General features: G+C 54.5%; 89 protein-coding genes and 4 pseudogenes. 35 read left to right on the top strand and 58 right to left on the bottom strand.

Annotated elements, in window-relative coordinates; genetic code table 11:
* From D1641_RS03040 to D1641_RS03025, 4 genes and pseudogenes are all read right to left on the bottom strand, one after another.
* Window positions 1–209: pseudogene (locus D1641_RS03040) on the bottom strand (leucyl aminopeptidase); the annotation flags it as partial.
* 173 nt (window positions 210–382) lie between these two features.
* Window positions 383–1,801: a C69 family dipeptidase gene (locus D1641_RS03035; RefSeq protein ID WP_160662922.1), complete on the bottom strand. Its 1,419-nt coding sequence runs from the start codon at window positions 1,799–1,801 to the stop codon at window positions 383–385.
* 63 nt (window positions 1,802–1,864) lie between these two features.
* The gene (locus D1641_RS03030) at window positions 1,865–3,169 is read right to left on the bottom strand and encodes a Na+/H+ antiporter NhaC family protein (protein WP_160662921.1); all 1,305 of its coding nucleotides are present in this window, start codon (window positions 3,167–3,169) and stop codon (window positions 1,865–1,867) included.
* A gap of 49 nt (window positions 3,170–3,218) precedes the next feature.
* A complete protein-coding gene (locus D1641_RS03025) occupies window positions 3,219–4,619 on the bottom strand; it encodes an amidohydrolase family protein (RefSeq protein ID WP_160662920.1) in 1,401 nt (466 codons plus the stop codon).
* A gap of 201 nt (window positions 4,620–4,820) precedes the next feature.
* Here D1641_RS03025 and D1641_RS03020 point away from each other — a divergent pair, with 201 nt between their 5' ends.
* On the top strand, window positions 4,821–5,780 hold the full coding sequence (locus D1641_RS03020; protein ID WP_160662919.1) for a LysR family transcriptional regulator: 960 nt from the start codon (window positions 4,821–4,823) through the stop codon (window positions 5,778–5,780).
* A 99-nt stretch (window positions 5,781–5,879) separates the two neighbouring features.
* Here the strand turns inward: D1641_RS03020 and D1641_RS03015 are convergent, their stop codons facing one another.
* From D1641_RS03015 to D1641_RS02995, 5 genes are read right to left on the bottom strand one after another with little or no spacing between them, the layout of a single operon-like run.
* Entirely contained in the window at window positions 5,880–6,884 is a 1,005-nt protein-coding gene (locus D1641_RS03015; RefSeq protein ID WP_160662918.1) for a lipoate--protein ligase, read from the bottom strand.
* Between the two features lie 35 nt (window positions 6,885–6,919).
* The gene (gene lpdA, locus D1641_RS03010; protein ID WP_160662917.1) at window positions 6,920–8,626 is read right to left on the bottom strand and encodes a dihydrolipoyl dehydrogenase; all 1,707 of its coding nucleotides are present in this window, start codon (window positions 8,624–8,626) and stop codon (window positions 6,920–6,922) included.
* 13 nt (window positions 8,627–8,639) lie between these two features.
* A complete protein-coding gene (locus D1641_RS03005; protein WP_160662916.1) occupies window positions 8,640–9,956 on the bottom strand; it encodes a 2-oxo acid dehydrogenase subunit E2 in 1,317 nt (438 codons plus the stop codon).
* Window positions 9,957–9,970: 14 nt separating this feature from the next.
* The gene (locus D1641_RS03000) at window positions 9,971–10,954 is read right to left on the bottom strand and encodes an alpha-ketoacid dehydrogenase subunit beta (RefSeq protein WP_347707374.1); all 984 of its coding nucleotides are present in this window, start codon (window positions 10,952–10,954) and stop codon (window positions 9,971–9,973) included.
* Window positions 10,955–10,969: 15 nt separating this feature from the next.
* Entirely contained in the window at window positions 10,970–11,959 is a 990-nt protein-coding gene (locus D1641_RS02995; protein WP_160662915.1) for a thiamine pyrophosphate-dependent dehydrogenase E1 component subunit alpha, read from the bottom strand.
* Window positions 11,960–12,197: 238 nt separating this feature from the next.
* Here D1641_RS02995 and D1641_RS02990 point away from each other — a divergent pair, with 238 nt between their 5' ends.
* The 13 genes from D1641_RS02990 (at window position 12,198) to D1641_RS02930 (ending at window position 27,168) form a co-directional block, all read left to right on the top strand.
* Window positions 12,198–13,181 (top strand): sugar-binding domain-containing protein, encoded by a 984-nt coding sequence (locus D1641_RS02990; protein ID WP_160662914.1) that lies wholly within the window; start codon window positions 12,198–12,200, stop codon window positions 13,179–13,181.
* Between the two features lie 265 nt (window positions 13,182–13,446).
* The gene (locus D1641_RS02985; protein WP_160662913.1) at window positions 13,447–14,331 is read left to right on the top strand and encodes an SMP-30/gluconolactonase/LRE family protein; all 885 of its coding nucleotides are present in this window, start codon (window positions 13,447–13,449) and stop codon (window positions 14,329–14,331) included.
* A gap of 65 nt (window positions 14,332–14,396) precedes the next feature.
* Window positions 14,397–15,575 (top strand): iron-containing alcohol dehydrogenase, encoded by a 1,179-nt coding sequence (locus D1641_RS02980; RefSeq protein WP_160662912.1) that lies wholly within the window; start codon window positions 14,397–14,399, stop codon window positions 15,573–15,575.
* An 86-nt stretch (window positions 15,576–15,661) separates the two neighbouring features.
* Window positions 15,662–17,206, top strand: coding sequence for a xylulokinase (xylB, locus tag D1641_RS02975; protein ID WP_160662911.1), 1,545 nt, complete (start codon window positions 15,662–15,664; stop codon window positions 17,204–17,206).
* Between the two features lie 23 nt (window positions 17,207–17,229).
* Window positions 17,230–18,183 (top strand): ABC transporter ATP-binding protein, encoded by a 954-nt coding sequence (locus tag D1641_RS02970; protein ID WP_160662910.1) that lies wholly within the window; start codon window positions 17,230–17,232, stop codon window positions 18,181–18,183.
* Window positions 18,180–18,884 (top strand): ABC transporter permease subunit, encoded by a 705-nt coding sequence (locus D1641_RS02965; RefSeq protein WP_160662909.1) that lies wholly within the window; start codon window positions 18,180–18,182, stop codon window positions 18,882–18,884. Before D1641_RS02970 ends, D1641_RS02965 begins: the two co-directional genes overlap by 4 nt.
* 9 nt (window positions 18,885–18,893) lie before the next feature.
* Window positions 18,894–20,318: a GldG family protein gene (locus D1641_RS02960; RefSeq protein ID WP_160662908.1), complete on the top strand. Its 1,425-nt coding sequence runs from the start codon at window positions 18,894–18,896 to the stop codon at window positions 20,316–20,318.
* Window positions 20,315–21,616 carry a DUF4340 domain-containing protein gene (locus tag D1641_RS02955; protein WP_160662907.1) on the top strand — a complete coding sequence of 434 codons (1,302 nt, stop codon included), beginning with the start codon at window positions 20,315–20,317 and terminating at the stop codon, window positions 21,614–21,616. The genes D1641_RS02960 and D1641_RS02955 overlap by 4 nt, the downstream gene beginning before the upstream one ends.
* 98 nt (window positions 21,617–21,714) lie before the next feature.
* Complete coding sequence (locus D1641_RS02950; protein WP_160662906.1) at window positions 21,715–22,890, top strand: sugar ABC transporter substrate-binding protein; 1,176 nt, start codon at window positions 21,715–21,717, stop codon at window positions 22,888–22,890.
* A gap of 256 nt (window positions 22,891–23,146) precedes the next feature.
* On the top strand, window positions 23,147–24,640 hold the full coding sequence (locus D1641_RS02945) for a sugar ABC transporter ATP-binding protein (RefSeq protein ID WP_160662905.1): 1,494 nt from the start codon (window positions 23,147–23,149) through the stop codon (window positions 24,638–24,640).
* Window positions 24,633–25,607 carry an ABC transporter permease gene (locus D1641_RS02940; RefSeq protein WP_160662904.1) on the top strand — a complete coding sequence of 325 codons (975 nt, stop codon included), beginning with the start codon at window positions 24,633–24,635 and terminating at the stop codon, window positions 25,605–25,607. Before D1641_RS02945 ends, D1641_RS02940 begins: the two co-directional genes overlap by 8 nt.
* Window positions 25,608–25,619: 12 nt before the next feature.
* A complete protein-coding gene (locus D1641_RS02935; protein ID WP_160662903.1) occupies window positions 25,620–26,588 on the top strand; it encodes an ABC transporter permease in 969 nt (322 codons plus the stop codon).
* 16 nt (window positions 26,589–26,604) lie between these two features.
* Window positions 26,605–27,168 carry a hypothetical protein gene (locus D1641_RS02930; RefSeq protein WP_160662902.1) on the top strand — a complete coding sequence of 188 codons (564 nt, stop codon included), beginning with the start codon at window positions 26,605–26,607 and terminating at the stop codon, window positions 27,166–27,168.
* A gap of 419 nt (window positions 27,169–27,587) precedes the next feature.
* Here D1641_RS02930 and D1641_RS02925 read toward each other — a convergent pair whose 3' ends face one another.
* The 27 genes and pseudogenes from D1641_RS02925 to D1641_RS02795 all read right to left on the bottom strand — a co-directional run bounded on the left by D1641_RS02925 (window position 27,588) and on the right by D1641_RS02795 (window position 56,870).
* Window positions 27,588–28,475, bottom strand: a complete 888-nt coding sequence (locus D1641_RS02925; protein WP_160662901.1) for an NAD(P)-dependent oxidoreductase — start codon at window positions 28,473–28,475, stop codon at window positions 27,588–27,590.
* Window positions 28,472–29,056: a dTDP-4-dehydrorhamnose 3,5-epimerase gene (gene rfbC / locus D1641_RS02920; RefSeq protein ID WP_160662900.1), complete on the bottom strand. Its 585-nt coding sequence runs from the start codon at window positions 29,054–29,056 to the stop codon at window positions 28,472–28,474. Before rfbC ends, D1641_RS02925 begins: the two co-directional genes overlap by 4 nt.
* Entirely contained in the window at window positions 29,056–30,378 is a 1,323-nt protein-coding gene (rfbH, locus tag D1641_RS02915) for a lipopolysaccharide biosynthesis protein RfbH (RefSeq protein WP_160662899.1), read from the bottom strand. Before rfbH ends, rfbC begins: the two co-directional genes overlap by 1 nt.
* A 9-nt stretch (window positions 30,379–30,387) precedes the next feature.
* Window positions 30,388–31,401, bottom strand: coding sequence for a hypothetical protein (locus D1641_RS02910; protein ID WP_160662898.1), 1,014 nt, complete (start codon window positions 31,399–31,401; stop codon window positions 30,388–30,390).
* Window positions 31,402–31,411: 10 nt separating this feature from the next.
* Window positions 31,412–32,428, bottom strand: coding sequence for a radical SAM/SPASM domain-containing protein (locus D1641_RS02905; RefSeq protein WP_160662897.1), 1,017 nt, complete (start codon window positions 32,426–32,428; stop codon window positions 31,412–31,414).
* Window positions 32,429–32,444: 16 nt separating this feature from the next.
* Window positions 32,445–34,259: a radical SAM protein gene (locus tag D1641_RS02900; protein WP_160662896.1), complete on the bottom strand. Its 1,815-nt coding sequence runs from the start codon at window positions 34,257–34,259 to the stop codon at window positions 32,445–32,447.
* Between the two features lie 114 nt (window positions 34,260–34,373).
* Entirely contained in the window at window positions 34,374–35,450 is a 1,077-nt protein-coding gene (locus D1641_RS02895; protein ID WP_160662895.1) for an FkbM family methyltransferase, read from the bottom strand.
* Entirely contained in the window at window positions 35,447–36,691 is a 1,245-nt protein-coding gene (locus D1641_RS02890) for a glycosyltransferase family 4 protein (RefSeq protein WP_243149242.1), read from the bottom strand. The genes D1641_RS02895 and D1641_RS02890 overlap by 4 nt, the downstream gene beginning before the upstream one ends.
* A 28-nt stretch (window positions 36,692–36,719) precedes the next feature.
* Window positions 36,720–38,249: a glycosyltransferase gene (locus D1641_RS02885; protein WP_160662893.1), complete on the bottom strand. Its 1,530-nt coding sequence runs from the start codon at window positions 38,247–38,249 to the stop codon at window positions 36,720–36,722.
* Window positions 38,250–38,258: 9 nt separating this feature from the next.
* The gene (rfbG, locus tag D1641_RS02880) at window positions 38,259–39,308 is read right to left on the bottom strand and encodes a CDP-glucose 4,6-dehydratase (protein ID WP_243149235.1); all 1,050 of its coding nucleotides are present in this window, start codon (window positions 39,306–39,308) and stop codon (window positions 38,259–38,261) included.
* A gap of 5 nt (window positions 39,309–39,313) precedes the next feature.
* A complete protein-coding gene (gene rfbF / locus D1641_RS02875) occupies window positions 39,314–40,087 on the bottom strand; it encodes a glucose-1-phosphate cytidylyltransferase (RefSeq protein WP_160662891.1) in 774 nt (257 codons plus the stop codon).
* On the bottom strand, window positions 40,084–42,213 hold the full coding sequence (locus D1641_RS02870) for a glycosyltransferase (RefSeq protein ID WP_160662890.1): 2,130 nt from the start codon (window positions 42,211–42,213) through the stop codon (window positions 40,084–40,086). The genes rfbF and D1641_RS02870 overlap by 4 nt, the downstream gene beginning before the upstream one ends.
* Window positions 42,214–42,575: 362 nt before the next feature.
* On the bottom strand, window positions 42,576–44,297 hold the full coding sequence (locus D1641_RS02865; protein WP_160662889.1) for a flagellin: 1,722 nt from the start codon (window positions 44,295–44,297) through the stop codon (window positions 42,576–42,578).
* Window positions 44,298–44,765: 468 nt separating this feature from the next.
* Window positions 44,766–45,023, bottom strand: a complete 258-nt coding sequence (locus D1641_RS19380) for an NAD(P)-dependent oxidoreductase (protein WP_347707373.1) — start codon at window positions 45,021–45,023, stop codon at window positions 44,766–44,768.
* A gap of 238 nt (window positions 45,024–45,261) precedes the next feature.
* Window positions 45,262–45,486, bottom strand: coding sequence for a hypothetical protein (locus D1641_RS02855; protein ID WP_160662888.1), 225 nt, complete (start codon window positions 45,484–45,486; stop codon window positions 45,262–45,264).
* Window positions 45,483–46,580 carry a hypothetical protein gene (locus D1641_RS02850; RefSeq protein ID WP_160662887.1) on the bottom strand — a complete coding sequence of 366 codons (1,098 nt, stop codon included), beginning with the start codon at window positions 46,578–46,580 and terminating at the stop codon, window positions 45,483–45,485. The genes D1641_RS02855 and D1641_RS02850 overlap by 4 nt, the downstream gene beginning before the upstream one ends.
* A gap of 58 nt (window positions 46,581–46,638) precedes the next feature.
* The gene (locus D1641_RS02845; RefSeq protein WP_160662886.1) at window positions 46,639–47,394 is read right to left on the bottom strand and encodes a GntR family transcriptional regulator; all 756 of its coding nucleotides are present in this window, start codon (window positions 47,392–47,394) and stop codon (window positions 46,639–46,641) included.
* Between the two features lie 24 nt (window positions 47,395–47,418).
* Window positions 47,419–48,954 carry a xylulokinase gene (gene xylB / locus D1641_RS02840; RefSeq protein ID WP_160662885.1) on the bottom strand — a complete coding sequence of 512 codons (1,536 nt, stop codon included), beginning with the start codon at window positions 48,952–48,954 and terminating at the stop codon, window positions 47,419–47,421.
* Between the two features lie 20 nt (window positions 48,955–48,974).
* Complete coding sequence (eda, locus tag D1641_RS02835; protein WP_160662884.1) at window positions 48,975–49,607, bottom strand: bifunctional 4-hydroxy-2-oxoglutarate aldolase/2-dehydro-3-deoxy-phosphogluconate aldolase; 633 nt, start codon at window positions 49,605–49,607, stop codon at window positions 48,975–48,977.
* Window positions 49,608–49,620: 13 nt separating this feature from the next.
* Window positions 49,621–50,211, bottom strand: coding sequence for a glucose-6-phosphate isomerase (locus tag D1641_RS02830; RefSeq protein ID WP_160662883.1), 591 nt, complete (start codon window positions 50,209–50,211; stop codon window positions 49,621–49,623).
* 12 nt (window positions 50,212–50,223) lie between these two features.
* Entirely contained in the window at window positions 50,224–51,159 is a 936-nt protein-coding gene (locus D1641_RS02825) for a shikimate dehydrogenase (RefSeq protein WP_160662882.1), read from the bottom strand.
* Between the two features lie 85 nt (window positions 51,160–51,244).
* Window positions 51,245–52,195, bottom strand: coding sequence for a phosphoglycerate dehydrogenase (locus tag D1641_RS02820; RefSeq protein WP_347707376.1), 951 nt, complete (start codon window positions 52,193–52,195; stop codon window positions 51,245–51,247).
* A 28-nt stretch (window positions 52,196–52,223) separates the two neighbouring features.
* Complete coding sequence (locus tag D1641_RS02815) at window positions 52,224–53,189, bottom strand: ABC transporter permease (protein ID WP_160662880.1); 966 nt, start codon at window positions 53,187–53,189, stop codon at window positions 52,224–52,226.
* A gap of 6 nt (window positions 53,190–53,195) precedes the next feature.
* On the bottom strand, window positions 53,196–54,170 hold the full coding sequence (locus D1641_RS02810) for an ABC transporter permease (protein WP_160662879.1): 975 nt from the start codon (window positions 54,168–54,170) through the stop codon (window positions 53,196–53,198).
* Between the two features lie 12 nt (window positions 54,171–54,182).
* Window positions 54,183–54,980, bottom strand: a complete 798-nt coding sequence (locus D1641_RS19375) for an ATP-binding cassette domain-containing protein (protein ID WP_243149240.1) — start codon at window positions 54,978–54,980, stop codon at window positions 54,183–54,185.
* Between the two features lie 261 nt (window positions 54,981–55,241).
* Window positions 55,242–55,696 (bottom strand): annotated as a pseudogene (locus tag D1641_RS19370) (ATP-binding cassette domain-containing protein); the annotation flags it as partial.
* Window positions 55,697–55,796: 100 nt separating this feature from the next.
* The gene (locus D1641_RS02795; RefSeq protein WP_160662876.1) at window positions 55,797–56,870 is read right to left on the bottom strand and encodes a substrate-binding domain-containing protein; all 1,074 of its coding nucleotides are present in this window, start codon (window positions 56,868–56,870) and stop codon (window positions 55,797–55,799) included.
* A gap of 251 nt (window positions 56,871–57,121) precedes the next feature.
* On the opposite strand from D1641_RS02795, the gene D1641_RS02790 reads away from it, so the two are divergent.
* The 6 genes from D1641_RS02790 (at window position 57,122) to D1641_RS02765 (ending at window position 66,200) form a co-directional block, all read left to right on the top strand.
* Window positions 57,122–58,171, top strand: coding sequence for a zinc-binding dehydrogenase (locus tag D1641_RS02790; protein WP_160662875.1), 1,050 nt, complete (start codon window positions 57,122–57,124; stop codon window positions 58,169–58,171).
* Window positions 58,172–58,226: 55 nt separating this feature from the next.
* The gene (locus D1641_RS02785; protein ID WP_347707372.1) at window positions 58,227–59,534 is read left to right on the top strand and encodes an SMP-30/gluconolactonase/LRE family protein; all 1,308 of its coding nucleotides are present in this window, start codon (window positions 58,227–58,229) and stop codon (window positions 59,532–59,534) included.
* A gap of 333 nt (window positions 59,535–59,867) precedes the next feature.
* The gene (locus D1641_RS02780; protein WP_160662874.1) at window positions 59,868–60,902 is read left to right on the top strand and encodes an ABC transporter substrate-binding protein; all 1,035 of its coding nucleotides are present in this window, start codon (window positions 59,868–59,870) and stop codon (window positions 60,900–60,902) included.
* A 116-nt stretch (window positions 60,903–61,018) separates the two neighbouring features.
* The gene (locus D1641_RS02775) at window positions 61,019–62,503 is read left to right on the top strand and encodes a sugar ABC transporter ATP-binding protein (protein WP_160662926.1); all 1,485 of its coding nucleotides are present in this window, start codon (window positions 61,019–61,021) and stop codon (window positions 62,501–62,503) included.
* Window positions 62,500–64,368: a helix-turn-helix domain-containing protein gene (locus tag D1641_RS02770; protein ID WP_160662873.1), complete on the top strand. Its 1,869-nt coding sequence runs from the start codon at window positions 62,500–62,502 to the stop codon at window positions 64,366–64,368. The genes D1641_RS02775 and D1641_RS02770 overlap by 4 nt, the downstream gene beginning before the upstream one ends.
* Window positions 64,365–66,200 (top strand): substrate-binding domain-containing protein, encoded by a 1,836-nt coding sequence (locus tag D1641_RS02765; RefSeq protein WP_160662872.1) that lies wholly within the window; start codon window positions 64,365–64,367, stop codon window positions 66,198–66,200. The genes D1641_RS02770 and D1641_RS02765 overlap by 4 nt, the downstream gene beginning before the upstream one ends.
* 571 nt (window positions 66,201–66,771) lie before the next feature.
* Here D1641_RS02765 and D1641_RS02760 read toward each other — a convergent pair.
* From D1641_RS02760 to D1641_RS02690, 15 genes and pseudogenes are all read right to left on the bottom strand, one after another.
* Window positions 66,772–68,601, bottom strand: coding sequence for an S-layer homology domain-containing protein (locus D1641_RS02760; protein ID WP_160662871.1), 1,830 nt, complete (start codon window positions 68,599–68,601; stop codon window positions 66,772–66,774).
* Window positions 68,598–69,092 carry a glycosyl hydrolase gene (locus D1641_RS02755; RefSeq protein WP_160662870.1) on the bottom strand — a complete coding sequence of 165 codons (495 nt, stop codon included), beginning with the start codon at window positions 69,090–69,092 and terminating at the stop codon, window positions 68,598–68,600. The genes D1641_RS02760 and D1641_RS02755 overlap by 4 nt, the downstream gene beginning before the upstream one ends.
* Window positions 69,089–69,910, bottom strand: coding sequence for a hypothetical protein (locus tag D1641_RS02750; RefSeq protein WP_160662869.1), 822 nt, complete (start codon window positions 69,908–69,910; stop codon window positions 69,089–69,091). Before D1641_RS02750 ends, D1641_RS02755 begins: the two co-directional genes overlap by 4 nt.
* A gap of 214 nt (window positions 69,911–70,124) precedes the next feature.
* Window positions 70,125–70,427: a hypothetical protein gene (locus D1641_RS02745; protein ID WP_160662868.1), complete on the bottom strand. Its 303-nt coding sequence runs from the start codon at window positions 70,425–70,427 to the stop codon at window positions 70,125–70,127.
* 99 nt (window positions 70,428–70,526) lie between these two features.
* Window positions 70,527–70,691: a hypothetical protein gene (locus tag D1641_RS19360; RefSeq protein ID WP_347707371.1), complete on the bottom strand. Its 165-nt coding sequence runs from the start codon at window positions 70,689–70,691 to the stop codon at window positions 70,527–70,529.
* Window positions 70,692–70,763: 72 nt separating this feature from the next.
* Entirely contained in the window at window positions 70,764–71,192 is a 429-nt protein-coding gene (locus D1641_RS02735) for a CarD family transcriptional regulator (RefSeq protein WP_160662867.1), read from the bottom strand.
* A gap of 61 nt (window positions 71,193–71,253) precedes the next feature.
* Entirely contained in the window at window positions 71,254–71,436 is a 183-nt protein-coding gene (locus D1641_RS02730; protein WP_347707370.1) for a hypothetical protein, read from the bottom strand.
* 387 nt (window positions 71,437–71,823) lie between these two features.
* Window positions 71,824–72,522 (bottom strand): annotated as a pseudogene (locus tag D1641_RS02725) (IS5 family transposase); the annotation flags it as partial.
* 360 nt (window positions 72,523–72,882) lie between these two features.
* On the bottom strand, window positions 72,883–73,635 hold the full coding sequence (locus tag D1641_RS02720) for a gamma-glutamyl-gamma-aminobutyrate hydrolase family protein (RefSeq protein ID WP_160662866.1): 753 nt from the start codon (window positions 73,633–73,635) through the stop codon (window positions 72,883–72,885).
* Window positions 73,636–74,592 carry a dipeptide ABC transporter ATP-binding protein gene (locus D1641_RS02715; protein WP_160662865.1) on the bottom strand — a complete coding sequence of 319 codons (957 nt, stop codon included), beginning with the start codon at window positions 74,590–74,592 and terminating at the stop codon, window positions 73,636–73,638. It abuts the gene before it with no gap.
* Window positions 74,593–75,573 (bottom strand): ABC transporter ATP-binding protein, encoded by a 981-nt coding sequence (locus D1641_RS02710; protein ID WP_160662864.1) that lies wholly within the window; start codon window positions 75,571–75,573, stop codon window positions 74,593–74,595.
* An 18-nt stretch (window positions 75,574–75,591) separates the two neighbouring features.
* Complete coding sequence (locus tag D1641_RS02705; RefSeq protein ID WP_243149233.1) at window positions 75,592–76,461, bottom strand: ABC transporter permease; 870 nt, start codon at window positions 76,459–76,461, stop codon at window positions 75,592–75,594.
* Window positions 76,458–77,444: an ABC transporter permease gene (locus tag D1641_RS02700; protein WP_160662863.1), complete on the bottom strand. Its 987-nt coding sequence runs from the start codon at window positions 77,442–77,444 to the stop codon at window positions 76,458–76,460. The genes D1641_RS02705 and D1641_RS02700 overlap by 4 nt, the downstream gene beginning before the upstream one ends.
* 24 nt (window positions 77,445–77,468) lie before the next feature.
* Window positions 77,469–78,233, bottom strand: a complete 765-nt coding sequence (locus D1641_RS02695) for a creatininase family protein (RefSeq protein ID WP_160662862.1) — start codon at window positions 78,231–78,233, stop codon at window positions 77,469–77,471.
* Between the two features lie 75 nt (window positions 78,234–78,308).
* The gene (locus D1641_RS02690; protein ID WP_160662861.1) at window positions 78,309–79,874 is read right to left on the bottom strand and encodes an ABC transporter substrate-binding protein; all 1,566 of its coding nucleotides are present in this window, start codon (window positions 79,872–79,874) and stop codon (window positions 78,309–78,311) included.
* 274 nt (window positions 79,875–80,148) lie between these two features.
* On the opposite strand from D1641_RS02690, the gene D1641_RS02685 reads away from it, so the two are divergent.
* On the top strand, window positions 80,149–81,015 hold the full coding sequence (locus tag D1641_RS02685; RefSeq protein WP_160662860.1) for a MurR/RpiR family transcriptional regulator: 867 nt from the start codon (window positions 80,149–80,151) through the stop codon (window positions 81,013–81,015).
* A gap of 520 nt (window positions 81,016–81,535) precedes the next feature.
* On the opposite strand, the gene D1641_RS02680 is transcribed toward D1641_RS02685, so the two are convergent.
* From D1641_RS02680 to D1641_RS02670, 3 genes are all read right to left on the bottom strand, one after another.
* Window positions 81,536–81,880, bottom strand: a complete 345-nt coding sequence (locus D1641_RS02680; RefSeq protein WP_160662859.1) for a hypothetical protein — start codon at window positions 81,878–81,880, stop codon at window positions 81,536–81,538.
* Window positions 81,881–82,027: 147 nt separating this feature from the next.
* Window positions 82,028–82,990 (bottom strand): hypothetical protein, encoded by a 963-nt coding sequence (locus D1641_RS02675; RefSeq protein ID WP_160662858.1) that lies wholly within the window; start codon window positions 82,988–82,990, stop codon window positions 82,028–82,030.
* 129 nt (window positions 82,991–83,119) lie between these two features.
* Complete coding sequence (locus tag D1641_RS02670) at window positions 83,120–83,350, bottom strand: hypothetical protein (RefSeq protein WP_160662857.1); 231 nt, start codon at window positions 83,348–83,350, stop codon at window positions 83,120–83,122.
* Window positions 83,351–83,637: 287 nt separating this feature from the next.
* On the opposite strand from D1641_RS02670, the gene D1641_RS02665 reads away from it, so the two are divergent.
* The 9 genes from D1641_RS02665 to D1641_RS19090 all read left to right on the top strand — a co-directional run bounded on the left by D1641_RS02665 (window position 83,638) and on the right by D1641_RS19090 (window position 91,298).
* Complete coding sequence (locus tag D1641_RS02665; RefSeq protein WP_347707369.1) at window positions 83,638–84,435, top strand: tyrosine-type recombinase/integrase; 798 nt, start codon at window positions 83,638–83,640, stop codon at window positions 84,433–84,435.
* Window positions 84,436–84,971: 536 nt separating this feature from the next.
* Window positions 84,972–86,084 carry a helix-turn-helix domain-containing protein gene (locus D1641_RS02655; protein ID WP_201757214.1) on the top strand — a complete coding sequence of 371 codons (1,113 nt, stop codon included), beginning with the start codon at window positions 84,972–84,974 and terminating at the stop codon, window positions 86,082–86,084.
* 2 nt (window positions 86,085–86,086) lie between these two features.
* On the top strand, window positions 86,087–86,623 hold the full coding sequence (locus D1641_RS02650; protein WP_160662855.1) for a hypothetical protein: 537 nt from the start codon (window positions 86,087–86,089) through the stop codon (window positions 86,621–86,623).
* 76 nt (window positions 86,624–86,699) lie between these two features.
* Complete coding sequence (locus tag D1641_RS02645; RefSeq protein WP_160662854.1) at window positions 86,700–87,884, top strand: ATP-binding protein; 1,185 nt, start codon at window positions 86,700–86,702, stop codon at window positions 87,882–87,884.
* Window positions 87,881–88,597 (top strand): hypothetical protein, encoded by a 717-nt coding sequence (locus tag D1641_RS02640; protein WP_160662853.1) that lies wholly within the window; start codon window positions 87,881–87,883, stop codon window positions 88,595–88,597. Before D1641_RS02645 ends, D1641_RS02640 begins: the two co-directional genes overlap by 4 nt.
* Window positions 88,598–89,316: 719 nt before the next feature.
* A complete protein-coding gene (gene tnpB / locus D1641_RS02635; protein ID WP_347707375.1) occupies window positions 89,317–89,658 on the top strand; it encodes an IS66 family insertion sequence element accessory protein TnpB in 342 nt (113 codons plus the stop codon).
* Window positions 89,659–89,898: 240 nt separating this feature from the next.
* Window positions 89,899–90,300 (top strand): IS66 family transposase zinc-finger binding domain-containing protein, encoded by a 402-nt coding sequence (locus tag D1641_RS02630; protein WP_160662851.1) that lies wholly within the window; start codon window positions 89,899–89,901, stop codon window positions 90,298–90,300.
* A gap of 131 nt (window positions 90,301–90,431) precedes the next feature.
* Window positions 90,432–90,854, top strand: a complete 423-nt coding sequence (locus tag D1641_RS02625; protein WP_279285644.1) for a transposase — start codon at window positions 90,432–90,434, stop codon at window positions 90,852–90,854.
* 228 nt (window positions 90,855–91,082) lie between these two features.
* Entirely contained in the window at window positions 91,083–91,298 is a 216-nt protein-coding gene (locus tag D1641_RS19090) for a hypothetical protein (RefSeq protein ID WP_201757218.1), read from the top strand.
* A 115-nt stretch (window positions 91,299–91,413) separates the two neighbouring features.
* Here D1641_RS19090 and D1641_RS02615 read toward each other — a convergent pair whose 3' ends face one another.
* Window positions 91,414–92,850 (bottom strand): hypothetical protein, encoded by a 1,437-nt coding sequence (locus D1641_RS02615; protein WP_160662848.1) that lies wholly within the window; start codon window positions 92,848–92,850, stop codon window positions 91,414–91,416.
* 15 nt (window positions 92,851–92,865) lie between these two features.
* A complete protein-coding gene (locus D1641_RS02610; RefSeq protein WP_160662847.1) occupies window positions 92,866–93,390 on the bottom strand; it encodes a hypothetical protein in 525 nt (174 codons plus the stop codon).
* A gap of 284 nt (window positions 93,391–93,674) precedes the next feature.
* Here D1641_RS02610 and D1641_RS02605 point away from each other — a divergent pair.
* Window positions 93,675–94,865, top strand: a pseudogene (locus tag D1641_RS02605) (IS256 family transposase).
* A 510-nt stretch (window positions 94,866–95,375) separates the two neighbouring features.
* Here D1641_RS02605 and D1641_RS02595 read toward each other — a convergent pair.
* Together D1641_RS02595 and D1641_RS19085 are read right to left on the bottom strand one after the other, a co-directional pair.
* Complete coding sequence (locus D1641_RS02595) at window positions 95,376–97,793, bottom strand: UbiA family prenyltransferase (protein ID WP_160662845.1); 2,418 nt, start codon at window positions 97,791–97,793, stop codon at window positions 95,376–95,378.
* A 121-nt stretch (window positions 97,794–97,914) separates the two neighbouring features.
* The gene (locus D1641_RS19085; protein ID WP_201757213.1) at window positions 97,915–98,163 is read right to left on the bottom strand and encodes a hypothetical protein; all 249 of its coding nucleotides are present in this window, start codon (window positions 98,161–98,163) and stop codon (window positions 97,915–97,917) included.
* A 33-nt stretch (window positions 98,164–98,196) separates the two neighbouring features.
* Between D1641_RS19085 and D1641_RS02590 the strand changes: the two genes are divergently transcribed.
* The 4 genes from D1641_RS02590 (at window position 98,197) to D1641_RS19080 (ending at window position 102,401) form a co-directional block, all read left to right on the top strand.
* Entirely contained in the window at window positions 98,197–98,514 is a 318-nt protein-coding gene (locus D1641_RS02590) for a hypothetical protein (RefSeq protein WP_201757212.1), read from the top strand.
* 6 nt (window positions 98,515–98,520) lie between these two features.
* Window positions 98,521–99,231, top strand: a complete 711-nt coding sequence (locus D1641_RS02585) for a hypothetical protein (protein WP_160662843.1) — start codon at window positions 98,521–98,523, stop codon at window positions 99,229–99,231.
* A gap of 107 nt (window positions 99,232–99,338) precedes the next feature.
* Window positions 99,339–100,700: a hypothetical protein gene (locus tag D1641_RS02580; protein WP_160662842.1), complete on the top strand. Its 1,362-nt coding sequence runs from the start codon at window positions 99,339–99,341 to the stop codon at window positions 100,698–100,700.
* A 12-nt stretch (window positions 100,701–100,712) separates the two neighbouring features.
* Complete coding sequence (locus D1641_RS19080; RefSeq protein WP_201757211.1) at window positions 100,713–102,401, top strand: hypothetical protein; 1,689 nt, start codon at window positions 100,713–100,715, stop codon at window positions 102,399–102,401.
* Window positions 102,402–102,410: the final 9 nt, after the last annotated feature.

The raw sequence follows: 102,410 nt of genomic DNA, 5'->3' as shown, positions 1-102,410 counted from the left end.
GTGGCCTTGTCCTTGCCGCGGATGGGCATCATATAGATCCCGTACTCCGCGCCGCAGTTCAGAGCCGCCGCTGCCATAGCGTTGGCCATGCGCATGTCCGTCTGGGGGTCGATGACGATCAGCACCTCTTCTCCCGGCTTCACCGCCATCAGGTTCGACAGGATGTAGTTTGCGCGCTCTACACATTCAATAATACGATTGTCTTCCATATAAATCCGCCTCTTTAATCTCCTATTTTGATTTGTGTCAGGGACTCCTGAGCACAGCCATAGTATATGAAATATAAAAATGGATTTCAACTGTCATGGAAAAACTTCAATATACCATAGATGGAGAGTTATACTGTTTTCCCAAGGAAATGCTTTGTCCCAAGTCTACGGTTTTACCACTCCAGGCTGCCCTTGGCAAAACAGCGATACAAACCTCCTGCAATGTCCCGGTGCAGCTTGTCCTCAACCTGCTTTGCCGTTCTCAGCGCCTCATAGTCCAGCGCGCCGGCAAAAGCGGTCAGTATTTCCTTGGCCTGCTCCGGGTCCCTGTTATAACAGGCAGCTGCCTCCCGCTCTGCAACAGACTGCATGGAAGCCGCTTTCCCCTCCAATTTTCCCCATACCTCTGTGACAACCGGGGAATAGGCGGAGAAATTGGTCATAGCCAGATTAGTGAGCTTACGGAAGCTCCAGTAAGCGGAGGAATCCTCACACTTGTCGCTGCCCTCCAGGAAGGCGGGGGCAATCTCGGTGATTCCATAGTGATGGGGCAGGAATGGGGCGGTCAGCGGAGAGCTCAGGCAGCTCCACAGCACACAGCCCAGATCCACCGGGACATCCCGACGCAGCTCAGTCACGGCTGAGTGGATACAATGGGGCACGCCGATGGGCCGGACCTCGTTGGCCACGCCCGACTCCTGGAACGCGCAGAAGTCGTTATCGCTGTTGTAATCCCGAAGCAGCTGCATCACCTGCTGCCTTGTGATTGGCCTGTCAGGTTTCATAAACGTGGGGTACTCCTCCAAATCGGGGCTGAAGCCGGCAGAGGGAGACAGGAGGTTAAGCGCGCGCCAGATACGCCTGGAGTTGTAAAAATAGGTGCTGGGCTCCTCCAGGAATTTCCGGCCAAACGCTCTTGCCCAGTGGAATGGCCCGGTATCGGGGTCCCAGAGGCCCTTGTCGATGACAAACTCCCGCAGGCCTGGGGAATAGAGGGTATTCTCCGTGTCGTCCCAGTCCACCTCGTTGATGCGGTAACCGTTGGACTGAACCAGGTAGCAGTCATCCGGTACTCGGACCGCCAGCCAGGTGCTCCCGCCCCCGCCCTCAATATACCACGACTCCTGTGCGTCAAAAACACCCACCGCGCAGGGGAAGCGGTTCCCATACTCTGTATAGTACCGGCCGATCCGCTCCACACATTCCCGCGCCGTCCTGCTCTGCGTCAGCGCTACAAAGCGAACGCCACCCGCAACCCCTTTTTCCACAATGGGGTCGGCCTGGGCCGCGCGGTCATTGCGGTCCACAGCCAGATTCTCGCCGCCCATCAGGCAGACGCCGTGTTCACTGATGGCAATCGTGTCCCCCGCCAGATTGCCGCGGAATGTTTTCAGCAGGAGGCAACGGGCGGTCTCTCCGGGCTGTGGGATAACCGGGCCCGTGGGTAATTGAATGGACGCACCCGGCTGGTGCCTCATATGGGGATATATCTCCAGAGAGGCTGCTTCATATCCATTCAGATCGTCATTGTGGCCGCCCAGCATCATTCCAGCCTCAAAAGAGTCCCTGCCGCCGATCAGCATAAAGCACATGGCTTGTTCTCCTTTCCCAAATATGTTGTTTTATTGTCTGTACTTAAGGCGCACCAGCTCCAGCTATCCAAACAGGATCGACGAGATCAGGCACACAATTAACACTGCCGCCACGACAATCCAGCCATGCTTAACCTGGGATTTCATATCGCCGGAGCGGGCTGTGCCTGTGGCTGCCACCATGTCCAGTCCCGGGTAAGCAAAAGAAGTCATTTGCGAGCCGATCAAAATAACCATAGCCCAGACATTCATACTCAGCCCGGTGGCTGTCACCAGCGGACGGAACACAGTGTCCATCATTACAGCCTGAGCCACCGCAGCGCCCTGGATGCCAAAGGTGCCAATGAGCGAAGCCAGCATGGCCAGTCCGACCTTTCCGCCGCCCTCGATCAGAGGGGTTCCAATCTCAACCAGCGCATCAAACGCACCGCTCTTTTGGATGAAATTCAGGAACGGGTCCATCAAGATAAACAGCATAAAAATCCAGAAATACTGGGCGCAGCCTTTCATAAACAGATTAATAGTTTTGTCGGCCTTAAAGCGGGCGCCGAAGCCGGTTGCCAGAACAGCCACCGTAATCACTGTGATCGCATGGGCAACGCCAAGCTTAAATATAATGCCGTAGGCTACCACAAGGAGCATGGCTACACTAAAAAACAAGGTCGCCCGCTTCGCCTCGGGAGCGGCTTGATAGTTGTCCACCGACAGCGCGGTCCCCTCGGGGTAATCAGTGACCCCAAGCGTAGCCTTCTGCACGCGCTTTGCATTGAAATAGGTAATAATCCACAGCGGAATACACACCGGCAGACTGGCTCGGAGCAGGACCTGGGGATAGGTCAAACCTGTCAGCTCCATGATAGTCACCATGGGCGGAGAAAACGGGCTGATAAACAGGCCGGTCACGCCTGCGGTCTGTATAATTACAGCCAGCGTACTGGAAGTCATGCCCACAGAGGCAACCAGAGGGATAATGATGGGGGCGATTACGGCGTTTCCGCCGGTAAGGGTGCTCAGCACCAGAACCATAAACATTGAGGTGAGCATTGAGGCCAGAATTGCCCTGTTTATGGAGTTGATTCCGATTTTGCGCACCATCAGGTAAACCAGGTTTTCCGCCACGCCGGACTCTTTCAAGATCAAGCCCAGGCCCGAGCCAATCATGATGATAAAGCCGACCTGTCCCAGAAATGAGCCCAATGATGCGGTCAGGATTGAACCAAATTGAAGCAGATTTGTCTTTGTCAGCACCGCTCCAACTACAAGACAGATAATCACGTTGACCAGTGGGTGGATATTCTTACGGAACGCCAGAATAATGTAAATAATCAGCGGTGCCAGGCCTAAAATAGGGGGTAAATTAAAAATCATACAAAAACCTCCTTACAAATCATCCACGATATTCTTTCTTTGGACTGCGTCAATCTCCCTCCTTTTGATAAAACCGTCCGGTCTCCGGGCTTATAACCTGATATGGAATCTGCTCTCTTCTGCATACCTCCTCCCCTTCTGGTGTCGTTATCAGGGTTCCGCCTCTGCCTACCACCTTTCCATCCATCAGAACAGGCCGTCCCTTGGCAAAGGTCATGACCGCATCTCCCTTCGCCAGGTCAACCACTGCGATATCCGCATCAGCGCCAATTCCAAGGTGCCCTTTAGACGGCATCGCAAACACTTGTGCGGGAGCTGTGGAGCATTTATATACCACTTCCTCCAGTGTTAAGTAACCCAGCTTGTAGTAACACAGCAGTCTGCGCAGCAGGCCGTTCCGCGGGAAGCCGCCACCATCCGTCGCCGCCATGTCGATCAAAAAGTCTCGGGAGCCAGGCTTGCGCTCCAACAGGCAGGCGGCGGCCACCATGGGCAGGTTGACCGGGAAGCTGACATGTACATCGGTTGTTCCCCGCTGCCAGTGGCGCAGCGCCTCTGCCCCCTCCAGCAGCTTGTTTTCCACCCCCACCGGCGCGATCACTTTTGAGACCCGATCCCGAATTGCCTGCTCCAGTCCATCCGTTGTGGTCGAATACCCAAAGGAACGCAGGCAGTTCTGCGTAATCTGGTCGTTCACCGTGTCGCCGGTACACCTGCCGCTGGTGCCGTTATTTACCGCCATGTGGGAGTCCGCGATAATGTTGGGGTTGTCTCTCAGCATCTGGAACGCATCCCGCAGCTCCTCCAGATAGCTGTAGCAGTTCCCTCGGCAGTACGCATTGACGTGAGCCAGCAGCAGGCGGTACCCCTTGGCACATTCCACGGCCTCGCGCATTCCATATATGTTGCTGCGATTTTCTGTGCTGCCGGCGTGCCAGGCGACAAACACCCTGCGTCTGTTGCACTCCTCCACGCAGAAGCGGGAGGCCTCCGGCGTAAGCGGGAAATGGCCGCCCAGCACCTTGAGGCCAAGTGCCCCGTCCCGCAGAGAGGACTCCAGAAAGGCCCGGACTTCCTTACGGGCCGGATTTGTCCCCAGGACTGCGGCGGGGGCGGCAGGGAGGCACCCAACATTCAGCCCACATCCATTGGGGACAACATGGGCCAGGATATCTGAAACAGGGCCGGCATAGTCGATCATTGTGGATACGCCGCTTGCGGCCGACATATAGTAGCCAGCCTGGCCTCCCAGGTCTCTGGTCACATGTACGTGCATGTCAATCACGCCGGGAAGGACCGTCTTTCCTGAGACGTCCCAAACGGTATTGCCGTCCAGGTTTTCTCCCAGAGCGGCTATCTTCCCCTCCTGAACCGCGATGTCGGTGAATTTGCGCACACGATTCTGGATATCCAGGAGGAGACCGCCCTTGAGAACCACATCATATTTCATAGTATCCCACTCTTTCTGGCGATTTACCGAATTTGGATTTTAGAACAATAAAACGGGTTGTTTCTTCGATAAGTATATCGTTTTCAACAATAGATGTATAGTATTATAAATAAATTGGTATTAGTCATAATCTGTAAATTATAATTAGGATTGCATTTTTCCCTCCGCTGTGCTATTCTCAAAGCAGGGAGGGAACAAGCTATGGATAATGAAATGAGATACGTCTATGAGGTGTATCGGGAAAACAGCTTTTCTCAGGCGGCAGAAAAGCTGTTTATCAGCCAGGCCGCCGTCAGCGCAATGGTACGAAAGGCTGAAAAAGAACTGGGCTGTCAGATTTTTGACCGCAGTACAATTCCCTTTACGCTGACAGAGGAGGGCCGTTTTTATATTGAAGCTGTGGAAAAGATTCTGCAGATCGAGCAGGACCTCAAATCCTACTTTGATGACCGAAAAAATCTGAACGTCGGTCGGCTATGTGTGGGGAGCTCATCCTTCTACAGCGCATATTTTTTAACGCGAATTGTAAAAGCCTTTCAAAAGAAATACCCGGGAATTTATGTGGAGATCAAGGAGGGCGATGGCCGCGAGCTCAACAATTTCCTGTTAGAAGGCTCTATAGATTTCCTGTTTGGCTCAATTCTTCACCCGAAGGTGGAGACTAAAAGCATAATCTATACACACGAGCACCTGATTCTGGCCGTGCCGGAAAAGTTTCCCGCCAATAAAATTTTGGCTCCTTATCAGATTACCTTCCAAAATATACAGAATAACGCCTTCCTTGACGATAAATTTCGCTCTGTTCCTCTGTGGGACCTGCGGGACTGCCCATTTCTCTCATTGACAAAAACAGGAAGCGACCTCTATCAGCGAACGATTGATATCTGCCGGAACGCAGGCTTTATGCCGAAGGTTGTCCAGTATTTTTCCCAGATCATGACCGCGTACTATGTGGCGGCGGTGGGCGGCGGAGCAACCTTTGTTCGCAGCTCCCTGTTTTCCATGATTCAGGAGCGGGAAGGCCTGGTGTATTATAAAGTAGACGATCCATTAGCAAAACGGCCAATTTATATTACCTATCGGAAAGACCGCTATATTAGCCGCGCCATGTCAGCTTTTTTGGAGTTTACAGCCGCGCTTCCTGCTCAGTACCGCATGTAGTCCGGCTGTTCAACAAACGCGCAGGTTATGCAGTGCAGAAGAAGCGGCAAAAAGCCAGACAGGAAATTCCTGTCTGGCTTTTTTGAATATTCGACCTCCCTATGCTTCGACCCTCTCCCCGGTCAACAGCTGGACAAGTATTTCTGAAGGGAGTCCCTTCACAAAGCGTGCCAGCTCCAGGCTGTTCAGCACAGCTTGAATATCCTCCGCCCGGGCCGGGCAGCCAATAAGCTGTGCGGTGAGGGTCCGGATATCCTCACTGCCGAAGAAGTCCCCCAGCAGCTGGAGCCCGCAGATTTTTCCCTCCCTGACCTCCATGGAGACCTCCACAACACCGCATCCCTCGATACGGCGGCGCCTGTTGATCCGGTACTGTGGGGAGTAGCCGTAGGTCCAGTCCCATCGGTCATAGCGGCTGCGCTGAATGAAAGCAATCTCCGCCAGCTCCCGCTCAGAGAAGCGGTATGACGCAGGAGAGGGGGACCCGAGAATTCTCTCCGCGATGATCGATTTAAATTGTTCCATAGTCACCGGCTCCGGCAGAAAATCAGATATATTCGCCACCCTGCTCTTCACCGAAGGGATGCCCTTCGACTGAATTTTGTCCTGGCTGACGCGCAGAGCGCCGGCCAGGACATCCAGGTTGGACCGAAAGAGCAGCGTCCCGTGGTGAAGTCTTCTGCCGTCCTTGATGTACTGAGAATTTCCGGAGAACTTCCGCCCTTGAATGGTCATATCGTTCCGGCCGTTCAGCTGCGCCTCGACGCCAAGGCTCCGGAGGGCCTTGATCACCGGCTGACAGAAGGTGGAAAAGCTGAGCTGCTCAGACTGTCCGGAATCGGTGATAAATGTGTAGTTCAGGTTGCCCAGGTCGTGGTATACCGCGCCGCCCCCGGAAAGGCGCCGGACAACCTGAATCCCCTGCTCCCGGACATACTGCTGGTTGATTTCAGAAATGGCGTTCTGATTTTTGCCAATAACGACCGTGTTGTGGTTTTGCCAGAGCATGAAATAGGCGCGGGTCCGGTCCATGCGGGAAAACACATATTCCTCCAGGGCCAGATTCCAGCGGGGGTCCGTACTGGAGGACTCGATATACTGCATGGCGGCCCGCTCCTCCTCTAATTGTCCGGCGGGTATCACCGCTTCTTGGGGGGCAGGTGGATGCACCGGCCAAGGGCGTCGGCACAGGCCTCCATAAACGCCTCGGAATAGCTGGGGTGGGCGTGAATGATCTGATCGGCCACCTCGTTGACCGTCACCTCCATCGCCATCAGGGCGGTAGGCTCGGCGATCATTTCGGAGGCCGCTCCACCGACCATATGCGCGCCCAGGATCTGGCCGTATCTGCTGTCCGCAATCACCTTGACGAAGCCGGCCTTCTCTCCGCTGGCCAGACTGCGCCCGTTGGCAGACATCCGGAAAATACCCACCCGAATGCCCTCAGGGTGAAGCTCCCGGGCCTTCTCCTCGGTCAGACCCACGCAGGAGGCCTCGGGGCCGGTGTACAGGCAGCTTGGGACGAACCGGAGATCACATTTGTGGTTTTCGCCGGTCATGCAGTTTTCCGCCGCGATCTCGCCCATTTTAAAGGCGGCGTGCGCCAGCATGACGCGGCCGTTGACATCGCCGCAGGCATAGATATCCTCCACGGAGGTTTTCATGGTGTCATCCACCACAATCTTGCCCCGCTCCGTCCTGATCTGGCCGGACATGGCGCCCAGACATTCCAGGTCGGCGGCGCGGCCGATGGAGAGCAGGACCTTGTCGCACTCTACGCTTCCGCCGTCCGTGACGATGACGGGAGCGCCGTTCCTGTCGTCAATCCGCTCCACCTTGCGGCCGCACATGACGGTAACGCCGTTCTTTCTCAGGCCCTTGTCGATCTCGGCGGAGACGTCCCGGTCAAACATGGACACCACCCGGTCCATGGCCTCCACCACCGTGACCTGACTGCCGAAGGCCGAGAAGGCGCTGGCCAGCTCACAGCCGATGACCCCGCCGCCGATGATGCCCAGGCGCTTGGGGACCTCGGTCATGGACAGAATGTCGTCACTGGTGAGCACCGCGCTGTGGTCTATGCCGGGGATAGGAATCCGGATGGCCTTGGAGCCGCCGCAAAGGATGATCTTTCTGGCCCTGTACTCTCTGCCGCCGCATTCCAGCGTGTGTCCGCCGGACAGCTTGGCCGTCCCCTTGACGGTGGTAACACCGTTGCTTTTCAGCAGAGCGGCGACGCCGTCGGTGAGGGTCTTGACCACCTTGTCCTTGCAGGAGACCACCTGAGACATGTTGACAGAGACCAGGGGGTCCACAACAATGCCCCGCTGGGCGGCATCCTTGATGTGGTGGATGTACTCGGCGGTTTTCAGATAGGTCTTGGTCGGGATGCAGCCGCGGTTCAGACAGGTGCCGCCCACCACGTCTTTCTCAAAGAGGATAACCTTCCCGCCCAGCTGGGCGGCGCGGATGGCGGCCACATAGCCGGCGGGGCCGCCGCCGACGACCGCCACATGGTATTCATCTCCCTGAAGCCCATCGGAGGAGGCGGCCACCGGGGCGGAGGCGGACGCCGGAGCGGCCTGGGCAGGCCCGGGGACTGCCTCGCCGGCCTGGCCCACATAGGCCACCGTCTGGAGGACGGGGACCACCGCGCCGTCCTCAAACAGCTTTTTCAGCAAAATGCCCTCGGCGGGGGACTCGGCCTCCATGGTGATCTTGTCGGTTTCGATCTCCATGACCGCCTCCCCCTTGGCCACGGGGTCACCCTCGTTTTTCAGCCAGCGCACAATGGTGCCCTCGGTCATGTCCATGCCGTTTTTGGGCATATAAATCTCAGTTGCCACGGTATCTGCCTCCTTATAGTAAAATGCTGACGGGGTTTTCCAGCAGCTGCTTCAGGCGTGACTCAAACATACAGGCCTCGGTGCCGTTGAGAATCCGGTGGTCATAGGTCAGGCAGATCATCATCCGCTTGCGCGCCGTAACCTGGCCGTCCGCCAGCACCAGCTCATCCTCCGCGGCGCACACGCCCACAATGGCGGCCTCCGGCTGGTTGATGATGGGGGTAAAGCTGTGGGTGCCGAACATGCCGATGTTGGAGACCGTGATCCGGCCATCCCCCATGTCGTCGGGTGTCAGCTTTCCATCTCTGGCCCTCCGGCTCAGCTCCTTGGTCTCCCGGGCCAGCTGGAGCAGACCCTTTTTGTCCACATCCCGGACCACAGGGACCAGCAGACCCTCGTCCAGGCCCACGGCCACGCCCACATTGATGCGGCTGTGGAGGACATATTCCGTCCCCTCCAGCGTCATGCGGAAGCGCTCCTGCTCCCCGATGACGATGGCGACGGCCTTGACAATCATATCGTTGACCGACACCTTGTCCCCCTTCTCCCGGCCCAGGTTGATCTTCTCCCGCAGGTCCAGCAGGTCGGTGACGTCGATCTTGATATTCTGGGTGACGGGGGGGATCTCGCTGTGGCTGGAGAACATCCGCTGAGCAATGACCTTGCGCATTCCGGTCATCTTCCGCCGCTGGATGACCGCCTCCAGCTCGGCCACAACAGCATCCACCGCGGCGGCCTGCTCCGCCGCGGGAGCGGGATGCAGGTCGGCGCTGGTGATCTTGCCCCGGCAGCCGCTGCCGGCGACCCCCTTCAGGTCGATGCCCAGGCCGGCGGCCATAGCCCTGGCCAGAGGAGTGGCCCTGGGGGCGGCATCCAGATAGGCCTCCACATCAGCCCCCCGTATCTCTCCATGGCGGCCGCCGGGGGGGATGTCATGGAGGTCCACCCCCCGGTCCTTCGCCAGCTTTCTGGCATAGGGGGTGGCGGCCACCGGGCTGTCCGGCGCGGGGACGGCGGAGGGCCGGGCGGCTGGGGCCGGGGCCTCCTGGGCCTGGGGTGCGGGGGCAGTCTTGGCATCCGGGATGGCCTCACCGGCCTCTCCGACGTAGGCCACCACCTGGAGAACGGGAACCACCGCGCCGTCCTCAAACAGCTTTTTCAGCAAAACACCCTCCGCAGGGGATTCGGCCTCCATGGTGATCTTATCGGTCTCGATCTCCATAACCGGCTCGTTCTTTTCTACATGGTCGCCCTCGTTTTTCAGCCAGCGGACAATGGTGCCCTCCGTCATATCCATGCCGTTTTTGGGCATACAGATCTCGGTTGCCATAGACGGGCCTCCTTTCACAGCACTTCGCGCACGGCGGCTTCAATGGTTTCAGGAGTGGGGAAGGTATTGGTCTCCAAAACGGGATTGAAGGGCACGGGGCAGTAGAGCGCACCCACCCGCTTGATGGGGGCGTCCAGATAATAGAACGCGTCGCTGTCCACGATGGTGCTTACCAGCTCGCCGCCGAAGCCGCCGTATTTGACCGCCTCGTGTACGATCACGACCCTGCGGGTCTTTCTGGCGGTGGCGATAATGGCCTCCTTGTCCAGGGGGACGAGGGTGCGCAGGTCGATCACCTCCACGCTGATCCCCTCTTTTTCCAGCTTTTCAGCGGCCTGGAGGCTCATCTGAACGGTGCGCCCGTAGGTGATGATGGAGACGTCCCTGCCCTCCCGCTTGGTGTCGGCCACCCCAAAGGGGATGGTGTAGTCCCCGTCGGGGACCATGCCCTTGGTGTTGTACAGGCGCTTCTGCTCCAGGAACATGACGGTGTTGTTGTCCCGGATGGCGGTTTTCAGCAGACCCTTGGCGTCGTAGGGGGTGGAGGGGACTACCACCTTCAGGCCAGGGATGTGCAGATACATCTGCTCCAGGGACTGGGAGTGCTGGGCGGCGGCCCCGGTGCCGCCGCCGGCGGGGGTCCGGATGACCATGGGGACGCTGACCTTCCCGGCAAACATGAAGTGCATCTTGGCGGCCTGGTTGATAATCTGGTCGTAGCAGACCGACATAAAATCGGAGAACATCAGCTCCACAATGGGGCGCATCCCCGTGATGGCGGAGCCCACGCCCGCCCCCACAAAGGCGGTCTCGGAGATGGGGGTCTCGATCACGCGGCTGGGGCCGAACTCCTCCAGCATCCCCTTGGACACGCCGAAGGCGCCGCAGTAGGCGCCGATATCCTCTCCCATAAAGTAGACCGTCTCATCGCGGCGCATCTCCTCGCACATGGCCTCCCGCACCGCTTCCTTGTATGTGATCTCTCTCATATCAGACATGGATGTTTCCCCCTCTCACTTCGCATAGACGTCAGCTTCCAGGTCCTCCACGACGGGCTGGGGCTGAGCCTTCGCGTATTCCACGGCGTTCTGGACGATCTGCTCGGCCTCGGCGTCCATGGCGGCAATATCATCGTCGGTAAAGATGTTGTTTTGGAGCAGGAAGTCTTTAAAGCGGATGATGGGTCCCCGCTCCTTCCAGTACTGGATCTCCTCCTTGGAGCGGTAGAGATTGCCGTCGCTCTTGGAGTGGCCGGAGATGCGGTAGGTGTGCTCCACGATCAGGACGGGCCCGTTGCCGGCCACCACATACTCCCGGGCCTCCTTTACCGTTTCATAGACGGCCAGCACGTCATTGCCGTCGCACTCATAGGCCTTAATGCCGTAGGGGATGGCGCGCTTGGTCAGGTCGGTGTCCTTTACCACCCGGTTCAGGGGGGTGGACATGCCGTAGGTGTTGTTAATCAGAACAAACATGACCGGCAGATTCCAGACGGAGGCCAGGTTCATGGCCTCGTGGATTGCGCCCTCGTTGGACGAGCCGTCGCCGAAAAAGGCGACGCAGACCCGGTTTGGGATATTTTTCAGCTTGATGGTCAGCGCGGCGCCGCAGGCAATGGGGCCGTTGGCCCCCAGGATGCCGTTGGCCCCCAGGATGCCGTTGTCAAAATCACAGATGTGCATGGAGCCGCCCTTGCCCCGGTTTGTGCCGGTCTCCCGGGCCAGAATCTCGGCCATCATGGAGTTGATGTCCACGCCCTTGCCGATTGCCTGGCCGTGGCCCCGGTGGGTGGCGAGCATGTAGTCCTCCTTCGTCAGGGCCGCGGTGGTGCCGATGCCCGTCGCCTCCTCTCCCACCCCAAGGTGCATGGTCCCGTAGACAAGTCCCTGGCCGAAGAGCCAGAAGGCGCTCTCCTCAAATTTGTTGACGGTCATCATGCGGACCATCAGGTCTTTGAGGAACTGCTTGTTTTCCAGCAGGCTCCCGTCTTTGTGTTTTTCCATCGTTACCAACCTCCTCATTTCAGATACCCTCACTTCATTTACTTTTGTAAATCCGCTTTTCGTCTGATAATTTACGCGACTCCAGAATACTACAACACTTCGGCATTGTCAATTGTTTTTAGCACAAAAACTTGCCAAATCTGTACCAATGTACTATAATTGGGTGGACTGTACCGGCAAGACCCCTTGGAACCGCCGGTTTTCGGGTCGCATTTTAAGATGGAAGTAGGTTGGCCACATGCCAATTCAGCCCGAACAGCGCTACTATTTGAAGCTGAAAGCGCTCTATCTGCTGTATGAAAAAAATTACACGCAGGTAGAAATTTCCAAGATGCTGGGCATCTCCCGAGTGACCCTCAACAAGATGCTGGATGAGGCCAAGCGCGAGGGACTGGTCAAGATTGAGATTGTCGATGTGAAGGGCACGGTGAACACCTTCAAGCTGGAAGAACAGATGAAAGAGACCTTCGGTCTGTCAGACGTCCGGCTGGTGCCCTGCCAGGGGGAGGACGACAGCGGCCTGCTCCGCCGCACGGCGGCGGAGGCGGCCTCCTATCTGGAGCGAATCCTCCGCAGCGGGATGAGGCTGGGCTTTTCCTGGGGCAGGATGCTGAACACGATGGCGGAGTATCTCAACGAGAATCACGCCATCCAGGGGCTGGATATCTACTCTCTGGTGGGCGGCTCTTACAGCGTGGCGGAGTTCCAGCCCAATCTCCTCATTCAGCACGTGGTGGAAAAATACGGGGGAGCCACCCATATTCTCACCGCACCCTATATGTGCCAGACCCCCGAGCTGTGCCAGGCCATCAAGCGGGAGCCCCAGATCGCCCAGATCCTGGAGGAGGCAAAAAATCTGGACATCACAATGGTCGGCATCGGCGGAGGCCCTCCCCAGGGGGCGGAAACCTTCAGCTACTACCCCTTCGACGGCTCGATCATTGAGGAGCTGGTTAACGCCAACGCCGTGGGCGATATCTGCGGCAGCTTCTACGACATCCACGGCCAGCTGTGCCAGACCTCCATCACCGGCAGGGTTGTATCCATCGACATCCGGCAGCTGACCCAGCAGAAGCGGGTCATCGGCGTGGCCGCAGGGGACGACAAGATCAAGCCCATCCTCGGCGCGCTGAACGGCGGCTTCCTGGATATTCTGATTACCGATGTGGTCACAGCAAAGGCTGTGATCGAATTGTCAAAAACAATAGCTGTTCACCGTTGAAAAAGCGTACAGCATGTTCCGGCTGCTTAAAAACCGTGTGCCTCTCCCAGGCTTTGGAGGCACACGGTTTTCTTATGTTTTGCCGCCTCCGGACGCGCGGGAAGGGGAGGCGGAATTTGACTCGTCAAAATGCCTAAAAATCGTTCACACTTCAATTTTGATTTAAAACGATTGACAAAAGGAAAAAGATATGATATCGTTAAATTAACAAAAATATCATTGATTTACAAATGTAAATATAGCGGGTAAAAAAGGAGGCGGAAAAATGAAATTTGATCTGGTGATAGACGCAAACCTGGAGCTGATTGAGACGCCCATTTGGGATAAGCGGGTGGGCCGGCTGTATTGGACCGACCTGTTCTCCGGCGACGTACACGGATACAGCCCCGCGTCTGGAGAGGATCAGGTATGGAAAACCGGCCGGATGATCGGCTCCGCGATTCCATGCAGCGATCCCGGAAAGCTGCTGTGCGCCATCGAGGGCGGGCTGCATCTGCTGGACCTGGAGGATGGCGGGCTCACCTTCCTGGTTGACCCGGAGCAGGGAAATCCCGACAACCGCTACAACGACACCCGGGTGGACGCCGCAGGGCGTGTGTTTATGAGCTCGGTCTCCAAGCTGTACGGCACCGGCGCTTACCAGCCCCACATGAAGGGCAGCTTCTACATGGTGGACACCGACGGTTCGGTAAAAACCATCGAGGCCGGGATCAACCAGTACAATGCCATTGTCTGGAACCGGGACAACTCAAAGATGTTCGTGGTAGATACCTTTAATCAGACGCTGGTCGCCTATGACTACGACCTGGAAAAGGGGCCTGTGAGCGCCGGCCAGGTGGTCATCCGCTTCACGGACCAGGGGATGCCAGACGGCATGAGCATCGACAGGCATGACAACCTGTACATCTGCCACTGGACCGGGAAAATCTCGGTCTGGAGCCCCGAGTATAAGCTGATCGAGACCATCGGCTTCCCGGTGGAATATGTCTGCTGCGGCGGCTTTGCCGGGGAGGACATGCGGGACTTCTACGTGGCCACCTCCAGGTTCTGCTATGGCCCCGAGGAGCTGAACGACAACCCAGGCGCCGGCGGCATGTTCAGGGCCAGAAGCCCCGTCGCGGGAATGCCGGACCACTTCTATCCCTGCTGAGCGCCAGAGTTTTGATGGAGAATATCTGTCATCTGAAATATTATTGAAAAAAAGGAGCGGTAGTTATGTATTCATTCGAGTTCAAGATTCCCTCGAAGATCGTGTTTGGTGTGGGCGAGGTAGCCAAGGTGGGCAGCGAGGCCGCCAGCTTTGGCAAGAAGGCCATGCTGGTCACCTATGACGAGAAGCTGGTGAAGGATCTGGGCTTCTATGACAAGGTGGCGAAGAGCTGCGCGGAGGCCGGCGTAGAGCTACTGGAGTTCTTCGGCGTGAAAAGTAATCCTACCGCTGAGCACGCCGCCATCGGCATCGAGCTGGCTAAGCGGGAAAAGCCCGACGTTCTCATCGCCCTGGGCGGCGGCTCCGCCATGGACAGCGCCAAGTTCATCGGCGTTGCCGCCAAGTACGACGGCGATCCCTGGGACTTCCCCCTGGGCAAGGCCGCCATTCAGGAGACCATCCCTGTCATCGCCGTGGTGACCATCCCCGCCACCTCCTCCGAGCTGAACGGCACCGCCGTGATTACCAACGAGACCCTGCGCCGCAAGGACGGCTTTGTCAGCCCCATCATGAAGCCCGCCGTTACCATTTTGGACCCGGAGCTGACCTATACAATCCCTGTCCGCCAGACCGCCTATTCTGCCGCGGACATTATCTCCCATCTGCTGGAGCACTACCTGGGCCACGACCTGGCCTTCGCCCCCTATCAGGACCACTTCTGCGAGGGCGGCATCCGCTCCATGATGGAGTGCATGAACCGCCTGCTGGAGAATCCCCAGGACCCCGACGCCCGGGCAATCATGATGTGGCAGGCCGCCTTCGCCTGGAACGGCTTCTATGACTGCGGCTTCGGCCTGCCCAACTCCAACATCCACATCCTGGGCCACTCTCTGTCCAATTTCTACAACACTCCCCACGGCGCCGCCATGTCGGTGACCATTCTGGCCACTATGCGGGCCCACATCAAGGTCAACCCCATCAAGGTGGCCACCTTCGCCCGGGAGGTTTTCGGCATTCGGGAGGCCGACGACATGGTGGCCGCCAAGGCCGGCATCGCCGCCCTGGAGGCCTGGTTCAAGAAGATTGATACCCCCACCACCCTGGCCGAGGCGGGCATTACCGACCCCGACGCCATCGACAAGATGACCCCCGACGCCTATCAGACCGCCGTCGCCTGGGGCGAGGTGGAGAAGTTTGGCTACACCCAGGAGATCATCCGGGAGATGTTCGAGTCCTGTCTGTAATGCGCCGAGATAAACGGAACCGCTGACTGCGCTGTGCCGCGGGGCTCCTGCGGCACAGCCGAATAAACTGGAAAGGAAAATTTGCTATGAGCTGTTTCTTAGGAATCGACTCCGGTACCAGCGGTGTCAAGGCCCTGATCCTGGATGAAGAGGGCGCGGTTCAAGGTATCGGTTATCAGGAGTGCAACGTAATCAATCCCGAGCCCGGCTTTGCGGAGCAGGACCCCATGGACTGGTGGCGCGCCTGCTGCGGTGCGGTAAAGGAGGCGGTCTCCAAAAGCGGCCGGGGCCAGGATATCATTGGAATCGGCTTCTCCGGGCAGATGCAGGGAAACGTGATGCTGGATAAAGATCTGAAACCCATCGGCAACTGCATGATCTGGCTGGACCAGCGGGCCACGGCGGAGGTGGAGGACATCGCCCGAATCATTACGGCGGATCAGTCCCTGAGCATCACCACCAACCACTGCCTGAACAGCTTCTGGGCCCCCAAGCTGCTGTGGCTGAAAAAGCACCGCCCCCAGGAGTTTGAACAGACCCACAAGGTGGTGTTCACCAAGGACTTCCTGCGTCTGCTGATGACCGGCGAGCTGAGCACCGAGGTGAGCGACGCCTCCCTCACCTATCTGATGGACGTACCCGGCCGCTGCTGGTCTGAGACCATGCTGAAATCGCTGGGTATCCCCAAGGAGATCATGCCCGAGCGGCTGACCGAATCCCAGGAGGTCTGTGGCTATCTGCTGGAGTCCGTGGCGAAGGACTGGGGGCTGAAGGCCGGCATTCCGGTGGTCTCCGGCGCCGGCGACCAGCCCGCCTGCGGCGTGGGCACCGGCATCGTGCGCAGCGGTGTGGTGGGCTCCTCCATCGGCACCTCCGGCGTAATCTTCGCCAGCGCGGACCAGCCCTTCGTCATTGAAAAGCAGTGCGCCACCTACAGCATGTGCCATGCGGTCCCCGGCCTGTGGGGCTTCCTGGGGCTCACGCTGACCTCCGGCGCCTCCTTCAAGTGGGTGCGGGACACCTTTTTCCCGGAGAAAAAGGCCGAGCTGGCCGCCCAGGGCAAGGACATCTACGATTACATGACCGGCTTGGCGGAGCAGGCCGCCGTGGGCAGCGAGGGTCTGGCCTTCCTCCCCTATCTGAACGGGGAAAAGACCCCCATCAACGACGAGAACGCCAGGGGCGTGTTCTTCGGCCTCTCCCAGCGCCACGGGCTGAATGAAATCTGCCGCAGCGTGATGGAGGGCGTCACCTTCTCCCTGCGGGACAGCGTGGAGCTGTTCCGGGAGCACGGACTGGAGGTCAGGGAAATCCGGGCCTCCGGCGGCGGAGCCAAGAGCCAGCTCTGGCGGCAGATGCAGGCGGATATCTACAACGCCAAGGTGGTCACCATGAATATGGAGGAGGGCCCGGCCGCCGGCGCGGCGATTCTGGCCGGCGTGGGCGCGGGGTTCTATAAAAACGTGGCCGAGGGCTGCGACGCCGTGCTGAAAATCGAAAGCGTCACCGAGCCCATCCCGGAGCATGTGTCCATATACAACGACTACTATCAGACCTACCGGCAGCTGTACGTCTCCCTGAAGGAGACCTTTGCCGCCCAGGCCGCTATTGTCAGAAGGTACGTGAGGTAAAACGCACGTAAGCGGGAGGCACTATGATCCAGGTAACAGGCTTGACAAAGCGATACGGGAACAAGCGCGGTGTGGAGGACATCACCTTTCATGTGGACCAGGGGGAGATTGTAGGCCTGCTGGGGCCCAATGGGGCCGGTAAATCCACCATCATGAAGATGCTGACAGGCTGCCACATGATGACCTCCGGGCGCATTGTAATCAACGGCTGCGACATGCTGGAGGACCCGGACCAGGCCCTGCGGCACATAGGCTTTATGCCCGAGCTCCCGCCTTTATACCTGGAGATGGAGGTGGAGGAGTATCTGCTCTTCGCCGCCGCCATCAAGGGGGTTCCCAAGGGGGAGCGGAAGGCCCATGTGGAAGGGTTCCTCGGGCTGACGGGCGTCGGGGATGTGCGCGGCCGGCCCATCGGGAACCTGTCGAAGGGCTACCGGCAGCGGGTGGGACTGGCCCAGGCGCTGGTGGGCGACCCCAAAATCCTGATTCTGGATGAGCCCACCGCCGGCCTGGACCCCAGGCAGATCACCGAGGTGCGCGACCTTCTGAAACGCCTGAGCCGGGACCATACGATTATGGTCAGCTCCCACATCCTGGCCGAGATCGGCCAGACCTGCGACCGGGTCGTCATCATCAGCAACGGCCGGCTGGTGGCCGAGGACACCATGGAGAACCTGAGCAGGGGGCAGGAGGAGGGGAACCTTTTCCGCCTGAAGGCCGCCTGCAACAGGGAGGAGCTGTCCGCTGCCCTCGGGGATATTCCCGCCATTGAGAAAATCGAAGGCTGCGGCACGGACGGGGACAGGCGGTGGTTTGAGATCACCGCGCCCGATACCGACGAGGTCCGGCAGGCGGTGTCCGCCGCCCTGGCCCGCCATCAGATTCCGCTGCTGGAGCTGAACAGCGGCAGGCTGTCTCTGGAGCAGGTCTTCCTGCGCCTGACAGACGCCCGTGCCGGAGAGGGGGCAGCGCTATGAGTATCATCATAAAGAAGGAAGTCTCCTCGTTTTTTTCCACCCCCTTCGGATATGTATTTCTGGGGATTTTCCTGCTGCTGTCCGGCATGATGTTCACCATCTATAACCTGCTGGGGGGAAACGGTGCGCTGTCCGGCATGTTCGACCTGCTGAAAAATGTGTCCTTTATCATCTTCCCGGTGCTGACCATGCGGATGTTTGCCGAGGAGCGGAGAAACGGGACGGAGCAGCTTCTGATGACCTCCCGTCTGAGGTGCGTGGACATCGTGCTGGGCAAGTTTCTGGCGGCCGGCGTCCTGTTTGGCTACGCCCTGGCTGCAACGCTGGTCTATGTGGTGATCATCGCCGCCCACGGCTCCCCCAACTATGGGGCCCTGGCGGCGTCCTATCTGGGCTTCGCCCTGCTGGGCGTCAGCATGATCGCAGTGTGCACCTTTATTTCCTCCTTCGCAGAAAATCAGGTGACCGCGGCCATCAGCGCCTTCGGCATCCTCTTCCTGATGGTGATGCTGGCCTCCTTCACCCGATCTCTGACAATTCCGGTGCTCAGCCCCATCCTGTCGGCGCTGGCAATTACCACAAGGTATGACGAGTTTACCAGAGGGGTGCTCCGGCCGGGCCCTGTGGCTTATTACCTGGGGGTGACGGCGGTGTGCCTGGTTATGGCGGTAAAGAACCTGGAGTACAGAAGGTTTCGGTAGGAGCGGGCTATGGATACGTCTTTGCAGATCAAGAATAAGAAGCGGCAGTTTATTGGGCTGGCTGTGCTGACGGTGCTGCTGCTGACGGCGGCTGTCACCCTCGGCACCATGGTCGCCTATGAAGTGCCCTTCCGGTACGACATGACCGGGCAGAAGCTTTTCACCCTGTCCGGGGACAGTCTGAGCTGTCTGGAGGAGCTGAACAGCCCGGTGCGCATCGGGGCCGTATATCCCTCCGGGCAGGAGAACCCCTACGTCTCCTCCCTTCTGAACGAGTATGAGAAGGCCAGCGAGATGGTGACGGTGGAGTACATAGACGCGGAGAAAAACCCCTCCGCCCTGGCCGGCTACACCCTGGGGGACGTCCAGGCCGTGTTTAACGGGACCCTGATTATAGAGAGCGGGGAGCAGGTACAGCTGGTGTACAGCGACGACCTGTTTGAATCGGGAAGCAGCGGAAACCTGTTCTATGGAGAGAGGGAGATCACCGGGGCCATCCGTTATGTCTCCAGCGAGGAGCTGCCCACTGTCTATTTCACCCAGGGCCACGGGGAGCTGTCGGTGACCAACCAGCTGTCTGACGCCATCCGCCTGCTTCAGCTGGACGCCTATGCGGTCAAAACCTGCGTACTCCTCCAGACGGGCATCCCGGAGGACGCCGACATTCTGATTCTGGCCGCCCCCCGGAGCGACCTGACCGAGGAGGAGGCGGCGCTGCTCCGGCAGTTTCTGGAGCAGGGGAAGAGCCTGCTCCTCCTCCTGGACCCGGTGATGAACAGCAATATCAAAAGGCTGGACGTTCTGAACGGGCTGGTGAACGCCTACGGGATCGATATCAGCAACAACTATGTGGTGGAGGAGGACCCCTCCTACTACCTGTCCACCAGCGACATGTATCTGATCCCGCGCTACGGCGCCCACGAGATCACCAAGCCCATCGGCGAGGCAGAGCGGCTGGTCATTCTGCCCCTGGCCCGGGGGCTGGGGGGCGTGGATTACGACGAGAGCAAGGTCACCCGGGACGTTCTGCTGCTCTCCTCGGACCGGGCCTGGGCCCGGACGGATGTGAGCATCCCCGATGAGCACAAGACCTCCCGGGACGTCAGCGGCCCCATTCCCCTGGGAATGGCGGCCTCAAGAAGCAACGAGAGCTCCGGAAATATCTCCTCCCGGATCGTTGTGCTGGGAGACGCCACCTTTGCCTGTGACGGAAACGTCACGGTCCAGGCCAACGGCGATCTTCTCCTCAACAGTGTCAACTGGCTCCTTGGCGGCCGGGATAGAGAGCTGATTGCCGGGAAGGTCATCAATTCCGACATTATGATTGTGCGGGGGAACGAGTTTGTCAGGCTGGCGGTAATCTGTTGCGCCGTGATGCCCATGCTGGCCTTCTGCGGGGCGTTCCTCCTGTGGCGTCTGAGGAAAAACCGATGAAGGGACAGAAAAAAACAGTCTGGCTGCTGCTGGGGGCTCTGGCGGTTCTGGCCGCGGTCTACGCAGGCCTGCGCCTGACCCGGGACCCGCTGGCAGACGGTGTCTGGTTTGATTTCAGCCGCGGTGAGACCGTGGAGTCGATTCAGCTGGAAAACCCCTATGGACAGTTTCGCTTCTATCAGGAGGAGGGCGTCTGGATGGTGGACAGCGGCGGCGTCTACCGGACCAACGAGCGGAAGATGGCGCTGCTGTGCCAGTCCCTGGAGGACTTTCAGGTGCTGCGGGTACTGGACGGCGAAGCGCCCGGCTATGGCCTGGAGGCCAGCCCGATCCGGGTCCGGTTCACCACCTCCGCCGGGCACGAGTACGCCCTGGCGGTGGGGAACCAGACCATGAGTGCCAGCGACTGCTATGTGAAGGACCTGACGGACGGCCGGGTGTTCATCACCGACGGCGCCTCCGCCGCCCAGCTGACGGGCAGTCTGGCGGCCTATCGCTATAAGGAAATATTCACCATTGACAAGACGGACATCACCGCCATCCGCTACTCCGTGAACGGCGCACTCCAGGTCGCGCTGGAGCTGGGGGAGGACGGAGGCTGGTACATCACCCAACCCTATAACCGGGCTCCGGCCCGGACCATTGAGATGAACGAGCTGCTGACCCAGCTGCGGGGCTGGACGGTGGCCGGCTATGTGGACACACAGGCGGCCTCCCCCGGCGAGCTGGGGCTGGACGGAAGCTCACCCACCCTCCAGGTGACGGACGGAAAGGGGAATACCCAGACCCTGATTTTCGGCATCTCCGGCGAGACCACAACATGCGTCCAGACCGGCAGGGAGAACGAGGTGGTTCTGCTGTACAGCACGGACATAGACCTGTCCACCCTGGGCGCGGAGCAGCTCCTGTTTATCGCGCCGCTGAAGACGTCCATTGACCAAGTCCAATCCATCCAGGTCAGCGTCAGCACAGGCGACTATATCTTCACCGTGGAGCCAGGGACAGGGCTGGTGTCCTGCAACGGCCGCTATGTGGATCAGAGCGCCTTCAGCGGAATTTTCTTCAAATACATCGGCCTGATTGCCGACGGCGCAGACCCCGGCCACGCTGTACCGCCCCAGGAGGCGGTGGCCTATTTCAGGACCACCCTTTTGGACGGCTCGGTCACAGAGATGACGGCCTATGGCCGGGATCAGGGGACCTGCTATATGAAGCTCGACGGCGAGACAGTTTACTATCTGGAAACCGGCAGAATCACGGAGCTGGTCTCCCGCATCCAGGAGGCGCTGGCGCCCTGACGGACGCCCGCCGCAGCTTTGGGCTTATGCCCGCGGCCGGTCCGCACCACCGGCCAAGGGCTTAATGCTATACAAACAACCACAAGGAGGTAAAAACTATGAAAAAGATGAAGACAGCAGTCGCGCTGGCCTTGGTCACCGCCCTGGCCCTGACTGCTCTGGCTGCCTGCGGAAACGGCGGCCAGACCAACCAGCCCAGCCAGTCGGGGAGCGGCAGCCCCGGCACGTCCGCGACCAGCTCCGACCCCGGCCAGACCGAAAAAGGTGCGTACATCGGCAAGGTGCCCATCACCCTGAAGCACGACGTCCACGGCAACGACGCCAAGTGGGCTGAGATCTACGCCAAGGAGCAGTACGGCGCTACCTATGAAGTGATTGACCCTGACAACGACCTGGCCGCCGAGATCGCCGCCGTTGAGACCTTCATCGGCAAGGGCGTGGACGGCATCATTCTGCACCCCGTGGATGAAAACGGCGTGAACGGCATCATCCAGGAGGCCCGGGACGCCGGCGTCAATATCATGACCTACAACGTCAAGGCCTCTGACTGCAAGGTGCCCTTCCTGGGCATCGACGAGGCCGAGGTGGCCGCCCAGATGGGCGCCGACATGGCCAAGCAGTGGATCGAGCTGTACCCCGACAAGGAGGTCAAGGTTGGCCTGATCAGCTGGACCAACATCGCCTTCTGCTTCGACAACCGTACCGGCCCCTTCCTGAAGGGTGTCAAGACCGTCGTGGACTATCTGCCCACCGACAGCTGGGGCTTTAAGAACAGCGCGGGCGAGGACCTGACCGGCGCTACCTACTGGGTCCACGCCGGCGGCGACCTGGAGCTGGCTCAGACCGTGACCGCCGACTCTATCACCAAGTATCCCGACGTCAATATCGTCTATGGCGACAATGTCTCCAACGGGCTGGGTGCTCTGTCCGCTTATGAGGCCGCCGGCCGCGGAAAGGCTGTTGACGGTGTGCCTGTTACCGAGATCATCGCCTCCACCGACGCCAGCGACGGTGAGCTGAACAAGCTGGCCGACCCCACCTCCTCCCTGAAGTACTGCCTGGGCATGCAGCCCCAGACCTTCGCCTATGCTCAGGTGGACATGATGATGGAGATCATCAACGGCCAGCTGGACAACGACACCTACGTTGAGCGCACCACCCCCGACGTGTACTTCAACTACTACAAGGACAGCCTGCAGGACCTGCAGGACTGGTACAACACCCAGTATCTGCCCTCCTCCCCCCTGGATCTGGTCGGCACTTACGGCGCCTAAGCCACCGCAAGTAAGAGCCTGTATTCATAATCGAAAATGCAGGATGTGCGGGGAACATTTTCACCAATCAGGGCAAATTTTCGCAGGAATACTGGATGTATTTCAAGAAAATTGAGCGCCAGAGCGGCGGAAAAGACCCGCCCGGGCGGCGTTTGAGATTGTGAATACAGGTTCTAAGAGAAAGGAAGATAGGGGCGCGGGAAACGCCCCTATCTTTTCAAAAACCGGCCACATGACGGCCGTGGGAGGGAACATAATGAGCGATCATGTTTTGGAAATTAAAAATATCTCAAAGCATTTTGCCGGTGTGAAGGCGCTGGATGATGTAAGCTTTGATATTGTCAGGGGGTCCTGTCACTGCCTGATCGGGGAAAACGGCGCCGGAAAGTCCACCCTGATCAAAATTTTGACCGGCGCGCACCCCAAGACCTCGGGCACCGTGCTCTATAACGGAAAGGATTTTAATCCCGCCAGCACCAAGGACGCGATGAAGGCCGGAATCGGGTGCCTTTTTCAGGAGCTGAACGTGGTGGAAAAGCTGCGGGTGGAGGAAAACATCTGTCTGGGCCTGGAGGAAACCCGTTTCGGCATCATCAAAAAGAGCTCAAACCAGAAGGTGTTTGATGTGCTGCGCCGGATTGACTCCTCCATCGAGCCGAAGCAGTACATTGAGGAGCTGAGCGTAGCCAAGCGCCAGGTGGTGGAAATGGCTAAGGCACTGGCAATGGATTCCGATGTTATTATCATGGATGAGCCCACCGCCTCTCTCACAGAGGAGGAGGTAAAGCGCCTGTTTGAAATCATCCATGACCTGAAGAGTCAGGGAATTACAATCATTTATATCTCCCACCGGCTGGAGGAGATTATGGAGCTGGCCGACTATGTGACGGTGCTGCGTGACGGCCGCCACATCGCCACCAAACCGAGAGCTGAGATATCCGGCCGACAGGAATTGATTCAGATGATGATCGGAAAGGTCATCGTAGAGGACTACGTTCCCAATAAGATAGACGAAAATATCAAGCTGATCGAGCTGAAGGGCGTATCCAACAAGAAGCTGCACAACATCAGCTTTGATTTGCATAAAGGTGAGATTTTGGGCTTTTACGGCCTGATCGGAGCGGGAAAGACCGAGATCGCCCGGGCGATTTTCGGGGCTGACAAATATGCCGGCACCATTCTTGTGGAGGGCCGGGACGTGAAGGCGGTCTCCCCGGAGAAAGCGATTACAAACGGGATTGTGCTGGTTCCGGAGGAGCGGCGCACCCAAGGAATCTGCACCTCGCTGAGCATCGCCGTAAACACCCCCATGATGAATTACCGCACCGTGTCCCACAAGGGAATCCTGAATAAAAAGCAGCAGGGCAGGCTGGCCCGGGAATATATCGAAAAAATCGGGACGGCGTGCCGCGACGAGAACCAGTCGGTGGCTTTCCTCTCCGGCGGGAACCAGCAGAAGGTGGTGCTGTCCAAGTGTCTGAACGTCTCGCCAAAGGTACTGCTGCTGGATGAGCCCACCCGAGGAGTGGACGTGGGAGCGAAGCAGGAGATCTATCAGATCATCCGGCAGATGGTGAAGGACGGCTGCTCGGCCATCGTCTTCTCCAGCGAGCTGCCCGAGATTTTGGGCCTGTGCGACCGGATCGGCCTGCTATATGACGGGGAAATCAAGATGTTCCTGAAAAATGACGAGCATGTTGAGACCCGCCACATTATGTCTGTTGTTACAGGAGGTGTTGAAAATGAGTAATCAGGCCTCTGCCTTGAACCGCGGGATCAAATTTACCGCAGACGGCGTACAGAATCTGACCATCTTCTGCATTTTCCTGATGGCCTGTGTGGTCGGCTTTATCCTGGAGCCCAAGCTGTTCTTCAGTCCCTCGAATGTCACCAGCATCCTGGTGTCTGCCTCCAGCGTCATCATTGTGGCGTCGGCCGTCACCCTGGTATTGATCTCCGGTAATCTGAACCTGTCTGTGGGGGGTACGGGCGCCATGGGCGCGGTCCTCTTCGGCCTGATGACCCGCGCCGGCGTGCCCATTGTGCTGGCGGCCCTGCTGGCCGTTGTGCTCGGCCTGCTGGCGGGTATGCTGTGCGGCTTTATCATCGCCCAGTTCAAGCTGCCCTCCTTCATTGTCTCCCTGGCCTTTCGCTACATCACCAGAGGGATCGCCCTGGTGGGGGCGGGCGGCGCTGTGATTTTTGGCCTGCCCGCCGGGATCAGCAAAATCGGCATGACCATTGGCAGTATCCCCCTGCCCGCCGTATACGCCATTGCGGTCGTGCTGGTCTTTGTGTGGATTCAGAACAAGACCGTATTTGCCAGTACAGCCTACGCCGTGGGCGCCAACGAGCCGGCTGCCCATCTGTCCGGCATCAGCAACCGGAAGGTCGTCATGTCCGTGTTCGCCATGTCCGGTATGCTGGCCGCCTTCGTAGGGGTCGTGATCACCTCCCGCTTTACCGCCGCCGACAGCGGCATCCTGTCCACCCTGGACAACGACTGCATCATTGCCGCCGTGCTGGGCGGAACAGACATCAACGGCGGCCGGGGCACGGTGTTCGGAATGCTGATGGGCGCGCTGTTTATTGTGGTGCTGACCAACATTATGAACATGCTGGGGATGACCACTTACACCCAGGACATGGTAAAGGGCGTTGTTCTGATTGGAGCTATCCTTCTTAACAACATTATTCGTAAGCACGTTCGGATTTAGGGAGGGATAGGGATGCGAAACAATAAATTAAGCCGGTCCACTCAGAAGAATCTGGTCCTGTTTGTCATTCTTCTTGTGCTGTGCGCCTTTTTCTACAGCCAGAACAACCGCTTTATCACCGTATATAACCTGACAAATATGGTCCGGCAGAGCCTGCCCAACTTCATTCTCGGCTGCGGGATGACCTTCGTCATCGCCAGCGGCGCCATCGACCTGTCGGTGGGCGGCACCATGGCCCTGTCCGCCATGCTGTACGGCTATCTGTGCATCTGGGGCATCAACCCCTGGCTGGCGGTTGTCATCGTTGCGGGATTTGGTGTGGTCGTGGGAATCTTCAACACGGTCATCATGGAAAAGCTGCAAATTCCCGCCATCATGGCCACGCTGGCCACCTGGATTATCACCGCCGGCATGGCGATGTCCGTCTGCAAGGCCATCCCCATCACCGGCCCTGAGCTGAAACCGATTACCGTGCTGAACAGCATCAAATTCGGCAAGATTCCTCTGGCCCTGCCCATCTGCATTGTGGTGATTGCTGTCTTTCTGTTCCTGGAGAAAAAGACCATTCTTGGCAAGTACGCCATCGCCATCGGCGGAAATGACGCGGCCGCCCACTTTTCCGGCATCAATGTCACGAAAATGCGGGCCTGCTTCTTTGTGCTCACCGGAGTACTGGCCGGCCTGTCCGGCGTGTGGCAGGTGGCCCGCCTGGGCTCCGCCGACCCCACAATCGGAACTGGTATGGAGTTTAAGGTGGTGGCCGCCTGTATTCTGGGCGGAGTGAATATCAAGGGCGGCGAGGGCACCGTCTCCGGCGTCATGATCGGCACCGCTATTCTGATCGTTCTGACCAACGGAATGCAGATGATGGACATCGGCTCCTTCTATCAGGATATCGCCACCGGCCTGGTGCTGCTGGCCTCCGTTTTGATCAACAGCGACTCTGTCGGTGAGCTGATGGGGAAAAAGGCTGCCGCCTGATCAGGAGGGGAACATTGTGAAGGTAATCAGACCCGTTGAGACGGAGACATCCAGATTTCAGGTTGGCGACGTGCTCCCCTTTACCCTTGTGGACGGTGCCCTCGTACAGGCGCTGGCAGTAAAAGAGGAGCGGGACGGCATGTTGTTTGTCACCGTGGACTGCACGGGAATCGAGTCTATGGTTTGCAGCCCCGGGGAGCAGGACGGCGGATACGAGCGGTCTCTGCTGCGCCGTAGGCTGAACTGCGAGCTCTTGGAGCGCTTTCCTCCAGAGATTCGGGCGCAGATGGTCCCCCTTTCCAATGGGGATTGGCTTCGCCTGCCCACAGTGGGGGAGCTGTTCGGCAGGAGCGCCGCCGCAGAGGAGGCAGACCTGGGCTCAGGCCAGTGGGAGCCCATGAGGCTGTGCCGAAACCGGGTTTGCTTTCTGGGGCGGGACGGCATCAGCATGTGCTACTGGCTGGCAGACCCGGTGGATGGGGATGGCAAATTTTACAGCGGGGTGGACTATATGGGAAACGCCATGCACATAGCCGCTATCGGCACCTATGGTGTCCGTCCTGTGTTTAAGCTAAAGTAAGGGTATGGGTTTTGTTTATTGACAGAAGGATTTCTCTTTTGCAATGGACTCCTGCCTTTCCCTCCTTATCAGTCTGAAAAATTTGTCCTTTAAACGCGGGCTGACAAAAATCTACGGCTCACCGAGTGGGATACCCTCTCGGTGAGCCGTTTTTCTGTCTGTGGTTGGTTATGCGGTCAGAAATCCTGGCGGCACTCGAATTTCCGAACCTGAAACAGTATTGTTTCAGTTCAAGAAAGTGGTCAAATTTGAATCAGATCGCCTTAAACAGACTGTCAACTTATTAGAAATATCAAACGATGAATTACACCTCTGTTTACAATGAGAAGTGGACTTCTTAGCCCCAATTCGGCTCTGTGTTCCTGTCAGAACTCAATCCGTTGGGCCTCAGGGGCAGTAAGCCTATATTGGGGTTCGAATCAATCTTCCCATTCCAAATTGCTTAGTCCCTCCTGCAGGGAAATCGCTGGCTGCCATCCGGGCAGCGTGGGATAGAGGCGGATTGCCCGTGAAATTTCTCGTTCCGCTGCGGGTCGCTGGCCCCATCCCCCCTGCCAGGAGGAACCGTGGAGGCGCAGCAGCTGCTCCACCGTCTCTCGCAGGGTGAGCGGTGCCTCCGGGACGACCTGAAAGGTTCCACCCTGCAAGCGGCCCTCTAAAAGCTGATCACCGGCCATTTGAAACGCGGATGCTACATCGTCGATATGGACCACATCATAGTCCTGATTGCCGTGGGAGAGGGCCATAGGCTCCCCTTTCCGCGCCGCATTCCGGATGAGATTCAGTACTTTGGGCCGATGGTCTCCCGGACCGTAGGTATCGGACAGCACCAGCGTCACCGCACGCAGCATTCCGGTATCCAGGTAGTAGGTCAGCAGATCGGAAAAGGCCTGCTTGGTGGCGGCGTAGAGATTGAGCGGACGGTATCGCTCTCCTCCATAGTGGGCCATAACAGTGGAGGCGCTGACCAGAAAAGGAACCCGGTGGGCAAACATGGCATCCAGCAGGTGGAGCCCCATTCCAATATTGGAATCCAGCAGCTTTGGGACGTGCTCTCTGTTGTGGCTATCGGTGTAGTAGGCCGCCAAGTGGTACACCAGGTCCGGCCGGCAGGCCGCCAGAGCGGCGTCCATGCTGTCATAGGTGCCGTCATAGCGAAACATCTCAATCTGTGGTGAGATATCCGCGATGTATTCCAGATTCAGCGGCTGCCGGACCAGCCCGCAGACCTCCCAGTCTGGCAGAAGCCTTCGTGCCAGATTGGAGCCAATATAACCGGTGATGCCGGTGATCAGAGCCCGCTTCATAGTGCTCCTTCGCCTTTTAGCGCTCCATAAACCTGTATAAACTCCGCCAGCGTGGGCAAGGCGGCGTCCTTTTCTGAAATAATCGTCTGCTCCACCCGGTCCAGCGGCCAGTCGATGGCCAGATGTGGGTCGTTCCAGCGGATACCGCTGTCCGACTCCGGGTCATAGCGGTCTCCGCAGAGATAGCTGAACAGGGTGTCCTCCTCTATGGCCAGGAAGCCGTGGGCAAAGCCCTTGGGTATATAAAGCATTTGCCGGTTCTCTGCGGTCAGAAAAAAGCCCTCCCATTTCCCGAAGGTTTTCGACCCCTTCCGCAAGTCCACTGCCACATCATAGACCGCGCCGTGAAGGACCTGGACCAGCTTGTCCTGGCTATGGCGGCGCTGGAAATGGAGACCGCGTACCGTTCCTTTTCGGGATCTGGTACAGAAAAGCTCAAAACCCCGTGTATCAATACCATTTTCTCGAAAAATTTCCCGTTCAAACGACTTCATAAAAAATCCACGTACATCCTCTGCGTAAAACGGAGTAATCATCTGAAGCTCTCGAAGGCTTGTGTCTTGAAAATTGAATATTTCCATTATTGTTTCACAGCCCTTTTGATTTGTTCAGCCATAAACGTTACGTTTTCATCGGAGAGGCCAGGATAGACCCCCACCCAGAATGTGTCCGCAGCAACGCGGTCCGTCTGTTCAAGCGGAACAGCAGTTCGGAACGCGTTCCGGTCCAAGGCTGTGAGACATGGATGCCGCGTCAGATTGCCCGCAAAAAGCATCCGCGTTTGAATGCCTGCACTCTCCAGCGCACGGACTAGCTGGCCACGGATACCAGTCCTGCGGCAGGTAACAGGAAAGCCAAACCAGCTTGGCTTCGCCTGCGGACAGCATTTGGGAAGAATGAGAGTATCTGTCAAGCTCACTAGACTATCCTTCAAAAGTTGAAAATTATGGTTCCGCTTTGCAATAAAATTCGGCAGCTTTTTTAACTGCGCTACACCGATTGCAGCTTGCATATCGGTAGCTTTCAGGTTATATCCGAAACGAGAATAGACATATTTGTGGTCATACCCTTGGGGGAGAGTTCCAAACTGCCCGTCAAAACGGTGTCCGCAGGTGTTATCCTGCCCGGAGGGACAGGTGCACGCCCGCCCCCAATCTCGCAGTGAGCGGATAATGGAATGGAGCTCAGGGTTATTAGTATAGACTGCGCCGCCCTCGCCAGTGGTGATATGGTGAGCAGGGTAAAAGCTGGATGTTCCGATGTCACCTATCGTCCCGGTTTTGCGCCAAATCCCATCAAACTGGAATTCTGCACCCAGCGAATCGCAGTTGTCCTCTACCAACCAGAGGTTATATTGGTCGCAGAACGCTTTCACACCAGCTAAATCAAAAGGATTTCCCAGTGTGTGGGCAATCATAACTGCTTTGGTTCTGGACGACAAAGCGTTCTCCATCTGAGTAACATCAATATTGTAGGTTGGAATCTCAACATCGACAAAGACGGGGACTGCCCCATATTGGACGATAGGCGCAACAGTGGTGGGAAAGCCACAAGCCACGGTAATAACCTCGTCACCCCGCTGGATTGCCCGCTTTCCTAACTCCGGAGCAGTGAGTGCCATAAACGCCAGAAGATTCGCGGAGGAACCTGAGTTTACAAAAGAACAGTATGTCACGCCCAAAAATTTTGCCAAGTCACGTTCAAACTGTTCCGAGTATCGCCCATTAGTCAACCAGAACTCTAAAGCGCTGTCTATTAGATTGACAACCTCTTCTTCATCAAAAATACGTCCCGCATAGGATAAGGGCGAAACAGAAGAAGTTTTCTGGGGATAGTTCTGGTGACAGTAGGTGCGTATTTGGGATAAAAGTTCGTCCTTTGCCGGCACATCCACATAATTCATCGGTGCAGCTCACCTCAATTTGTGCTTTTCTTCTGGCACTGCGTACAAAATGCAGTCATTCCCCTGGTAACTGTGCATCCTGAAATAAAATTTATAGTTTACACACTGTTTTATCAAATAGGGTGGTACTTGAAGAAAATCAGACTGGTAGTGCCCGATATTGACCGCAATGAGCGGACGGTATTTATGAATGGAGCGTTCTCCGCCCCGCAGGATCGGCAGCGTTTCACTCATGGAATAGCACCGCAGATAATCAAATGCTGTATCCTCCATAGCTGTATCAATCGTTTTTGCGGGGACAGCATACATTTGCTTCTGAGTAAATGGCAGCATAAATCCAATCCTGCGGCAGTTCAATGTTCCATCCTGACCGGCGGCTTCACATTCAAAGAAGGATACGGGCCGGCCCTGATATTTTTCCAGCAGTGACTGTATGGAGACTGTTTGAGGCGTGAGCACATAGGAATACACACGCCCGGCCTTGTTTCTTTGCAAAAAGCTGTCGATGTACCCACCGTCCAGCGCGGCGGTATCCAGCATAGTGCCGCAATGGCTGATCTGCGTGTTTAAAAATTCCGGGAAATACTTGTTGCCCTCCAGCGCCTGTTCTCCGTCAGCCCTTTTCGTAAACCACTGGCAGGCGGCGCGGTAATCCAAAACGGATTTTTCATCCGCGAAGGGTGGCGTGCCGTACAGGTCCTGCGCCCTCCATGTGTTCAGAATTTCGTCCCCCGTATATTGAGCGTTGACGTAATCCCCCGCAGGCACCACCCGCTGAAAACCAGATTCTAACAGGAGCTTTCGCATTCTGGAGAAGGGACAGACCGTCATCGCAACCAACGCGACAGCGTCACACAGCTTTTCTGACGTGTCCGACAGGCTCCAGACTGGAACGCCCGAAATGCTGCTTCCCCACAGGGCGGAGTTCCCATCTATAAAACCTATCACCTCACAGCGGTCACGCAGAAGCTCCAACACAGCTCTTCCCATGTTCCCTGCACCATAAATTACTACTTTTTCCATTGTAACCGCCTTACTTCAAAATCTTGTTCAGCAGAGCTTCCCGATACGGGTCAATGTTATCCAGAACTGCATATTCCAACTGCCCGCAGTTTCGACAGGTGTGGTATGTACTGCGTTGGAGCATCAGATGGTTTTCCCGCATTTCCCGCAGCCGCTGCCCGTTCCAGATTTCCAACAGGCTTTGGCATTTCAAATCCCCAATCAGAAGCTGGTGATTCCAATCCATGAGGCAGGCGCTGACAGTTCCATCTGAATTGACGCACAAGGAATAGAACAGATACGGGCATACCTGCACTGTGTCCCGTTTCGCTATAGGTCCGCCGTAAATGTCCAGCTGGTCGGTCGATTTCAAATTCGCGTTCACTTCAAATTCCGGCCAGACGGACGAAACATGCTCCACCGCGATCTCGTCGCAGATATCGCCGAACATATCATAAAATTTCTGTTCTGAATGACCTCTCAGTCCCAAATCGGAAATTTTAATAAAGATATGGCACCCATTTTTGTTGTGATATAGAAAGCGCAGCTTCTCCAGATATTCACGATAGTTGAGCTTCACACCCGAGATTTGCTCATATCCCGCCTCGTCCAGTGCCTCTACCGAAATGTTAATCCGGTCCACGCCTGCGTCTGTGATGGCCAGAGCGGTATCACAATCGAACAGAGAGCCGTTCGTTGTGAAGTCGATTTTTTGTGTGACGTCTTTTTTTCTCGCATAGTGAATCATGTCCGGCAGGCGCTTGTTGACCAGCGGCTCCCCCTCCTTATACAGCCGCAGTGTTTTCAGCTTCCCCGGAAATTCTGCCAGATCGTCTATGATCTTCCGGTAGACCTGATAAGGCAGGATGCTGGTCCTCTTCTCGGCACTCCAAACATGTTTGTTGGCACCTCCGCAGGGGCAGAATTTACAACGGAAATTGCACACGCTGGAGGGATCGACAAACAGTAGATAGGGAGTTTCCAGGGGGATGACTTCTTGAAGGGGGGTCCGGTCATTTGTCCAGCGAGTACCTGCTTTGGCGTTCATAATAAATTTACCAACCTTACTCTTTTATTCGTTTGGGAAAATCAGGATCCAGCAAGTCTCCAGCATAAAAGACGTTTTTTACAGATGGATACTTTTTTAAATCCTCCATAATTTCTGCTGCCACATATGTCGTCAACGTTAAAAAAACAGTGTCAATTTGCGCGTCATTTATTATTTCGGGTCCATATACCTTTTTCCCGTGATATAGTCCCTGCTTTACAGATGCAGAATCTATAAAATAAACATTATCGGACATAATGCTTGGAACAGCATGCCGCAATTCTTCCACGGCATTGATCATCGGCCAGATTGCAATCTTATGTGATTTTAATAATTGGAAGTTTTGATCTGTACATCCGTCCAGACTATCTGCAATCATTATGTGCATGGTATATCCACAGTGGCTGCAAACAATATTAGTCGAGACTTTAAACGCATCTTGGGATTTCCACGTATTGTACTGATTACAATGCGGGCAACGCGCAGTATAATTTACCTTTCCAGCCCCTTTGTACTGTAATGTAGCATCTTTTAGTATATCTGTCCGCCCTTCCGGCAGCATACAAAGCTCCAAAGCCATATTCCGATATTCCTCATCGGTCATCTTGGAAACATTTGTATAGGGACACCCGTCTTTGATAAATTGGACTTCATCCTTAATGATCCCACGTTCACAGGCATGTTTATATAGGATAGATCCCGGATAAACCACAATCAAATTGTTTATAATGGTATACTGCGGGTGCTCTTTCCACCAGCGGATGGTGTTTTGATATGTTTCCACCGTCTCCGCTTCATCCCCAAAAATAAAGTTCCCCCAAGTCCTGATTCCAACCTCATTGCAGAGCGCAAGCGCACGTTCGGTTTGTTCGATCGTAATATGCTTATTCATACTCTTTAGAATGCGATTGTCCGCACTCTCAAGGCCAAAGCAAATTTGTATACAACCGTGATCCCTCAAGAGTTCCAGTACTTCACGATTTACCATATCCACGCGCAGGTACACAGTAAATCCAATATGGCGTTTTTTGATCTCACTACAGAATTCTCTTGCATCATCAATTTTTGCAACAAACAGTTCATCCGAAATATAAAGATTATGGATATCAAATTTCTCTATCAGATAGTCGATCTCTTTAAAAACGCTCTTCAGGCTTCGCCTGCGGTATTTGGTGCCAAGCGGGTGAAAGCAAAATGTACAGTTAAATGGACACGAGCGGCCCAGCGACACCGCACCAAATCTATCTTCAATATGCGAAAATACGTCTGTCGGCTTCCTTTTGAGCATTTCTTCATACTCAAATCCCTCATAATCCGGATAGGGCAAGCTGTCCAGATCCATAATCTCAGCTCGAGGAGCTGTAACAGTCCAACTGCCATTTTCTTTGAAAATCAACCCGTCAACAGAATGAAGGTCCCGTAGCCCTTCTAAAGCCTCGGCCAATTCACAGATTGTAATCTCGCCTTCACCAATCATGCCGATATCCGCTACTCCCAAAGCCTCCATAGCTGGAACAGGGGAAGATGTTATAATTCCACCACCTACGCAGAGGCGCATACTGGGGCGCGCTGCTTTTGCGGCGTCCAAAATCTTCTTTAGCTGCCAGTACTGTCCTGTTAATCCACCTGTCGCAAAAACATCAATATCATTTTCATAGACTAACTTTCGGATTTGCTCCTCAATAGTACCAGCTTTATAGTTCAAATTATAGGTAATAACTTCCCGGCCAGATGCCTTCAATGCCGCTGAAACATATGCTATTCCAATGGGGAATTGATAGGACAACTCATCAACTTCCGCAAGTTTTGGCATTGCGATGCAGTACCTCAACGCTGATCCCTCCGTTTAAAATCTGTCAGAACGTCCTGAAGTGGTGTTCGGTCGCCTGTCCAGCGGGCTCTTTTTTGCGTTTATAACGGCTCCCTCGCTTATCAGTTTTGAAAATCAAACGTAGCAATACAGCGTTGTCTCCTCATCCGCAAGACTATGATGTCGAACCGTAAAGTGATATTCTGGAACCAATTTCTTCAAATAAAGCGGAATTCGGAAGAAGTCGTAAACGCTGTGATAAATGGAGATTGCTAGTTTCGGTTTACACCGTTGAATCGTCTCTTTCGCTCCATGGATCATATCCCACTCGTAAGATTCAATATCCGCTTTTATCAGCGCGATAGTTGGATTGCCCTTCTCCTTCAAGTATTCATCTATGCTGACAACTTTGACATTTCCGGCTGCGTCTAAATTGTGGGTTATTTGGGTTCCGATGTACTGGTCGCCAGCAACAAATGATAAAGTCGCGCTTTTTATGCCTACCCCTGCGTTCTCACAAATAATTGTTTCCGGCTCTAACGCCCAAATGTCACGCAAAAAAGAAACCCGTTTCCGCAGGGCTGCATAGTTCCGGGCATTTGGCTCAAAAGCGTATATCACCGGCACAGTACCGAAAGAATGCTTGACCATTTCTTCAACAGTGTCTCCCACAAACGCACCGCAGTCTATAAATCCTCCTCTGGGGTGAAGGAGGTAATCAAACTTCGGAATAGCGAAGGATGGATTGCCGCAGAAGTATTTTTCGGCCTCTGAGTTATCGCCGCTGACCCGGCAGAGCAGAATTCCAGCATATATCTGTTTGGCATCGTCATCCAGAATATCAAAAACACGTTCAAATTCGGCCCAATGCTTTTGCACGATGTAAGCGTCTAAACTGCAGTGGCGAATTTCCATTTGGCCCAGTTGTTGATGGATACTGCTGTAATATTTGGCACTGCTGATTAGAACAAAAGCCTTGGGGTAATCTAAAAGCTGCGCGGGAGAAATGCAAGGCAGACCTTCAATCATGGTTCCTGCTTTATTCTTGTCGTTATCGCAGAAGGCAGTAACCTTATGCTCCGTTTGCAAGGCCGAAAGAGACATTACTCCCAGTCCTCCCGCACCAAACAGGATCACTGTATCGTTCTCTTCCGGTGTGGTTATTTGTTCTGTAACTGTGCGGACCATTTCAAAAGTCTGTGCTGCATTCATAAATCAGTCTTCCTTTTCAAACAATTTATTTGTTCCGTCCATTGGGTGAGCCGGTGGTTTTCCGGAAAATGGGTATGATAATGAGCGGGTGAGCCCTTCGTCTTTTCACGGAAAATCAGGCCCGCGTCCTGAACACGGCCTTCCTCAAAGCACTGCCTGTCAGCATCCACGGCGGACAAAAACCAGTCCGCCGGTTCACCCGTAAAAAATTCGCCAAAATGGTGCAGATGCTTTTCCCCCGCATCCGCCCGCCGGCAGGCGGCGAGAAATCTCCGTCGGTTTTCTTCGATTTCATAACGCTTCATAATATCTGCCCGGGCGTGTGCGCCTATAAGCGACGCCTTCTCCGGATTTTCCCGCAGATACCGGACAGCGTTCCCATACTCCTCCGGGGAGTGGACCAACAGCCCGGTCTCTCCGTTTCGAATAATATGGCGCTCCACGCACTGATCCAGGGCCACCACAGGCAGCCCCGCGGCCATGGCCTCCAGCAGTGCGTTTTCAGTGGCGCCAAAGTGCTGTGGATTCAACAGATAGCTGAACACGTCCATCTGTGCCAGTGCGGGCTCCACATTGGGAAGCTGTCCGCAGAACTGGAGCTGTCCTGCCATCCCCCGCCTTTCTGCGGCGGACAGAAGCTCCTCCTTTGTGGAAGGCGCACCCACCAACATAAACCGCGCATCAGACATGCCTGCCACTCCATAAAAGTCCACAAGCGCCGGATGCAGCTTACAGAAACCGAGTGTTCCCACATATCCGATGGTATACCGTTCATGCGGTCTCCTCTTAATCCGGGTAAAGCGGCTGAGGTCGTTTAGGCCATAGACAACACCACAGTGTCTTTGAAGATATTCCGTCCCCAGCGCCTGGACCTGTGGGAGCTCCAGACTAAACGGCGTGGCGAAAATGCACTGATCAAAGCTCCGCAGAAGACCGGCGGAAATTGCGGGAAAGTAATTTCCGGAAACGTGACACCAGAGTATGCTGCGAATTGGAACGGCCGGGAAGTCGTGAAGGAATTTTGTGAGTGCGGGGTGATGATGCCAGCTGAATACAACCGCATCTGCCCACTCCAGCTCTCGCTCTATGCAGGGATTTTCTGTTCCCTGTATGATTTGGAACCCGGCGGATTGTACCTTGTCCAGAGTTGTTTGATCCTGAGGCGGCTCCAGCAGAAGGACTCTCTGCTCCTGCCCGCATGCTCCAAGCCCGGCATAAGCCGAACCGATCCCGCCGCCCATATGTGCGGCAATATGCAGTATCCTCATCCTATTTCTCCTGCGGGCTCCGCTTCCTGACAACAAACAAAAACTCTCGGCACTGCATCTGCGCCAAGGCAGCGGAGCGCTGCTCACCTGGCAGGCCGACAGGGTAAAGCGACGCCAGAAGCGCCTGACTCTCTTGGTCCAGCCCCTCCCCGATCCGCAGCTCACACTGAATCTCGCCCCACTCCTGTAAGGCAAGGCGGAATCGTCCCACCGGGATGTTCAGGGAGAAATCCGGGTCATACACATCCGTTTGGCCCAGCAGGTGCAGATACTCCTTGAAGGAATAGGCATTTGCCAGCTTACAGATCAGATACCCGCCATTTTTGCAGAGTGAAAACAGGTCGCGCAGCATTTTCGACGGCTCGTGATACCGATTAATCGGACGGTCCGCAACAATATAGTCAAACCGCTCTCTGGGGAAGGAGTCAGCCAGAAATTCCTCTCTGTCACAGACGACCGATCCCTTGCAAATCGTTTTCAGGTCCAGCCAATACTTGGGGTCCTGTGTAAAGGCGGACAGATTTGCTTCAAACAGCCCAAACTTATGCAGCCAGTTTTTAACATCCAGAATGGGGGTCCCGCACCGGGTATCTACCCCCAAAAGCTGGAGGCAGCCAGTGCTGGAAGGTGCCGGGAAGCGGGAAAAATATGGGATATAATAGTTGTTCACATCCTCCCAAGCATCGACTCCGAAGTATTTTTCCCGGAAATTTTCCCCGCCGATGTCCAGGGATTTTTGAAATTCTGCGGGGTCTTTTCCCTCGCCATGTCTCAGGTCGTGGTCATGACAGACCCAGGTATCCCCGGCCAATATGGTCCGGTATCCCATGCGGCGGATACGGAAGGTAATATCGTCATCCGCAAAATCGTGAAAGAAACCGGCGTCACCAATAGGCCAGCCAATCGCCATGAGCGCCTCTTTCCGATATAAGGTGCCCAATGTAATCAGCCGATGCCGGTCCTCCCATTTTTTCGGATCACTGCGGTTAAACTGAGCGGCTTTTCTCTGCATTTCGGCATAATTTGTGTAAAATAATTCTACATTCTGCAGGTTCGAGGTGTTTGAGCACACAGGATTGACCATCCCGATTCTCTCGTCCGACTTCATGCAGATCAAGAGGTTTTTCAGCCAATTTGAGGTGACAATCAGGTCGCATGGAAGGATGCAAATAAAACGGCCCAGCGTGTTCAGATTCAGAGTTGAACTGGGATATGAGACGCCCAGATTCTTTGTAAAGCGAATGATTTGTTTTCTATCGTGGTCCACAGAGCGAAAGAACTCTGTAATGTCCCTCTTTGAACCGTTATCCAAAAAAATAAGCTCATAATTGATTCCCGTTGTGTACTTCAAAACGCTTTCCACGCACCGCTGCGTTTTTTCCAGCCGGTTATATGCCTGGATAATGATAGAAACCTCGACCCCATTGGCGGCCGACTGCATAGATGCCACAGCGGCGCGGTTAGAAAACAGGTTCGTACCGACTGTTGGTATTTCCATCTGTTCAGTATCAATCTCTCTAAAGTGTTCCATGATTTTCTCCTAAAGCGACTCTTTAAAGTATTCCAGAGCCTGCTGCTTCATGTAATTGGTCACATCTTCACCGTTTCCCCACGCCTTTGTCCAAGCTACCGTCTCCCGAACAGCCCGTTCCACACTCCAGCGTGGGTGCCACCCTAAAGCTGTTCCGATTTTTGAGCAATCCAGCTTCAGCATCGCATCCTCATGGGGCCCGTTGTCACCGATATGCTCCCAGTGCGCGCCCTCGCCCCAGGCCTGACAGAACAGGTCTGCCAGTTCGCCGGTGGTCAGGCAGCCGCTGCTCTCCGGCCCCACATTGTAGCTGCCCGAAAGGGCGGTATTCTCATATTGCTTTTGAACAATAAGCAGGTATGCGGACAGCGGCTCTAAAACGTGCTGGTAGGGCCGGACAGAATATGGGTTGCGCAGCTGAAGCGGCTGTCCGGCTCGCACGGCCCGGACACAGTCTGGGATGATACGGTCGGCCGCGAAATCCCCGCCGCCAATCACATTTCCGGCGCGGGCAGTGCTGACCGCAACCGCTCCGTCTGAAAAGAAGCTGTTTCGATAGCTGTCTGTCACCAGCTCGGAGCAGGATTTGGAGTTGGCGTAGGGGTCAAATCCGTTCAGCCGGTCCGTCTCTCGATAGCCCCAGGGCCACTGGTGGTTTTCATAGACCTTGTCTGTTGTCACATTGAGGAAGCTCCTCACACAACCGGAGCGCCGCACGCACTCCAGAATGTGGACGGTTCCCATCACATTGGAGGCATAGGTCTCCACTGGGTCCCGGTAGCTCTCGCGGACGATGGGCTGCGCCGCTAAATGCAGCACAATTTCCGGCTGCGCGGCTTTAAAGGTACGCCACAGAGCTTCCAGATCTCGGACATCGCCATGGACGGAGGTTATGCTCTCCTCCAGCCCGATGATTCCGCACAAGCTCAGCTCCTCCGGAGGCAGGGCATAGCCTGTCAACTCCGCGCCGGCCATTTGCAAAATTGTACAGAGCCAGGTGCCCTTGAAGCCTGTGTGTCCTGTGACAAAAACTCTCTTGTTCTTATAAAAATCCAGCATATTTTTTACCATACCCGCCAAGGGGCATTTCCTTTTTTCCAGCGGTCCTCCAGCCAGGCTTTGTCCCGCTGGGTATCCATGCACTGCCAGAAGCCGCCGTGCTTATAGATGCCCAGTTTCCCCTCTTTTGCCAGGGTCTCCAGAGGCTCCCGTTCCAAAACGCAGTCCTCCTCAGCGCTGAGACGGCCGAACAGCTCCGGCTCTGCGGCCATAAACCCGCCGTTAATCCAGCCGCCGTCCTCCTTGGCTTTTTCCCGGAAACCGATCACAGTTTGATCCTCCAGGTCCAGCACACCGAAGCGCCCTCCCGGCTGGATGCCTGTCAGCGTCACCGTCTTGCCGGAGGACCGATGCTGCTCCAGCAGAGCCTTCAGGTCCACATTGCCCACACCATCGCCGTAGGTCAGCATAAAGGGCTCGTCTCCAATGTATTTCTGCACCCGCTTGATCCGCCCGCCGGTCTGGGTGTTCAGCCCGGTGTCCACTAACGTCACCCGCCAGGGCTCAGCGATATTTTGATGAATCGTCATCCGGTTCTCCGCTGAAAAGTCGAACGTCACATCGGAGCGGTAGAGATAGTAATCCGCGAAATACTCCTTGATGACATGGCCCTTGTAGCCGCAGCAGATGATGAAATCGTCAAAGCCGAAGGCGGAATAGTATTTCATAATATGCCACAGGATGGGCTGTTCTCCGATGGTAATCATGGGCTTTGGCTTGAGGTGGCTCTCCTCACTGATTCGGGTGCCCAGCCCGCCGGCCAGAATGACAACTTTCACGACGGCAGACCTCCTCCGTCTATGCCCTCAATGAGATAGGCCACCTTCTGATAAGCCGGACTGGCCTTCAGGGCTGTCACGGCGGGGTCACCGGGGTCACAGGCCGCCAGCAGAGCCCGCACCTGCTCCGCCAGGGCCAGCAGCTCCGGCGGGGCCTGGAGGCGCTGGGCGCGCTCCAGCTGCTCCAGCAGGAACGCCGCCATGGGCTTCATACTGGGACAGGAGACCAGTCCCGCCCGGATCAGACGGATATACTCCGGGCTTTTTTCAGCCTCCTGGGTTTGAAACGCCTGGGCGATATACCAGCCAAATCGATGCAGGGGCGGCAGGACATCTATGTTCTCCTCACACAGCAGCGCCTCGCTGTAGTACCGGGGCAGCACAGCGCCCTCTATCCCGGCGAAGGCGCGGCACAGATCCATGCCCCGGTTGTCCTGCTTCCAGTCGAAGGACTGCACCGCAGCCAGGGCCAGCTCCCGGGCCCAGACAAGTCCCTGCCAGTCCTCCGGGAGATGCTCCGCCAATCGGATCACCCGTTCCTCCAGCAGTCCCTCCTGGGCCATGCGGCCAGCCAGGACGTCCATCTCCTCCAGGGCCAGGGGCTTATCCGCCAGCGGAAAGACAACCCCCGCTGACAGGGCGTGCTCCAGCGCGGCGGCGGGCAGATACTCCCAGTGCTCCACTGCCCGAAGCAGGGCGTTCAGTTCGCCGGTGTCATGGCTCTCCAGAATGGCGGCGGCAGTGCCCAGCTCATACCGCCCCGACAGGGGCAGGAACACCGTGTAAGCCGAACGGATTCCCTTCGTCCAAAGCTCCTGATCCCGGTACTCCCTGGAAAACAGCTTCATCCCGTTGGACAGCAGGACAGACTGCTTCTTCCGCGCGATTTTTGTCTGATCCTCGCTGATTCCCTTCCAGAGAGCTTCCATCACGGGGGCGGTGTCCAGGGTGCTGTTTCTGTGCAGCTCAAAGAGGGTCAAACAGGCCCCTAACACATGACGCTCGCTCATCCGGGTGCAGTCCAGGGCGGACAGCTGAGCCAGAGTCTCCTCCCAGCGGCCCAGGGCCAGACAGGCCTCCATCATGACAATCCGCATGTTCTGCTCATGGAGCGGGTTGGTCCGGGTGAGGGCGGCTACCATCAGCTCCTCCTTGACGCCGCCCGCCCGATAGTCCTCCAGCCCCTGAAAATACCGCTCGCACCGCTGGACACACAGCTGGGCGTCCTTTCCCCGGCAGCGGAACGCGTCGCAGTAGGCGATATCAATCCGGGTAAACAGAGAGTCGGGAAACTGCTCCCGGGCCCAGCTGATCCAGTCCTCTGTCTCGGGAAAGCCGCTGTCAACAGCCTTCTCCACGGCGTAGCTCATAATGGGAGGGCCGTAACTCTGCCAGCCCTTTTTCTTTGCCTGCACCAGCGCCACAGCCTGACGAACCCAGGCGCCGTACTCCTCCTCCTCCCGGCCGCTCTCCAAAAGCTGGAGCCAGCGGCGTGGCTCCTCCGGGGCATGCTCCAGCTCCCTCCGCAGCAGCTCCAGGTTCCGGCGGCGCTTTTTCGCGCCCTCCGGGCTGTTCAGCCCCACATAGCCGTCGTGGTGCAGAATGGTCCGGGTCAGGCTCTGCCCCTGGACGGAGCGACCCTCCGGGAAATTCAGCCGCTCATGGATCGCGCCCTCAAACCGCCTGCCGGTGGACATGCGCAGCAGGCGGACTACATAGACATCCAGGTAAATGCCTCTCATATCGCTGGTCTTGTAGTTGCGCACTACTATGGAACAGGCATCGTACTCTTTCCTCTTATTGCCTTTCAGAAGCTCCAGCAATTCCGCAATATTCTCATCCAGGTATTCGTCTGTGTCCACAGATAAGTACCATTCCCCGGAACAGCGGTCCATCACCGCGTTCCGGGCGGCGGAGAAATCGTTCACCCAGGGGAAATCGAAGAGAATGTCGGCGTACCGCTCCGCCACCGCCCGGCTGCCGTCCGCCGATCCGGTGTCCGCCATGACCAGCTGGCAGGGAATGGCCTCCCGCAGGGGCTGGAGGGCGGTCAGGCAGCGCTCGATGGAGCGGATATCGTCCCGGAAGATGATTCCGATGGACAGAACAGGTTTTTGCTCTTTCACAATGCTCTCTCCTTTTTCGGGCGGATGATATCCGCCCCTACAGAATGCTCTGACTGTAGGGGTGCATATCATGCGCCCGCTCTTTGAAAAAAGGGGGCCAGGCACAGGCCCGGCCCCCTGGAGTATTTCTGCGCGTTTAAGCTATTCTTAGCCCAGCAGCTGGAGAACGCCCTGAGGCACCTGGTTGGCCTGGGCCTCGGCGTCACAAGCTTTGTATCGCTCGCTTCCGGCCTTGGCCGAAAGCGAGCTCACTCCGCTGTTCCGCCTCTCCCAGCGCGACCCGCTTACGCTGGGCTCGCGCTGGGTTCCCGGACGGCCATGCCGTCCCAGGCGGGCGGGCTTATGCCGCGTTTAAGCTATTCTTAGCCCAGCAGCTGGAGAACGCCCTGAGGCACCTGGTTGGCCTGGGCCAGCATGGCCTGGGCGGACTGAACCAGGATGTTGTTCTTCACATAGCTCATCATTTCCTCGGCCACGTCGGTGTCGCGGATGGTGGACTCGGCGTCCTGAATGTTCTCGGCCATCACGGACAGGTTGTTGGCGGTATGCTCCAGACGGTTCTGGTAAGCGCCCAGGTCGCCGCGGACGGAGGAGACGTTGTTGATGGCGTCCTTGATGGTCTGGATCGCCTCGGCGGCGTCCTCGCGGGTGGCGATGCTCAGGTTAGCAATGCCCAGAGCCTTGGTGTGCATGTCGCCCACGTTGACCCGCAGCTGGTTGTAGCTGTCGGAGGTGTCGCCGATCTGGAGGGTCAGACCGCCGCTGCCGGTCTTGGAGCTGCCAGCCTTCAGGGACAGGACAACATTGGCGGTAGCGCCAGTGGCAGCAGGATCCGCTTCAAAGGAATTGACACCATTCGTAGTGGTATACTTGCCCAGCTCAGAGGTCAGGCCGGTCTCGGTGGAAATCTTGTGGGCGGCGTCAGCCAGGTCGTCGGCAGTGGCGCCGGTTGCAGTCCACTCGCCTCCGCTCATATCCAGGAAGTGGTCGATGCCGGCGGCCTTCAGCTCGGCCTTCATGGTGTCGTCCAGCTTGGTGCGGTCCACGATGGCGAACTTCTTGCCGTTGATGGTGAGGGTGGCCTTATCCAGCTTGTTTGTGCCGTCAGTGTCAAGGTCGGCATCCTTTACAGAGGAGCCCTGATAAATTTTCAGACTCGTCAGGTCGATGGTTTGATAGGCGTCCTGACCATTGACAGTCTTCTTGATGTCATTGGCAACAGGCGTAAACACGCCGGCGTCGTTGGTGTTGCCGACGCTGATGGCCTTTACCTGCATGGAGCTGGCACCGGCGGTCTTGGCCTCAAAGACGAGGGTGTTGTTGCTGTTGGAAACGGTGAAGTTATCCTTGATGGTGGAATCCTTCTTCAGAGCGTTCATCACAGCGTCGGCAACGCTGGCGGGAGCGCCGAGCTCCACCTCATTACCCTCGGCATCCGTCCAGCTGGTGCCGTTGTTCTTGAACTCCACGGTGACCTCCTTGGTGGCCTTGCCCTCAGCGTCGGTCAGGCTGACGGTAAAGCTCCAGGTATCGCCGTTGGTGGTAGCGGCCGCAGTAAAGACGTTGCTCATCTCATACTTGGACTTAGTGGCATCGATATCAATCACATCCACGCCCTCGATCTTGCCCACGGAGGTGGCAGCGGTGGAACTGGTGCCGGCCAGGGAGCCGTCCAGCAGCTTGATGCCGTTGAAGTTGGCGGAATCAGCGATACGGTTGATTTCCTCCTTCAGCTGGTTGACCTCCTTCTGGAGGGCCTCACGGTCGACCTCGTCCTGATAGGTGCCGTTGGCGGACTGAGTGGCCAGGTAGTCCATGCGGTTGAGCATGTCCTGGATCTCCTGCATGGCGCCCTCAGCGGTCTTGACCAGGGAGATGCCGTCCTTGACGTTCTTGGAGGCGGCGTTCAGACCAGTGATCTGGGCGCGCATCTTCTCGGAAATAGCCAGACCGGCGGCGTCGTCACCGGCGCGGTTGATCTTGTAGCCGGAGGACAGCTTTTCCAGGTTCTTGGACAGGGCGGAGGCGTTGTTGTTGTAGTTGCGGTAGGCATTCATAGCCATAATATTGTGCTGAATACGCATGAGTTTGTGCTCCTTTCTAAATTAGTGTGCCCGCGGCTTCCTTACCGTGCGGCACAGGTCTGTGTTGCGCCGTTTTCCGGTATCCGGCCGGACTGCCGGATCGCGGCGCTGTACTATATTTCAACCGGTAGCGACCCGGATGAAACCGAAACGCTTCAAGTGTTGTCCCTGCGGACAAGCTCTATACAGCCTAGCTGCGGTCTATAGCCGTTTCAATATCATATATCGGCAGACATTTTTAATACTTTAGCCTTAGAATACAAAAATTTTGAATGCTGCAAACTGTTTGAGCAGCACCGTCTTTCTGTTCCACAGTAAAACGGACAGCTCAAAAACAATTTAAAGAAAGAGCTGGAAATCAAATTCTTCTCCCATCATCTTCAAGAAATCGTTAGGCCTTGTTTGAAAAATAAATGTTGAACATAGGACACATATATCCCTCCCGATTTCTTTTCTTGGTATCTCTGGCTATTTGCGCAAAAATTCCTGATTCACAATATGCGCCGGTTTTTTCCCTGCCGCGAAGTCCTGAATATCCCGGACCAGCATGGGCATGATCACGTCGCCGATATCCGCCGTCCCGCCGCCGATGTGGGGGGTGACGATGATATTGGACTCGGTGAGCAGCGGGTCGCCGGCGGGGAGGGGCTCCCGCTCCACGCCGTCCAGCCCGGCCCCGGCCAGCTTGCCGGAGCGCACTGCCCGGACCAGAGCCTCGTCGTCCACCAGACCGCCCCCCAGCAGAGGATCATCCTCAGATTGGGGTTGCGCGCGATCACTTCCCTGGGCACCTTAAAGATCCGCAGGATCATAATTTCCGCGTCGGTCATGGCGTCGTAGGCCTCTTGGGTATCCACCACTGTCAGGGTGAACTGCTCCTCGGGCAGCATAGCCCGGAGCTTCTCAAAGGTCCCGGCGGGGTACTGGCCCGCCAGCACAACGTTTACCATCAGAGCTTCCTCCTTTACTTCAAAGCGGCGGCGGTTTTGGCAATCAGCTCGTCGGACGGAGCCTTCTGATCCACGGCGGACACCTCGACGATCAGGCGGTAGAGGTTCACTTGATGCTCCTGGGCGGCGGCCCTGAATTTCTTCAAAAAGCTGGAGTGGCATCCGGACAGGCCCAGATTGTTGTGGCAAAATTGAAGGTCCGGCCTTAAAGGCTGGCCCTCCAACATGAGATGATTCATAATATTTGCGGGTTTAAACTGCCGTTATTGAATAGACATTCGAATCTTGACCCCCTGATTTCTGGAATTAGAATACAGGGAATACAATTGACATCCAGAGAACTGTAACTACTATACAAAGAAGGAATGGGAGCGGGATAAGCACGCATTGAAAAGCATTCTGATGGATTTTTGTTAAATATACTTCGCATAATTGCTTTGGAAATTCCATTGTGTAAGCAGTAATCCAGAAAGGTATTCAAGATATAGCACAGCCCTACCTGCCCGCCGTAGTGGAGCAGTCTGGCTCGGGTTACATCCAGGGACATGAGCAGCTGTGACTGGAAACCGGCATCCAGCAGCGCACGGACAATTTCAATTTCGCAGGCATTGCTGTGATACTTCTCCCGGGCTACAGTGTCGTATTCCATTGTAATTCCCCGCTGGCAGAGGGCTATATGGACAGAGAGGTCCGGGACGGTGCGGTCCATATGGCAGAAAATCACGCGGTGCAGATCAACGTCCAACTTTTCCAGAAAATCGGCCAGCTCTGTCACGTTGGAGCCGGCCTCCGTGTGGACCATAAGGGGAGCTCCGGTAGCCTTCTGAGCCTGTGCTACCGCGGAGAACAGGCGCTGATAGCGCGGGGTCAGCCCCTCCCGGTCCAGTGCGGTTTTGATCTGTCCGGCTTGAATACTGGTCTGCTGGTCAGGCTCCTGATCGTCGCAGGGCGCGAACATCCCGCCCGTCAGCTCCTGAACATATAATTCCGCAAGCTGCTCTTCCTTCCAGCGAAAGATCCAATGATTTTCCGGGTAGAAGATCAGCTTATGAAAACCAGTTGACGCAATGATATTTACTCTGCTCTGGCGGGAAATCGTCTGCAAAAATTCCGGGTCCCGCCCGCAGCCGACAGGCTGGGCATCCACAACGGCCCGCCCGCCGGCGTGGTAGTAGTCGGTCAATTCCTGACTGCTGGCTTGGAGATCATCAATCCGCAGGGCCGGATTGCACCGGGCGGACTGCCCCTCCAGTATGCAAAGGTGCTCATGGCTTTGGCAGAATCCTAAATCTTTAGCATCTATCGGTCCGGTGACCGTCTGTATTTTTTTCATATTCCACCTCTTGAAAAAGCCCCGGCCACCCTGATGGAGATGGCCGGGGGCTTCGATTTTAGCGATAGATCTCAACTGTAAATTTTGTCATATCCCCTCGGTAGCGTGCGATAGAATACTCCACAGGTTGAGCAGAACCTGCTTCGTAAGATATGGTGCGTACAAGAGAGAGCGCTTTGTTAGGTGCGATGTTAAGTAGCGCGGCCTCATTTTTTCGAGCATTAACTGCCTCGATTTCGCGCTGTGCACGGTCTACCCTTACATGGTAGGTTTCTTCCAACACCTGGTATAGGGAATGGATGGTAAAGTTGATATCCAATAGGCCGGGAAACCGATCATAAGACAGGTAGGTGTCCAGATAAACTGTATTCACATCGTCAGCCGACCGCAGCCGGCTGAGGTGAATCAGCGGCACATCGAAGGGCAGGTTCAGCTTCTCGTTAAATTCCGGCGTCCCCGGCAGCTGTTCCAGAGCCAGCACAACAGTTTTCGGGACCTTTCCCTTGTCCAGCATCTCCTGGTTGAAGCTCTCCAGCTTGCTGAGGAATTGATCCTTCACCTTGGGGGCGGCCACAAAGGTGCCTTTTGCCTTATAGCGGATCAAAAATCCTTCCTCCACCAGCTCCCGAAAGGCCTGACGGATGGTGGGGCGGCTTACCTGAAGCACGTCACACAGGTCGTTTTCCGGCGGCAGCATATCCCCGGGCAGAAGCTTACCCTGCTCGATCAGCTCCAATATCTGCTTTTTCAGCTGATAGTAGAGAGGAATTGGAATATTTCGATCCAATACAATGCGGCTTAACCCACAGTCCATAATATCGTTCCCCGATCTTTGGATTCACCCCACAGGCGAACGAGCTGCCATTGCCGCATACAGCGGTTTCAAACAGTCATATGCCCTTCGGAAGTGGCGATAAGTACAATGATAGAGCTGCGACAATTCCGGATTTGGTTGAATGACCCGCTGTGTCTGAGTAAATGTCTCCGCTGCCGTGAAATCGGGATAGGCGCCAATGCCAACTCCGCCGCAGATTGCGGCCCCCATTGAGGTAGCTTCTTCCAGATAGCCGGGCACATAGAGGGGCTTTTGCCAGATATCGGCCAGGATCTGGAGCCAGAGCGCCCCCTTTGTCCCGCCGCCGATCATTGTAACTGCCTCTATTGTATCGTAATTTTCCAAAATGTCCAGAATGTTTTTTAAATTATAGCCGACCCCCTCTAATACGGCCCGGGTCATATCCCCCTTTGTTGTGGAAATTCCCATTCCGATGAAGGCGCCCTTGGCGTTGTGGTCCCACAGCGGGGATCGCTCCCCCAGCAGATAGGGCAGGAACAGGACCCCGTTGGCCCCAGGTGCGGAGTTGGCTGCCCCCTGATTGAGCAGCTCATAGGCGCTGACGCCCTGCTCCCTGGCGGCGGCCATCTCCTCGCCGCCCAGGGTGTTCCGGAACCAGGCGTAGGAATACCCTGCCGCCTGCATGGTGCCGCAGGGGGTATAGAGGTTTTCATCCAGATGGATCCAGTTGAAGGTGCGCATCTCCGGGTCGAAGTAGGGGTGCTCCGCCGCCATAGAGATCCAGGAGGAGGAGCCAACCACATTGTAGGCCTTCCCGGGGCGGACCACCCCCGCACCCACACAGGCGCATGACCCGTCGCCGCCGCCCAGGACAACGGGAGTTCCCTCCAGCAGGCCGCACTCCTGCGCGGCCCGGCTGGTGACGCCGCCCACCACATAGGTGGAGGGGTGGAGCTCGGGCAGCAGGTCCGGACGGATATCAAATGCCTCCAGCAGCTCCTGAGACCACTTTTTCCCCTCCAGGTCCAGCAGGTTGGTCCCGGAGGCGTCCGAGTAGTCGGTGACAAACTGCCCGGTCAGCTTAAACACGAGATAGTCCTTGGCGTGAAGCATTTTGTATGCCCGCCGGTACAGCTCGGGCTGGTTGTCCTTGACCCACAGCAGCTTAGCGGCAGAGTAGGAGGCGCTGAGCCGGTGGCCGGTGATTTGGTAGCCCTGCTCCATATCCACCCGCTCCAGCATGTGCTTCTCCTGCTCCGCGCTGCGGGTATCCGCCCAGATCAGCATGTTGCGCAGGGGCTCACCGGCTTCATCCACCAGCAGACAGCCCATCATCTGGGCGCTGAAGCTGATGCAGGCGATCTGACCCGGCTCGGTCCCGGTCTGTTCAAGCAGCGCCCTGGTGGAGGTGCATACCGCCTGCCACCAGTCCTTCGCGTCCTGCTCTACCCAGCCGTCATGGGGGTAATAGGTCGGATACTCCGCCACCATGCTCCCGGCCAGCTTACCGTCCAGGCCGTAGAGGGTGGCCTTGTTTCCGCTGGTGCCCACATCATGGGCCAAAATATACTGCGCCATGATCTGACAGCTCCTTTCTGTTATGCCCGGTGGTCCTGGACGATCTTCTGCGACTGGAGGCACACCTGGGTGATCGCCTCCCAGTTTTCCGTCTGGATCGCCTTCTTCTCGCACAGCCAGCCGCCACCGATGGCAAAGACCGCCGGGGTGACAAACTGGTCCAGATTTTCCAGGCCGACGCCGCCGGTGGGGACAAACTGCATGTCCTGGAAGGGGCCGGCAAGGGCCTTGATGGCCTTTATGCCGCCGTAGACGCTGGCCGGGAAGAACTTCACCACCCGCAGCCCCGCGTTTCGGGCGGCGGTGATCTCCGTGGGGGTCACGCATCCGGGCAGGACGTCGACCTTGTGGTCCTGGCACCAGGAGACAATTTCCGGGTCGCAGCCCGGAGAGACGACGAATTTTGCTCCCCGGCCCACAGCCGATCTGCACTGCTCCAGAGAGAGAACCGTCCCCGCCCCTACCAGTATGTCGGGGCAGCTCTTGGCCACATTTTCAATGGCGTCCAGCCCGGCGCCAGTGCGCAGGGTGATCTCCATCACATCTACGCCGCCCCGCAGCAGAGCCTTGGCGGTGTCAACCGCCTTCCTCGCGTCCTCCATCACCACCACAGGGACCAGATAGGTTTTGTGGACCCGTTCCACCACAGTCATAACGCTCTCCTCCTTATTTTTTCCACTTGGGATTGTCAATGATCTTCGGTCTGCCATCTTCACCTTCCACGATCAGCTTGCGGTAGCCCTTGGTTTCAATGGTCCCGTAGTCGTGGCCGGCGTCGCCCCGGAAAGCAAAGAATGTGATTAAAGGGGTGTCGCCGGTGTTGACACTGCGATGGGCATATCTCTTGGGTACATAAACCGCCTTCCCCGGCTCCAGCTGATGGGCGACCACGTCCCCCTCCGGACTTTCGGTGAGCATATATCCCTGGCCGGAGAGGGTATAGTACACCTCGCCGGTGTCCAGAATGGTGTGGAAATGTCCCTTGGTCATGAAATATTCCTTCCCCACCTTACCCGGGTAGCAGATGGAGGTGCCGAAGGCTAAGTCACCGGGGTGCTCCGGGGTGCCCAGCTCGTAAAACTCATAGACAAGGGGATCACCGCCCTCCACAAGGGCACGGGCGGCCTCTCCATCGGCATACATATCCTGCATCTGAGAGAGCCTGCGCTTTGTGGATTCCGCACCCTTGGACAGGCCGTCCAGGGCAGAAAAATCCAGTGTAAAGCCTCTCTGCCAGTCAAATTTGTTCTGCGGCATAAATTTTCCTCCTCACGCCTGTTTGGCAATTTCGCTTAACCGCTCCAGGTCCGTTTTGTCCAGCTGAATATGGAAGACCTCCTCGATCACCTGGGTCCAGCCGTGGATGAAGTAGGTCCAGCCGTCCTCCACATGGAGCCGCTTCTCTGCGGCCTGGGCCTCGGCCTGTTCCTTAAACAGCAGATTGCCCCGGTAGTTGATTTCCCAGACCAGGCTGTCCTCGGGGTAACAGACAGCGTCTGTGGTGGGGGAGCCAGGGGCATCCTTTCCCAGGCCGGTGGCGTTGATGACCAGAGAGTGGGGCGGCAGGGCGGACACCAGCGCGTCGTTGTCCGCCGGCGTGGGCGACAGCAGGTAACGCAGCTCCGTCTGTCCGCCACACCCGGCCAGCACCTCCTTCGCCGAGTCAAGCCGGGGCTGGCTCCGGTTGGCGATGGTGATGCGGCGGGGGATATTGCCTGTAAATTTTTCCTGGGTAAAGTACATGGTCATAGCCAGGCTGCTTCCGCCGGCTCCCATAATCAGCACCTCGCCGCCGTGGTCCTTCCAGAAGCTTTGGGGAACAAATGCCTCCAGAGCCAGTCCGCTGGAGATGGGGTCCTTGGCGTGGGCGCAGAATTTTTCGTCTGCCTTGGACAGGGAGGAGACCTCCTCCAGCTGTTGGGCAAATGGGTCAATATAGTCAAACATATCCTTGCAGGCGTGGAACAGGTCCAGCTTATGAGTGGTGACCAATGCACCCAGGGAAAGCGGGTCATTTTTCAAAAACCCGGTTACCTGGCGATACATCTCAGCCGGGGCATGGAGGGGAAGGTCGATCCCCTTCATAACCGCATCCAGTCCCAGTGCCTCCGCCCACCTGGGGAACACGCGCATAATGGAGGACTGGCCGGTGGTCACGCCGATGAAATAAAAGGTAGGGGCCTTTGCGGGTTCTAAGGTAAACATCACTGCATTCCTCGCAATTCTCAATCAATTTTATATGACATAGTGGAGAGTAAGGCTTATTGTCATAACATTTGTTGCTATAAAATCAGCCGACCTTGAGGGCGTGGGGGCAGGGCTCTCCCTTCAGGACCTGAATCAGGTTCTCAACGCTCATTTTCGCCATAGCCGCCGTGGCCTCACGGGTGTGGGAGCCCGTGTGAGGGGTGCAGATCACATTGTCCAGCTCAAACAAGGGAGAGGCAGTGGGGGGCTCCTGCTCGTATGCGTCCAGGCCCAGGCCGCCCAGGTGACCGGATTTCAGCAGCTCATAGGCCGCAGCTTCGTCAATCAGGCCGCCCCGGGCGCTGTTGATCAGGATAGTCCCCGGCTTCATCCGCTCCATGACCTCGCGGCTGATGATGTGGCGGGTCTCGTCATTCAAGGGCAGGTGGAGACTGATGATATCGCAGTTCTCCACCACCTGATTGAAGGAAGCGGGCTGGATATCGTGCTGGAGGGCGTATTCCTCGTTGAGGAAGGGGTCGTAGGCCATCACCCGCATGTCAAAGCCCTGGCCCCGCTTGGCCACGGATTTGCCGATAGCGCCGAGACCGAGAATGCCCAGAGTCTTGCCATAGAGCTCTATTCCGGTGGAGCGGACCCACTGGCCGTCACGAGTTTTTTCGTCCAGCATGGGCAGCCTTCTGGCGGCAGAGAGCATCAGTCCCAGGGCGAGGTCAGCCACGGCCTGGGCGTTGGCCCCCGGCGTGTTGCAGACCGTGATATCATATTGGGCAGCCGCTTTCAAATCAACCCGATCCACCCCCGCCCCGTAGCGGGAGATTACCTTCAGCCGGTCGCAGGCTCGGATTACCTTTTCCGTCACAAAATCCAGTCCGGCGATATAGCCGTCGCAGCCCTGGAGGAGGGGGATCAGCTCGTCCTCGGTGAGGGGCCGGCCCACAGGGTTATAGACAACCTCATCCGCAAACTGCTGGAGCTGTTGGAGGGCCGGCGTAGGATTGTCCGGCTTGAACGAGGTGGCAGTTACAAGCACCTTCAAAATTGCTCATCCTTTCGAGAAGCTATATTTTCCCCTGTTCCCGCATCTTTTTCAGGTTGGACCAGCCGTCCAATACGATAACGGCGATCAAAATCAGCCCAACGATGATGTTCTGGAACTGGGGCTTTAATTTGAGCAGGGTAAACATGTTGGTCATGAGGGACATAAAGGTTACACCCAGCACGGCGCCCAGGGCGGAGCCCTTGCCGCCGGCGAAGCTGCCGCCGCCCACCACGCAGGCGATCATACAGGTCATGTGGATGTTCTCGCCCAGATACTGGGTTGGGCTCTCGATCCGGGCCACCGCCAGAACGCCGGCCAGGGCGGCAAGCAGTCCGGTGACGGTGTAGGCCAGCAGGACCACTCTGCGGTTGTTGAAGCCCATGAGCTTGGCCGCTTCCCGGTTTCCTCCCACAAAGTAGAGGCTGCGCCCGGTGGGGGTGCTGTGCAGGAAGTACCAGAAACCGGCCAGGAGCAGGAGCATCACCCAGGTCATCCAGTACAACCCCAGGAATTTCCCGCTGCCCAGAGCTACAAAGCTGTCGGAGAACCGCCCCATGCCCCGGACGCCGTCCCACAGGGTCATGGCCAGGCCGTAGCCCATGTACTGGGTGCTGATGGTGGCAATCAGCGCGTTGATCCCAACCACAGAGACCAGAAAGCCGTTGAGCAGTCCCATTGCCACACCAGCCAGCAGAACCAGCAGGACGATGGCGGGGATGGGCAGGCCCATCATGGTGAACTTGGCGGACAGGATACCGGCCAGAAGCATGGTAGAGCTGATGGACAGGTCGAAATAGCCCAGAATCAGAAGAAACATCATACCGAAGGCCATAATGGCCGTGGGGGCGATATTGGCCTGTAGGGAGTCCAGGTTTCCCCGGGACCAGAACACGCCGCCGGCCACGGTCAGCAATAGCACCAGGGCAGCGCAGAGGGCGGCGGAGATGAACTCATTTTTCTTGATAATACGGTTGACCGCTTCCATTTTCACTCACCCCTTCTTTCTATTAAAGCGCAGGTCCAGATAGATCGCCGCCACCAGGATGGTGCCTACCACGATCTGCTGGATGTAGGAGTCGATGTTGTAGGCAGTCATGCCGTTTTGGAGCAGGAAGATGAAGAACACGCCCAGCATGGAGCGCACGATGCTGCCCCGGCCGCCGAAGATACTGGCCCCGCCGATCACCGCCGCAGTAATGATGCTGATCTCCAGATTGGCTCCCACCGTCACATCCGGCCGGGCCAGGCGGGCGGTCATCAGACAGCCGCCGAAGGCGGATACCGCCGCAGAGAGGCCGAAGCACAGGATCTTTACCCGCCCGGCCTTCAGGCCGTAGAGGATGGTGGTGTCCATGTTGTGCCCGATGTAGTACAGCTGCTTGAAGTGCCAGGATTTGTTGAGGAGTATCTCCATGATAATGGCGATCACCAGCATGAGCCAGATACTCCATCGGATGCTCAGGAAATCCACCGAGACGAAGTTTCGGGCCTCTGAGGGGAGCTGCCGCCCGCCGAACTTGTTGACCATCATCCAGTTGAAGCCCTTTACCGCCATCATCACCCCGATGGTGACCATCATGGAGTTGAGCCGGAACTGGACCACCAGAAAGCCGGCGCACAGGCCGATTGCCAGAGCCAACAACATGGCAAGCACCATGGCAGCTCCCACCGGCAGGCGGTAGGTGAAGACGAAGTATCCCATCATGGCGCCGCCAAAGCCGAACAGAGAGCCTACAGACATATCCAGCTCGCCCATGATAATCAGAAGCGTAAAGCCTATGGCCGCGAAAAAGTTGAAGGAGACACCGTAGAGGATGGAGTGGATGTTATTGAAGTTGAAGAAATTGCTCCGGGTGAGGGACAGGAAGATAAACAGTGCTGCTGAGATATAGATGATGATCCAGCTGCCAAAATCGAACTTCTTTTTCTCGTTTGTGGACAATGTGCGTCCGGTTCCTTCTGCCATGGTCATCACCTCCTATTCATTTTCATCCACTGCGGCATAGCGCATGATGGTCTGTTCGGAAAACTCGCTGCTGGGTACCTCGCCAACAATGGAATTGCTGCGCATCACCAGGATGCGGTCGCACAGCTTCATCAGCTCGGGCATCTCAGAACTGAACACAATGATACCCACGCCATTGGCGGCCAGGTCCAGTAAAAAGCTGTGTATTTCTGCCTTGGCGCCCACGTCGATCCCTCGGGTGGGCTCGTTGACAATGACGATCTCCGGTTCCGGGGCCAGACAGGCGGAGAGCATCACCTTCTGCTGATTGCCGCCGGATAGGTTTCGGGGCCGGGTGGTCAGGGAGGGCAGGGCGATGGAGAATTTCTGGATAAACTCGGTGGAAATCTGCTGGAGCTGCTTGAAATTGATCATCCCGCCCTTGCCGGAGACCTTTTTCAGAATGGGAAGGGAGACATTGTCCGTGACCGGCATGTCCAGAAGCAGACCTGCCATTTTCCGGTTGTTGTTCAGGTACATGACCTTGCGGTCGGTCATAGCCCTGGGGGTCAGGGGTTTGACAACCCGGTCCTTGACCAGAACCTCGCCGCCCTCTCTCCGCTCCAGGCCATACATCATACGGGATAGCTTGACAACACCGGAGCCCTCCAGGCCGAAGACGCCTACAACCTCCCCCCTGTACAGCGTCAGGTCCGCAGGGTTGAGGGAGTTCTTTTTTTGCAGCCCCTTTACCTCCAGAAGGGCCTCCTCCTGGCGGTGCCCGCTCTGCTTGATGCTGTAGAGGCTGTCGCTCAGGTCCCGGCCCACCATGTTGTTGATCAGGTCGGCCTCGGTCAGCTCCGGGCCGTTGTCCAGGGTGGTGACGTACTGACCGTCCCGCATGATGGTGACCCGGTCGGAAATCTGCATGATCTCATTGAGACGGTGGGAAATATAGAGGATGGTAAGCCCCTCTGACTTCAAACGGCGCAGGATGCCCATCAGCAGCTCCGCCTCGCTGTCGTTCAGCCCGGAGGTGGGCTCATCCAGGATCAGGACCTTGGGGTGGGCCGCGATGCAGCGGAGGATCTCCACCATTTGCTGCCCGCCCAGGGTGACTGAGGCCATGGGGGCGGAGGGGCGGATGGTTTTCAGCCCGAACAGGTTCAACTGCTCCTGCGTTTTCTCGTTAAGCCTTTTCCGGTCCAGAAAGCCGTTCTTTTTCTCCTTGAAGTCCGGATACACGTTTTCCGCTACCGTCATATTTTCAAAGACCGCCAATTCCTGATGGACCATCCGGATGCCCATCTCGTGGGCGCTTGACGGGGTATAGGTTTTCACTGTCTGGCCGTCCAGGGTGATCGAGCCGGAGTCCGGTTTTTCCTCCCCTTAATAATTTTCACAAGGGTGCTCTTTCCGGCTCCGTTTTCGCCGAGAATGGTATGTATCTCGCCCTTGCGGACGGAAAAAGTGACGGAGGAAAGGGCCTTTACCACGCCGTAGGTCTTTGTAATGCCGCTTATGCTTAAAAATTCCTTCACAGACATAAAGCTAACTTCACTCTCCTTTCCTGTGCGGTATTTATGCTGTTTTTACAGAGAGGGAAACCACGTGGCGTGGTTTCCCTCTCCAAATGGTACAGGGGACTTAGCCGTACAGCGGGGTGTCGTAGCTGTCCATCTTGCTGTGGTCGAAGTTGTCCACGTTGTCCTTGTTGATGACCACGTTGCCGGTGAACATGTGCAGGGGGAAGGGGCTGACGTCGGAACCGGCGTTGTCGCTGGTGATGGGCACATCCAGGAAGCCGTGGTTGGTGACGCTCTCCAGGAATCCCACCGCCATGTAGCACATGGCCGCGGTCCGGTTGGTCAGGGAGGCCTGCACATAGCCCTTGCGGATGTAGTCCAGCATGGCGTCCTCACGGTCGGCGCAGATGACGGTGATGGAGCCGGGCTCCATGCTCAGCTCCTCCATAGCAGTGCCGATGGCGGCGCCGCAGGCGGAGTCCAGACCCACAAAAGCGGTGGCCTCGGGGTGGTTGGTCAGCAGGTCCTTGGCCGCCTGGAGGGAGGGCTCGGCGGCGCACTCGCCGTCCATATCGCCCACGATCTCCCAGCCGGTATCCGCCAGCACCTCTTTCAGGCCGATGAACTTCTCGTCGATATTGGTGGAGCCCCAGTTGCCCATGACCAGCAGCTTGCCGGAATTGCCGGCGAACTTGATCAGCTCCTGGGCGGTCTCACGCCCGGCGTCCACGTTGTCCAGGCCGATGTACAGGTTGCCCTCGTTGCCGCTGTGGGCCTCCACCAGAACGGTGGGGATGCCTGCGGCCATGGCCTTCTCGATGCCGGGGTTCATGCCGGCGTCCCAGGCGGCGGTGATGATCCCGTCGGGCTTCATGGCCACGGCCTGCTCCAGAGCGGCGTTGGCGGTCTGGGAGTTCCAGTCGTCGGCGCCCATGGGGACGATCTTGCAGTTATACTTGTCGGCCGCATACTTCAGGCCCAGGATCATGTCATAGGAGTAGGACTGGCCCAGGCCGGCCGCCACATAGTAGTAGGTCTTCTGCTCGGTGGAGCTTCCGCCCGCGTTGGAGGAGGGGTTGCCGCCGGAGCTGTTATTGCCGCCGGGTGTCTGCCCCCCGGCGCAGCCTGCCAGCGCGGCGCCCATCATGACCAGTGCCAGGGAAGCTGCAATCAGTCTCTTCAGAGTTTTTTTCATTACTGTGATCCTCCTTTTATTTGTGTTGGTTTGTCTTGTTGTAATGTAATTACATTAAGACTAACACGGCGAAAGTATAGCACCGAGATATTTAAAATGTCAAGAGCTATTTTATAATTTCTAAAAATATGGCAAAATGACGATTTCAATTTTGATATTGACAAAAAATGAATTGGGTGATATGCTTATCCGTAGGAATATTTTTAATATCATTAAGTAATTACATTATGATTCTTAGGAGGGGTAAAACGATGAAAACACTGATTGTAGATGCCCAAGGCGCTCTTGCGTTCGCAGAGGTCCCGGCCCCCCAGTGCGGCCCCTATCAGGCGCTGGTCAAAACCGTCTCCTGCGGGATTTGCAACGGCACCGATATGAAGCTGATTCACGGTCAGTTCAAGGGCTACGACTATGCCCACGACTATCCCATGATGCTGGGACATGAGGCGGTGGGCCGGGTGGTGTCCGTGGGGGAGAAGGTTTGCGGCTATAAGGAGGGCGACTATGTGCTGCTCCCCTTCACCGATCCCGCCGGCGGGTTCCACTCCGCCTGGGGGGCGTACAGCGAGTACGGCGTGGTCAATGACGTCAAGGCCCTGGTCCGGGACGGGCTGGCCCCCAACAGCGCCCTGTTTCCCGAGTGCGCCTGGGCCCAGACGGTGCTTCCTCCGGAGATCGACCCGGTGGATGCGGCCATGATCATCACCCTGCGGGAGGTGCTCAGCTCCATCAAGACCTTCGGCATCCAGGCCAACCAGAGCGTGGCCCTTTTCGGCTGCGGGCCGGTGGGCACCACCTTTATCAAGTTTATGAGCCTGCTGGGCGTCCACCCCATTATCGCCTTTGACATTGACGAGGAGAAGATGGCCGTGGCCCGGGAAAACGGCGCGGACTATGCGTTTAACAGCAAGACGGAGGACGTGTGCGCCGTGGTACGGGAGATCTGCCCCGAGGGTGTGGACTATGTGCTGGACGCTGTAGGGATGCTATCCCTCATCAACCAGGGGATGGAGCTGATTAAAAACCGGGGTAAGATCTGCTGCTACGGCATCTCCCCCAAGTGCCAGATGGAGTTGGACTGGAGCAAGGCACCCTATAACTGGAACCTGTGCTTCCAGCAGTTCCCCTCCAAGCAGGAGGAGGGAGAGGCACACAATCAAATTCTGGCCTGGCTGCGTGCCGGCGCGATCCGACTGAAGGACTTTATCTCCGACTATGTGGCTTTTTCCGATGTGATTGAGGCTTTTGATAAGGTCCAGCGCCGGGAGATTGCGCTGAAATGCATTGTACGCTACGAGTAATTGGAACCCTGCGCCGCGGGGCGGCGTAAAAATATTTCTACAGGGAGGTCCTATTATGTTCAAGAAAACCCTTTCCCTCGCGCTGGGGCTGGCTTTGTCAGTCGGAATGCTGATCCCCGCCATGGCGGCGGAGCCGGACACTGTGGTGCCGCAGGAGCTTCAAATTTCCAAGCTCTACATGGTACTGCCCGACTGGATCTCTACCCCGGATGGCATGACCATCGACAAGGCCGGCAACCTGATCCTGGCCTGCCCCAACTTCGGCGACCAGACTCAGCCTGGCTGCATCGCCCGGATCACCCCCAGTGGGAAGATCAGCAAGTGGTTCGATGTACCTGTCAATGCCAACTCCGGCGTGGCTCGGCCCATGGGCGTTGAGTTTGGCCCCGACGGCAGCCTGTTTATCGTGGACAACCAGGGCTGGACCGGCAATCCCGAGTCTGTGAACCAGGGCCGCATCCTGAAGGTAAGCTTTGACGCCAGCGGCAATATCGCCTCCACCACCGAGGTGGCTGTGGGCATGGAGCACCCCAACGGCATCAAAATCAAGGGAAGCTATGCTTATGTTACCCAGAGCAGCATGACTCCGGTGAAGGACCCCTCTGGCAAGCTGGTCAGCGCCGTCTACCGCTTCCCCCTGGACGCCAAGAATATCCAGGTAACCAACACCCTGGAGGACCTCAATATTCTGGCCACCTTTGTGACGCAGAACCCCGCCTGCCAGTACGGTCTGGACGGCCTGGTGTTTGACAAGGCCGGCAATCTGTACGTCGGCAACTTCGGCGACGGCGCGATCTCCAAGATCACCTTCAACGCGGACGGCTCCATCGCCTCCAACAAAATCTGGGCCCAGGACAGCGACAACCTGGCCACCACCGACGGCATGTGCATTGACAGTGCCGGCAACATCTTTGTAGCCGACTTCAACCGCAACGCCATCGCCAAGGTCACTCCCGACGGGAAGATTTCCCGCATCGCCCAGAGCCCCGACTCCACCGGCGCGAAGGGTGAGCTGGACCAGCCTGGCGAACCCATTGTGTGGAACAATATGCTGCTGGTCTCCTGCTTCGACATGGTGACGGACGACGGCAAGATCAACTCCGCCCACGATGCCCCCCAGACTCTGGCCTGGCTGCCTTTGAATACGGAAGCTCCTTCTAAGAACACCAATACGGACCCCGTGGTCACGCCTGCTCCCGCTGGCACTTATACCGTAAAATCCGGCGACTGTCTGTGGAATATCGCTGCCCGTGAGCTGGGCTCTGGTAAGCGTTGGAGCGAGATCTATGAGTTGAACAAGGCCGTTGTGAAAAACCCCAATCGGATTTATACCGGACAGGTCCTGACTCTGCCGGTAAAATAAGATTACCTATACCATCTTCACAGGGCAAAATGCACAGCAAAAACATCTAAATACTCTCAAGGACCGGTTTTCTATCCTGATTGGATGCCGGTCCTTTAGATTTATGGTTCATTTTAGTATAATTGACATTAGGCTGAAAATCTTTATACAAAATTGGACAGAATTTGCGCTTTTTTGCCGGTGATGTGTGACTGCCGCCGGCCAGCCGGTCTCAGTACAAAAAATCGTAAAGTCCGGTTACTTTTCTCTAAAGATATTTTCTTTACCTCCATGTATGATAGAGTTGCAAGGGGACAATCCCCGGCGGAAAACAGATACATGGAGGGAAATAAAATGAAAAAAGTCTTTGCCATGCTGCTGGCTGCGGCCATGAGCCTGTCCCTGGCCGCCTGCGGAGGCCAGCCCGCAAATAATCCGAATCCTCCCGCAAATTCCGGAGGGAGCAGCTCCAGCACCCAGACCCCCACCCCGCCTCCTGCCGACAATAAGCCCGGCAACGACAAGCTGGTCGTCGGCTTTGCCCAGATCGGCCAGGAGTCCGGCTGGCGCGACGCCGAGACCAACGACATCCAGTGGTATGCCAGCCGCAACATCGACACCATCGAGCTCCACTTCGCCGACGCCCAGCAGAAGCAGGAGAACCAGATCAAAGCCATCCGCAGCTTCATCGAGATGGGCGTGGACGTGATCGCCTTCCCGCCCGTGGTGGAGACCGGCTGGGAGGCCGTCCTCACTGAGTGCCAGGAGGCCGGTATCCCCGTCATCCTGGTGGACCGGGGCATCGACGCCAACACCGACGACAGCCTGTACACCACCATGATCGCCTCCGACCACGTGTGGGCCGGTGAGCAGGCCGCCATCGCCATGAACGATCTGCTGGGCGGCAGCGGCGTGGTGGTGGAGCTGGAGGGCACCGTGGGCGCCTCCGCCGCGGTCCAGCGCAAGCAGGGCTTTGATGAGTACATGGCCAAAAACTGTTCCAGCATCGAGATCGTCGCCTCTCAGACCGGCGACTTCACCCGGGCCCAGGGCAAGGAGGTTATGGAGTCCTTCCTAAAGACCTATAACAAGATCGACGGCGTGTTCTGCCACAACGACGACATGGCTCTGGGCGCCATCGAGGCCATCAAGGAGGCCGGCCTCAAGCCCGGTGAGGACATCAAGATCGTGGGCGTGGACGGCGTGAAGGGGGCCTTTGAGGCCATACTGGCCGGCGAGATGAACTGCACCGTGGAGTGCACCCCCATCCTGGCCAACCAAATCTTCGACACTGCCGCCAAACTGAAGGCTGGCGAGTCGGTGGAGAAGTGGGTCATGTCCGCCGACGAGGTGTACACCGCCGACGTGGTCGCGGGCCGGGCCTACTGAGCCGAACAGATACAACTGAATTAAAATTCAGGCCTCCGGTCCGAGCCGATTTTCGGCCGGTCCGGAGGCTGTTTGCGTAAGGAGGTATCCCTTTGGCTCAGAATGATCTGCTTGTCATGGAGCACGTCAATAAACGCTTCCCCGGGGTGGTGGCCCTGAACGACGTACAGTTCCGCCTGCGCGCCGGCGAGATCCACGCCCTGCTGGGGGAGAACGGCACGGGAAAGTCCACGCTGATCAAGGTGCTCACCGGCGTGGAGCATATGGACGGCGGCACGGTGGTGATGGACGGAAAGCCCATCTCCGTCAAATCTCCCCTGGAGGCCCAGAAGCAGGGCATCAGCACCGTCTATCAGGAGGTCAACCTCTGTCCCCACCTGACGGTGGCGGAGAATATCTACGCCGGGCGGGAGCCCGTCAAATTGGGCAGAATCGACTGGAGGACTGTCAACCAGAAATCCCGGGAGCTTCTCAGGCAGTTTGACCTGGACATAGACGTAACCGCCAAGCTGGACAACTACTCGGTGGCCGTCCAACAGATGATCGCCATCGCCCGGGCGGTAGACGTTCAGGCCAAGATTCTGATTCTGGACGAGCCCACCTCCAGCCTGTCCGCCGCCGAGGTGGAGAAGCTGTTTCAGATCATGAAGATGCTGAAAGCCCGGGGGCTGGGCATCATCTTTGTCACCCACTTCCTGGACCAGGTCTACGCGGTCACCGACCGGATCACCGTTCTCCGCAACGGGGAGTATGTTGGCACCTACAACACCGCAGAGCTGCCCACGGTGGAGCTGATCGGCAAGATGATCGGCAAGGAGTACGCGGCCCTGGAGGGTACACCCCCCGCCGCCGCCCAGGACAGCGACGCGGAGGAGTTCCTCCGCCTGGAGGACGCCGGGACCAGTCACATCGACCATGTGTCCTTCCGCCTTCGGAAGGGAGAGGTCAGCGGCTTCTCCGGCCTGCTTGGCTCGGGCCGCAGCGAGATTGCCCGGCTGCTCTTCGGCGCGGACCGGCACACCTCGGGAAAATTTTTCATCGAGGGCAGGGAGTGTACGGTGAAGGACCCCCTGGAGGCCATCCGCCACAACGTCGCCTTCTGCTCCGAGAATCGGAAGGCGGAGGGCATCATCGGCGATCTGACCATCCGGGAGAATATCATCATCGCCCTCCAGGCCAAGCGGGGGCTGGGCAGGGTCATCAGCTACAGCGAGGCCCAGCAGATTGCCGACCACTTCATCGAGGAGCTGTCCATCAAGACGCCCTCCGCCGACCAGCAGATTAGAAATCTGTCCGGCGGCAACCAGCAGAAGGTACTGTTGGCCCGGTGGCTGGCTACCGACCCGGACCTGCTCATCCTGGACGAGCCCACCCGGGGCATCGACATCGGGGCCAAGGCGGAGATCCAGAAGGTGGTCATGGAGCTGGCCCGGAAGGGCATGAGCTGTGTATTCATCTCCTCTGAGATGGAGGAGATGCTCCGCTGCTGCAGCCGGATGTACGTCCTGCGGGACAAGGAGATCGTGGACGAGCTCACCGGCGACGCCATCAACGAGCACCACATCATGCAGATCATCGCGGGAGAGGGGGCGGCGGTATGAAAAAGCTCAAGGACCGGATGGAGTTCCGCCCTCTGCTGTCGCTGATCGTCATCTTGCTCATCTGCGGCATCCTCTCCGGGGGCAGCTTCTTCTCTTTGCAGATCGTGGACGGCCACCTGTACGGCCGCCTCATTGACATCCTGAGCAACGGCAGCCGGTACATGGTGCTGGCCATCGGCATGACTATGGTGCTGGCCACCGGCGGCACCGATATCTCGGTGGGCTCCGTCATGGCTATCTCCGGGGCGCTGGCCTGCTCCATCGTGGATATGCGCATCCTCCCCGCCCTGGGCGGGAGCACCCTGGCGGCGGTGGCGATTGCCCTGGGGGCTGGGGCTCTGTGCGGGGCCTGGAACGGCTTCCTGGTGGCGAAGCTGAAGGTTCAGCCTATTGTAGCTACCATGATCCTCATGACGGCGGGCCGGGGCATCGCCCAGCTCATTGCCGACGGAAAGATCGTGACCATCACCTCCGACTCCTACTACTACATCAGTGGCGGCTATATCCTGGGTCTGCCCTTCCCCCTGTACATCGCCGCCTTTATGCTTATCGCCGCCCTGATGATGACCAAAAAGACCGCCTTCGGCCTGGCGGTGGAGGCCATCGGCGTCAACGCCGACTCCGCCCGGCTGGCCGGCATCAAGGTGGAGCGCAACACCTGGCTGATCTACGTCTTCTGCGGCTTCTGCGCGGCCATCGCCGGCCTGATTGAGTCCGCCGGCATCAAGGGGGCCGACTGCAACAACTGCGGCCTGATGATCGAGATGGACGGCATCCTGGCGGTGGCTATCGGCGGGACCTCCCTGTCCGGCGGCCGGTTCAGCCTGATTGCCAGCATCATCGGCGCGCTGGTGGTTCAGACCATCACCACCATGATCCTGGCCTTCGGCGTGCCCCCCGACGACTTCGCCTTTGTACAGAAGGCCCTCCAGATGGGGGTCTTTGACTACCTGCTCAAGCCCATCATGGAGGAGCCCTTTTTCAAGGTGCTGGACAAGGCGGTTTCCCGTTTAGACAGCCGGGAGAGGTCCCGGAAATATATGGACTGGCTCACCGGGCAGATGGAACAGAACCGTCCGTCCATGGTCAACGACTTTTTCCGCAGCTGGCTGCGAAACGGCATGGATCAGCTGGAGATCGAGGATCGGATGGAGTATCTGCACATCGAAATCCCGACCCCCTACTGGGTCACCATCCTCCATCTGCGCAGTGACCCGGACCAGGAGGCCAGCCTCACCGACTGGAACATGGAACTGCTCCTCTACGGCTGTGACAACATCGCCCGGGAGGTCTTTGCCCCCTTCTGCCCCATCCTCACCTTCCGGACAGAGGGGGACGCCTTCGCCATCGTTTCCCCGGTGCTGTCCCAGGGGGAGTGGGAGGAGCTGTCCCAAAAGCTGACCGGACCCATCGAGTCCTATCTGCGGGTAAAGGCGGAGCTGGTCCGCCACCAGGGGGACAGCCTGACCGGGTTCCCGGAGGTGGTGGAGCGGGCACTGGCAGAGTACAACGCCCAGCGGAAATATTCTGAGGTTGTGACGAGCGTTCTGAGCATGATCGAGCGGCAATGGGGAAACAGCGAGTTTTCTTTGCAGTCGGCGGCGGATCAGCTGTATGTCACCCCCCAGTATCTCAGCCGCATCTTTCACCGGGAGACGGGGGATACCTTCGGCACCTATCTCACCGGGAAGCGGATTAAGGAGGCCATACGCCTGCTGCAAAATCAGAACCTGAAAATGTACGAGATTGCCCAGAGGACCGGGTACAGCTCCCAGCACTATTTCAGCAGCGCATTCAAGCGGGCGCTGGGCATCTCCCCGGCGGAGTACCGGAAAAATATTCTGGAACAGGAGGGGGCGAAATGAGGCGTTTCAAGAGGGCGTTTACAGGACTGCTCTGCCTGGCGCTGCTGGCGGTCCTCCTGCCCGGCTGCTCCACGCGAAAGACCAGCGTGGAGTGCGTCATCGGCGTCTCCCTGGCCAATCTGCGGGAGCAGTGGCGGCTGGTGCTCAAGGACGAGCTGGAGGCGGAGGCGGAAAAATACGACGGCGTCCGCCTGGTGATGACGGACGCCGCCGGCGACAGTGAGAAACAGGAGGCGGACGTAGAGCGGCTGATGAGCTACGACATCGACCTGCTCATCATCTCCCCTACCGACGTGGAGGCGCTGACTCCGGTAATCAGCAAAACCTATGAGAAAATTCCGGTCATCGTGCTGGACCGGGCGGTGGAGGGGTATGACTACTCCCTGTTCATCGGCCCGGACAACAATCTCATCGGCCGTCAGGCGGGGAAGGCCGTGCTGGAGCTACTGGGGGAGGACGGGGGCTCCGACGCCTCTGTTCTGGAGATGAAGAACGACTCCTTTGCCAGCGAGAGCCGCAGTGCAGAGTTTGTCAAGACAGTGTCGGAGGCGGAGGTTCCCACCCGCTCCATCGACCTGCCTGAGGCCACCCGGGACTGCGCCGAGGACACGCTGTTATCCGATCCGGAGCTGCTGGAGGGTGTGGATGTGATCTTCGCTCACAACGACTATATGGCCTATGGCGCCCACCTGGCCCTGGAGGAGCTGGGTGTCAACGGTATCCGGATTGTGGGGCTGGACGGCTTTTCCGGGGAAAACGGCGGCCTGCAGCTGGTGGAGCAGGGGGTGATCGACGCCACCGTTACCTGTCCTACGGGAGGGACGGAGGCCATCCGATATGCGGTGGATATCATCAACCAGGTCAGCGGCATCCCCAAGCAGATTATTCTGCGCAGCCACCAGATCAGACCGGACAACGTGGCGGACTATCAGAGAGAGACACCGCTTACAGAAAAACCGGCTGTCATCCGGGTGGGCTACGCCCAGATCGGCGAGGAGAGCCACAGGCGGGAGGCATGTACGGAGTCTATCCGGCAGGCGGCCAAGGACTTTGACGTCGACCTGACTATGGAGTTCACCCAGCCCCTGGTGGAGGAGCAGACCAGGCTGGTGCAGAGGTTTATCCATCAGGACATGGATGTGATTGTGATCTCCCCCGTTGTGGCGGAGGGCTGGCTGCCCGTGCTGGAGGAGGCCCGGGCAGCCGGTATCCCCATCCTTCTGGTGGACCGCATGGTGGACGAAGAGGAGGGGATGTACACCTCCTTCATTGGTGCGGATTTTGAGGAGGAGGGCCGCCGCTGCGCCCGGTGGCTGCTCGATGAGCTGCCGGAGCAAACTATTCGTGTTTTGGAGCTGCGCGGGACGGAAGGCTCCTCCCCGGCCCAGAGTCGAAAAAATGGGTTTGAAGAGGTCATCGACGGCAGCTCCCGGTGCAGAATTGTCCACTCGGCCTGCGGCAACTTTACCAGAGAGGGCGGCCGCCTGGCGGTGCAGGAGTATCTGGAGCACCGCGGCTGGGACATTGACGCCATATTTGCTCACAACGACGACATGGCTTTGGGCACACTGGAGTACCTGGCAGAACAGGGGATTCAGCCCGGGACTGATGTGAAGATCATGTCCATTGACGGAACCTCGGACGCCCTGGACGCGCTCCAGTCGGGAAGGGTGAACTGCGTGGTGGAGTGCAACCCCCTCCTGGGCCCACAGCTGATGAAGGCCATCACCGATTTGATGCAGGGGAAGGAGCTGCCCCTCCGTATTATTACGGATGAGAGCGTCTTTACAAAGGATACGCCCCGCTCGCAATTTCAAAATCGGAAATATTAGGGCTTGTTTGAAAAATCAATATTGCATAAATTGCGGGGAACCCAGTTGCATTCATGCTGTCTGCAGAGCCCCTCTCTGTACCCGTTTCACAAGCTCCAAAGCAAACACAGATTTTGCGCTTTGCTTTGCTCACTATGAAAAATGCTGGTCAGGCGTAATGCGAATCAGTACCTCAAAATCTATCGGTATAGGTTTCTGTATGGGTTTCCTGCCGGACAGCTTTCCCTCCAGGCAAAAGTAAAAACCCGGCATTCCTTGTAGGACAGCGGGTTTAAGTGGAGCTGCTTCCCAGTTTTGAACTGGGGACCTCATCCTTGCTAATTCTTCCCAACCCACTTTTTCTTGTTGTTTTCTGTTTTGTTTTAGCGCCGGGAAGCGTTGCGGCACAATGTTCCCCGGTGTTTTTTGTTGTGTCTTTCTACCCTTTACACTGCGCTTTTGTATGGTTTTTCCCATGCCCGGGTTTTGTATGGGTTTTTATTTCGCTATGCCTATCCTGAGCAATATAAAATTTGAGAAGGCCGGGCAAAAGCCCGGCCTTCCATTTCATTGTATACTAATCTACAGTATTTCACAACTCAGTGTATCCAAACTTACATTCAGCGAAAAACCTAAACATGTCCAGGGCCATGATCAGCGCTTGCTCACGGGTAGTACTGCCTTGGGGCTCAAAACGATTTTCCCCTACGCCTGTGATAATACCTTTATCAGACATAAAGGCCACGGCGTTCAGAGCCCAATCGGAGACGTCAGTGTCATCCGCAAAGGATATAACACCGGCCGCAGGAATCTGTCCATTCAGCTTTACATACACAGAAGTCAGCATCATAGCGGTCTGTTCCCGTGTCACCAAATCGTCAGGAGCAAATTTTCCATTTCCGATTCCATGAACGATATCCATTTTATACGCTTTTAGGACGTCAGGTTCTGTGGTGTCTGTAAACGGGTTCTCTCCAACTTCGACTGTTTGGCTGCTCATAGTCTCGTAAAGACGGACAGCCACAGCCGCAAACTCTGCCCGGGTAATCCTTTTGGTAAGATCTTTGCCCGCCAGAATATCGGGGACCAATGTATTGTCCTCGGCGGCGTTTACCTGCTCCAACGCCCAACCGCTTACGACACTGCCTCCTTTTGTCTGAGCGGTATTGGACACATCCTCAAAGGAAACGCTTTGCGTATCAGTTTTGATAGCGGTAATGTTGTCATACCAGAGCGTACCAGTCACACCATTATTTTGGAAAAACTGGTTTTCTACCGCGTTGACCCACAGACCAAAACTGCTGACCTTGGCGCAGTCCGCTGTCAATCCTCCTTTTGGATTGCCGGCAGTGTCCCGCTGACCAAACTCAGTGAAGGGAATCGTCACCAGAGTAGGCTTGCCTGCCCGGGCGTTGTATGCGTCATACAGGTTAAGATATGTTTCATAGCAGGTGTCATTGGCCTGAATCTGGATTACAACCTTCTGCTGTTTTCCATCAGGGATGGTCCAGAACCGCAGGGCGTTGCAGTCCGACCAGTCCACATCCTTGGTGATGGTAGCGCCAGCGTAGCCGCCGGCGGTCTCAGTGTAGGTAAACTTCATGGCATAGCCATCCTGGGCTGTCTCCTGATCCAACGCAACGGTCAGATCGTTTCCAGAACCTTTGTTCATCGCCCAGGAAGCGGTCAGCATGGAGTCCACGCCATAGTAGGACTCAAAATCATCTACCATATAGGGGTCCGGTTCTTTTTCCGGAATGTTGAACAGGACCGTAAGCTCCGCTAATTGCTCAGTCCCGCTCAAAAGGGTAATCTTGCCGTTCGCCGTCTCGCCCAACTGCGTCAAAACATCTTCGGTCAGCTGGGCTGAGACACTCTGACCCGCGGCCTTGGTATCCAGCTTGATTTCAACAGTCCCATTGGATACAGCAATCACCGGCCTGGTCACACCCCTGCTTACCCGGGCGCTGATCGTGACCGCGTCCAGAATGCGGGTGCCGCCGTTGGGTGCGGTGAAGTATCCGGTATTCCCCCAACCGGCCAGCTTGGGCGCTTTCGGGGCGGTACTTCCAGTGAGGGTATTCTTTTGATCCACCGCGAAGATGCTCTTTTCGTTGTTGTAGAACCGGATGAAGGGGTCCATCAGCTCATGCCCATGGAGGGCACCCGCCTCACTCCGGGAAGCCGCATAGGGCGCATAGTAATTATTCCGGGAGTCGTAATTGCTCCAGACCATGTAGTAGGCGCAATGATACTCAGTCCTGGTGATGATATCCAAAATCTCTGTAAACCACTCGGGCCGTTCATTCCCGGTCTTTTTCATGGCACTGTTGGTGATGCCGGTCTCCGTTACAGCAAAGAGCTTGTTGTGCTCCTTGGCAAACTGGTCCGTGAGCTTGACAGCAGCCTCAAAGTTCTTCATAAACATATAGTTCTGGTCGCTGGACGCCTTGTCGTCATAGGTATCGAAGCTACCATATCCACAAAGGCGTCGCCAGGGTATCTCTCGCCATACTCCGCAAGTGTAGCGGCCTCAGAGCCCGGGCCATAGACATAGAGCAGATTGTGAACACCCTTTTCGTCCCTCAGATACTCCACTGTATAACGGAAGACGCTTTTATAAGTCTCCGCGTCGCAGAACGCTTTACCCCACCAGAACCAGCTTCCGGTGTTCTCATGGAAGGGCCGGAACAAAATCGGGCCGTCTACCTGTTGGGCATACTCCGCAATGAGGTCCAGAAAAGCGGTAAACTGAGGATTGAACTTGCCGCCGGGCAGGATCTGGTTCATGCAGTCCCCGTTTAGATTGTAAGAATCGGCGATGGAATAGTCATAGCGGTCGTAGCTTTTGGGCGCGGAGAGGTCTTTCTCTTGAGCAGAGGCAAAGTTGGGCATATGGCAGGAGATGGTCATGATGTCCCCTCTTTAATGGCCTCATTGGACAGCAGCGCGGCCGCCTTGATGTCGCCCTCCACCGTCTTGGGAAGCTGATTTTCCCCGGGATGGCGCTGGTTATATTTCGCGGCAAACCCGCTGAACAGGCCGCCGCAGTCAAAGCCATTGATCGCGGCCAGAGAGCCGGTCAGGTCCTTTGTGTCGGAGATGGACAGGTCCGAGGCCCCCGCTTTGAGTACAGTGTCCTCCATGTGTCCATACAGGGCGCCGTTGGACTCGCCTACTGCCTTTAGATACTGATACAGCGCCACAGCGGAGGCATCTGCCTTTGAATCGGCCAGCTGAATTTCCCTGGCGTAGGTATGACTTTTTCCGTTTACCGTCAGAGCGGAATCGCTGCCGGTAAGTTTGGTATCAGTCGCCGCTTTCAGTGTTGCGTCTACATACACATCCGCCCCGGCCGCAGAGGAAAAACGGATATTGTCCATCCATATGTCTCCGGCATAGTCCGTATTGACGCCAATCAGACATAAGGTAATTCCATTGATCGTGCCGCGGGCATTTTCACAGGACAGTTCCACAGGCAGCTTTTTCAGCGTGTTATCCGCCGCCTCGGCGAGGCTCAGGTCAAGGCCGGTATCAGGGACGTTCAGCACATCGCTGTTGACAGCTATTTTAAAGCCGCCTTTGGTCATGCTGTCCTCATCATAGTAAAAGTCAAAGGCGACCCGGTTGACATCCTCCAAATTAATCCCGTCATCACTCCAGCAGGAAATGGCCATCTTACTGTAGCCCTGATCCGCGTCGGCCCGATAGTCCACTGTTGCTTTCACCATGCCGCCTTCTTGAGCGACTGAGGACCTTGAGGCGCTGGAATAGTTGTATTCCCAGCCCTCTCCGTAATACCAGCTTCTTTTTTCCTCCAGGCCCGACAGGTCGGTGTCAGCAGGCGCCGCTGCCAGTATGGGCGGCAGAATGCCTGCAATCAAAGCTCCGGAAAGCAATAAGGAACCCGCTTTTTTGAGCAATCGAATCATAGGAGTTTCTCCTTTACTCATTCATCGTTTTGATTTTTTCTTCAATCTGAAAATTCTTATTGATCCCGGGATAGATCAGAAACAGGGCGGGCAGCACAGGCAGCCACAGGTTGGTGAGGGGGAGCAGGGGCATTGTCAGCAGGAAAAACTGCACCGTGCCCCACAGGTAGACCGTCAGAATCGCCAGTGCGGCCAGGCTCCGGGGCAGCTGTCCCAGAAAGAGCAGGGCGGAATTTTTCACCAGCTGAGGGAAGGGCAGCTCCATCAGGGCCAGCTGGGGCCACAGGTACAGCGACAGTCCCAGTACCAGAAGCACCCCCGCAATCAGCCCGGCTCCGGTGAGCAGGTTCAGCCCTACTTCATGATGCTGAAGGCGATGGAGCCGGGGGTCTGCGCTTTCAATTTACTTCCCATATCAGTTCCCTGCCTTTCTCCCGGCGGCTTTTTGGGCGGCATACCGCTCGTTTTTCAGCCGGGGCCTGGGGTCGGAGCCGTCATCGCTGGTCTGGTAGGCGTACTTGAAGAACAGCTTCTGGCCCACGGTGCAGGCGATGATGATGACCAGCAGCACGATAGCCATGGCGCAGGCCAGGCCACCTTCTGGTTCTCGTGGGCGATGCGGTTCATGATGACGAAGTAGGTTCCGGTATTCTTAGCAGATCAATTTTTCTGCCAGCTTCAAATATTGGGTGTCCGCCTGTCTCGGACTTTTCTTTTGCCGGACCATTTCCCGCTGTTTCACATAGATCTCTTTAATCAAAAGCAGGCAGTCCTCCACCTTACGGGAGGCCAGCAGATCACGGTAGTGGGTGGTCAGGTCCATCGGTTTACCGGAACGGAACATATGGGGTTCCAGCTGGGCAAACAATTCCAGGTAATGAGCCGCTTCACCGCCGCTGATGAGGGGACGCATGGACGAGGTCATATCCACCGGAGTGTAGATAATCTCATTGCTGTTGGAAAATACGGCGCACAGCGCGTAGTAATCGCCGGCGGCCCCCCCGGACTGGCGGTACTTCCCCCTTTTGACCTTGTAAACGCCTCTCTTGTCGTACAGAACCAGCGTTCCAAATTTATACATGGCGCTCAGTCCAGATAGTCGCCCACAGGCTGGGTGTTGTTCTGTCTTTTAATTTTGATAATCAAAGAGCCATCGGGCTTTCGGTCTCTTCGACGATTTTATACCGTGTCTGGTGGTGATCCATCTGTACTTTGTAAGATTCATATTCCTGCCGGACCTGCTGCTTGGCCAGTTCCGAAGAAATTCCATCCTTCAGCTGAAAGTGAATGGTCTGCTCCAGGCAGGCCGCTTTGATGCGTTTCATAATAAATGACCTTCCATTTCTTTATGTGAAATCATTTTTACGTTTAATTTGTACATTTTTCAAAGGACTTTATTTACAAAATTGTGGGTTCCGCACACGGGGCATTTTGCACAAGAGAAAGCAGCGGCGAGAAGCCCTTACACTACACACTGCCACAGTCTACCGCAGGAGCCGGCACAGATATCGATCAAACCAGTGCAAATAAGTAGGCAGGCTTAGACTGGAGCCATGGAGACCGGATTTCTTAATATGTTTTTGGTTGTAGTCTTTGCAGATACCGCCCATATAGGTCTTTTGGACTTGTTCGGGTCAATGTTATGGCAACACCGCACAATCCCGCCAAGGGCGGGAAGAGATGGAAGGACTATCCAGGAACCGGACGGATTTCCGCTTTCGCAGTACGGCATCTTCCCTCTTTTCGGCCCCAAGATACCCACTGTCGCCGTGGACGGTCTCTTCCTCCCCAGTGAGCAGTTCCGCCGTCATTGTCACATCGTGGACGTTGGCGGCAGTGACTTTCAGGGTATGCACCAGCCCAGTGTCCTTGTCAACACCGATGTGTGCCTTATAGCCGAAGTACCAATTGTCCCCCTTTTTCGTTGAATGTGCCTCCGGGTCACGCTTCTTTTCCGCATTTTTGGTGCTTGACGGTGCGGAAATCAGGGTTGAATCCACGATTGTCCCCTTCTTCAGCAACAGTCCCCGCTCCCCCAGCAATCCAGTCACCTGGGCAAACAGCTTCTCCTGTATTCCATTGCGGATCAGCAGGTTCCGAAACCGCCCCAGCGTGTCTCCGTCCGGCACCTGATTGCTGGAATCCACTCCACAGAAGTCGGAGAACGCACGGCTGTTGATTACTTCTGCCACGGTCCCCTCGTCCGATAGGGTGTACAGATTTTGAAGCACATATAGCCGCAGCATCAACTCAATCCCGTAGGGCTTGTTCACGCACTCTCCTTTATAATAGCACGGCTTGATTTCTTCCACCCATTTCCCCCACGGAATCAGCCGGTCCATCTGCGCTAAAAATTATTTCTTTTTTGTCCGCGCCTGCGACAGTTCGTCCAGCAATCCAGACAGACTCATTTGTTTATTCATGCCCTCATTTTACCACATCTTTGCCCTGCCTGCCTCCCTTTTGTGCGGTATTGCCTTATCTTTACCAAGTAGGTGGAATTCTTGGACAAAATACCATTTTCATTCGGTTGGATGAAAAATTCTTGTTTCGTTACTTCGCCCATTTCTTTTGGAAATCAGCCCATCCAAGCCTCTATTTCATGGAGGTACGTAGATTTGGCTTCTTCTAGAACATTCCACTAATATAGTGTTTGATGCTGGAACTTCAGCGAGAAAGGACATTGATTGAAATTATAGACTGGGACTATATCATATAGTGAATGCCGCGGAGAGCAGTTGCTCTCCGCGGCTCTCATTTGAAGGAAAAAATTAAGAATTATTTTTCAATTCCGCAGCAGTTTCAGAACAGGTTGCAGATCGAAGTAGCCAAGAAAACAGACTGCGCATCTCCGTACATGGGATACCAGAGCGTTCTTCTCTCCCCTCCAGCATCCGCTCCGGGTGCCATTGTACCGCCAAAACGGGTTTTTGGGGATGTTCAAAGCCTTCTATAATAGTCCGTTCCCCAGTTGTCTGCCATGCAGATGGACGAAGGTCAGCGGCCAGAGTTTCTGGAATAACAGCCTGATGGTGGTAGCTATTTACTGTGGTTCCATTCCCCAGCAACGTCCCTAGAACACTTTGCTCTGCAATATCAACCGGATGCATCACCCCACCACTGTGATCTGCTCCTCCCCATTCCGGGATATCTTGAATCAGAGAGCCGCCTAGCAACACATTCAGCAACTGGAAGCCGCGACAGATAGCTAGTATAGGTTTACCTGCGTCCAGAAATCGGCGGGCCAACGCAAACTCCAGTTCATCCCTTCTGGGATCGCAGTGGAGTGTATCCGTTGCGGGTTGCGCTCCATATCGTTCCGGGGCAACATCTGCCCCGCCGGTAAGCAACAGTCCTGCGCAGAACTGGAGGTACTCCGAAGCATCCTCCCCGGCAATCACGGGAACTCCCCCCGCCAGCGACACGCCGCGTGCATAGTTGTGGTTGAGGGAAAAGGCCGGAAAACCGGTGGACGCGGTGATATTGGACCCGGTAATCAGGATCACTGGTCTGGCTGTATTCACTTATCCCACCTCCCCGCCCCGATGACAGGCCACAAAATGTCCTGGCGCTGCCTCATACAGCTCCGGTGTTTGAGCGGTACACCGCTCGGTGACGTAGGGACATCTGGGAGCAAAACGGCATCCGGCAGGCGGGTTGATGGGGGACGTGATCTCCCCGCGCAGGATAATTCTCTGCCGGCGTTTTTCCAGCGACGGAACTGGGATTGCGGACAATAGAGCTTGGGTATAGGGATGCATCTGGCGCTCAAACAGCACATCTGCACTGGTCAATTCCACCATTTGTCCCAAATACATAACTAAAATCTGGTTTGCCATATGGCGAACCACGGACAGGTCGTGGGTAATAAAGAGATAGGCCAGGTGCTGATCCTCCTGCACATCCTGCATCAGATTCAAAATCTGGGCCTGAATGGACACATCCAGAGCGGAAACCGGCTCGTCACATACAATGAAAGCCGGATTCAGCGCCAGGGCCCGGGCGATCCCGATGCGCTGGCGGCGTCCGCCGTCCAGCTCGTGGGGGTAGCTGTGGGCCAGCCGCTGCGCCAGCCCCACTGTATTCATCAGCTCCAGCACCTGCTCCTCCCGCTGCCGGGCTGAGAGCGCGGAGTTCAGCTTCAGAGGCTCCAGAATACTCTCCCGGACGGTCTTTCGGGGATTCAGGGAGGAGAAAGGGTCCTGGAAGATCATCTGGATGCGGGTGCGCAGCCGCTTGAGCTGGACGCCCCTGGCATAGGTAATATCTTCCCCCTCAAACAAGATCTGTCCTTCGGTTGGTTCCAGCAGCTTGACCAGGGTCCGCCCCAAAGTGGACTTGCCGCAGCCTGACTCGCCTACCACCCCCAGCGTCTCCCCCGGACGGAGCGAAAAGGTCACACCGTCTACTGCGTGGAGCATTCCAGAGCGGGTTTTGAAGTACTTTTTGAGATCCTTTACCTCCATCAGATACTCGCTCATTTATGACTCCTCCTCTCCCTCTGCAAACAGCCAGCACTTGACCTGATGCTCCCCCTCCAGCTGCATGATGGGGGGCCTCTTTTCCTGACAGCGCGGGGTACATTTAGGGCATCTGGGGGCAAAGGGGCATCCGTCGCCCAGTGCGGTAGGGTCAGGCATCAGCCCCGCTATAGGCTGCAGCCGGTGTACCTTGCGGTCCACGGAGGGAATAGAGCGAAACAGGCCGATTGTGTAGGGATGGGAGGGGTTGTGATAGATTTCTTCCGTGGAGCCATATTCTACAATCTCCCCAGCATACATAATCGCTACCTGGCAGCACACCTCGGCGACTACTCCCAAGTCGTGGGTAATCAGCAGCACAGCGGTTTTGGTCTTCTCCTGCAGGCTGGCAATGAGCTCCAGCACCTGAGCCTGAATTGTCACATCCAGGGCGGTGGTAGGTTCGTCGGCAATGAGCAGCTCGGGGGTGCAGGCCAGCGCGATGGCAATTACAACCCGCTGCTTCATGCCGCCGGAGAACTGGTGGGGGAATTCCTTATACCGGTTGGCAGGGATTCCCACCAGCTCCAACAACTGACATCCCCGCTCCTGGGCCTGGGCGCGGCTGCATTTTTCATGGAGCCGGACCACTTCGGCAATCTGATCGCCCACGCTGAGCACCGGGTTCAGCGCGGTCATGGGGTCCTGAAAGATCATGGAGATACGGTTGCCTCGGATCTTCTGCATTTCCTTTTCGGTACAGGCGGTTAACTCCTGGTCCCCCAGAAAGATTTTTCCGCTCCTGATTCGTCCGGGCGGGTCAGGAATCAGGCGCAGGATGGACAGCGCGGTTGTAGTCTTGCCCGCCCCTGTCTCGCCTACCAGTCCCAGGGTCTCTCCCTTTCGGATTTTCAGAGAAATTCCGTTGACGGCCTGTACCAAGCCGTGGTCGGTGTTGTACTCGGTGTACAAATCCTGAATATTCAGCAATACTTCTTCCATCGGAGATGCCTCCTGCTCTCAGCGTCTCAGTTTGGGGTCCAGCACATCCCGCAGGCCGTCCCCAAAGAGGTTCAGCGCAAAAATGGTGATCATGATGGCCACACCGGGGAAGGTGACAATGGGCCAGAAATCGCGGATATAGACCCGCCCGGCGGACAGCATGGCTCCCCACTCTGGAGAGGGCGGCTGAATACCCAGCCCGATGAAGCTCAGCGCAGCGGCGCTCAGAATTGCCGAAGCTACCCCCAATGTGGCCTGTACAATAATGGGGGAGAGGGCGTTGGGAAGAATTTCCCGCAGGATGATATAGGCGTCACTGGCGCCCACACACCGGGCGGCCTCTACAAACTCCTGCTCCTTCACGGTGAGCACCGAGGCCCGGACAATACGGGCGTAGTTGGGGGCGCTGCCAATGCCGATGGCAATCATGGCGTTGGTCAGTCCCGGCCCCAGCGCTGCGGAAATGGAGATGGCCAGAAGAGTGCTGGGGATGGCCAGGACAATATCAATACATCGCATTATGATATTGTCCACCGCCTTGCCGTAGAAAGCGGCCACCGCGCCCAGCAGTCCCCCCACCGCGGCGCCGATTCCCACCGCGATAAAGCCGATTTGAAGGGAGACCCGGGAACCGTAGATCAGCCGGCTGAGAATATCCCGGCCGCAGTTGTCAGTACCCAGGGGATGGGCCAGGGAGGGCAGCTGGTTTGTGATCTGATAGTTCTGCTCATCATAGTGGTAAGGCGCAATAATCGGCGCGAAGACTGCCGTGATAATCAGGACGCTCAAAATCACCATACCAATCAGAGCGGCCTTATTCCGGCACAGCCGGAGCCAGAATTCCCTGCGTCTGCTGCTGCGTCTTTTCTGCATACTCAATTCTGTCATGCTGCTTCACCTGCCTTTTCCTGAGTGGTGGAGCGCTTCTTTTTCCGGCTCTGGCTCTGATACTGAGATTTGATGCGCGGGTCGGCAAAGGCGTACAGGATGTCCACTACCAGATTGATGATGCTGAACGCGATGGCGATAAACAGGACGCCCCCCTGGACCACGGGGTAATTGCGGGCCTTGATGGAGTCCACCATCAGCTTGCCCAGACCGGGGATGGAGAAGATGGACTCGGTCAGAATGGCGCCGCCCAACCCGCGGCCAAACTGCAGGCCGACGGTGGTAATAATCGGGATAAGGGCATTTTTCAGGGCGTGGCGGGTGATCGTGACACGTTCAGAGAGGCCCTTGGCCCGGGCGGTGCGAATATAGTCCTGATGGATCACATCCAGCATGGAAGAACGGGTCATACGGGTGATGGTGGCCGCGGTACTGGTGCCGATGGTAACGGCCGGGAGAATCCAGTAGATCGGTCCGTAGAAGCCGGAGGGGGGCAGGATATTCAGATAGACCGAGAAAACCAGAATCAGCACCAATCCCTGCCAGAAGTTGGGCATGGATACCCCCACCAGGGCCAGAACCATAGCCAGATTGTCAAAGATGGAGTACTGTTTGGTGGCCGAGATAATACCTGCCGGGATGCCGATGGCTGTGGCCAGCAGCACGCTGAGTACAGCCAACAGCATTGTGGTGGGCCAGCGGTCAAAAATCTCTTCACTCACAGAACGGCCAGTGACATAGGAGGTACCCAGGTCTCCCTTGGTCACAATCCCTTTGATATAGTTCACATATCGCGTCAGGAATGGATCGTTCAAGCCCAACTCCTCCCGCAGGGCTTCCACTTCGGACTCCTGTGCGCCTTCGCCCAGAATCATGCGGGCCGGGTCGCCCTCAGAGATATACATCATGGAAAAAATCACAAAGGTGACACCCAGCAGGACAGGGATCATCATAAGAATACGTTTGATTATGTACCGATACACACCACCAACCTCCTCTCTTTAGTACTATCGGGCGATAATTTCGTCCAGCAGCTTTTCAAAATAATCCAGGGCGATGTTGGTCATCTCCTCCCCAATTTCGCGGGTAGAGCGGGTAGCGTCGCCCAGCGCGCCGTTTTCCGAGGCATCTTTCTTCCAGTTCCATGCCGTGCTGCCGTCGCAGAGCACCTTGCGGTAGTACATACTGTTTGTATGCAGCTGTCCTGGCTGGCGGTCCTCATGGACCACCCATGGACACAGATACATACACTGAGAGGTCTCCACCTCACAGGCGTGGCCGATAACGGGAGGAAGGTCCAGATGTTCACTGAGCGTCTTCCGGGCCAGGTTGGTCCCCATAGCCGACCAATATGCGTCAATTCCGTATTCATACTGCAGCTTGACCACCACAGAATTGAGCACCGGACGGTTTCCGCCGTGACCGTTGACAAACAGGACCTTTTTAATGCCATGGCGGGAAAACGCCTCTGCAATGTCACACAGCATCTGGATCATGGTATCGATCCGCAGAGTAAGTGTAGTGGGAAAAGGCATATGATGGGTGCTGATGCCGTATGTAACAGGGGGGGCGATCAGAATTTTGTTTCCCACCCGGTCTCCAAGCAGCTTACAAAATTCATATGCCCGCTCACTGTCGGTAGTAAAGGTGGTGTTGGGACCGTGCTGCTCACAGGAGCCCACAGGGATGACCGCCACTTTGATGTTCGCCATCTCCCGTTCCACTTCCGGCCAGACCATTTCTCCCAATACCAGGCGTTTTTTTTGTTCCATTCCTCAAATCCCTCGCTATTCTGCCAGGTGGATGCCGCTGGCATCCACCTGGCTTTGCATTTGTTCTTTCAGAAATCAGGGGGCAAAGGTAACCTCAGCCAGATTGGGCGTGTTGCCGGGGTGGCACACAAAGTTCTCCACATCTACCCCGGTGGCATACACCGCATTGGTAAAGCAGATGGGAATCAGGTTGTACTGCTGCCACATATATTCCATGGCCTCTTTATAGATCGCCGCGCGCTCCGTGGTGTCATATGCGGCTTTACCAGCTTCCAGGTACTCGTCAATTTTGGTATTGCTGTTGCGCAGGAAGCTCTTGTAGCTGGTAGGCCAGATCATCAGCGCATGGTCCGGGTCGCCGGTGGTGGGAGTGGAGTTGGTCACACCCATAGGCACCTCGCCATTGGCGGCTTTGGACAGCAGGGTGGCCTGATCCATAATCTGAATATCGGTCTCAACGCCCACGTCACGCCACATATTCTGAGCCACTTCCATCACGTCGATGAAGTTCCGGTCCTCATTGAGCATCACAGTTACCTGTAGGCCATTGGCATAGCCGGCCTCCGCCAGCAGTTGCTTTGCCCGCTCGGGATTATACTCATAGGGCCCGATTTTGGAATAACCAAAGACGGTGGGGGCCATGAGGGAGTCGGCCACGGTAGCGCTGTTTCCATAGGCTACATTGACAATGGTGGGCATATCCAAGGCCAGGATCAGGGCCTCACGCACACGGATGTCGTCAAAGGGAGCCATGGACATATTCATTGTAATATAGGAGAACTTGTAGCCCGGCCCAGAGACCACCTTGACCTTATCATTGGACTCCAGCCGCTCCACATCATTGGCGGCCACATCATAGATAATGTCCACGCCACCGGTCTCCAGCTCAATGCTCCGGTTGGCCGCCTCGGTAATCACACGGACGGTCAGCTTCTCATAGGCGGGCTTGCTGCCCCAGTAGTTCTCGTTGCGGGTGAGCACAAGACTGTCCCCCGTCTTCCACTCGGTGAGCACAAAGGGGCCGGTTCCCACAGGGGAACGGCCATAGGCCTCTGCCCCCATCTCCTCCAACGCGCTCTTGCAGATAATATCGCCCCGGGCGGAAGCCAGATAGTTGTAAATGGCGGCGAAAGGCTGCTTGACTCGAATATCAATGGTCAGCGGGTCGATGACCTCAGAATTCTCCGCATCAAAAGAGGAGAACATGGATGCGCTACCCTTTTCTGTGGTAGCCCGCTGGAGGGAGAAGAGCACATCCTCAGCAGTCAGCTCAGCGCCGTTAGAGAACTTGACGCCCGAGCGCAGGTGGAATCGGATGGTCAGCTCGTCAATGACCTCCCAGGATTCAGCCAGACCGGGGACGATCTCACCGTTCCTGTCCTGAACCACCAATGTATCATAGACCACACGCTGCACAGCAAAATTAGCCAGGGCGGTGGAATTGTGGGGGTCCAGGGTGGAGGGCTCGGCCCGGATGGCAACTTTCAGCTCGTTTTTAGAGGAGGTACCGGGAGTGGCTGAAGAGGTGCCGGGCGTACTGGCTATACCCGAGGTGCTAGGATTTCCGGGCTTTCCGCCACAGGCGGACAGCAGCATGGTTGTGCAGAGCACCAGAGACACGAATTGGGCGAATCGCTTCATTTTGGGTTTCCTCCTTTACTTTTTTGGGGCTACTGACTAAATGATATCATAGGTCTCGGAAAAAGTAAATAATAAAATATAATTTTTTTAAAATTTTATATAAAATCATATAAAATTATTTGGGTACATCCTTTGAAGGACAAATGGGCAGTCAAAAAGCCTTGAATTTTTATTATTTTGGCGCTAAAATGTCACTTAACAAGCGTCAAATATAAAGTACAGTATCCGTATAACTATGACTTACGGATACACAGGACATATCTGAAAGGAGAACATGGACGGAATGAAGAATCCGATGGAACGGATACGGGAAATCTATGAGCAATTAAGCAATACCCAGCGCAAAATCGCTGATTTTGTTCTGAAAACTGGAGATGGAGTCTGTTTTTTATCCCTGACTCAGCTCAGTCAAGAGGCAGGGGTAACGTCGGTCACCGTCGTTAACTTCTGCAAAAAACTGGGTTATTCAAGTTTTAGCGATTTTAAAAAGGGATTTCAGTATTATATTCAAGGGGTCATTTCTCCTAGGCATGTGGTTAAAAGTGACTTGGCGGATTACCAAGCCCGCCCTGAGGAAGACTTCCTCCAGCAGGTAATGGCGCATGAGATGAATCTGATGTCAGATACCTTTACATGTTTGGGTAAGGAGAGCTTAATCCAGGCAGCCGAACTTTTGTGCAAAGCCAGGAGGGTCTATTTAGTCGGCAAAGGACTAAGCCTCCCTGTCATTGATCTGTTTTTATCCCGATTGGATTTTTTGTGTCTGGACGCTAAAAAGGTGTCCTTTGACAATCTGAACCTCTTGCCCAACCGACTGGCCAACGCTGGTCCCGAGGATGTGTTTGTGGTGTTCTCCTTCCCCAACTACTCTCCTATCATCGGCGAGGTGGCCCACAGCGTAAAGGAACAGCTGAGCAGTCGAATTATCTGTATTACTGATAAACCGACAGCTCCTCCTGCCTGTTATGCTGATATTCTTTTGCTGTGCCAAACTTCTGGCCTTGTATACTACAATTCCATGACCACCCCTACCTCTCTGGTAACAATTCTGACTTCGCTCATGGCAGTAAAAGTCCAAGGACAGGCCTCCCCCGCCCAAGAGAAAATACCCCAGTTAGCCTATCTCCGGAAAGAAACGTAGCACTCCTCACTTTTTTAAAAAGTTGCCAGCCTGAACAGTCTGGAGGGACGTATCTCAAGATATTTTGAGCGGTCTTGCGGGAATTATCCGCATACATTTGATGACGATTGAACATGGGGCCAAGTAAGTGAATTTTAAAACTCTTTGGATTACAAATGCACTAGACATACGCCCCAGTGAACTTGTTGCCATAATCGAGGCCGAAATTGAGCAAAATATTTGTTGCCAAGAGTAAGTGAAAGCCTGCACACAACGATAAAACTGTGGGAGCGGAAAGAGGTTTGCGTCGATACCGACGCAAGACCTCTTTCCGCTCCTTTTCCTGTTCTGCTCGTCGCGTCTGTCCAGGCAGACACTCCTCGCAGAACCCCTCTCTAGCCTGGTTTCACCATAGCTGATTTTGTGTGCAATTTACAGCGCATCACAATGGATTGAAGTCTAAAACCGACACACATTTCTCACTCCGCTTTGTTCACTATGACATTTTTCATAACTCATAGTTTCGTCCAAAAATCGGCTTTCATGTGATGTCTCTGATTTGCTGTAATTTGTTAAGCTCCGAAATACGGATAATCGTGGCACCTTTTTCGCCCCACCATCCAACCACCGAAAAGGCCATATGCTCCATGTTGTCGTCCTCAAAAAAGATGCCTTTCAGATTATTGAGTATCACTTGAATCGCTCGGTTGGAGGTGTCCCACAGTCTGGCATTGTTGTTTCCTCTGGGGGTGATAATCTCAATTTCCACCATCGCCTTGTTAAAATAGGGGAGAGGTTTTTGCTGGGCCGCTTCCGCAATCGCGGTATGGAGCATCGCTTTCCCCACTGCTGTGTGCGTTTGCGATCCGCTTTGTGGTTCCGCCAAAGGTTTCCATATCATAAATGACCGACAGCAGTTGGCTTTGCAGTCGCAGTGTCAGGTCGTACATTTTGCGGAGTTGGTCTACGTTTGCTATACCGTTATCCGGTAGGCACTGCTCGATCTGCGTTATCGTTTTCTTCAGACAAATATTCATAAAACTGTGTCCCCTCCAATTCTATCACATCCGGGTACATTCGCAGAATCAGCCTGTCCTGCTTCCGGTAGCAAACCGCATACCGAACCTGGGTTAACAAAAACGCGGTAGGGCCACTTTTCGTAGTCGCCCTGGGCCGGGTCGTGCAGTCCTGTTCCATTTTTACTTCGGCTTTGTACTTCTTTCTCCGAGGACAATATGGCCTTGATATCCATGCCAAACCATTTTGGGGTAGTCAAATAGACGTGCTCATATTGCGCCCGCAGCTTAATAGGAGAACGGGACCAGCAGGTTGGTTTATTTCGCTCCAGACAAACATCCGAAAGAAGCCGCCGGCGGCTCCACATGGTCTGACGGATGATATTTTTTGCTGTCTTATTTCGCTTGCCGTCCTGACACATCAAAATCATTCCACTGGCCTTTGTTTCATAACTACCGTACTTTGTATAGAACAATGATCCCTCCGCCCGCACCTGCCACTCCATACTCCCGTTCCCAATGTCATAGACAGCTAACTTTTCTTTTCCTGCCAGCAGCATCCCGGTAAAACACGTGGTGGACAAGATACCTGGTGCGATGCTTCGCCAACAGGCCGACGGGATAAATACTGGCTCCGCTGACTCTGGTACTTTCCCGACGGCAGGGATGCCGTGTTCCTCCATCAGCACAGCCATGCGAGAGACCTCCATCACTCGCTGGATAGACTGCTCTCCACCGCCTACTGAGATTAGCGGCTTAACATCAAGGAACAGGGCCCGGCCTTTTGCTAAAATCGACACGCTGCCGTCCTTACGTTTGGTGAGGTACTTGTTTTTCGTCAGTGGCCGAAACGCATAGGACAGGGCCACCAGGTCTCCGGTCCCTTCGGTATCTAACATATGCAGACAACTGGCATAATCCAACAGATTAAATCGTGCCAAATGGCAGATCAGCTTTAATTGGTTTTCATGTAGTCTCATCTGTCTCCTCCAAATAGAAAGATTGGGCGGTCAGGCCAGCGGCTTTTCTCAAAGCTGTTGGCTTGCCGCCCAATTTTGTGACTGCTTTCACGGAAAACAATCACCCCCCTCAATTACTAAAACCTTCGCTTAGTCCTCCAGCGAGTTGCCGTTAAGATACGCAATCAGCCGTTCCGTATAAATACGAATGTACCACTGCCGGGTCCCGATGTTGGCGCCCAGCAGGCAGAACGGCTTCCGGCCCTCCGCCACCAGCTTGGACAACTGACGGGGCGAGACCCCCAACAGTTCCGAAGCTACTTTCAGCGGTGTAAAGTTGGGGTATTCCCGCCGCAGTTTGTTCGTCGCTTTGTTGTCCACAGGCATCCACCTCCTTTCTCTGCGCAGTGCAGTAGTCTTTGCCGGTGTTCAGTCGGACTGCTCTCGTTTGCCCAACTGTTCCACGAGTGCCCGGACGTTGATGTAGTACACACCGCCGCTTTTGATGTGCGGAATCGTGCCGTTTTTACATCCCTGCTGCAGAATTTGAGCGCCGCTGCCATGAGGGTGAAGTTGTCAGCCAGGCGGAGCAAAAAGAAAGCGGCCTTCGGCAGAAGCGGGAAGCCACAAAGGTTCAGACGTTGCGTCAGTACGGCGAGACGGTGTTTATGCCTGCCAAGAGCGTCACCATGAGCGAGAATGGCCGCTGTGCCTACCAAGGCAACCTTAACCATTGGATCTATCCAGCCCTGGGCAATCTGAAAATGCCCGACATTACCCCGGCCAACATCTCCGCCCTGCTGCTCTCTATGCAGTCCCAGGGCAAGGCCCACGCCACCTGCGTCAAGGTCTACACCATCCTGCACAGCCTATTCAAGATGGCGTACATGGCTGATGTGATTCTTGCTAATCCCATGGATAAAGCAGAGCATCCTAAGCCTCGCAAGGGCGAGATTAAAGACAAGGACGTGGAATCATGCACGACTGAAGAAGTTCAGCGTATCTTTGTCGCTCTGGAGAATGAGCCGCTGAAATGGCATGTTTTGATGCGCTTGCTCATCGACACCGGCATCCGCCGGGGCGAGTGTTGCGGGCTCCAGTGGAAAGATATCGACTTCAAGGCTGACACAATCACTATTCGAGGGAACCTCTGCTACACGCCTCAAAAGGGCATTTACCTGGACACGCCCAAGAGTGGCAAGGTAAGAATCATAGATGTTGACCCGGAGATCATGGGGCTGCTCCAGCAACTCAGGCTGGAGCAAATGAGCCACGCCATCAGCACCTATGTCTTTACTCAGCAGGACAGCCCGGAACCGATGCACCTTCAGTCCCCGGCCAGATATATGCAGAAGTTTGCCAAAAATATGATGTGCCCGGACTTCATCCCCATAAGCTCCGTCACACGTTTGCCAGCATCGCAATTACCAACGGAGCCGATGTGGCTAGTGTATCCGAAAAGCTAGGGCATAGCGACAAGGCTGTCACTCTCCGAATGTACACTCACGCGGACCAAGAAAGCATGAGGCGAGCCAGCCAAATTTTCAGAGATGCTCTGAAAAAAGCTGGTCAGGCGTAATGCAAGCTAGTATCTAAAAAACTATCGGTATGGGTTTCTGTATGGGTTTCCTGCCGGGAAGCTTCTCCTCTAGGTAAAAGCAAAACCCGCTATCCCTTGCGGGACAACGGGTTTGAGTGGAGCTGCTACCCAGATTTGAACTGGGGACCTCATCCTTACCAAGGCATCCGCTACACTGCACAGGTATGCACAACAGTCGTTTTACCGCTTCAAATGCACGTTTTTCAAGTATCACATCTGCACCAAGCGCATTAAACAGCAATCAAGATCTTTTAGCGTTCTGGTCATCGTTTAGCAAGGGTTTTAGCAAAACCATCACGCTAAAAGAATTATAGCTCGGGATGTAATCATATCAAATTCTGGGGCCATATTGCGCATTTTGCGCAATATGGCCCCTCTTTTTTTGTTTTTAAGGAGTTACCTATGCCAGAATACCAACTTGAAATCAAGCAGCTTGTGGACTACCCACGCTGCCGCATCTACCGCGAATTTGTTCAAACCCTGATCGTAGACCGGAGCATCCGAACCAATGGATACTCCGGTCTTTTTTGTTATACCGTTCTCTGTTCCTACGCTAATTTCCGTACCTCATACCGTCGGCTGGATGGTATCAGCTATACGATTTATCCGGGTGAATGGGTTTGCCGGGTCAGCGAACTGAGTAAACAACTGCGTTTCCGTTTCCGCCGTCAGACCTTAAATATGCTGGATACCCTTCAGGATGCCCGCCTGCTCCAGTACAGCCTGCTGGGGCGAGGCCAGCTGGTCAAATATAAAATCACAGACTGGAGACGTCATAACACAGTGCTGGACTACAACTGCCCCTGTCAAAAGGATACCGGTTTTTTCTTTCTTCCTGTCAATACGGCCAAGGAATTGGTCAGCTGGGGGAAATGCTCTGAGATGGACATACTTCTGGATTTGTGGATATCCGCAGTCTACCACGATGACCAGGTTCAAGGTTCCTTCGATGGGCCAGTGGCCTATTTCCGCAACGGGACCGGCAATCCTCTGGTGTCCTATTCTGAGCTTGCCCTGCGATGGGGTCTATCAAAGTCTACCGTAGGCCGTGTCCTGAAAAAATTTGCTCAGTTGGAATACATCGACCTGTTTACATTTCCGGGCCGCCACGGAACTGCCATATACCTCCGAGATTATTTGTCCACTATGTTTCAAATCTCAAATGTCCTGGTGGACAAGGATGAAGCGGCTATGTCATTCAACATCCAGATGTCTGTACCAGAAAAAGAGCTCGATTCTATTTCATGCGTTCCAAACGAGAAAATTATCGTTTCAAAACCGAACAGCGAGTTCCTTGCCCGAAAAGTCCTTGAACTTCTTGCGCTGCAAGGGATTCAATGCGCTAAGTGCTGCAAGTTCGACTATATGTTATATCCTTTATCCGACGACTGCAAGGGTGTAAGAGAGGAGACAGCAGGACGACAGCGGATCGGTTATCGCATGGAAATTTTCTGTAACGAGAAAAAACCAGTTTATATCTTCGAGTTTTCCACAGAGCCGATAAGGAGGGACTGACAATGAAAAAGAAAACCGATAAAAGTAGCGTTCAGGAAGATTCCCGCTACCACGACACATGGAAACTGTTGAAAAAGTACCGGGATGTGGTGTGGAGCCTGGAGTTGTCTGTCCAGCAGATCAAAAACCAGTTTCAGGTCGAGTATGGAATCAGCATTGATGATTTTCTGGATTCCATCTACATGGCCGGTGCGGACTTGGGCGGCACTCAGATTGAAAACCATGCCCGCTGCATTGCGCGCAGCCACAAAATGCTCACATTGGTGGGAAATGCGGTAGAACTGCTTCGTACCCGCCATAAGAATGGGGAGATTTTTTATTGGTTGCTATATTACACTTATCTGTCACCTCAGCAGTTCCGAAATACGGCAGAAATCATAGAACAGCTTCGGCCACATATGCAGGATATCAGTTTCCGTACTTACTATCGCCGCAGAAAAGAGGCTGTGGCGGTGTTGAGTTCCATCCTTTGGGGCTATACATCTCAGGACAATCTGGAGGTGATGGAATTATTTTTCCCTGCAACGCAAACAGAGTAATTTAGGTATGGCAAAAAACAAAAAAAGAAGTATATTTAATTTGCCTCTTGTGCTATAATAGGCGAGAGGTGATGATATGAAACTAAAGAAAATCAGTTTTGGAAATTTCAAATCTCTGTATGACGTGTCTTTTGAACCTGGACGGGTGAATGTATTCGTGGGTGCAAACGGGGCAGGAAAATCTACACTTCTGGAAGCCATTGGTCTGCTGAGTGCAGCGATGACAGATCGGGTGGACTCAACCGCCTTACAACGCAGAGGTGTTCGACTTAGTGTTCCCTCGCTGTATAAATCAAATTTTAAAAATATAAGCAGGCAGAAACCAACAATATATCTGTCTTTAGGCTGGGAGAGCGAAGTGATACAAGATTTATTCCGCTATGATGTACACTTGACTTCTCCTACGGATTCAGAGTTGTGGAAATACCATTCCGAGGCGTTTTTCCATAATGGAGAGAAAAAGTGGGGACGGAGCAATGCATCTTCCAAGTCAAGAAATTCTGCCATCGGAGGATTTTTGGTTGATAACGATGAAAAATTATCATTGGGGCGGGAAATGGCGGTTGCGCTCTCAGCTTATGGAATATTTCAACCCAACACTATGACTTTACGTGGAACAGTAGCTGACCCAAACCAAATGACTCCGATTGGACTGAACGGTGGTCGCTTGGCGGAGGCAATCAGTGATCTTATCCGGACAGAAGATGAAGATATATTCTTTGGGGATATGTATATTGAAGATGTCTTGGATTTAATTGATTGGGCCTCAGAAATAACAGTAAATGCCCCCAAAAAGAGTAGCATTAATGCTAACATTCCAACTACTCGGCAGATTATTGAGTTTACTGACCGATATATGAGAAACAGCGCAAAATTTACTGCGTATGATGCTAGTGAAGGTGCATTATACGTTCTGTTTATGCTGGCTTTAGCTATGCACCCACAGGGGCCTAATATTTTTGCTATAGACAGTTTCGATCATGCGTTGAATCCAAGGTTGGCAAGAAAATTGACTGCGACATTTTGTGAGCAGATTATCCAAAAACAAAAGTGTGTCTTTTTAACCACACACAATCCTTTTGTTTTAGATGGTTTGGATTTGAATAATGACGATATTCGACTGTTTGCAATAGACCGAAATTTGGATGGTTATGCGCAGATTACAAGAATCAAGATTTCACAGGAATTGATTAAAGAAGACCAACCGCTGTCTAGGCTGTGGATCAATGGCCGACTTGGAGGTGTACCTCCTCTTCTATGAAAACAGTAGGAATTGTATGTGAAGGGCCAACCGATTTTGTAATTTTGCGAAGTGTTATTGATACAATAACCGGTGAAAAAAACGAGTATAGGCGCATACAGCCAGAACAAAATGTTTGTGGCCAATATGGAAACGGCTGGAAAGGCGTTTGGAAATGGTGTCAAAACCATTCTGAAATACTGGCGCAATATATGAAAGACGCGCAACCTGTATTGGATTTTTTGGTAGTGCAGTTGGATGGCGATGTATCCAGAAAGGAGAAACCTGTCCATTGTAAGTGTGATTCTATCAAGTGTGATTTTAGAGGAATCAGTAATCCATTGATGTGTGATATAAACTCTTGTCCTATTGTACTGCCTTGCCAGGAGCACGGGGCGCCAGTTACAGGGTATATTTCACATTTGAAAGGGCTTATCAATTCTCTGCTAAATCAATCAGATGATGTTTGTGTCGCTATCCCGTGTGATAGCTTGGAAACGTGGATTGTTGCTGCTTATGATGGACTGAAAAATGTAGAGTTTGTAGAGAGTCCTTGGGAGAAAATTATTGCGCACGGAAAGAGTTATCACGACATACGGATTGCTGGAGGAAAAAAGCGACCAGTTATATTTCAACGATTTGCACCTATAGTATGTGAACGCTGGAATAAGATAACGAAACTCTGTGAAAGTGCTAGAGACTTTGAGGAGTGCATTTTGAAACAATTTAAATAGTTTTTTCAACAAGCTTTATTCGATGAGACTTTGGCTTTTAAACCGGAAGAGTATTGTGAAAAGTATTTGAATTGTAATGCATTTGTACTTGCTGATGTGTGTTAAAAAAATTACATGAAAATCTCTGGCTCGTAGAGGCTACAAATCCTGATAAAAAGGCTATTTATCAATACTTTGACACAATCGATAAAACTCAGAAATTTAAACCATGTAGCATATCGCAAAATAAGAGAGCTCGATGCGCGGTTGGAGGCAATCAACCGATCTCTATCTATAAAATAGAGAACAATTGAGGGAAAATCTATACCCATGATGTTTTGATGCCCTTTCCGCAAGCGTCAAATCTCTTGGTGTCTTGCACAAGAATACGGGATGCGAGAAAATATAATAGAGTCCAATAAGGTGCCATGTACTCTCGAATAGTACATGGCACTGCTTGTATTGTAGCGGGATAGATTTTTGGGGGAGGGAGACGCAATGGGGCGGGGCCTGCAAGGGGTAAATTATCGGGGGCATCTGGCAGCGTGGAGTCGGCAAGTGGAAGCATACCGGAAGATCGGACAGCGAGTGAGCGAATGGTGCGGGGCGCATGGGATCCCGATATCCACATACTATAGCTGGCAGAGGAAGGTGTTCCAAGCCGCGTTATCAGAGAACGAGGTTTGCTTCGCAGGTGTTTCTGTAAGGCCCGCAGCAGCGGAAACGGCGGCGAGTATCCAATGTGGAGAGCTGTGGGTGGACATCCACGTCGGAGCAGGCACAGAAACGATCCGGGCAATCATTCGGGCCCTAAAGTCATGCTAAGCGATTTCAAATGCAGGTGTCCGGTATGCCTGGCCTATGGGTACACGGATTTGCGGCGTGGAATCAATGGTCTGGCTGAGCTGGTGCAGACACAGTTCCAGTTGGATCCGTTCCAAAACGCACTGTTTCTGTTCTACGGACGACGAAAGGATCGGATCAAAGGGCTGTACTGGATGAGAGACGGTTTTGTGCTGCTGTACAAGCGGCTGGAGAGCGACAGCTTCCAGTGGCTGAGGAACGGTGAGGAGGCGCGGTAGCCCACAGCGCAGCAGTACCGGTGGCTGATGGAGGGGCTGAGCGTAGAGTAGCCGAAAGCGCACAAGATAGTGTCTGGGCTAAACATCGTCTTGCAAAATCGTGGGGAAAACTAGTATTTTTCGGGGCTTCATAGTATAATTGAAGCCATGAAAGAGCAGAGAAATGAGACAAACGCCGTGGAAACGATTACGATTTCCCGTGCGGAATATGAGGAGCTGAAGGGCCAGAACGAGTGACTGATGGAGCAGTTGTGCCTGTTGAAGAAGAAACAGTTTAGCGCATCCAGTAAGCAGAGCAAAGGGCAGTTGTATGGTCAGCTGAGCCTGCTGTTCAACGAGGCGGAAGCGTATACTGCCCCGCCGGGGCCGCAAAAGACCACCCAAGTGGCAGGCCACACCCGGAAGCAGTCCGGCAGCGTGAAGGAAATAGTGCTGGACAACATCCCGGTGGAGGTTGTGGAGCACCGGCTTTCGAAGGAGGAGCGGGTGTGCCCGCAGTGCGGAGAGCTGATGCAGGAAATCGGGACAGAGGTGCGGGAGACATTGAAACTGATTCCAGCCAAAGCCATTTTGAGCTACGACGTATACTACACCTACGCCTGCGAAAACTGCGAAAAAATTATATCTCAACGCCCATCATGAAAACGCCGAAGGAGCCGTCTGTGATCCCTGGTAGTTTCGCCTCACCGGAGGCCGTTGCTCACATCACAATGCAGAAATTCGTAATGGCCAGCCCGCTGTACCGGCAAGAGCAGGAATAGGCGCGGTAGGGGCTGAAACTATCCCGGCAGACCATGTCTAACTGGGTGCTGCGGGCAACGGAGGATTATCTGTTGCCGGTCTATGAAGAGTTACACCGGCAGTTGGTGAAACGTGGGGTGCTTCACGCCGGTGAGACCACTCCCAGGTACTCCACAAACCGGGAAAGAGGACCCAGACCAAGCTATATGTGGCTGTACCGGACGGGCCGGGATGGTGAATCGCCCATCGCGCTCTATGAGTACCAGCCCAGCCGGAAGGCGGAACACGCGGCAAAGTTTCTGGACGGCTTTTCCGGGTATCTCCACACGGACGGCTACCAAGGCTATCATAAGTTGCCGGGGAATATCTGGGTGGCTGGCTATTGGGCCCACGCCCGGAGGAAGTTCGACGAGGCACCGACAATCGGGAGGGCACGGCAGCGCTCACCGGACTGAAATATAGCAATAAGCTGTTCGCCTGGGAGGAGCAGTTCAAAGAGTTCTCTCCAGAAAAGCGGAGAAAACAGCGTCTGAAAGAGGAAAAGCCGATTTTAGACGTGCTTTTGGCGTAGGCGGATTCTGTCTCCGCCGCACCCAAGTCCGTGCTGGGCAAAGCCTTGCACTACCTCAAAGAGCAATGGCCTTATCTCCTGCGGTATCTGGAAGACAGACGGCTGGAACCAGGTGGAGCGCAGCATCAAGCCCTTTGTGATTAGCCGCAAGAACTTCCTGTTTGCCAACACTCCGCTGGACGTCCAGGCCAGCGCGGTGATTTACAGCCTAATTGAGACAACCAAAGAATCGGGGCTAAAGTCCTTCCGCTATCTGACCTGGGTTTTGGAAACCGTTCCAACACTGAATCGTACCGCAACAGGCTGGCCGTGCCGCTCTCCCGGCTAATGCGCCTGAGTTTTGCGCAACTACATAATTCTTTTGAACTGTAGCGATGATTCGCTTCAGCGCTGCGGCTCTATTTGCGGCTGGATGATTTGACGCTTACGAAGCTTTGATGAATTTATTTACCCAAAATGAAGTTAAACGAATCATCTAAAACAAAATTCCATTCTTCTCTTCTGGCAATTTTTCTCCAGTCGTCAACATCAATTTGGCCCTGCCACTCATTTCCAATTGCTTCAACTTCGCCTTTTTCTGTAAGTCCTAGAGTAAACCCGAACCCAGCATCAATTGCAACGATATCTTCCCAACCGTCGATTTCTTCACTCTCTTTTGAATCAAGCGTTGCTAAAACAACATGTCCATTAGATTTTAACCCAACTATATGTGAATCTCCAGCAGCAATTGCAATAATATCAGTCCAGTCATTTACGCTAAATCTGTGCAAGCCGTTTTGATAGGCCACAACTACCGTTCCGTCCTTTTTCAATGCAGCAGTGTAACTCTGCGATCTACCACCAGCAGCAATTGCAATAATATTAGTCCATTCATCTTTATGGTCTGCAATATTTTTCAGTTGGTTGCCACTTCCATACCCTGTAATATAAATATTGCCATCTTTGTCTAGGCCAACGGTATGCCTTGGCCCTGCAGCGACAGATACGATATTAGTCCATTCATCAATATCTATTTGTTTGTCTCCATTGTGTCCTTGTGCAGTAAGAGTTCCATCATTCTTCAATCCAATAATATATAATTCTCCAGCAGCCACTTCAATAATATCTCTCCAATCGCTTGTATCAATACGATAGTTCCCTATTCGACCTGTAGTCACAACACTGCCGTCTTTTTTTAGACCAATAATAAAATGCCCTTTTGCAGAAATAGATATAATATTATCCCACTCTAATAAAACTTCTTTATATCCTGGATCAATCCCTGCAAACTCAATCTTACTATCTTCTGTTACTCCGGCCGAGAAACGAACCCCAGCCGAAATAGTCTTTGAAAGAGATAAGCGTTTAATATATTCTATGCACTTTTCTAGCATAGCGTCAACTTCTTCACTATATCCATTGATTGATATTAAAAGACTGTAGGCTGTTTTGTAATTTCCTGAGTCAAAGCATTCAACTGCATCACTATATTTTTGCTCTTTTTCTTTTTGCGAATTAATTAGTTTGTTGATTTCACTAACATAAGATTCTGGTGTCTCTTCTTGATTTGTTATGTTCGCAATATCTTTATCTTCTAATCTTTCAAAAATAATTCTGGCTTCCTCATATTTCCGTTCCGAAAACATAGATACCGCTTGGTCATACTCGATTCTATTTCTTGCTTTTTCAATATATAACAGGTTGTCTTGATAGTCACCTAATCTTATTAAGATATTTATCCCATTTTGATAATCACCATTGTCCACCATGGATTTTCCGATTTCGTATTTTGTTAGTAAATCACGCCTGGTACTCTCTGCGCTATAAAAGAAAATGGCGAGGAACACTACAAAACAGGCAATAACAACAAATATGTTTCTTTTGGATGTTTTAAACATCATACTACCCTCTTTAAATTATTGCTGTACATTAGAGCTTTGTCTGTCCTTTGCTCCGCATTCGAGGACCACACCCATAATGATATTTCCAACAAGTGCAACGGCTGTAATCTTTGCTATAACAATCGACCTGTCCGCTCTAATATCTGCTCTTCCCAAACTTTTTTCCTCGACCACCTCTGTAATAATAGTATCTTCAGTGTAGTTCTCATTACCTGCAATCGTGGTTTCCTCAGAGCTAAGTAGCCAAGAATAAAACAGTAAACATATACCAAGAGATACCAAGGAGATAATACTAAACACCTTTTTCCAAGCCGAGGAGAATATCCGCTCCTCGTCTGTTGCATATCCGCAGGCATTGGCAGCCACAGAAAAGGTAATTGTCACAAACCCTGGTACATAATCAACTTTAAACAAATTAAAATCATATCCTATATACCATTCATATCCAGCAGCCACCAGAAATGGGATGCAGGAAAGAACAACTCCATACAATAGCCATCGAGCAACTTTTGCTGGCTTCGTGTATCCCTTTTCCACCATTGTAACCTCCCTACAGTACAAAATTTATCAAAATTTAGGGTCGTGGTTTTAAGAAGCTAAGCAAATTCTTCGACATTATACAGCTATTTTAGATTCAATTCAAGATGATAATCTGTTTTCTCTATAATTTCATGGTAAGCGTCAAATCTCCGAGCACAAGAAAGCCCTTTGCCAGGGTGACCGATAAGGTATCATAAGTTTCGCAAAAAGGAAAAGAGACACAGTTTGCAGCCCTCTGGTAGAATGAAGTAGCGACACACCATTCTGAAAGGAGACTGCAAACCATGTCCGAGAAGATTGTACAGCTAAATGAAGAAGTAATCAAGGGTCAGATCAAGGAACTTGTGCGAGACAGCGTGGAAGAAACGCTCAACGAACTGCTGGAAGTGGAAGCAGAGAAGCTGACCCAGGCGGCGCGGTACGAGCGCAATGAGCAGCGGCAGGGCTACCGTAGCGGCCATTACAGCCGCAATCTCACCACAACTTCCGGGGATGTTACCCTGAAGGTGCCCAAACTCAAGGGAATTTCTTTTGAGACAGCCATCATCGAGCGGTACCGCCGTCGGGAAAGCAGTGTGGAGGAAGCGCTCATAGAGATGTACCTGGCTGGGGTGTCGGTGCGGCGAGTGGAGGACATTACCGAGGCTCTGTGGGGCAGCAAGGTGTCACCAGCCACCATCAGTGAGCTGAACAAGAAAGCCTACGTCCATATCGAGGATTGGCGGAACCGGCCCTTGCAGGGCGGCAGATATCCCTACGTCTATGTGGACGGGATCTATCTGCGGCGGAACTGGGGCGGAGAGTATGAAAATGTGGCAATACTGGTGGCGATTGCGGTAAACGAGGACGGATACCGTGAAGTTTTGGGCGCCGCCGAGGGAATGAAAGAGGACAAGGACAGCTGGGTCGGTTTCTTCCAGTGGCTGCGTGGCCGCGGCCTGGACGGGGTCAAGCTGGTGGTTGGGGACAAGTGCCTTGGTATGCTGGAGGCTGTGGGAGAAGTGTTCCCGGAGGCCAAATACCAGCGCTGTATCGTCCACTTTTACCGCAATGTGTTCTCCGTAGTCCCTCGCTCCAAGGTGAAACTGGTTGCCAAGATGCTCAAGGCGATCCATACTCAGGAGAGCAAAAAGGCCGCACGGGAGAAAGTAAAAGCAGTTGTGAAGGAACTGCGTTCCATGAAATTGAAGGCGGCTGCCAAGAAAGTAGAAGATGGCATTGAAGAGACGCTCACCTACTGCGATTTTCCCAGCGAACACTGAACCCGCATCCGTACCAACAATGTCATAGAACGGCTCAACAGGGAAATACGCCGTCGCACCCGTGTGGTGGGCTGTTTCCCAGATGGCAACTCTGCCCTCATGCTTGTCTGTGCCAGGCTGCGCCATGTGGCCGGTACGCAGTGGGGCAACAAGAAGTACATGAATATGAAGCACTTAGAGGCCACCCTGGAAAACGTCTCTATCGCCGGCTGACTTCTTTCTTCCAGAGTCTGCAAACTTAAAGTGCGAAAAACTCTTGACACTACCTCCTGTAGCGGTAAATTCATTAAAATTACTTCGTATTTTGGTGAAAAATGGAGAATTTCGGGAGAATCATATTTATATTTAGATAATAATTTAGAAAAGCCACAAAAAATATAGAGTATCTTCGATCAAAAAAATAAATATTAACGCATCATTCAGCGCAAGATAGCACAAAATGCCGGCAATTATATTTAAAAATCGAGTACTTTCGTTCCCCCAATCGTTCATATGCATTTTTAACGATACGATAGCTTTTGGTATCTGAGTAGCAAAAAACCTCAATCTTGTTGGATGATTTCAAAAATTCATATATTGAAGTCATCTTCACCTCTGCGCCGGTTTGCCAAATATGGTTGGGATAGCTTGTTAAATGTACTATTTTGTTTTCTCCACAAAATATACCATAATGCCAATATAGTATCCGGCGAACCCGAACAATATTTCCTGGTTTAAGTTCTGCTAAACAAGAATTGGCAAACTGCATACAATTATTACCCCCCACAGAAGATATATGCCGTATTCAGTTTTATTGTCCGAACAAGAAAACCATATTTTATAACTTATAATTAAAATGCCAACAGCAATACTTGTAATCCCTAAACTTATAGATATTATAAATTGATATGAAAGTAAGTAGAATACTACTGCTAAACTACTCATAAATATACTCAAATTCTGTGTTACACGTTCTCCTAACAAAGTGGCAACTGTAAACTGACCAACTGTGGTATCTCCAGATATGTCACGGACATCCATCAATAGCTCTTTTCCAATCGTTGATAGTATTATGGCTAAAAGAAATAGAGATTCATTTACTTTTGGTTTATAATAATAAAAAACAATTAAAAAAGGGGTAATGGTCAGCAAACCAGTAATTAATGTTTTCACATAACCTATATGTTTAGCGCAAAGACTATACAAAATTGTTCCAATGCCGGCAATAATACATATGCCCGTTTCAAATGTACTCTGACTAAATACGAGTAATATTATTGCAGATATCAAGTATAGTAATACACAACTAGATATTGCAAAATGTTTTGAGATGACCCCAGAAGGTATAGCACGATTTGGCTTATTTATCAAATCCTTTTCTGCATCAATATAATTATTTAAGGCAAACCCTGCCATTGCTATAAATGTCAGGGGTATGGGCTTAACTAGTGACATAAAGAAATTAGATGTATTGATAATTGATGGTACAAATATGAGTAAGAAAATCATTGTAACTGAAGGGACATGAAGCAATTCAAATATCTTTGTTATCCTTGTTTTTACATCTTTAATATCTTGGGAAGTCGCTCTTTCGTTTGAATCAAGGTGCCGTTCTGTAGAATCTGTTTTCTCGGATGTTTTATTTCCACTGTTAATCTTTTTTATAAGCTCAATTGCAATAATCAATAGGCACAAAAAAGTAACTGATATGTAGTGCATACATACCACTGAAAGTTTATATGGAAAAGGAGCCCCTGTCTGTCCAATAGATTCACGAATAACAAGCGTAGCAATAAAACATACTAATGCACCTGACGATGACCAACATAATACCTGCTTACAAAGATTTTTCGTTGTTTCATAATATGAAAGATTAAACATCAGATTCAATATATTAATAGGAGATTCTTTTTTTATGACATGTTGTAATATTATTCCCACCATAGGAAAACCAGATAATATATATAATACCGTTGGAATGTTTTCAGAAAGAAAATTCTTAAGCTGATCAACTTTATCGTTTGGAAGCACTTCAAATACAACAAGTAAAAATGTACATACCGCAGTTAAAAAAATTTTTATTCTTCTTATAACTTTCTCGTTAGGAATATATTCATAGTCATCTTCTGTTTGATGATTAAAGTAAAAAATTCTAATAACAAGATAAGTACATCCAATGATACAAAAACCTATCATGTAAAAGGGACTGATATTTACCCCCGAAGAGAAAATATATATTATCGGTATGAAAACCAGCAATGCCACTGTTACAATATTTGCTGATCTAATATAGCGTCTTATTTCAATTCTATCATTCCGTCTTCTTTCGACTACAGCCCATGCCTCAAACTGTGCAAAAACAGAGGAAATAACTACTGCCCACGCTACAAGCCCCATATGTTGAAATGGCAATAAGGGTTCTTCATTATTTCCATTATTAAGTGGTATTTTTACAACATTTCCAAATAAAGTGAAGACAAATAACAGGATTAAAAAGACAAGGTGTGCAGGGTGCAATGCTTCTTTCTCTTTGCGTTTATAATCCTCCACCCAAAACATAGTAATAGAATATAAAGTTGCTATCCCCATGGGTAAAACAATTGGAATACCAGCTACTAGATTTATAGAAGATGACTCACTTATAACCAAAAAGTAGCCACAAACGATATTTAATGCAACAATATACAAAGATGGCCAAATTAATTCCAACCTTACTTTCTGCTGCTTTAAAGGATTTTCTTTATTAGCCCACTTATTTGCTTTCTTATTCATTAAGATACAACTAATAACTGTTATAACAGAAAAGCAGGCCACTACTAAAGCATAAGCTAAACTATAACAACTAGATATTGCAATAAGGACAAGCATTTGAACACTACAAACATATCCAATAGAATTCTGTGTTCCCATTTTAATCGGAGGAATAGGGAGTTTCTCGCTTCCTCTAAAAGTTTGAGTATAAAATGTCAAAAAAAGAATGGCATCGAGTAGTAGAGGAACAGCTAACAGAGGATATTTTATACACATAATCAATTTTATTGGTACAGCATGAATCTTGAGTGCATGAAGAATCCCATACGTGATTGACATAATAGAAATTGGAAGGTACAAGAATGCCCTTTTCAAATATGGATTTTCTCTGGAATTTTTTTTAGTCTTCATGAATATCCCCTACCAAATCGTATTGAGTTCATAACTAGTAAATAATTATACCATAGCCTGTTTGTAAATAGAACCCTAGAATCGAAAAAAGATTGAATAGGTAATTGGCACAGCATTGGCTCTATATTGGCGCAGCCCTGCCCTTGAAGCGCAAATCCATATATGCTACAATAATCATGCTCAAAACTGTAAGCACAACTGAAAACGGCCACAGAAGGACGCTGGAAGCGTCTTTTTCTTTGCCCTTCTGCGGCCACTGAGACAGCATCCAAACACTTGGGTGCTGTTTCTTTTTCGGCAGAAACACAATTAAAAAGGAGGTTTCCCCTTGAATCAAGACAAAACACCACACCTGCACCTTTTCCGACATAGAAAACGACCAAACCCCGCCCGAAGTGCCTTTATGGTCTACTTGGGAACCAGTCTGTCCCCACTGCTCTGCCAGCCCGCCTCGGCGGCTGGCACAACGATCTGGACCAAGGCCAACGACATTATGAAGGACGTCTACACTCAGATCCTCACCATCTCCACCATCGCCGCCATCGTCACGGCGGCTGTTGCCCTGCTGATGATGAACTTCTCCCGCTCCGGCCGGACGGTGGATGAATCCCAGGCGTGGTTGAAGCGCATCGTCATCACCTGGATCATCCTGAACTCCCTGGGATTCATCATGTCGTATATCACTCCCTTCTTCGCCGGCGGGCAGTGGACCGCACCGTAAACACTCATGGGAATTTTAGACGGCATTGTAGAGTGGATCGCAGAACAAGTCATGTACGGCCTGGATTTGATAAACACATCAGTTTTGGGCGCTCTGGGCTGTGACATGGCTGTGTTCCTGCGCTATTTCCCAGCGGCGGAGACCATGTGTGAGGTCTTTGTAGCTCTAGCCATCGGCCTGATCCTGCTGGTATGGGTCTGGAATCTGTTCAAAAACTTTGGCTTGGGAATTGGGACGGAAGCAGAGGACCCCGTTAAGCTGACCATCCGAGCGATTCTGTTCATCGGCCTGGCCTACTACTCCGACCAGATCGTGGATATGGTGTTGGATATCGGCGGTACGCCCTACAGCTGGATACTGACCTCCACGCTCCCCAGCCTGGATTTTGCCAGCTTCAGCTCGGTCATGCTTACTATCATCGGTGTCTGCGCCAATGGAGCTGTGGCACTGATTGTTCTGATTCTGGTGCTGATTCTGGCTTGGAATTACCTGAAGCTGCTCTTTGAGGCGGCGGAGCGGTATGTGCTGCTGGGCGTCCTGGTCTATACAGCGCCGATGGCTTTTGCCATGGGTGCGTCTCAGGCCACATCCAACATTTTCAAGTGCTGGTGCAGGATGTTCGGCGGTCAGGTGTTCCTGCTGATGATGAATGCCTGGTGTCTGCGGCTGTTTACCAGTATGGTAGGGACCTTTTTGGCCAACCCGCTATCACTTTAACAGGAGGAGATCATACGAAAAAACAAAAAATCATTCGTCTGCTGACCCTGACCGCACTGATGGCGCTTATGCTCTGTACTCCGGTCTTTGCTCTGGAGGAAAGTGAGGTGGAGGCTGCGGTTGCGGCATCCAGCAAGGAAGCTGTCACCGGAAATGTACTGATTTGGTTTCTGTGCGCAATCGCGTTTCTCAAGGTATCCCAGAAAATCGACAGCTTCATGGCGACTTTGGGCGTCAATGTGGGCCGGACCGGTAGCTCCATGCTGGCCGAGGCCATGATTGCCACCCGGGGCATTACCACAGTGGCGGGGTTCGCCGGGCACACACTGGGCAGGGGCAGAGGTACAGCCGGCTCCGCTGGAGTACCCGGGGCCTCCAGTTCTGCTGGCGGATTCTTCAAAGGCGGTCTCATTGGGATGGCCGGCAGAAAAATTACCAACAGCGCAGTCAAGACCGCCACCACTCAGACCTCCGCCGTCCATCCCGCTCAGAAACAGGCTGGAGCCACTGTGCATACGGCCAGTGAGAAACAGTCCTTCGCGGCGGCTCATACTAACAGCACAGTACAATCTGGTGGCAGCACTCACACTGACAGCAGGTTCCAAACCGATCATGTGTCGCAGCAAGAGGGCGTTATTGTCATTGGGCAAAACACGCCCTCTGTTCAGGCGGACCGGGGCCAAATTTCTGACAGTGCGATTCAGCCCACCCCCGCTATGCAGCAAGAGGGGGCGGTCCTCACCAGTAATGAAACACAATCCTCCAGTGTCGTTCATAACGAGGGACAGAGCGACAGCGTACTGCGGCAAGAGGGAGTCATCCAGACCGGCGGCGAGCAGATTGTTCACAGCTCCAGTGAGAAGGTCCATTCGGAGACGGCCCAGCAGGACGGCGGCGGCACAAGTGAAAGCCATACTGTTAATCACACCCGCAGCGTGGAGAATGCTCATCGGAGCAGCCACAGTATATTCCCCGTCCGTATGCCGACCCTGGGCGGCAAAATCTTCTCCAATTCGCTGCAATCTGGCGGTCAGTTTGCCAATGACGTAATTGGTATGGTGGCCCGGGGCGATATGCGCTCTACTGGCTCCATCACCGGCGATTTGGCCGCCCAGTCCCTCCAGTCCTACATGGGCCACACCGCTATTGGCTCTGGCGATACCGAAAAGGTGTCCTACTCCCAGGTGGAGATCGGCGGCGGACGCATCACTGGCCGGGAAGTGACCCCGGAACACCCCCAGGGCATCGACTTTGCCATGTACCATGTAGACCAGTACACCAAGCCCGAGGGCAGCTATCAAAAGATGTTTTCCGCAGACGGAGCGGCGTGGTACAAGCAGCAGGCTGTTGATACGGTGGTCAAGACCCCGTTCAAGACCCCGTTCAAGGCCCCGGACGGTGAGATCGGCTATCAGAAGGAGATCGTCAAGCGGCTGCCTACCCCGCCAAAGCGGAAAGACCGAATGTGAGGAGAGATTTTTATGGAACACGAACAGCGTGACAGCTATCTGATTCCACCAAACTTTATCGAGGGCGGCACACTGCTGGGCGGCATGTTTAGGACCCGGAATGTCATTGAGGCCGGTATTCTGGGCGCCGTCGTTGGACTGCCGGTCCTCAACCTGGGATTTTCCCTGACTGCCCGGATTATCATTCTGTGCCTGACGGCCCTGCCCCTCGTCCTCCTGGCCCTGATTGGCGTTGGGGGGAGCAGTTTGTCATCGTTCATTCTGCTGTTTTTCAGCTATCTGCGAAACCGCCGAGTATTGTCCCAGGACGCTCCGGCGCGGGGGTGGGACGGCAAGGAGCTGTCCATGCTCCCTACCTGGTTGCAGAGTAAGCGACCCGCAGAGGAACAAGAGGCCGAAGCACAGCCCAAAAGCAAAAGCCGCTTTCAGGTGGATTTGAAGGCGCGAAAGCTGGATCAGTTCAAAACATTTCTGGAGCCGGAGGAGGTGGTGCGTCCCATCAATCCACTGGCCGACTACATTCCCATTGAAAAGGTCGCCAACGGCATCATCTACACCAGAGATCACCGCTATGTCAAGCTGGTCGAGGTGGTCCCGGTCAACTTTCTGCTCCGCAGCGCCCGGGAACAGCGCAGTATCATTTATTCCTTTATCAGCTATCTGAAAATTGCGCCGGTGAAGGTACAGTTCAAGGTGCTGACCAAGCGGGCGGACATCAACCGGCACATGGACACGGTACGCCGGGAGCTGGCCCAGGAGACGGACGAACGCTGCCACCAGCTGCAAGAGGACTATCTGCGGCTGATTCAACAGCTGGGGTCCCGTGAGACTATCACCCGGCGGTTTTTCCTGGTATTTGAACATGAGCCGCTACCCGGAACCAAACGGGGCCAGGAGGAGGCGGAGGCCATCGCCTCTCTCCAGACCGCCGCCCGTACCGCAGCCAACTACCTGCGTCAGTGCGGCAACGAGGTTATCAGCCATGAGAATGAGGATGAAGCCACCTGTGAGATCCTTTATAGCATCCTCTGCCGTCAGGCCAGCAACGAGCGGCCCTTTCCCCAAAAGGTCAAGGAGGTGCTGGCCGAGTACATGGTGGCCGGGCGGCCCCTGGATACCATTCCCTCCAATGACTTCTACGCCCCGTCCAATATCGACCTGACCCACGGGCGATACATCTGCATTGACGGTGTGTACTACGCCTACCTGCTGGTGCCATCGGACGGCTACAAGGCCCAGGTGCCCGCCGGCTGGCTGTCCCTGCTGGTCAACGCCGGGGACGGGATCGACATGGATATGTTCCTCTCCCGCCAGCCCAAAGACCGGATGATCCGGAAGCTGGGCCAGCAGCTGCGCATCAACCGCAGTAAGATCAAAGAAACCAGCGACACCAACACCGATTTCGACGACCTGGACAGCGCCATCCGAAGCGGCTACCTTCTGAAAGACGGCCTGAGCAACAATGAGGACTTCTACTATCTGAATTTGCTCATTACCATCACCGCCGACAACGTGGACGACCTGGAGTGGAAGGTGGCTGAAATGAAGAAATTGCTGCTCAGTCAGGATATGGATATACAGCCCTGTTCCTTCTGTGAGGAGCAGGCTTTTTTGTCCTCGCTGCCCCTGGTGTCCCTGGAGCGGCGGCTGTTTGAGCGGTCCAAGCGGAATGTCCTCACCCTGGGGGCGGCCAGCTGCTAAACTGTACCC

This window comes from Colidextribacter sp. OB.20 (genome assembly GCF_009911595.1).
In the GTDB taxonomy this organism is placed as follows: domain Bacteria; phylum Bacillota; class Clostridia; order Oscillospirales; family Oscillospiraceae; genus Lawsonibacter.
This window is presented reverse-complemented; position numbering and strand designations above follow the sequence as displayed.

Bases quoted from the DNA above. Each gene is read 5' to 3' on its own strand.
- D1641_RS03035 (WP_160662922.1), bottom strand. From the start codon at position 1,801: ATGTGCTTTATGCTGATCGGCGGCAGGGACTCTTTTGAGGCTGGAATG.
- D1641_RS03030 (WP_160662921.1), bottom strand. From the start codon at position 3,169: ATGATTTTTAATTTACCCCCTATTTTAGGCCTGGCACCGCTGATTATT.
- D1641_RS03025 (WP_160662920.1), bottom strand. From the start codon at position 4,619: ATGAAATATGATGTGGTTCTCAAGGGCGGTCTCCTCCTGGATATCCAG.
- D1641_RS03020 (WP_160662919.1), top strand. From the start codon at position 4,821: ATGGATAATGAAATGAGATACGTCTATGAGGTGTATCGGGAAAACAGC.
- D1641_RS03015 (WP_160662918.1), bottom strand. From the start codon at position 6,884: ATGCAGTATATCGAGTCCTCCAGTACGGACCCCCGCTGGAATCTGGCC.
- D1641_RS03005 (WP_160662916.1), bottom strand. From the start codon at position 9,956: ATGGCAACCGAGATCTGTATGCCCAAAAACGGCATGGATATGACGGAG.
- D1641_RS03000 (WP_347707374.1), bottom strand. From the start codon at position 10,954: ATGTCTGATATGAGAGAGATCACATACAAGGAAGCGGTGCGGGAGGCC.
- D1641_RS02995 (WP_160662915.1), bottom strand. From the start codon at position 11,959: ATGGAAAAACACAAAGACGGGAGCCTGCTGGAAAACAAGCAGTTCCTC.
- D1641_RS02990 (WP_160662914.1), top strand. From the start codon at position 12,198: ATGCCAATTCAGCCCGAACAGCGCTACTATTTGAAGCTGAAAGCGCTC.
- D1641_RS02985 (WP_160662913.1), top strand. From the start codon at position 13,447: ATGAAATTTGATCTGGTGATAGACGCAAACCTGGAGCTGATTGAGACG.
- D1641_RS02980 (WP_160662912.1), top strand. From the start codon at position 14,397: ATGTATTCATTCGAGTTCAAGATTCCCTCGAAGATCGTGTTTGGTGTG.
- xylB (WP_160662911.1), top strand. From the start codon at position 15,662: ATGAGCTGTTTCTTAGGAATCGACTCCGGTACCAGCGGTGTCAAGGCC.
- D1641_RS02970 (WP_160662910.1), top strand. From the start codon at position 17,230: ATGATCCAGGTAACAGGCTTGACAAAGCGATACGGGAACAAGCGCGGT.
- D1641_RS02965 (WP_160662909.1), top strand. From the start codon at position 18,180: ATGAGTATCATCATAAAGAAGGAAGTCTCCTCGTTTTTTTCCACCCCC.
- D1641_RS02960 (WP_160662908.1), top strand. From the start codon at position 18,894: ATGGATACGTCTTTGCAGATCAAGAATAAGAAGCGGCAGTTTATTGGG.
- D1641_RS02955 (WP_160662907.1), top strand. From the start codon at position 20,315: ATGAAGGGACAGAAAAAAACAGTCTGGCTGCTGCTGGGGGCTCTGGCG.
- D1641_RS02950 (WP_160662906.1), top strand. From the start codon at position 21,715: ATGAAAAAGATGAAGACAGCAGTCGCGCTGGCCTTGGTCACCGCCCTG.
- D1641_RS02945 (WP_160662905.1), top strand. From the start codon at position 23,147: ATGAGCGATCATGTTTTGGAAATTAAAAATATCTCAAAGCATTTTGCC.
- D1641_RS02940 (WP_160662904.1), top strand. From the start codon at position 24,633: ATGAGTAATCAGGCCTCTGCCTTGAACCGCGGGATCAAATTTACCGCA.
- D1641_RS02935 (WP_160662903.1), top strand. From the start codon at position 25,620: ATGCGAAACAATAAATTAAGCCGGTCCACTCAGAAGAATCTGGTCCTG.
- D1641_RS02925 (WP_160662901.1), bottom strand. From the start codon at position 28,475: ATGAAGCGGGCTCTGATCACCGGCATCACCGGTTATATTGGCTCCAAT.
- rfbC (WP_160662900.1), bottom strand. From the start codon at position 29,056: ATGGAAATATTCAATTTTCAAGACACAAGCCTTCGAGAGCTTCAGATG.
- rfbH (WP_160662899.1), bottom strand. From the start codon at position 30,378: ATGAATTATGTGGATGTGCCGGCAAAGGACGAACTTTTATCCCAAATA.
- D1641_RS02910 (WP_160662898.1), bottom strand. From the start codon at position 31,401: ATGGAAAAAGTAGTAATTTATGGTGCAGGGAACATGGGAAGAGCTGTG.
- D1641_RS02905 (WP_160662897.1), bottom strand. From the start codon at position 32,428: ATGAACGCCAAAGCAGGTACTCGCTGGACAAATGACCGGACCCCCCTT.
- D1641_RS02895 (WP_160662895.1), bottom strand. From the start codon at position 35,450: ATGAATGCAGCACAGACTTTTGAAATGGTCCGCACAGTTACAGAACAA.
- D1641_RS02890 (WP_243149242.1), bottom strand. From the start codon at position 36,691: ATGGGCGGCGGGATCGGTTCGGCTTATGCCGGGCTTGGAGCATGCGGG.
- D1641_RS02885 (WP_160662893.1), bottom strand. From the start codon at position 38,249: ATGGAACACTTTAGAGAGATTGATACTGAACAGATGGAAATACCAACA.
- rfbG (WP_243149235.1), bottom strand. From the start codon at position 39,308: ATGCTGGATTTTTATAAGAACAAGAGAGTTTTTGTCACAGGACACACA.
- D1641_RS02865 (WP_160662889.1), bottom strand. From the start codon at position 44,297: ATGCGTATTCAGCACAATATTATGGCTATGAATGCCTACCGCAACTAC.
- D1641_RS02855 (WP_160662888.1), bottom strand. From the start codon at position 45,486: ATGAATCATCTCATGTTGGAGGGCCAGCCTTTAAGGCCGGACCTTCAA.
- D1641_RS02850 (WP_160662887.1), bottom strand. From the start codon at position 46,580: ATGAAAAAAATACAGACGGTCACCGGACCGATAGATGCTAAAGATTTA.
- D1641_RS02845 (WP_160662886.1), bottom strand. From the start codon at position 47,394: ATGGACTGTGGGTTAAGCCGCATTGTATTGGATCGAAATATTCCAATT.
- xylB (WP_160662885.1), bottom strand. From the start codon at position 48,954: ATGGCGCAGTATATTTTGGCCCATGATGTGGGCACCAGCGGAAACAAG.
- eda (WP_160662884.1), bottom strand. From the start codon at position 49,607: ATGACTGTGGTGGAACGGGTCCACAAAACCTATCTGGTCCCTGTGGTG.
- D1641_RS02830 (WP_160662883.1), bottom strand. From the start codon at position 50,211: ATGCCGCAGAACAAATTTGACTGGCAGAGAGGCTTTACACTGGATTTT.
- D1641_RS02825 (WP_160662882.1), bottom strand. From the start codon at position 51,159: ATGTTTACCTTAGAACCCGCAAAGGCCCCTACCTTTTATTTCATCGGC.
- D1641_RS02815 (WP_160662880.1), bottom strand. From the start codon at position 53,189: ATGGAAGCGGTCAACCGTATTATCAAGAAAAATGAGTTCATCTCCGCC.
- D1641_RS02810 (WP_160662879.1), bottom strand. From the start codon at position 54,170: ATGGCAGAAGGAACCGGACGCACATTGTCCACAAACGAGAAAAAGAAG.
- D1641_RS19375 (WP_243149240.1), bottom strand. From the start codon at position 54,980: ATGGTGGGCCGGGACCTGAGCGACAGCCTCTACAGCATCAAGCAGAGC.
- D1641_RS02795 (WP_160662876.1), bottom strand. From the start codon at position 56,870: ATGAAAAAAACTCTGAAGAGACTGATTGCAGCTTCCCTGGCACTGGTC.
- D1641_RS02790 (WP_160662875.1), top strand. From the start codon at position 57,122: ATGAAAACACTGATTGTAGATGCCCAAGGCGCTCTTGCGTTCGCAGAG.
- D1641_RS02785 (WP_347707372.1), top strand. From the start codon at position 58,227: ATGTTCAAGAAAACCCTTTCCCTCGCGCTGGGGCTGGCTTTGTCAGTC.
- D1641_RS02780 (WP_160662874.1), top strand. From the start codon at position 59,868: ATGAAAAAAGTCTTTGCCATGCTGCTGGCTGCGGCCATGAGCCTGTCC.
- D1641_RS02775 (WP_160662926.1), top strand. From the start codon at position 61,019: ATGGAGCACGTCAATAAACGCTTCCCCGGGGTGGTGGCCCTGAACGAC.
- D1641_RS02770 (WP_160662873.1), top strand. From the start codon at position 62,500: ATGAAAAAGCTCAAGGACCGGATGGAGTTCCGCCCTCTGCTGTCGCTG.
- D1641_RS02765 (WP_160662872.1), top strand. From the start codon at position 64,365: ATGAGGCGTTTCAAGAGGGCGTTTACAGGACTGCTCTGCCTGGCGCTG.
- D1641_RS02760 (WP_160662871.1), bottom strand. From the start codon at position 68,601: ATGAAGAACTTTGAGGCTGCTGTCAAGCTCACGGACCAGTTTGCCAAG.
- D1641_RS02755 (WP_160662870.1), bottom strand. From the start codon at position 69,092: ATGACCATCTCCTGCCATATGCCCAACTTTGCCTCTGCTCAAGAGAAA.
- D1641_RS02750 (WP_160662869.1), bottom strand. From the start codon at position 69,910: ATGGTGAAAGCAACAGTGGACTATCGGGCCGACGCGGATCAGGGCTAC.
- D1641_RS19360 (WP_347707371.1), bottom strand. From the start codon at position 70,691: ATGGCTATCGTGCTGCTGGTCATCATCATCGCCTGCACCGTGGGCCAG.
- D1641_RS02735 (WP_160662867.1), bottom strand. From the start codon at position 71,192: ATGTATAAATTTGGAACGCTGGTTCTGTACGACAAGAGAGGCGTTTAC.
- D1641_RS02730 (WP_347707370.1), bottom strand. From the start codon at position 71,436: ATGAAACGCATCAAAGCGGCCTGCCTGGAGCAGACCATTCACTTTCAG.
- D1641_RS02715 (WP_160662865.1), bottom strand. From the start codon at position 74,592: ATGAGCGAGTATCTGATGGAGGTAAAGGATCTCAAAAAGTACTTCAAA.
- D1641_RS02710 (WP_160662864.1), bottom strand. From the start codon at position 75,573: ATGGAAGAAGTATTGCTGAATATTCAGGATTTGTACACCGAGTACAAC.
- D1641_RS02705 (WP_243149233.1), bottom strand. From the start codon at position 76,461: ATGACAGAATTGAGTATGCAGAAAAGACGCAGCAGCAGACGCAGGGAA.
- D1641_RS02695 (WP_160662862.1), bottom strand. From the start codon at position 78,233: ATGGAACAAAAAAAACGCCTGGTATTGGGAGAAATGGTCTGGCCGGAA.
- D1641_RS02690 (WP_160662861.1), bottom strand. From the start codon at position 79,874: ATGAAGCGATTCGCCCAATTCGTGTCTCTGGTGCTCTGCACAACCATG.
- D1641_RS02685 (WP_160662860.1), top strand. From the start codon at position 80,149: ATGGACGGAATGAAGAATCCGATGGAACGGATACGGGAAATCTATGAG.
- D1641_RS02675 (WP_160662858.1), bottom strand. From the start codon at position 82,990: ATGAGACTACATGAAAACCAATTAAAGCTGATCTGCCATTTGGCACGA.
- D1641_RS02665 (WP_347707369.1), top strand. From the start codon at position 83,638: ATGCCTGCCAAGAGCGTCACCATGAGCGAGAATGGCCGCTGTGCCTAC.
- D1641_RS02655 (WP_201757214.1), top strand. From the start codon at position 84,972: ATGCCAGAATACCAACTTGAAATCAAGCAGCTTGTGGACTACCCACGC.
- D1641_RS02650 (WP_160662855.1), top strand. From the start codon at position 86,087: ATGAAAAAGAAAACCGATAAAAGTAGCGTTCAGGAAGATTCCCGCTAC.
- D1641_RS02645 (WP_160662854.1), top strand. From the start codon at position 86,700: ATGAAACTAAAGAAAATCAGTTTTGGAAATTTCAAATCTCTGTATGAC.
- D1641_RS02640 (WP_160662853.1), top strand. From the start codon at position 87,881: ATGAAAACAGTAGGAATTGTATGTGAAGGGCCAACCGATTTTGTAATT.
- tnpB (WP_347707375.1), top strand. From the start codon at position 89,317: ATGTGGAGAGCTGTGGGTGGACATCCACGTCGGAGCAGGCACAGAAAC.
- D1641_RS02630 (WP_160662851.1), top strand. From the start codon at position 89,899: ATGGAGCAGTTGTGCCTGTTGAAGAAGAAACAGTTTAGCGCATCCAGT.
- D1641_RS02615 (WP_160662848.1), bottom strand. From the start codon at position 92,850: ATGATGTTTAAAACATCCAAAAGAAACATATTTGTTGTTATTGCCTGT.
- D1641_RS02610 (WP_160662847.1), bottom strand. From the start codon at position 93,390: ATGGTGGAAAAGGGATACACGAAGCCAGCAAAAGTTGCTCGATGGCTA.
- D1641_RS02595 (WP_160662845.1), bottom strand. From the start codon at position 97,793: ATGAAGACTAAAAAAAATTCCAGAGAAAATCCATATTTGAAAAGGGCA.
- D1641_RS19085 (WP_201757213.1), bottom strand. From the start codon at position 98,163: ATGTCGGAAAAGGTGCAGGTGTGGTGTTTTGTCTTGATTCAAGGGGAA.
- D1641_RS02590 (WP_201757212.1), top strand. From the start codon at position 98,197: ATGGTCTACTTGGGAACCAGTCTGTCCCCACTGCTCTGCCAGCCCGCC.
- D1641_RS02585 (WP_160662843.1), top strand. From the start codon at position 98,521: ATGGGAATTTTAGACGGCATTGTAGAGTGGATCGCAGAACAAGTCATG.
- D1641_RS19080 (WP_201757211.1), top strand. From the start codon at position 100,713: ATGGAACACGAACAGCGTGACAGCTATCTGATTCCACCAAACTTTATC.